The 106,858-nt window shown below is 42.9% G+C and carries 71 protein-coding genes; 21 read left to right on the top strand and 50 right to left on the bottom strand.

Features of this window, described 5'->3' with window-relative positions; all coding sequences use genetic code 11:
• Positions 1-584 precede the first annotated feature (584 nt).
• On the top strand, positions 585-1,841 hold the full coding sequence (locus tag I2I13_RS17040; RefSeq protein ID WP_148363964.1) for a glutamate-5-semialdehyde dehydrogenase: 1,257 nt from the start codon (positions 585-587) through the stop codon (positions 1,839-1,841).
• 78 nt (positions 1,842-1,919) lie between these two features.
• Positions 1,920-2,876, top strand: coding sequence for an acetylornithine carbamoyltransferase (locus I2I13_RS17045; RefSeq protein ID WP_195650065.1), 957 nt, complete (start codon positions 1,920-1,922; stop codon positions 2,874-2,876).
• 33 nt (positions 2,877-2,909) lie between these two features.
• On the opposite strand, the gene I2I13_RS17050 is transcribed toward I2I13_RS17045, so the two are convergent.
• From I2I13_RS17050 to rpmH, 7 genes are all read right to left on the bottom strand, one after another.
• Positions 2,910-3,302 carry a rhodanese-like domain-containing protein gene (locus I2I13_RS17050; protein ID WP_195650066.1) on the bottom strand — a complete coding sequence of 131 codons (393 nt, stop codon included), beginning with the start codon at positions 3,300-3,302 and terminating at the stop codon, positions 2,910-2,912.
• Positions 3,303-3,316: 14 nt separating this feature from the next.
• On the bottom strand, positions 3,317-4,018 hold the full coding sequence (locus I2I13_RS17055; protein ID WP_195650067.1) for a NigD-like C-terminal domain-containing protein: 702 nt from the start codon (positions 4,016-4,018) through the stop codon (positions 3,317-3,319).
• Positions 4,015-5,163 carry a 1-acyl-sn-glycerol-3-phosphate acyltransferase gene (locus tag I2I13_RS17060; protein ID WP_195650068.1) on the bottom strand — a complete coding sequence of 383 codons (1,149 nt, stop codon included), beginning with the start codon at positions 5,161-5,163 and terminating at the stop codon, positions 4,015-4,017. The genes I2I13_RS17055 and I2I13_RS17060 overlap by 4 nt, the downstream gene beginning before the upstream one ends.
• A gap of 100 nt (positions 5,164-5,263) precedes the next feature.
• Positions 5,264-6,238: a D-alanine--D-alanine ligase gene (locus tag I2I13_RS17065; RefSeq protein WP_195650069.1), complete on the bottom strand. Its 975-nt coding sequence runs from the start codon at positions 6,236-6,238 to the stop codon at positions 5,264-5,266.
• Entirely contained in the window at positions 6,235-7,308 is a 1,074-nt protein-coding gene (locus I2I13_RS17070) for an RluA family pseudouridine synthase (RefSeq protein WP_195650070.1), read from the bottom strand. The genes I2I13_RS17065 and I2I13_RS17070 overlap by 4 nt, the downstream gene beginning before the upstream one ends.
• A 26-nt stretch (positions 7,309-7,334) precedes the next feature.
• On the bottom strand, positions 7,335-7,988 hold the full coding sequence (locus tag I2I13_RS17075; RefSeq protein ID WP_008776429.1) for a PASTA domain-containing protein: 654 nt from the start codon (positions 7,986-7,988) through the stop codon (positions 7,335-7,337).
• Positions 7,989-8,358: 370 nt separating this feature from the next.
• Complete coding sequence (gene rpmH / locus I2I13_RS17080; protein ID WP_004299762.1) at positions 8,359-8,517, bottom strand: 50S ribosomal protein L34; 159 nt, start codon at positions 8,515-8,517, stop codon at positions 8,359-8,361.
• A gap of 192 nt (positions 8,518-8,709) precedes the next feature.
• Between rpmH and efp the strand changes: the two genes are divergently transcribed.
• Positions 8,710-9,276, top strand: a complete 567-nt coding sequence (efp, locus tag I2I13_RS17085) for an elongation factor P (protein WP_195650071.1) — start codon at positions 8,710-8,712, stop codon at positions 9,274-9,276.
• Between the two features lie 68 nt (positions 9,277-9,344).
• Here the strand turns inward: efp and I2I13_RS17090 are convergent, their stop codons facing one another.
• Both I2I13_RS17090 and I2I13_RS17095 read right to left on the bottom strand, forming a co-directional pair.
• On the bottom strand, positions 9,345-10,745 hold the full coding sequence (locus I2I13_RS17090) for an alkaline phosphatase (RefSeq protein ID WP_195650072.1): 1,401 nt from the start codon (positions 10,743-10,745) through the stop codon (positions 9,345-9,347).
• Positions 10,746-10,906: 161 nt separating this feature from the next.
• The gene (locus I2I13_RS17095) at positions 10,907-12,502 is read right to left on the bottom strand and encodes a DUF6377 domain-containing protein (protein WP_195650073.1); all 1,596 of its coding nucleotides are present in this window, start codon (positions 12,500-12,502) and stop codon (positions 10,907-10,909) included.
• Positions 12,503-12,747: 245 nt separating this feature from the next.
• On the opposite strand from I2I13_RS17095, the gene I2I13_RS17100 reads away from it, so the two are divergent.
• The 5 genes from I2I13_RS17100 (at position 12,748) to I2I13_RS17120 (ending at position 23,298) form a co-directional block, all read left to right on the top strand.
• Positions 12,748-14,601: a glycoside hydrolase family 13 protein gene (locus tag I2I13_RS17100; RefSeq protein ID WP_195650074.1), complete on the top strand. Its 1,854-nt coding sequence runs from the start codon at positions 12,748-12,750 to the stop codon at positions 14,599-14,601.
• Positions 14,602-14,798: 197 nt separating this feature from the next.
• The gene (locus I2I13_RS17105; RefSeq protein WP_195650075.1) at positions 14,799-17,009 is read left to right on the top strand and encodes a glycoside hydrolase family 97 protein; all 2,211 of its coding nucleotides are present in this window, start codon (positions 14,799-14,801) and stop codon (positions 17,007-17,009) included.
• Between the two features lie 408 nt (positions 17,010-17,417).
• Positions 17,418-20,429, top strand: coding sequence for a TonB-dependent receptor (locus I2I13_RS17110; RefSeq protein ID WP_195650076.1), 3,012 nt, complete (start codon positions 17,418-17,420; stop codon positions 20,427-20,429).
• A gap of 21 nt (positions 20,430-20,450) precedes the next feature.
• Positions 20,451-22,103 (top strand): starch-binding outer membrane lipoprotein SusD, encoded by a 1,653-nt coding sequence (gene susD / locus I2I13_RS17115; RefSeq protein WP_195650077.1) that lies wholly within the window; start codon positions 20,451-20,453, stop codon positions 22,101-22,103.
• 34 nt (positions 22,104-22,137) lie between these two features.
• On the top strand, positions 22,138-23,298 hold the full coding sequence (locus I2I13_RS17120) for a SusF/SusE family outer membrane protein (RefSeq protein WP_195650078.1): 1,161 nt from the start codon (positions 22,138-22,140) through the stop codon (positions 23,296-23,298).
• 145 nt (positions 23,299-23,443) lie between these two features.
• Here the strand turns inward: I2I13_RS17120 and I2I13_RS17125 are convergent, their stop codons facing one another.
• From I2I13_RS17125 to I2I13_RS17170, 10 genes are all read right to left on the bottom strand, one after another.
• Positions 23,444-24,208, bottom strand: coding sequence for a UDP-2,3-diacylglucosamine diphosphatase (locus tag I2I13_RS17125; protein ID WP_195650079.1), 765 nt, complete (start codon positions 24,206-24,208; stop codon positions 23,444-23,446).
• A 52-nt stretch (positions 24,209-24,260) separates the two neighbouring features.
• A complete protein-coding gene (locus tag I2I13_RS17130; protein WP_117512634.1) occupies positions 24,261-24,572 on the bottom strand; it encodes a metal-sulfur cluster assembly factor in 312 nt (103 codons plus the stop codon).
• 180 nt (positions 24,573-24,752) lie between these two features.
• Complete coding sequence (gene radC, locus I2I13_RS17135; protein WP_004314429.1) at positions 24,753-25,448, bottom strand: DNA repair protein RadC; 696 nt, start codon at positions 25,446-25,448, stop codon at positions 24,753-24,755.
• Positions 25,449-25,651: 203 nt separating this feature from the next.
• Entirely contained in the window at positions 25,652-26,641 is a 990-nt protein-coding gene (locus tag I2I13_RS17140; protein ID WP_195650080.1) for a glycosyltransferase family 2 protein, read from the bottom strand.
• Positions 26,642-26,735: 94 nt separating this feature from the next.
• Complete coding sequence (locus tag I2I13_RS17145) at positions 26,736-28,739, bottom strand: glycoside hydrolase family 65 protein (RefSeq protein WP_195650081.1); 2,004 nt, start codon at positions 28,737-28,739, stop codon at positions 26,736-26,738.
• A gap of 7 nt (positions 28,740-28,746) precedes the next feature.
• Positions 28,747-30,429: an alpha-amylase family glycosyl hydrolase gene (locus I2I13_RS17150; protein WP_195650082.1), complete on the bottom strand. Its 1,683-nt coding sequence runs from the start codon at positions 30,427-30,429 to the stop codon at positions 28,747-28,749.
• Positions 30,426-30,908 (bottom strand): SusE domain-containing protein, encoded by a 483-nt coding sequence (locus I2I13_RS17155; RefSeq protein WP_195650083.1) that lies wholly within the window; start codon positions 30,906-30,908, stop codon positions 30,426-30,428. Before I2I13_RS17155 ends, I2I13_RS17150 begins: the two co-directional genes overlap by 4 nt.
• A gap of 21 nt (positions 30,909-30,929) precedes the next feature.
• Entirely contained in the window at positions 30,930-32,825 is a 1,896-nt protein-coding gene (locus I2I13_RS17160; RefSeq protein ID WP_195650084.1) for a RagB/SusD family nutrient uptake outer membrane protein, read from the bottom strand.
• Positions 32,826-32,846: 21 nt separating this feature from the next.
• On the bottom strand, positions 32,847-35,957 hold the full coding sequence (locus I2I13_RS17165; RefSeq protein WP_195650085.1) for a TonB-dependent receptor: 3,111 nt from the start codon (positions 35,955-35,957) through the stop codon (positions 32,847-32,849).
• A gap of 61 nt (positions 35,958-36,018) precedes the next feature.
• Positions 36,019-36,945 (bottom strand): hypothetical protein, encoded by a 927-nt coding sequence (locus tag I2I13_RS17170; protein WP_229128667.1) that lies wholly within the window; start codon positions 36,943-36,945, stop codon positions 36,019-36,021.
• Between the two features lie 528 nt (positions 36,946-37,473).
• Here I2I13_RS17170 and I2I13_RS17175 point away from each other — a divergent pair.
• Positions 37,474-39,162, top strand: coding sequence for an alpha-amylase family glycosyl hydrolase (locus I2I13_RS17175; RefSeq protein ID WP_195650086.1), 1,689 nt, complete (start codon positions 37,474-37,476; stop codon positions 39,160-39,162).
• A 541-nt stretch (positions 39,163-39,703) separates the two neighbouring features.
• Here I2I13_RS17175 and I2I13_RS17180 read toward each other — a convergent pair.
• The 6 genes from I2I13_RS17180 to I2I13_RS17205 form a co-directional block, all read right to left on the bottom strand.
• Positions 39,704-40,771 (bottom strand): endonuclease/exonuclease/phosphatase family protein, encoded by a 1,068-nt coding sequence (locus I2I13_RS17180; RefSeq protein ID WP_195650087.1) that lies wholly within the window; start codon positions 40,769-40,771, stop codon positions 39,704-39,706.
• Between the two features lie 3 nt (positions 40,772-40,774).
• Positions 40,775-41,641 (bottom strand): HAD-IIA family hydrolase, encoded by an 867-nt coding sequence (locus I2I13_RS17185; RefSeq protein WP_369742184.1) that lies wholly within the window; start codon positions 41,639-41,641, stop codon positions 40,775-40,777.
• Positions 41,628-42,905: an MFS transporter gene (locus I2I13_RS17190; protein ID WP_055235296.1), complete on the bottom strand. Its 1,278-nt coding sequence runs from the start codon at positions 42,903-42,905 to the stop codon at positions 41,628-41,630. Before I2I13_RS17190 ends, I2I13_RS17185 begins: the two co-directional genes overlap by 14 nt.
• A gap of 11 nt (positions 42,906-42,916) precedes the next feature.
• The gene (locus tag I2I13_RS17195; protein WP_195650105.1) at positions 42,917-44,257 is read right to left on the bottom strand and encodes a sn-glycerol-1-phosphate dehydrogenase; all 1,341 of its coding nucleotides are present in this window, start codon (positions 44,255-44,257) and stop codon (positions 42,917-42,919) included.
• Between the two features lie 83 nt (positions 44,258-44,340).
• Positions 44,341-45,246 carry a glycerophosphodiester phosphodiesterase family protein gene (locus I2I13_RS17200; RefSeq protein WP_195650088.1) on the bottom strand — a complete coding sequence of 302 codons (906 nt, stop codon included), beginning with the start codon at positions 45,244-45,246 and terminating at the stop codon, positions 44,341-44,343.
• 41 nt (positions 45,247-45,287) lie between these two features.
• Positions 45,288-46,859 carry a glycerol-3-phosphate dehydrogenase/oxidase gene (locus I2I13_RS17205; RefSeq protein ID WP_055235262.1) on the bottom strand — a complete coding sequence of 524 codons (1,572 nt, stop codon included), beginning with the start codon at positions 46,857-46,859 and terminating at the stop codon, positions 45,288-45,290.
• Between the two features lie 216 nt (positions 46,860-47,075).
• Between I2I13_RS17205 and I2I13_RS17210 the strand changes: the two genes are divergently transcribed.
• Positions 47,076-47,840, top strand: a complete 765-nt coding sequence (locus tag I2I13_RS17210; protein WP_065537542.1) for a DeoR/GlpR family DNA-binding transcription regulator — start codon at positions 47,076-47,078, stop codon at positions 47,838-47,840.
• 25 nt (positions 47,841-47,865) lie between these two features.
• A complete protein-coding gene (locus I2I13_RS17215) occupies positions 47,866-49,770 on the top strand; it encodes a CocE/NonD family hydrolase (RefSeq protein WP_195650089.1) in 1,905 nt (634 codons plus the stop codon).
• Positions 49,771-49,843: 73 nt separating this feature from the next.
• Here the strand turns inward: I2I13_RS17215 and I2I13_RS17220 are convergent, their stop codons facing one another.
• Both I2I13_RS17220 and pta read right to left on the bottom strand, forming a co-directional pair.
• Entirely contained in the window at positions 49,844-51,043 is a 1,200-nt protein-coding gene (locus I2I13_RS17220) for an acetate kinase (RefSeq protein ID WP_195650090.1), read from the bottom strand.
• A 40-nt stretch (positions 51,044-51,083) separates the two neighbouring features.
• Positions 51,084-52,103 (bottom strand): phosphate acetyltransferase, encoded by a 1,020-nt coding sequence (gene pta / locus I2I13_RS17225; protein WP_117935486.1) that lies wholly within the window; start codon positions 52,101-52,103, stop codon positions 51,084-51,086.
• A 197-nt stretch (positions 52,104-52,300) separates the two neighbouring features.
• On the opposite strand from pta, the gene I2I13_RS17230 reads away from it, so the two are divergent.
• From I2I13_RS17230 to I2I13_RS17245, 4 genes are read left to right on the top strand one after another with little or no spacing between them, the layout of a single operon-like run.
• Entirely contained in the window at positions 52,301-52,744 is a 444-nt protein-coding gene (locus I2I13_RS17230) for a CidA/LrgA family protein (protein WP_032842934.1), read from the top strand.
• Complete coding sequence (locus I2I13_RS17235) at positions 52,741-53,436, top strand: LrgB family protein (RefSeq protein ID WP_195650091.1); 696 nt, start codon at positions 52,741-52,743, stop codon at positions 53,434-53,436. The genes I2I13_RS17230 and I2I13_RS17235 overlap by 4 nt, the downstream gene beginning before the upstream one ends.
• 56 nt (positions 53,437-53,492) lie before the next feature.
• Entirely contained in the window at positions 53,493-54,410 is a 918-nt protein-coding gene (locus tag I2I13_RS17240) for a DUF2156 domain-containing protein (RefSeq protein ID WP_004305058.1), read from the top strand.
• 13 nt (positions 54,411-54,423) lie between these two features.
• Positions 54,424-55,440, top strand: a complete 1,017-nt coding sequence (locus I2I13_RS17245) for a GNAT family N-acetyltransferase (RefSeq protein ID WP_004305059.1) — start codon at positions 54,424-54,426, stop codon at positions 55,438-55,440.
• Positions 55,441-55,531: 91 nt separating this feature from the next.
• On the opposite strand, the gene I2I13_RS17250 is transcribed toward I2I13_RS17245, so the two are convergent.
• From I2I13_RS17250 to I2I13_RS17310, 13 genes are all read right to left on the bottom strand, one after another.
• A complete protein-coding gene (locus tag I2I13_RS17250; RefSeq protein WP_195650092.1) occupies positions 55,532-56,665 on the bottom strand; it encodes a glycoside hydrolase family 88 protein in 1,134 nt (377 codons plus the stop codon).
• Between the two features lie 4 nt (positions 56,666-56,669).
• On the bottom strand, positions 56,670-57,965 hold the full coding sequence (locus I2I13_RS17255) for a BNR repeat-containing protein (protein ID WP_004305061.1): 1,296 nt from the start codon (positions 57,963-57,965) through the stop codon (positions 56,670-56,672).
• 9 nt (positions 57,966-57,974) lie between these two features.
• Positions 57,975-58,997 carry a glycoside hydrolase family 43 protein gene (locus tag I2I13_RS17260; RefSeq protein ID WP_074556697.1) on the bottom strand — a complete coding sequence of 341 codons (1,023 nt, stop codon included), beginning with the start codon at positions 58,995-58,997 and terminating at the stop codon, positions 57,975-57,977.
• 27 nt (positions 58,998-59,024) lie between these two features.
• Complete coding sequence (locus tag I2I13_RS17265; RefSeq protein WP_074556696.1) at positions 59,025-60,281, bottom strand: DUF2264 domain-containing protein; 1,257 nt, start codon at positions 60,279-60,281, stop codon at positions 59,025-59,027.
• A gap of 124 nt (positions 60,282-60,405) precedes the next feature.
• Entirely contained in the window at positions 60,406-62,310 is a 1,905-nt protein-coding gene (locus I2I13_RS17270) for a family 16 glycosylhydrolase (protein ID WP_074556757.1), read from the bottom strand.
• A 31-nt stretch (positions 62,311-62,341) separates the two neighbouring features.
• Positions 62,342-63,817: a family 16 glycosylhydrolase gene (locus tag I2I13_RS17275; RefSeq protein ID WP_195650093.1), complete on the bottom strand. Its 1,476-nt coding sequence runs from the start codon at positions 63,815-63,817 to the stop codon at positions 62,342-62,344.
• An 18-nt stretch (positions 63,818-63,835) separates the two neighbouring features.
• Positions 63,836-64,729, bottom strand: a complete 894-nt coding sequence (locus I2I13_RS17280) for a discoidin domain-containing protein (RefSeq protein ID WP_074556695.1) — start codon at positions 64,727-64,729, stop codon at positions 63,836-63,838.
• Between the two features lie 28 nt (positions 64,730-64,757).
• Positions 64,758-66,395, bottom strand: coding sequence for a RagB/SusD family nutrient uptake outer membrane protein (locus I2I13_RS17285; RefSeq protein ID WP_074635863.1), 1,638 nt, complete (start codon positions 66,393-66,395; stop codon positions 64,758-64,760).
• Between the two features lie 28 nt (positions 66,396-66,423).
• Positions 66,424-69,438 carry a SusC/RagA family TonB-linked outer membrane protein gene (locus tag I2I13_RS17290; RefSeq protein ID WP_074556693.1) on the bottom strand — a complete coding sequence of 1,005 codons (3,015 nt, stop codon included), beginning with the start codon at positions 69,436-69,438 and terminating at the stop codon, positions 66,424-66,426.
• Between the two features lie 32 nt (positions 69,439-69,470).
• On the bottom strand, positions 69,471-71,411 hold the full coding sequence (locus I2I13_RS17295; protein WP_074556692.1) for a RagB/SusD family nutrient uptake outer membrane protein: 1,941 nt from the start codon (positions 71,409-71,411) through the stop codon (positions 69,471-69,473).
• Positions 71,412-71,417: 6 nt separating this feature from the next.
• A complete protein-coding gene (locus tag I2I13_RS17300; protein WP_074635870.1) occupies positions 71,418-74,546 on the bottom strand; it encodes a TonB-dependent receptor in 3,129 nt (1,042 codons plus the stop codon).
• Between the two features lie 238 nt (positions 74,547-74,784).
• On the bottom strand, positions 74,785-78,936 hold the full coding sequence (locus I2I13_RS17305; RefSeq protein WP_195650094.1) for a hybrid sensor histidine kinase/response regulator transcription factor: 4,152 nt from the start codon (positions 78,934-78,936) through the stop codon (positions 74,785-74,787).
• A 227-nt stretch (positions 78,937-79,163) separates the two neighbouring features.
• Positions 79,164-80,720, bottom strand: coding sequence for an ATP-binding protein (locus I2I13_RS17310; protein WP_195357475.1), 1,557 nt, complete (start codon positions 80,718-80,720; stop codon positions 79,164-79,166).
• Between the two features lie 175 nt (positions 80,721-80,895).
• Between I2I13_RS17310 and I2I13_RS17315 the strand changes: the two genes are divergently transcribed.
• Positions 80,896-83,487, top strand: a complete 2,592-nt coding sequence (locus I2I13_RS17315; RefSeq protein WP_195650095.1) for a helix-turn-helix domain-containing protein — start codon at positions 80,896-80,898, stop codon at positions 83,485-83,487.
• Positions 83,488-83,568: 81 nt separating this feature from the next.
• On the top strand, positions 83,569-86,049 hold the full coding sequence (locus tag I2I13_RS17320) for a glycoside hydrolase family 31 protein (protein WP_370540851.1): 2,481 nt from the start codon (positions 83,569-83,571) through the stop codon (positions 86,047-86,049).
• A 715-nt stretch (positions 86,050-86,764) separates the two neighbouring features.
• Here the strand turns inward: I2I13_RS17320 and I2I13_RS17325 are convergent.
• From I2I13_RS17325 to folP, 6 genes are all read right to left on the bottom strand, one after another.
• On the bottom strand, positions 86,765-88,711 hold the full coding sequence (locus I2I13_RS17325; RefSeq protein ID WP_195650096.1) for a glycoside hydrolase family 97 protein: 1,947 nt from the start codon (positions 88,709-88,711) through the stop codon (positions 86,765-86,767).
• Between the two features lie 35 nt (positions 88,712-88,746).
• The gene (locus I2I13_RS17330) at positions 88,747-91,212 is read right to left on the bottom strand and encodes an alpha-L-arabinofuranosidase C-terminal domain-containing protein (RefSeq protein ID WP_195650097.1); all 2,466 of its coding nucleotides are present in this window, start codon (positions 91,210-91,212) and stop codon (positions 88,747-88,749) included.
• A 36-nt stretch (positions 91,213-91,248) separates the two neighbouring features.
• Positions 91,249-92,226, bottom strand: coding sequence for a glycoside hydrolase family 43 protein (locus tag I2I13_RS17335; RefSeq protein WP_074556686.1), 978 nt, complete (start codon positions 92,224-92,226; stop codon positions 91,249-91,251).
• Between the two features lie 45 nt (positions 92,227-92,271).
• Positions 92,272-94,608 (bottom strand): beta-galactosidase, encoded by a 2,337-nt coding sequence (locus I2I13_RS17340; RefSeq protein WP_195650098.1) that lies wholly within the window; start codon positions 94,606-94,608, stop codon positions 92,272-92,274.
• A 197-nt stretch (positions 94,609-94,805) separates the two neighbouring features.
• Entirely contained in the window at positions 94,806-95,570 is a 765-nt protein-coding gene (gene cdaA / locus I2I13_RS17345; protein ID WP_148363998.1) for a diadenylate cyclase CdaA, read from the bottom strand.
• An 11-nt stretch (positions 95,571-95,581) separates the two neighbouring features.
• Entirely contained in the window at positions 95,582-96,448 is an 867-nt protein-coding gene (gene folP / locus I2I13_RS17350) for a dihydropteroate synthase (protein ID WP_195650099.1), read from the bottom strand.
• A gap of 117 nt (positions 96,449-96,565) precedes the next feature.
• On the opposite strand from folP, the gene I2I13_RS17355 reads away from it, so the two are divergent.
• Positions 96,566-98,581 (top strand): HAMP domain-containing sensor histidine kinase, encoded by a 2,016-nt coding sequence (locus I2I13_RS17355; RefSeq protein WP_148363999.1) that lies wholly within the window; start codon positions 96,566-96,568, stop codon positions 98,579-98,581.
• Between the two features lie 77 nt (positions 98,582-98,658).
• A complete protein-coding gene (gene murF / locus I2I13_RS17360; protein WP_195650100.1) occupies positions 98,659-99,954 on the top strand; it encodes a UDP-N-acetylmuramoyl-tripeptide--D-alanyl-D-alanine ligase in 1,296 nt (431 codons plus the stop codon).
• 118 nt (positions 99,955-100,072) lie between these two features.
• Here murF and I2I13_RS17365 read toward each other — a convergent pair whose 3' ends face one another.
• On the bottom strand, positions 100,073-100,465 hold the full coding sequence (locus I2I13_RS17365) for a VanZ family protein (protein ID WP_148364001.1): 393 nt from the start codon (positions 100,463-100,465) through the stop codon (positions 100,073-100,075).
• A 102-nt stretch (positions 100,466-100,567) separates the two neighbouring features.
• On the opposite strand from I2I13_RS17365, the gene I2I13_RS17370 reads away from it, so the two are divergent.
• Positions 100,568-101,938, top strand: a complete 1,371-nt coding sequence (locus tag I2I13_RS17370; protein ID WP_195650101.1) for a sodium-dependent transporter — start codon at positions 100,568-100,570, stop codon at positions 101,936-101,938.
• Positions 101,938-102,849 (top strand): helix-hairpin-helix domain-containing protein, encoded by a 912-nt coding sequence (locus I2I13_RS17375; protein WP_195650102.1) that lies wholly within the window; start codon positions 101,938-101,940, stop codon positions 102,847-102,849. The genes I2I13_RS17370 and I2I13_RS17375 overlap by 1 nt, the downstream gene beginning before the upstream one ends.
• 182 nt (positions 102,850-103,031) lie before the next feature.
• On the opposite strand, the gene I2I13_RS17380 is transcribed toward I2I13_RS17375, so the two are convergent.
• The 3 genes from I2I13_RS17380 to I2I13_RS17390 are packed head-to-tail and all read right to left on the bottom strand — an operon-like array spanning position 103,032 to position 106,547.
• Positions 103,032-103,688 carry an ABC transporter ATP-binding protein gene (locus I2I13_RS17380; RefSeq protein ID WP_148364243.1) on the bottom strand — a complete coding sequence of 219 codons (657 nt, stop codon included), beginning with the start codon at positions 103,686-103,688 and terminating at the stop codon, positions 103,032-103,034.
• 7 nt (positions 103,689-103,695) lie between these two features.
• Positions 103,696-104,430 carry a ThiF family adenylyltransferase gene (locus I2I13_RS17385; RefSeq protein ID WP_195650103.1) on the bottom strand — a complete coding sequence of 245 codons (735 nt, stop codon included), beginning with the start codon at positions 104,428-104,430 and terminating at the stop codon, positions 103,696-103,698.
• Positions 104,412-106,547, bottom strand: a complete 2,136-nt coding sequence (locus I2I13_RS17390; RefSeq protein ID WP_148364005.1) for a cation:proton antiporter — start codon at positions 106,545-106,547, stop codon at positions 104,412-104,414. The genes I2I13_RS17385 and I2I13_RS17390 overlap by 19 nt, the downstream gene beginning before the upstream one ends.
• Positions 106,548-106,858: the final 311 nt, after the last annotated feature.

Genomic DNA, 106,858 nt, shown 5'->3' on the forward strand with positions numbered 1-106,858 from the left:
CACCTAATGCTACACTAAAACAGATACAGTACAGGAATGATAGATGTCCCTTTTTGCTGATAAAAGTATGATAGATACATTTTTTTAGAGCTATCTATCATACTTATTATTTTGATAATTAGAATATTATTAAAATGAATGATAGTATGATAGATATTTTTCCACTATGTATGACCGAATCCGTACAGTTTCACTCATTTTCGCACTGTTTCATTCATTTCCGTACCGTTATGAACTAAATCATAAATTGAGGATTAGGCACGGATTACACGGATAAACACGGTAGCTTTTCGTAATCATAGCATTAAATCCGTGAAATCCGTGTAATCCGTGCCTAAAATATATTCCTTATTAATCGAGAGTAAACAAATAATCACACGAAATAAACCAATGCTGCCAGAACGAGACTTTATTGAAAAAGATGGAGATAGACATGTACTTTCCAATCTCATTTCCAAACTCTGGTTCAAAAAGGAATATTATAAGTAAAGAGCAACATTTATTTCTATTTTCAACAAGTTTTATTCACATCATTCACTATATTTGCATAGTTTATCTTTCCATTTAATGCAAAAAAGGAGCAAATGACTACAAATTTAAACGAGACCTTTGCCGCTGTACAAGTAGCAAGTCGGGAATTAGCCCTACTGAATGATGATGTCATCAATCAGATTTTAAATGCAGTAGCTGACGCAGCAATTGCAGAAACACCTTTCATTCTTTCAGAGAACGAAAAAGACCTCGCACGGATGGACAAAAATGATCCGAAGTACGATCGGTTGAAACTGACGGAAGAACGTTTGAAAGGTATTGCCGCAGATACACGCAATGTAGCAACACTCCCCTCTCCTTTGGGTAAAGTGCTGAAAGAGAGTGTTCGTCCCAATGGAATGAAGTTGACGAAAGTCAGCGTTCCTTTCGGAGTCATAGGAATCATTTATGAAGCGCGCCCCAATGTTAGCTTTGATGTTTTCTCCCTTTGTCTGAAGAGCGGAAATGCCTGCATATTGAAAGGAGGAAGTGACGCCGATTGTTCCAACCGGGCCATCATCAGTGTGATTCACAAAGTATTGAAAAAGTTCAAAATCAATCCGCACATTGTAGAATTACTTCCGGCTGATAGAGAGGCTACGGCAGCATTACTGAATGCTGTGGGCTACGTAGACTTGATTATCCCCAGAGGCAGCAGCAGTCTTATTCATTTCGTACGCGAGAATGCAAGGATTCCTGTCATTGAAACAGGAGCAGGTATCTGTCACACTTACTTCGATGAATTTGGAGATACAAACAAGGGAGCAGACATTATTCATAATGCAAAGACACGTAGAGTTAGCGTATGTAATGCATTGGACTGCACCATTATACATGAGAAGAGACTGACCGACCTCCCTCTGCTTTGCAAGAAACTAAAAGACAGCCATGTCATTATTTATGCTGATCCGCAAGCTTACCAGGCATTGGAAGGCCACTATCCTGCCGAGCTTCTGGAACACGCAAAAACAGAAAGCTTCGGCACGGAGTTTCTGGATTATAAAATGGCTGTCAAGACTGTAAAGAGCTTCGAAGATGCCTTAGGACATATTCAGGAAAACAGTTCCAAACATAGCGAGTGTATTGTTACCGAGAACGGGGAACGTGCAGCCTTATTCACCAGAATCGTGGACGCAGCTTGCGTATACACCAATGTGTCTACCGCTTTCACTGACGGGGCACAATTCGGATTAGGAGCCGAAATCGGAATTAGCACGCAAAAACTACACGCGCGCGGTCCGATGGGACTGGAAGAAATCACTTCTTACAAATGGGTCATTGAAGGAGATGGACAAACGAGAAGAAATTAAAAATTGAGACTATACCTATATGTTAGAAATCAAACAAGGTTTTGAGCGAAGCTAATTAAGAATTAAAAAATAAATGATATGAAGAAATTTACTTGTGTACAGGACATTGGCGATTTAAAATCAGCCCTTGCAGAAGCATTCGAAATCAAAAAAGACCGCTTCAAATATGTAGAACTGGGACGAAACAAGACTTTAATGATGATCTTCTTCAACTCTAGTTTACGTACCCGCCTTAGCACACAGAAAGCTGCACTCAATCTGGGAATGAATGTCATGGTGCTGGATATCAATCAAGGTGCATGGAAATTGGAAACTGAACGTGGCGTAATTATGGATGGTGATAAACCGGAACATATATTAGAAGCCATTCCGGTTATGGGATGCTATTGTGATATCATTGGAGTACGCTCTTTTGCCCGTTTTGAAGACCGTGACTTTGACTATCAGGAAACTATTATCAATCAATTCATCCAATACTCCGGACGTCCTGTATTCTCAATGGAAGCGGCAACACGCCACCCTTTGCAGAGTTTTGCCGACCTGATTACCATTGAAGAATACAAGAAAACAGCACGTCCCAAAGTGGTTATGACTTGGGCTCCGCATCCACGTCCATTGCCACAGGCTGTTCCTAATTCCTTTGCCGAATGGATGAATGCAACAGATTACGAATTTGTCATCACTCATCCCGAAGGTTATGAGCTTGATCCGCAATTCGTGGGTAACGCAAAAGTAGAATATGACCAGATGAAGGCTTTCGAAGGAGCCGATTTCATATATGCCAAGAACTGGGCTGCCTATTCTGGCGACAACTATGGACAAATATTAAGCAAGGATCGTGATTGGACTGTAAGCGACCGCCAAATGGCAGTTACCAACAATGCTTATTTCATGCATTGTCTTCCGGTGCGTAGAAATATGATTGTGACAGACGATGTCATTGAAAGTCCGCAATCTATTGTGATTCCGGAAGCTGCCAACCGTGAAATTTCGGCAACTGTCGTTCTGAAAAGATTATTGGAAGGACTGAAATAACCCCAAAAAATAAAGTGCTGATAAATCAGCACTTTATTTTTCTATTTCTTTACCTGCTTCCTCCCAGGAATTAAATCCCTTATCAAGCTCAAAGACTTTATATCCCTTCTCGCTCAAAATTGCCGCAGCCTTCTTGCTTCGTTTTCCACTGCGACAATATACAGCCACCGGTTTGTCTTTTTGCAACAAAGAATCAGCCATTGAAGCAAAAGAGTCATCCATCACATTGATGTTCATTGTCTTCGTGATATGCCCCTCCGAATATTCCGCAAGTGTGCGAACATCCAGACGTTGTATATCCTCATTCTGAATAAGAGAATCAAACTCCTCTACATTCATTGATTGAAAATCACCTTTCTGCTGACAAGAGAAAAGGGAAGAGAGAAATAAAAATATTCCCACGATTAATTGATTCAATTTAAACATATACACTCCATTATTCAATTCTGTCCCGGAGTATAGTCAAACCCGGGATCACAGTACTTATCAGATTCTATCGGAGAGCCATCCTTATCGTACGTATAATATTTAAATTTAATCTTTATCGTCCGACCCGGATGCTCCTCATCAATATATTGCGCCAAAGGAACAGAAATGTAAGCACGCCGATTATAGTATTCTCCATCACTGTTCGCATCATGGTATAACAACATATTCACAATACCATTTGTTTTAAGTTCGGACACATCTTCCACTATACCGAAAACATGTCCCTTACCTATACTGACCTTGAGATTCAAAATCATATTCAGATAATCCCTTCCGAGCCAGATACTGACCATCTCTACCGGATCCAGCTTTATTCCGTCCTTGTAAACCGGATCATCTTCCGGTTTAGGCACTGGTGTTATAAGCGATTGCAAAGAATATATAGTAGCGGTGTTCTCACCGGAAAGTACCTCATAGTTACTCATTACACGTCTGGAAGTGTTTGGAGAGATAGTAGAACCCGTACGGTCTTCCGAAACAGTCAAGACTTCTCCCTTATCAGGAATAAGCGTTTGTATGCGACCGTCTTCTCCAGCCTCCACAGTCACAAATTCCAGTTTCACCGAAGGATAATAATAGTCATCATCTCCACAGGCAGTCATCAGGAAAAGCAATCCCCACAGCCAAACAACATGTAATTTTCTTCTTTTCATCGGCAAGCTGCTAAATAATTAACTAACGGATTGGAATACATTAATAACAACTTCTCACGCAAAAAGTCTTCATCCTTATTCGGAATCTTGATTTTTGCCAATTGTTGTTCAATATAGTTCATAAACTGCTGTTTCTCTTCTTCCGTGTAATTGGACACGAATTCCGTTGTGCCATTCAGCCAATCATACGCCACATAATTTCCCGGATATATCCGGTAATTACGATGGATGCGGCGATCAAGACAGGCAGAAATACGGGCAAACAAATCCGGTTTCGGCAACGAACGGTCCAAGTCTTGCAAGTCATCATTCAGGCAAGGAGCAACCTGAAAATGTACCCTGCCTTTATATCCGAAAAGACCAGTCTGCATATTAATCAAATCATCCTGTGTCGTCTTTTTATATCCTTCGATGTCCCTCTTCAACTGGAACTCTTGCGCTTTCAGAAAATCACACGGATCATATTCGTATGAAATAGCAAGAGGAGCAATATTCATTTCCATCAGGCGGTCTATCAAATCGCCTTCACCTCCCATTGCCAACATTTTCAATACACTGTCTTGTGTACGGTCATTCGAATCTTTTGCACGTCCTTCACGCTGCGCAATCCAAATAGACTGATTCTTCTCTGAAATGGTGTAATGCATATAACGGGACATACGCGCTGAAGATTCCAACATCTGCCGCATAGTCAACGCCCGCTGTACAATAAATGATTTATTGACACGCACCAGTTTCTTAATCCAGGGATAAATAAGCAAATTGTCGCCAATCGCAATTTCTACCGTATCCATTCCCTGGTCAATCAGCAAAATAGAGAGAAAGCCCGAATCAAGAATAATGTCTCTATGATTCGATATATACGTATAAGCTTTGCTTTTATCCGGTATGGCGGTATGATCCAGTGTCAGTCCGGCAGTATGATCTGCCGCTATCTTCCACAAAATGCCATAGCAAAATGCCTCCTGAAAATCAAGCTTAGTCTTACAGGCACGCATCTTTTGCGCCAGAAATTCAAATGGAACGTTCGGTATAGCACCGGTAGCAGCTTTCTGAAAAGCCGGATCGGCAATCAGTTCCTCAAAGATTTGAGGAAGTTCCTCATCATTGTAAGGACGAATTTCATTAAACTCTGTCAGATCCATAAGTCTCAAGTATTATGTGCTCAAGTATTAAGTAATAAGTATAAAGTATTAGACTGCGTACAAACCGCATGGTTAATACTTGATACTTGATACTTAATACTTAAAACTTGTTTTCAATAATATCAGTCATCACATCCTTTATATCCAGTCCGGCTGCACGCACTTGCTGGGGAATAAAACTGGTAGTAGTCATTCCCGGAGTAGTGTTTACTTCGAGAAGATTCAGTTTTTCACCGGCAGTTATAATGTAATCTATACGGATAATACCGGAACAACCTAATATATCATAGATAGCTGAAGTCAGCATCTGTACGCGTTTGGTCAATTCATCCGAGATACGCGCAGGAGTGATTTCATCTACCTGTCCATTATATTTAGCATCATAATCAAAGAACTCATTGTGCGTCACTACTTCCGTAGGCGGAAAGATCACCGTCTTCTCTTTTGTCTTATAACAGCCGCAAGTCAGTTCCGTTCCGTCCATAAACGCTTCAACAATCACCTCTTCCGCTTCTCCGAAAGCTTTAACAATGGCCGGTTGTATTTGTTCTTTTGTCTTCACTTTCGTAACCCCGAAACTCGAACCTCCCAAACTAGGCTTGATAAAACAAGGCAGGCCGATCTTTTCCACTACTTCGTCGTCAGAAACCGATTGTCCCCGGCGCAGCAACAGTGATTCGGCAATGCGCACCCCGAAAGCTTTCAGATATTGATTGCAGGTAAACTTGTCATAAGTAATGGCAGCCGCCAACACTCCACAACAGGAATATGGAATACGCATCATATCAAAATAGCCTTGCAGCCTGCCATCCTCACCCGGCGTACCATGGATGGTGATATAAGCAAAGTCGAACACAACCTTTTCCGTTCCGTTCATAAAACTAAAGTCATTTCTATCCACCGGCACTTTGTTTCCGTCCGGTAATTGTACTTCCCAGCGACGGCCTTCCATCTCCACGATATACAAATTATACTTTTCCTTATCAATAAAGGAATAAATACCCTGTGCGCTACGCAGGGAAACTACGATTTCAGAGGTATCTCCTCCTGCTACGATAGCGATGTTGCGTTTCATTCTAATTCTCTATTACTTATATAGCCTCTCCACTTCTCGATAAGCCGGGTCATGTCATCCGGAAGTTCGGAAGTAAAATACATCTCTTCACCTGTGACGGGATGCACAAACCCCAACGTCATAGCATGCAAAGCCTGTCGGGGACAAGTGTCAAAGCAATTATTTACAAACTGTTTGTATTTACTAAAATGGGTTCCTTTCAGTATCTCATGACCGCCATAGCGTTCGTCATTGAACAGCACATGACCGATATGTTTCATGTGGACACGAATCTGATGAGTACGTCCTGTCTCAAGTATACATTCCACAAGGGTTACGTATCCCAGTCTTTCCAGTACGCGGTAGTGTGTAACGGCATGTTTGCCCACTGTCGGATCGGACATCACCGCCATTTGCATCCGGTCTCTCGGATTACGGGCAATATTACCGACAATCGTTCCTTCATCCTGTTCCACAACACCCCACACCAAAGCACGATATTTGCGTTTGGTAGTCTTATTAAAGAATTGAATTCCCAAATTTGTTTTGGCATCCGGTGTCTTGGCAATCACCAGTAAGCCTGAAGTATCTTTATCGATGCGATGAACAAGTCCCACGTGCGGGTCATTGGCATCATAATCCGGTATATCCTTCATGTGCCAAGCCAGCGCATTGACCAGCGTGCCGTGATAGTTTCCGTGTCCCGGATGCACGACCAATCCCGCCGGTTTATTCACAACCATCAGATAAGGATCTTCATAAACGATAGTAAGGGGAATATTTTCAGGAATAATTTCATTTTCATAACGGGGACGGTCCATCATCACTGTAATGACATCCAGCGGTTTCACTTTGTAGCTACTCTTCACCGGTTTGCCATTGGCCATAACGAATCCGTCTTCGGCAGCTTTCTGAATACGGTTGCGCGAAGCATTGACAATACGTTCGAACAGATATTTGTCGACTCTGACCATCGCCTGTCCCTTGTCTACAACCACGCGGAAGTGTTCGTAAAGCTGGGAATCGTCACCGACAGGTTCTATATCATCCAAATCATTCTCCAGTTCATCCGGAAGTTCTTCCTCTATCATGCGAGTCCGTTTCTGTTATTTATCTATTAAAACCAACTATCATCTTGAGCAGGTGATGATTCCGACGTAACCGGTTTCTCCGTATCCACGGAAACATCAACCGAGTCCTCTTCTTCCGACATATCACCGGAGCCGTCTCCCACCATCAATGTCAAAGAAGCTCCCAAAGGAATCTTTTCTCCGGCAGCCAACTGACGTCCCTGATACTTCACGCCGTACACCCAGTCTTTCTCACCATTTACCAATTGAATCTGATTCAGTTTAAAACCGGCATTCAGTAACTTGGCCTGTGCCTGGCGGAGCGAGCTGTTGTCCGCCACATCGGGAATGGCACGTAAAGGGACATCCAGCGTATTGACTGTCAGGTATACTGTACGTCCTTCCTTCACTTTTTCACCGGCTCCCGGTTTCAGTTCAAGAATGATACCCGCTGCTTTATCTTTGACATATTTGGTATCAGAAATCACATATACCAAACCGTGATTCCGAAACATCTTCGTAGCTTCTTCCACTGTCATTCCCTTCACATCGGGAACTACCACGCTTTCACCATGATGTGTATGTATATCAAGCCATTTCAACACACCAAATATCATCACTACCATCACCACAATCATGGCGATAATATTCACCCAGAAATATTTATTGGTTTTAAAAGAAAAGAATTCTTTAATAGTCATACGCATTGCTGTTAATATGCGCCAAAGATACGACAAAATAGTTGAACTTTTAAAAAGTAGGCGATGAAAAATGTCCCTACCTATTATGCAAAGACGCTTATCATCGCCAGAATTGCTGCAACTATAATCCCCACTCCTATAGATTTCAACAACCTTATTATAATGATACGGGTTTTCAAGTCCCGGATATACTCTACCATCGCGTATATTCGTTTATGAGTTTTATTTAATCTCACAAAGAAAAGCAAAAAGTCATAAATAAGAGCAAACAATACCGCTTTTTAACATACTATCCCCTTGAAAAACAGAGAAACAAAAAAGGCGAAGATTAAATTCTCCGCCTTTTTTGTTTCCTGATGACAAGTGATTATCACTTTTGTCCGTTGTACTCATCAGAAACAGTCAGTTTCTTTCTGCCTTTCGCACGACGAGCAGCTAATACTCTACGACCATTAGCCGATGCCATTCTCTCACGGAAACCGTGTTTGTTCTTTCTCTTTCTGTTAGAGGGTTGAAATGTTCTTTTCATTACTGTATCTTGTTTTTATGTTATTATTCTACGTAATCGGGCTGCAAAAATAGGCACTTTTTTTAAATTAACCAAGAGATAACTCATTTTTGCTCAAAAGTTTTTGTGTTTTTTACCGATTTAGATTACTTTTGCAGTCGAATTCCTGCGAAAACAATTAAATAACAATAATATAATAAGAAAAATAGCAGTATGATTAATGCTCAAGACATCAAAAACGGAACTTGTATCCGTATGGACGGAAAGCTCTATTTCTGTGTAGAATTCCTGCATGTAAAACCAGGTAAAGGTAACACTTTTATGCGTACTAAACTGAAAGATGTAGTTAGCGGATACGTTCTCGAACGCCGTTTCAACATCGGTGAAAAGTTGGAAGATGTACGTGTAGAACGTCGTCCATACCAATTTTTGTATAAAGAAGGAGAAGATTATATCTTCATGAACCAGGAAACATTCGACCAACACCCTATCGCTCACGATTTGATTAACGGTGTTGACTTCCTGCTCGAAGGTGCAGTATTGGAAGTTGTTTCTGACGCTTCTACAGAAACTGTTCTTTATGCAGACATGCCAATCAAGGTTCAAATGAAAGTGACTTATACAGAACCGGGCGTGAAAGGTGATACAGCTACCAACACACTGAAACCTGCCACTGTAGAATCAGGAGCAACCGTACGTGTTCCATTGTTCATCAACGAAGGTGAAACAATTGAAATCGACACTCGCGATGGTTCTTATGTAGGACGTGTAAAAGCATAATTGACAAGAACATATATAAAAAACCGGAAGTTTTTGGACTCCCGGTTTTTTTATGTCTTTACCGATATTTATTTGTATCCGGCTGCTTTCGCAATTCTTTTAGGGATCTCCGTGTTATCAATCTTTTCTCCAAACAGTTGAGAACCTGCGCCGATAGCGAATATAGGTACATAACCGGCAGAGTGACCGCCACTTACCCAACCTACCATAGCAATCTCATCCATCACTTCCTTAGCACGTGCAGCCATCGGTTCACTCTTAGAATACATACTTTCAGCAAATACGACTTTATTCTTCACGAATGATTTTTCAAACTCATCACGTAATTTCTTTTCCTGTTCCCAAGAAATAGGGAATTGTTTCCAGAAACCCATTTCTTCGCCTAGGAATGTTTTCATATCTTCCCAAGTCACTTTATTGCCTTTTGATTTTCTCAATTCGCTAATACGTTGTGAAAGTCCGTCAGCAGAATGTTTCTGATGCTGCAATGCTTTCAGGTTCAATTCATATTTTCCTGTACCCAGCACGATACCACCAGTTTCATGGTCGGCAGTAACGACAATAAGGGTTTCTTTCGGATGCTTTTTATAAAACTCATAAGCTACCTTGATAGCATTATCCATATCCTTTACTTCGTTGAACACTGTAGCAGCATCATTCGCATGACACGCCCAGTCTATTTTGCCACCTTCTACCATCAAGAAAAAACCTTTCTTATTATCTTTAGTGAGAAAATCAATTGCACTTTCTGTAATCTGCGCTAAAGTCAAATCGCCTTCTTTACGATCGATAGCATAAGGTAAACAAGATGGATTAGCACCTTCTTCCTGAATCAGGATCATCTTTTCTGCTTTTGCAGCTTTTGCCTTATAGTCATTGTAGCCACGTGCTACTGTATATCCGGCTTCTTCAAAAATAGGGAAAATACTTGGAGCTTCTTTCTTGTCAAAAGATGTATTCGGTTTAAGAAAACCACCGCCTGCATAGAAATCGAAGTTTGCTTTCGGCAAATCCAAAGCTATTTCATAATATCTATTACGATCGGGTTGATGTGCATAGAATGCGGCAGGAGTAGCATGATCTACACTAACAGAAGTAGTTACACCAACTTTCTTACCAGCTTTCTTTGCCTTTTCAGCTACAGTCTGAATAGCATTCTTATCCTCTCCCACAGAAATTGCATGATTATAAGTCTTCTTGCCTGTTGCTAATGCAGTACCTGCAGCAGCAGAGTCGGTTACTGAATTTTTAGCAGAGAAAGTAGTTGCCATAGTAGCAACTGGGAATTGAGTAAATAACAAAGGCTCGACGCCAATGCGACCATTTTGAATTTCCGCCTGATACATCTCCGTACCATTTACCTGATTGACTCCCATTCCATCCCCGATGAAATAGAATACGTACTTCGCCTGCCCGTTGGCAACAACGGAGATAAGGACAAAGAACAACGTGTAGATTAACTTTTTCATTCTCTAGTATATTTATTTTTAGATTAGTGGTCTACAAAGGTAGAAAAAAAGAAAGATATACGGTGGATTATTGGACACTAAAAGTGGATATTTGCTTTATACACAGACATTACTGCCTCGCATATTACGAAGCAATAACACATTGCTATCTTTGAATGACATTATAGGTTCATTACATTCTGCTCGAACTGCTCCTTGTCTCCGGCAGCTTTATTACGCATCCGGCTACGATAATTATAGATAGTGGCCAAAGAATATCCGAGAAAATGAGCGATCTTATTACTGTCTACTACTCCCAGACGGATCAGGGCAAAGATCCGAAGTTCTGTTGTCAGAAGTTCGTCGGATTTCGGATATATGCGTCCCTCTTCTACCAGCAGTTCATTAAAAGCGGTAATAAAATTCGGGAATAGTTTCAGGAAAGATTTATCAAATTCATTATAGAACTCATTCCGCTCGTCACGGATGAACTGTTCGGATTTGATGGCTTTGAACAGGTCCTCGATACGTGACGCCATAGCTAACTTCGCCAGTGAACGACGATACGTTTCCAGCTTATCCAGATAGTTGACACATCTGTCCAGATAGCGGGCGATATATACCTCTTTAATTTTCCCCGTCTGTTCCAGTTCCTTATTTACTGCCTGCATCTGTTTGTTCGCCAAACTTAAATCATGCCGCATGGCAGACAGTTTCTTCATCCAGCGATACAAATAGAAAACGGCAATCAGGAGAAAGAAAGAGAGCATACTGACACTGATAAGCATTGTCCGGAAGACGGCACGCTCTTTTTCTTCTTTCAATTTGTACACCTTATCTATAATAGGGAAAAACTCGGTGACCTCAATAAAGCGCAGCCGAGCATTGCAAGCCACGGCATCTTCCATCGAGCAGTTCAGGTAGTTGTAAGCGCGGTCTATGTCGCCCTGCTCGTATATCCGGTACGCCAACTTTTGCAACGAAGCGTATTCTCTGACCGAAGATTCCAAATCGGCAATTGCCGTTAGTATCAGGTAATAAATCTCTTTCTGCGTGTCGCCCTTTGCCGCATAGGCTTCGGAGAGCGTGTAATGAATATAGACCTTCTGCCGTTCGTCCGTAGCATCTTCCAATGCAGCATCGAGAATCACCAACGCCGTATCCGCTTTGCCTGCCACGATACATTTCTCCGCCATCACAATGGTACGGTTCTTTTCGGGGAGCATGACACTGATAATGGAGTCGCGGTAGGCATCGGTCTTCTCCCGGTACTTTTCTTTCTCTTCCCTGTTGGTGGTATAGTCTGCCAGCCAGCCATAGCAGGCACGGTAGGTTTGATAATAATACATCAATGTGTTTCGGTCCAGTTTCCCCGACCGAATGGCGTCCAGTTCTTTCATGGCTTCGATATACATCCCCATCACCCCGAACACGGTGGCACGGTTGATGATAATCTCGTTGGCCGCCTCCGGACTATCGAGCAGGGGAAGAACGGTCTGTCTCTTATTTATATAATGTAGAGCCGAGTCGGCCTGATAATGAAGGTAAGCATCATACAAGGAACCATACAGCCGGTATTTATCGGCAGGCGCAACCGTCCGGGCAAGTTGCGCTTTCAGCGCGTCAATCTCCTTCTCTTTCCGCTTCTGGTAGGTTTCTTTCTTTTTGATAACTTCGTCCAGCCGTTTAAGCGCTGCCGCATTCTCATCTGCCGGAGCGGCAAACAATAAAAAAGGATAAACCAAGAGAAAAGCTAACATACGGGCTATATTCTTCATAAGTCGGGTATTTAAGATGTCACAAATATAGGGAATATCGGAATGAATACGAAATATACGGCTGAGAGTTTTTTAATTTCCGTTTGTATTTCTCTTCCATACGCTAACGGCTAACCCGTTCATTCTGAATCATATAATTTTAAAAGGCGTTTATATTTCCATTCTACTTTCCTTCATGCGACCCGCTATCTTTCTACATTTGCAACATCGGTCTGACCGAGTGAACATAAAAAATACACATTACCATGAAAAAGATTTTTTTAGTAACCGTTTTATCCGTTTTGCTCTGTGGACACAGTTCGCTGCATGCCGCAAGCGTGATAAAGAAAGTAGCCCCTTCCTTTTGGTGGGCAGGTATGAACAACCCCGAACTGCAAGTGTTGCTGTATGGAGAACAGATAAGCTCTGCCGATGTCAGCATCTCTTCGGACGACATCGTCTTGCAGGAAGTAGTGAAGCAAGACAATCCCAACTACCTCCTTCTCTATCTGAACACTGCGGAAGCAGCCCCGCAAACATTCAATATCTGCCTGAAACAGGGCAAGAAACAGACGGTCATCCCCTACGAACTCAAGCAACGGAGAGCGGATGCCGCACAAATAGAAGGATTCAACTCGAGCGACGTGCTCTACCTCATCATGCCCGACCGCTTCGCCAACGGTGATGCTTCCAACGACGTCATCCCCGGAATGCTGGAAGACAGAGTGGACCGCAACGACTCCTTCGCCCGTCATGGCGGCGACTTCAAAGGAATAGAGCAACACTTGGACTACATCGCCGACTTAGGCGTCACCAGCGTTTGGCTCAACCCCATTCAGGAGAACGACATGCAAGGAGGCTCCTATCACGGGTATGCCATCACCGATTATTATCAGGCAGACCGCCGTTTCGGAAGCAATGAAGAGTTCCGCACGTTGGTAGAACAGGCACACTCCAAAGGGCTGAAGATAGTGATGGATATGATTTTCAACCATTGCGGCTCCGAGAACTATCTGTTCAAGGATATGCCCTCCAAAGACTGGTTCAACTTCAAGGGCAACTACGTGCAGACAACCTTCAAGACCGCTACCCAGTCGGACCCGTACGCTTCCGATTATGAAAAGAAAATAGCAGTGGACGGCTGGTTCACACAAAGTATGCCGGACTTCAACCAACGCAACCGCCACGTGGCTACCTATCTGATTCAAAGCAGTATCTGGTGGATTGAATATGCCGGTATCAACGGCATACGCCAAGACACACACCCGTATGCGGACTTCGACATGATGGCACGCTGGTGCAAGGCAGTGAACGATGAGTATCCCCGCTTCAATATCGTAGGCGAAACGTGGTTGGGCAACAACGTGCTTATCTCTTATTGGCAGAAAAACAGCCCGCTTGCCCACCCGCGCAACAGCTACCTGCCCACCGTCATGGACTTCCCGCTGATGGACCACATGAACAAAGCCTTCGACGAAGAGACCACCGACGGATATGGCGGACTGAGCCGACTCCACGAATACCTGTCGCAAGACATCGTCTTTGCCGACCCGATGCACCTGCTCACCTTCCTCGACAATCACGACACTTCCCGCTTCTACCGTTCGGAAGCAGACACCAAGAACCTCGACCGGTACAAACAGGCATTGGCTTTCCTACTCACCACACGCGGCATTCCGCAAATATACTACGGAACGGAAATCCTGATGGCTGCCGACAAGGCGAACGGTGACGGACTGCTTCGCTGCGACTTCCCCGGCGGCTGGCAAAATGACACTCATAATTACTTTGATGCGGCAAACCGCACCGCACTGCAAAACGAAGCATTCTCTTACTTGAAGAAGTTGCTGCAATGGCGGAAAGGAAACGAAGTGATAGCCAAAGGCAAACTGAAACACTTCTCGCCCCGTCAAGGAGTCTATGCGTACGAAAGGAAACACGGTGACCAGTCGGTCGTTGTCTTCCTCAACGGTACAGACCGCGAACAGACCATCGACCTCAGTGCTTATCAGGAAATACTGCCCCGCACCTCCGCACGCAACGTATTGGAAGGGAAAGAGGTGGAAATTGGAAAGGAATTAACACTTCCTCACCGTGGTGTCTGTGTGTTATCCTTTTAAAGAAGTTCACTTCGACTTATATTTCTTCGTATCAGCAGAATGCTTATTCATCTATCAATCAGAACAGTAGAATTTATATAGACTTGTATTTTTATTCTAACAGGCAGACGCAGCACACAAGGTCGCTACATTTGCAACATCCGAAACAAAAAGGGATAAACACACAAGTTAGCATTTAATTTAATACCATACATCCAATGAAAAAGAAACTTTTACTAATTGTATGTCTCTGCATTTCGTACATCACGAATGCGCAACAGCGACTCACATCGCCGGACGGTAATTTGGTAATGACCTTCCAAGTTGACAAGGAAGGTGCTCCCACCTACGACCTCACCTACAAAGGCAAAACGGTAATCAAACCCAGCACCCTCGGACTGGAACTCAAGAAAGAAGATAACACCCGCACGGACTTCGACTGGGTAGACCGCCGGGACCTGACCAAACTCGATTCAAAAACGAATCTTTATAACGGCTTCGAAGTGAAAGACGTCAAGACTTCCACATTCAACGAAACTTGGCAACCGGTATGGGGAGAAGAGAAGGAAATCCGCAATCATTATAACGAATTGGCAGCCACGCTGTACCAGCCCATGAACGAACGTTCTATCCTGATTCGTTTCCGCTTGTTTAACGACGGCTTGGGATTCCGCTACGAATTTCCGCAGCAGAAAAACCTGAACTACTTCATCGTCAAGGAAGAACATTCGCAATTTGCAATGGCAGGCGACCACATCGCCTACTGGATACCGGGCGACTATGACACGCAGGAATATGACTACACCATCTCCCGCCTGTCGGAAATCAGAGGACTGATGAAACAGGCTGTCACCCCGAACTCTTCGCAGACTCCTTTCTCACAGACCGGCGTACAGACCGCACTGATGATGAAAACGGATGACGGCTTATATATCAACCTGCACGAAGCTGCCTTGATTGATTACTCCTGCATGCACCTAAACTTAGACGACCAAAATATGACCTTCGAATCGTGGCTGACTCCGGACGCCAAAGGAGACAAGGGACACCTGCAAACTCCCTGCAACACTCCGTGGCGTACCGTTATCGTCAGCGATGATGCCCGCAACATCCTTGCATCCCGTATCACCCTGAACCTGAACGAACCTTGCAAAATCGCCGATGCCGCTTCATGGGTGAAACCGGTGAAATACATCGGCGTATGGTGGGACATGATTACCGGAAAAGGCTCCTGGGCATATACCGACGAACTGACCAGCGTCAAATTGGGTGAAACCGATTATTCCAAGACCAAGCCGAACGGCAAACATTCCGCCAACACCGCCAACGTGAAACGTTACATCGACTTCGCCGCCGCCAACGGATTCGATGCCGTGCTGGTGGAAGGCTGGAACGAGGGCTGGGAAGACTGGTTCGGCAACAGCAAGGACTATGTGTTCGACTTCGTCACTCCGTATCCCGACTTTGATGTAAAAGAAATACATCGTTACGCTGCAAGCAAGGGCATCAAGATGATGATGCACCACGAAACCTCTTCATCGGTACGCAACTACGAACGCCATATAGACAAAGCCTACCAATTCATGGTAGACAACGGCTATAACTCCGTGAAGAGCGGCTATGTAGGCAACATCATCCCCCGCGGCGAACACCACTACGGACAATGGATGAACAACCACTACCTGTATGCGGTAAAGAAAGCCGCCGACTACAAAATCATGGTGAACGCGCACGAAGCAACCCGCCCGACAGGTATCTGCCGCACCTATCCTAACCTCATCGGCAACGAATCCGCACGCGGAACCGAATACGAAGCCTTCGGCGGCAACAAGGTATATCACACCACCATCCTGCCGTTCACCCGTCTGGTGGGCGGACCGATGGACTACACGCCGGGCATCTTCGAAACGCACTGCAACAAGATGAATCCGGCAAACAACTCGCAGGTACGTTCCACCATCGCCCGCCAATTGGCATTGTACGTGACTATGTACAGTCCTCTGCAAATGGCAGCCGATATCCCTGAAAACTACGAACGTTTCATGGACGCCTTCCAATTTATCAAAGACGTAGCCATCGACTGGGACGAAACGAACTACCTGGAAGCCGAACCGGGCGAATACATCACCATTGCCCGCAAAGCAAAAGGAACCGATGACTGGTACGTAGGTTGCACCGCCGGCGAAAACGGCCATACCTCCCGATTGGTATTCGACTTCCTCACACCGGGCAAGCAATACATTGCCACTGTGTATGCGGATGCCAAAGACGCCGACTGGAAAGAAAACCCGCAAGCGTATACCATCACCAAAGGTATCCTGACAAGCAAAAGCAAACTGAACCTGCGTGCGGCAAACGGAGGCGGTTATGCCATCAGCATCAAGGAGGTAAAGGATAAGGCAGAAGTAAAAGGGATGAAAAAGTTATAAGCTAACGTCATTGGGATTGGCCCCAAAGTCAGTAGTATCTCCACTCTCCTCCTTCTGGAAGGAGGAGTACCCGTAGGGGGAGGTGGTAGGTTAACGCATAAACTTAATATATAACTGGTTAACAGATTGATAGGAGCACCTACCACCCCGGCTTTCAGCCACCCCTCCTTCCGGAAGGAAGGGAATTGAGTTACTTTGTACACTCCCAGTCTTAATTACTATTGGCTTTTGAAATCACCCTCGGTTTTAGACAGTACCGACTTTTAGTCAATCCAACACATTACGAAGGAAGTTATATCAAACAGACGTTAAGTGATAAATAAAAAAAGGATAAGAAAAACAGTTTTCAATAGGTGTTTTTTAAGAGATAATTTACTTTTTGAATTAAACCAACTTTAAATTAAAAACATGAAAAAGAGCTTAAGACTAAAAGCCCTGCTCATCACCTTGGTAGGACTCTTCCTATCCATAGGAGCATTTGCACAGCAAATCACTGTGAAGGGGCATGTGAAAGACGCAACGGGTGAACCTGTCATCGGCGCCAACGTACTGGTGAAAGGTACAACCAACGGAATGATAACCGATTTTGACGGTAACTTTACGCTGAATGCTCCCAAAGAATCCATTATCTCCATCTCATTCGTGGGATACCAGACTGTGGAAGTGAAAGCAGCTCCTTCCGTCATCGTGACATTACAGGACGACAGTCAACTACTGAATGACGTAGTTGTCATCGGTTACGGACAAGTGAAGAAGAACGACATGACCGGCTCGGTAATGGCTATCAAGCCCGATGAGCTGAGTAAAGGTATCACCACCAATGCTCAGGATATGTTATCGGGTAAAATTGCCGGCGTCAGCGTAATCTCCAACGACGGTACACCGGGTGGCGGCGCGCAAATCCGTATCCGCGGCGGTTCTTCATTGAATGCAAGCAACGACCCGTTGATTGTTATTGATGGTCTTGCCATCGACAACGAAGGTATCAAAGGGATGGCAAACGGACTATCAATGGTCAATCCGGCAGATATCGAAACCCTCACCGTGCTGAAAGATGCCTCTGCAACCGCCATCTACGGTTCACGCGCATCCAACGGCGTTATCCTCATCACCACCAAGAAAGGAAAGAACGGACAAGCTCCCAGCGTAAGCTATAACGGTTCCGTATCCTTCTCCAAGACCCAAAAACGTTATGATGTACTGAACGGAGACGAATATCGCGCTTATGCCAATCAACTGTGGGGCGAAAAATTACCGGCAAATTTAGGAACCGACAGCACAGACTGGCAGGACGAAATATTCCGCACGGCTGTCAGCACCGACCATCATGTCTCTATCAACGGAGGATTCAAGAACCTGCCTTATCGCATATCTTTAGGATATACAGGAACTAACGGTATCGTGAAAACATCCAACTTCCGGCGTTTTACCGCTTCCATAAACTTGGCTCCTTCTTTTTTTAATGAGCATCTGAAGTTCAACATCAACGCCAAATACATGAACGGTAAAAACCGCTATGCAGACGCCGACGCCGCTATTGGCGGGGCATTGGCCATCGACCCTACCCGTCCGGTTTATTCTAACGAAGACCCTTACCAGTTCACAGGCGGATACTGGCAGAACACCAATTCAACAAGCAACTTCAGCGACCCTGACTGGAAATATACGGTCAACCCGAACTCCGCCCAAAATCCGGTAGCTGCCCTGCACCTGAAGAACGACCAAAGCAACAGCAACGATTTTGTAGGAAATGTGGATGTAGACTACAAGTTCCATTTCCTGCCCGACCTTCATGTACATGCAAGCATAGGCGGTGAATATGCGGAAGGCACTCAAACCACCCGTGTATCCCCTTATTCATTCTCCAACAATTATTATGGATGGAACGGGGCTGCCACTCAATATAAATACAACCTCTCTTACAACATATACGCACAGTATTTCAAATCAGTAGGTGCAAACGATTTCGACCTGATGGTCGGTGGCGAAGAGCAGCATTTCCACCGCAACGGATTTGACGAAGGACAAGGTTGGGACCCGTACACTCAGGAAGCACACGATGCAAGCCTGCGCAGCCAGACCGCTTACGCCACCCGAAATACATTGGTTTCTTATTTCGGCCGTCTGAACTATTCGTTGTTGAACCGTTACTTATTCACATTCACCATGCGTTGGGACGGTTCGTCACGTTTTTCCGAAGACAACCGTTGGGGTACATTCCCCTCATTGGCATTGGGATGGAAGATAAAGGAAGAGAAATTCCTGAGAGACGTAAATGCCCTTTCCGACTTGAAGTTGCGTTTAGGCTGGGGTATCACCGGACAACAGAACATTTGGGATGACTTCGCCTACCTGCCCTTGTATATCACCAACAACGAATATGCCCAATATCCGTTTGGCGACACCTACTATTCAACTTCACGCCCGAAAGCCTTCAACGAAGAACTGAAATGGGAAAAGACCACGACATGGAATGCCGGACTGGATGTAGGATTCCTGAACGGTAGAATCACCGGTGCTATCGATGGTTACTTCCGCCAAACGGACGACCTGCTGAATAGTGTTAAGATTCCCGTCGGAACCAACTTCAACGCCCAAATGACACAGAACATCGGTTCGTTGAAAAACTACGGTGTGGAATTCTCCGTCAACGCCAAACCGATCGTTACCAAGGACTTCACTTGGGACCTGAGTTACAACGTGACATGGAACCACAATGAAATCACCAAACTGACAGGTGGTGACGATAGCGACTATTACGTAGAAACAGGAGATAAAATTTCCAGAGGTAACAACAACAAAGTGCAAGTACATAAAGTAGGATATGCCGCCAGTTCTTTCTATGTTTACCAGCAGGTATACGACGAAAACGGCAAGCCTATCGAGAATATGTTTGTCGACCGCAACGGTGACGGTATCATCAACAGCTCGGATAAGTATATCTGTAAGAAACCGGCTGCCGACGTATTGATGGGATTGACCTCCAAAATGATGTACAAGAACTTCGATTTCAGTTTTGCTTTGCGTGCCAGCCTCAACAACTATGTGTATTATGACTTCCTGAGCAACAAAGCCAATATCAGCGCTTCGGGCTTGTATTCAAACAACGCTTACAGCAATACTACCGCCCAAGCCATTGCACTCGGGTTCACCGGACAAGGGGAATATTACATGAGCGACTACTTTATACGCAACGCTTCATTCATCCGTTGTGACAACATCACATTGGGTTATTCTTTCCAGAATATATGCAAGAGCCAAGCCTATAAAGGAATCAACGGACGTATATACGCCACAGTACAGAATCCGTTTATCATCAGCAAATACAAAGGTCTTGACCCCGAAGTGAGAAGCGGCATCGATGCCAATCCATACCCGAGAGCCATGACTTTCTTATTAGGGTTAAGCCTTCAATTCTAAATTACATTAAATCAAACTATTATGAAAATAAAAACTATAAAGCAACTGTTTTCTGCTGCATTGATTGCCTCTCTCTCCTTGGGAGTAACCTCATGCATCAACGACCTGAATATTAGTCCTATCGATCCTCAGGCAGACGGTAGTTTCGACCAACAAGGAGTATTCGTAAAAGGATATGCCATGTTAGGACTGACCGGACAAAAGGGTATCGCCGGTTCCGCCGACCTTGACGGACAGGACGAGGGCGAATCCGGCTTTTACCGTACCACCTTCAACTGCAACGAACTGCCCTCGGACGAATGTCTTTGGGCATGGCAGGACAACCAAGACATTCCTCAGTTTACAAACATCAACTGGAACTCTTCCAGCCAACGTACCGAGTGGGTGTATGTCCGTTTAGGATACAACATCACACAATATAACTTCTTCCTGGACCAAACAGAAGGGAAAACGGACGAAGAGACTTTACGCCAACGCGCTGAAATACGTTTCCTGCGTGCCTTGCACTACTGGTACTTCCTCGATTTGTTTGGAAAAGCACCATTCAAAGAGCACTTCAACAACGAATTGCCCGTCGAGAAGAAAGGCACCGAACTCTACGCCTACATTCAAAACGAACTGAATGAGATTGAAAACAATATGTATGAACCCCGCCAGGCACCTTTCGGCCGTGCAGACAAGGCAGCCAACTGGTTACTCCGCGCACGTCTGTATCTGAACGCAGGTGTATATACCGGACAAAACGATTATGCAAAGGCAGAAGAATATGCCGGCAAAGTAATCAACTCGGGATATAAACTGTGCGACAATTATGCCGAACTATTCATGGCAGACAATGACGAAAACCCCAATGCCATGCAGGAAATCATCCTGCCCATCCGTCAGGACGGCGTGAAAACACGCAACTACGGCGGCTCCGTTTATTTGGTCTGCGCCACCCGCATTGCCGGTATGCCCCGCATGGGAACCACCAACGGATGGTCTTGCATCTTCGCCCGCGCAGCGATGGTGCAGAAATTCTTCCCCGACCTTACCAAAGTGCCCGTACTGCCCGACGATGTGGAAATTCCCAACGAAGGATTGGATACGGATGCACAGATTGACGCTTTCGATGCCCAATACGGTCTCCGAACGGAAGACATCATCAAAGCTGCCGGCGATGACCGCGCCATGCTGTACTCCGGTGTAGGAGGTGGCAAACGTAAACTTCAGACAGACGCCATCACGGGATTCACCAATGGCTTGTCCATCGTCAAATGGCAGAATTACCGTTCGGACGGCAAACCTGTGAGCCATACTGAATTTCCGGATACCGACATCCCTCTGTTCCGTCTGGCAGAAGCCTATCTGACACGTGCCGAAGCCCTCTTCCGCCAAGATAAGGACGCGACAGCGGATATCAATGAACTTCGTTCGCGCGCCAACTGCACAAGAAAGGTAGAGACTGTGACCGAACAGGAACTTATTGATGAATGGTCACGTGAGTTTTACATGGAAGGCCGCCGTCGCTCCGACCTGATTCGTTTCGGCATGTTCACCACGGACAAGTACGTTTGGGACTGGAAAGGGGGAACAATGAACGGGACACCTGTAGCTTCACACTACAACGTTTTCCCGATTCCGGTATCGGACTTGAACAACAACCCGAATATGTCACAAAACCCCAATTATTAATCAGTAGTCCATCATTATATAAAAGAATATCATTATGAAGAAAATATTCAATATATTATTGGCTGCCACGTTTGCATTGCCTTTGTTCACGGCATGCGAAACAGACAATGACAGCAATCCGGTCTTGAACGAACCCGATACATTTACGCTCGACACCCCCGCTAACGCAGCCGACAACGTATACGACCTGAAAAATGCCGAAAGCGTACAGCTCACCTGTTCGCAACCGGACTACGGATTCACGGCAGCCACCACTTACAAGGTGCACGTTTCCTTTGAACAGGATTTCACGGAGGAGACGGATGAAACGCAAGCCAACTATACGGAATTGGGAAGTACCTACCCCACCACAACGATAGACATAAGCGCCTCCGAACTGAACAGTGAGCTTTTCGATTTGTGGACTGCCGCCAACGGAGGGCAAGCGGAACTCCCCACCGAACCGGTGGCTGTGTACATCCGCCTGAAAGCCAATATCACAGGCAGTAGCAGAGGAGCATGTTTATCCAATGTGATTGAACTTCCGAAAGTCCTGATTTCCAAGGTTGCCAGTTCATTGACACCTCCCAAGACCATGTTCCTTGTAGGCTCCATGCTGGACGCCTGGAAAGTATGGAAACCGTTGGCACCGGTTTACGGCATGGACGGTCAGTTCTATTCAATGGTCTACTTCGATGCCAACTCCGAATTCAAGTTCGGTACAAAGAAAGACGAGTATATCGGCATTAACGACCCCCGCGTGACGATTGCCAACGAAGCCGGAGTCCAAATCAGCGGCAGCGACAACTTTGTCGTAGAAAACGCCGGATGGTATATCTTCCACGTCAAAGCAACTGTCAAAGGCAACGATTATCAGTTCACCATCACTTTCTATCCGGCAGAAGTATATCTGTTCGGTAACGTGACCGGCGGCTCGTGGTCGTTCAACGATGCATGGAAGTTTACGGTCCCGGATACCAAAGACGGCAACTTCGTATCTCCTGCCATGACCGCAAGCGGAGAAGTGCGCATGTGCTTCAAAACAGACCTCGACTGGTGGAGAACAGAATTTACACTCCACAACGGTGAAATCTTCTATCGTGATTTCAATCTTATCGACAGTTGGGCAGAGAGGGGAGACGGCTATTCCATACAAGGTTCGGCCGGCGATGTGATACATCTGAACTTCACGGCAGGTACGGGAGAAAAGAAGTAATCTTGATTGCTCCCCCGTAACCTTCTTTCAGAAGAACGGTTTATCATAAACAACCCGATACATCAAGACCACGTTTTCAAACGTTCATCACTTATGAACAGGATGAATCTGAAAACGTGGTCTTGCTTTTTTTTGATAAGGAGAATCAGATTTGTGTCTCCCCCTCGATATAGTTTTCCAGAAAAAGATTCTCGCCGTCGAATACGGCATAAGAGAAGAAATTAATCCAGTCTCCCAAAATCAGTACGCGGGAAGTAGCGCTCAACATCAAGTCCAATTCAATGTGCCGATGCCCGTAGATGAAGAAGTTGATATTGGGATGGCTTTTCAAATAATCTTTCGTATACAACACTAGATGTTCCCGGTCCTCTCCCATATAGTCCGGCTCCTTTCCGTCCACACGTTTCAGTCGGCTGCGCTTCGCCCACGACAAGCCGAGTTCTACGCTCCAACGGGGATGAATGGCAGAGAACAACGTCTGTAGGGTGGAACTGTGAAACATGGTGCGTAGCAACTTGAATTTCTTGTCCGGGTCGCCCAACCCGTCGCCGTGGGCAAGATAAAACTCTTTCCCGTAGATTTCGGTAGTCAACGGCTTGCGGTGTATGATGACGCCACACTCTTTGGCGAGATAGTCACCGCACCATATATCATGATTACCGGTAAAGAAATGCACCTCTACGCCCAAGTCCGTCAGTTCGGAAAGCTTGCCCAGAAAACGGGTATATCCTTTGGGCACGACCAACCGGAACTCATACCAGAAGTCGAACATATCTCCCAACAGATACACGGCTGAAGCCTTATGCTTTATACTATCGAGAAAATTCACCAAACGTCGTTCTTGCGTACGGCCATGCTCAATGGCACGTGAACCAAGATGCGCATCGGAAAGGAAATAAACGTTCTTCATGAGTTTTGAGTTGTTAGTTATAAAAGATTGATTATGAGGTTATCACTCGTAACTAGAGAAAACCGAGCTCGAGTTTCGCTTCCTCACTCATCATATCTTTATCCCATTCCGGTTCAAACACCAGATTAATGGTAGCCGCAGTCACACCCTCCACCGATTCCACTTTCTGACGAATATCTTCCATGATAAAATCAGCAGCCGGACAATTAGGAGCTGTCAGTGTCATGTCCAGCACTGTTTCTCCATTATCGGCAACATCTATCTTATAAATCAGTCCAAGATCGTATACGTTCACCGGAATCTCCGGGTCGTACACCGTTTTTAGCATGGCTACAATCTTTTCTTCTATTTCAATCTTTTCCATACATCTTCTCATTTTGTTATGTATCGCAAAGATAGAGATAAAAAATGAAACATAAAAAATTAGGTACTGAATGAGCATCGTGTACCTAAAGAATATTACATCTATTCTCTATCTTCACTAATATGAAAAACGTACCCAGATGGTAAATTGTTGCAAAAGGGAATAAAGATGTAGAGGAAATTAAAGCAATCCTTCATCCGCAAAGCTAAAGAACCCGTCTTCGCAAACGACGACATGATCTATCAGGTGGATATTCATTGTATCTGCCGCTTTACGAATATGTTCTGTCAGTGTTTTGTCAGGCTGACTAGGACGGATATTCCCTGAAGGATGATTATGGACCACAGCTATTTGGGTGGCCCTTTGCAGCAATGCTTCCCGAAGGATGGTGCGTACATCGGTGTATGTTCCATCTATTCCACCGGTACTGATACGCACCTTATCAATCAGTTTCGTTGCCTGATTCAATAAAAGAACCCAGAATTCTTCTTGTTCGAGGTCGCACATCAAAGGTTGAAAAATATCATAAATATCTTTTGAACAGGTGATTTGAGGCCTTTCTTTTGTATTTTGCAGTTTCCGACGCTTTCCAAGTTCCAATGCTGCCATCACTGTAATACTCTTCGCCGGTCCCATACCCTTAAAACGGGAATAGTCGCAGACTTCCCATTTTGCCAGAGAATTGAGATTGTTATCACAAGACAGGAGCAGGCGTCGCATCAGTTCAACAGCACTTTCTTCCGTATTTCCGGAGCCGATTAATATAGCGAGTAGTTCGGCATCGCTCAATGCCGCTGCTCCCTTTTCCATCATTTTTTCCCGTGGGCGGTCCTCCAGTGCCCATTGGTTGATGGATAGTTTGTGTTTACTTTCCATTTGCTATGTTTTGAAGGTGTAAAGGTAGGCTTATTTAATTTAATGATAGAGGCAATGGAAAAAAACTTGATTATAGTCTTCTTCTTTTTTTTATGCTAAGGTAAGTTGTACGACACCCGGGTGTCAGACATAACAACACCCGGGTGTCATGCAACATTCCTTTTAAGTAAAAATAGGAATGGTAGTAAACAAATAAAAGTAGGTTACTTATAAAAATTCTTTTGGAAAGCCTCAAACTCATCTTTTCCTCTGACACAACGCTGCCACCATGCACGCCAAAAGCCTGTACCATAGCCGATAAGTTGTATAAATGCAGCGGCTATGGAATAAATGCCAATAGCCAGACTCTTATTCTGAATAGTAGAATCCATGCATACCAGCAATGCATAAAGAATGATCGGCGTAAAACTGAAAAGACAGAATGGGGTTCCTAATAATAAGAGTGCCACTCCCAGCGTAAATACAGCAGGAAGCAAATGCACCAGTTTCAGAGAGTCCGGGTATTTCTTATAAAGATTAATACGGGCAATGCCGGAGTTATGCACTTGCTTGAAGAACTTCTTCAAATCAGTACGACGTTTGTGATACACCCAGGCATCTGGAAAAAGCCGGCAAGTATAGCCGTTCTTAAAGATACGGATACTAAAGTCAATATCCTCTCCAAAACGCATCTTTGAGAATCCGCCCAAAGCCTCATACACTGCCCGGCGAACTCCCATATTAAAACTACGGGGATAGAATTTGTCCATCTTCTTTTTCCCGCCACGGATTCCTCCGGTCGTAAAGAAAGAAGTCATGGAATAGTTTATCGCCTTTTGGATATCCGTGAAAGAATCGTGCGCACGGTCGGGACCGCCGAAAGCATCGGCAGGAGAAGCGAGAAGTTCCTTCTCTACCGCATCGAAGTATCCTTCGGGAAGAATGACATCAGAATCTAATATAATAAGGTATTCCCCTTCGCTACGTTCTGCCCCATAATTACGGGTTTGTCCCGGACCGGAGTTAGATTTAGAGAAGTATTTTATATTCAACCGGTCTGCATACCGGTCTACTACTTCTTTACAGGGAATGGAGGAACCATCTTCTACAACAACGACTTCGAAATCTTTAAAGTGTTGCATGGTAAGACTTTGCAATAATTCATCCACTTCATCGGGACGATTATAAACAGGGATTATGACAGAGTAACGCATATCAAAAATGGGATATAACTATTTGATATGCAAAGTAAGACAAAAAAAAGGAAACTACTTCTCTTATTGACTAAAAAATAAAATCTACTCTGTACTACCGAATATAGGTTCTTTTTTCAGGTCCCACACCTTTCACAATCACTTTTTTCCAATGTTTAGGTAACACAGAAGGTATTTGTACAACTCCTTTATCTGTAATTCTCAACCCGGCAAAACCATTAATGACAGCCTGTAACAGTCCTCCGGCTCCTGTCGCAAAATATGGATTCCGACTGGTAGGAGTTTCCGCCAACACTCCAAACGGGGGACGTAAATTTGGCAAATAAGACAATTTGAACATTTTATACGCCTCTTCCGCATCTCCTAAACATGCATATTGTACACAAAATATAGCATAAGACATAGCAGGACCATGCTTCGGATCTATTTTATCAGCATAATACGCTAAATTTTTCTTTAGTTTTACCGGATTCGTTATAATTTCAAGTGGATACCCAAGTAGATTTACATCAGCTTGTTTAATTATCTTTCCTTGATAAGATTCATGTTCTTTCGTTACTCCATCTTCAAACGAATGAAAACGCAATCCATCAGCTATTTTACGCCAGCAAGCAGGAACCTTTTCATCACACACTCTAGCTGCCGCAACCGCATATCTCAATGCACAAATAGCGGCTCCATTAGTAAATGCGTTATCTGTTACACCGCTTGCATATTCATTAGCTCCCACTACATTCACAATCGCATATTTGCCATCAGCTTTCTTTTCAACACGACTCACCCAGAATTCCGCGATTTTCTTAAGTAAGGGATAACCTTCCGCAACCAGCCACTCATAGTCTTTAGTCACACAATAATAATGCCAGGCAGCAATAGCTACATCAGCAGTAATATGGTGCTCGAAAGGTCCGGTAAGTGCCCATGTGGGGGTAGATTCCATGCCTGTATCGTCTGATTCCCACGGGAACATAACTCCGTCATAACCATGGGCGTATGCACGTTGTCTCGCCGCATCTATACGGTCTATGCGATAATCCACCATAGCACGTGCTATTTTCTGATTCAGCAGCAACAGCGGCGGATACATCCATAATTCCGAATCCCAGAAAATATGCCCATTATATCCTTGTGCAGATAACCCCATAGGCGAAATGCTCAAACGACTTCCTCCTCGCGCAAACGAATAAAGATTATAAAGCGCAAAACGTACATTCCGTTGCGCTTCATCATCACCTTCAATAATGACATCTCCCTCCCATAATTCATCCCAAGCTAACTGGTGCGCTTTTGTTATACGATCGAGGCCTTCATAATTCGCATATACAATCTGGCGTACAGACTCACCAAAGGGATCTGCAAAATCGCGTGTAGAACACACGGTTCCCAATAAAGTAAAAGATACCGTTTCTCCTTTCTTCAATGAACGCAAAAGCGATAAATTGTTCGACTGTCTAAGCACTTGAAACTCAAAAGCATCTTTTTCATATAAAAAACCGGCCGATCCTGTAACCCGGTGAGTTCCATAATGTGAAGCAGCACTAACACTCATAATATACTGGCCAGGCTTTCCGCCTCTCATTTTCGTGTAGCTAACCTCCGATTGTCCATACTCTTCCGGCACTTCCGTTTGTTGAAGGATCTGTAAAGAACAATCGTGATTCGCTTTTACCTCCACTCGAATCATTCCTGCATAAGGCATATTTCTCAACGCGTAAATACTATATTTCACATCGACTTTTTTTGATGCTTCAAATGAAGTAGTGTGAGTGGCTGCCTTCATATCAACTTCCTGCCTCCACCCGGTAATATTTTTATCACCAATGCTTTCTCCATCTACAGATAAAGTCAGCTTGAAAGGATTGATGCCTTTTAACACCCGACTAACTCCATGTCCGCCACCATTTTCAAAAACATGATTAAGAATGACGTGCTTAATCGAGAACGGCTCTTTCCAAGGCAAAATACCGATTCCGCCATTAGCTACCGGAGCCCCAACATAATCATCACCGGGAACAGTAGCAATCAACTTCCAACCTTTATCTTTAGCATTTAACAAAATGCTGACAAACATTATTATAATCAGAAAAACTTTTCTCATTAAATTGTCACTTTTTGAATTTAAAAATAACAGCAGACACAGGATCTATTTCCACACGGTCTTCTATTAAACCACTTTTATACTTTACCTGTTTTTTATCACCTATTACTATTTCTTTTTTTTCAGATCCCAGAGTCGCAAACTTTGTAGCCACTTTTTTTGCACTTGGATTCACAACCACACAGTAACGTTCGCCATCAGCTTCACGTAAGTACACCATAGGATAAGGTTGTTTAACATCACTGACAAACGTCCATTCTCCTATATTTCCTAATGCCTTGGAAGAGGCGCGTAACTTCAGTACGCAACGCACATAATTCAATAACGAACTCTCGTCCGCTTGTTCTTTCTCAACATAAGGAGCGTTTTTATCAGAGTCAACCGGAATATATAATTTCTCTGCCAAAGCTGTGGAAAATCCCCAATTGGCTGATGCATCCCACTGCATTGGAGTACGGCTGCCCGCACGATTTCGTGAAGCTAACACACTCCCCTCTACATCAGGCAACCCTTCAATATATCTCATCCCTATTTCATCCCCATAATAAATACAAGGAACCCCCGGCATTGTCAGCAAGAAAGTCATAGCCACTTTTAATTGGTCCACTTCCGTCCGTTTTCCACAAGCCAACCGCCATATATCATGATTGGAAGTCGGCAAAGAAATATATCCTTTCCCTTTAGTAGCTTCATACTCCTTCTTATACATTTCTACAAATTGCTTCAGCGAACCAGCTCCCTCCAAGCCAAAATAACAATTAATGTCTTCTGTTTTTTTCTTATTAAAGAAAAGTGAAGTATACCCTTTTCGCCCTATATGAAATAAGAAATCAATATGAAAACCTCCACCTATAGAATTCGTTGGTTCACCCCATTCAGCTATAAATGCTCCCTCCGGATACTTCTCCGTAAACCAAGCACTTATTTCTTTCCACAACCGACTGGTCTCTACGTGCTCCGAATCATTCTTTATCAAACTATATGCCATATCAACCCGAAAACCATCCATACCTTTATCCATCCAGAAAGATATAATATTCTTTAATTCTCGACGAACAGCCTGTGGACCGGGAGCATCCACCGGCTGTTCCCATGGGTGGTTAGGGTTAGGATTGGCAAATCCATAATTCAACGCCGGCTGACAATCAAAAAAGTTTTTCATATAATACCCGTCACGTTCGGCATCAGAGTCTACGTATTTTTTCGGTTTCTGATCTTTGCCATTGGTCCAAATATAATAGTCACTATATTGCAGATTTGTATCAGCCTGCTTTGACTGTATAAACCACGGATGCTTATCTGAAGTGTGTCCCGCAACAAGATCCATAAAAATTCTCATACCTTTTTCATGTACCTTATTCACTAAACGAACTAATTCAGTATTAGTTCCATAACGTTTATCTACTGAATAAAAGTCCGTTACATCATATCCACCATCAAAGAATTCAGAAGAAAATACCGGACTAATCCAAATGGTGTTCACTCCAATGGATTTGATATAATCCAGTTGTGATTCAATTCCTTTCAAGTCTCCGATACCATCACCGTCACTATCTTTAAAAGAAGCAGGATAAATCTGGTATACTACCGCCCTCTCCAGCCATTGAGGAAGATGCCGCGCTTTCATTGTTCCATTCACTAATAATAAGCAAGCAAGTATAACCCACCCGGTAATTTTCATTCTATTCATCTTTCTATTTCAATATTACTATTATCGGTCGATACAAGAATTAATGTTTTAGACACTTCCGGCTTCATATAATACGTAGATTGAATATCCGCTATTATTTCTGCTTCCACCTCAACCGTCTCACCCAATACGACTTCACACTCATCCAAATAATTCAACAGTTGTTTATTTGTTAATGAATACTCCATCGTTTCCGGCATTACATCTATTTTCTCAACCGATTTCGAACCGGCAGAAGTCAGCCAATATTTGAAATAATAAAGAATTTCGACCCCTTCTTCTCGCTGTGCCGCCGGATTCCATCGAAACGACACAGCTATTTCATCCGGACGACTTCCATCTAATACAACATTCGCTGAAGATGCTGTAAGATGCATTGTATCGGCAGGTGTGGGATAGTTCATTTCATATTTATCGTCATTATTGCATGACATCAACAAGCATGCCAGCAAACTCATTATTATATAAATCTTATTCATATCTCTATAGTATTAAAATTATTATTCCCAGAAAGGTGCTTGCCTTAAATTCAAATTCTTATCGATCTCTTTTTGGTAAATAGGGAACCAATAGAATGACTTCCGAAAGACACGCGTTGATTGATAAGTGACACGTTTATAAAATGCATTTTTATTATTAGGATCATCCGTACGCACTGTCCCTTTGAAATTCATTCCGATGAAATCACCATTTAATACTGTTTCAGCCTCTTTCCAACGACGCAAATCATCGTAACGAATTCCTTCACAGCACAACTCCACACGGCGTTCCATACGAATGGCTTTACGAACCGCTTCCTTTGTATCTTCCAATTGAATATATTCTTCATCATTTTTATCCGTAGCTTCCAACGTATATTTCCGTATTCCAGCACGTTCACGAATCAGATTTACATAATCCAATGCTTCCCTACGACTTGCGTTGTCATCTTTCCATTCATTCAAGGCTTCCGCATAGTTCAAATAAGCTTCCGCCAATCGGAACAGAATACCCGGACGCCATTTATAACCACCTTTCTGATCTGAATCAGGGTGTGTTTTCTTCCTTATCAAATAACCCGCTTGCGGAGCATCGTGTGTCCCTTTATTGTCATCTTTCTTATCTAAAAAATTCAAATAACGGTTTCCTTTAGCAAACCATGAATTGTCATAATAGACATTCACATAAAAGCGTGGTTCACGATTGCAATACATATTATAAGTACCTTTTTGTGTAATGACACCATTCTTACGAGACGGCCATTTTGTATCCCAACGACTATCTGCACTCGAAAATCCGTCTTCCACATATACCGTATTCACATCATCAATCGGCAATCCAGTCTTGTCGAAGAAAGCATCTACCAACGACTGTGTAGCACTCACGCCTCCGGTTGATGAAGACCCGCTACCCGAAGGCATACAGTATCGGTCCCAGTTATTACCTTCATTCTTCGGACGCATCATAAGAATTTCTTTGTTACCATTGCTCCCGCTTACAAGATGAACATTCTGACACGATAAAAAGGGATCAATCGTACCATCTGCTTTGTATTCGCGATACAAATCAGCACCTGCTTTTCTTGCTTCATCAATCAGCAACTTAGCCGCTTTGGCAGCACGTTCCCATTTTTCTATGGAATAAGTAGAATTAAACAATTCTACCCCTTTATCATTTTTATGCCCCGCATATTCAGTATTACCATTTACCAAATCACTGGCAGCGAATAACAACATACGACTACGAATAGCCAAAGCTGCCAAAGAAGTCATACGTCCCTCTTTTCTTGAATCATTATATACAGCCGGCAACTCCCGCGAAACGGCTAACATATCCTTCTCAAGCCAATCAATAACCTCATCATAAGGAGTCTGCCCCACCATCAAATCAGCCAAATCACCATCAACGGGAGCAATATAATTGGGTTTAAAAGGAATAGGTCCGTATGTATTCAACAACAAATAAAAATAATAATCAGCCAAAAGACGACATTCCGCCTTCATTGAAGCCATCTCCGATGCTGATATTTCTTGCTCGGGTAAAGGGTAAGCATTCTCTATAAATTGGTAAGCACCGCGAATCCACTGTGGATATCTTTGCCAATAACTAGGTTCCCAAGTCGTACTGGGACTCCAATTACCCATGCTACAAGGAATCATTTCCCAACCCCATTGCTGATATTTCTCTGACGGTGACATATCATCAGCCATTGTTTCCCAACCTACTGTTTTCAAATATGGATAGGTGGGGTCGGGTATACCGGCATACACATTAGCAAACCATTTCTCTACCGTACCGCGTTTCTCAAAGACCATATCTAAAGTGAGTTCCGTATCCGGTTCTTTGTCCAAATAATCACAAGATACCAACGAACAAACACAAATCAAAGATAAAACTATATATTTTGTTGCTTTCATTATCTCATTATTCATTTAAAATTAAAAATTCAAATCCACACCTACCATAATGGAGCTCATAGCCGGGTATTTGCATCCGGTATTTGTAGCCAGTTCAGGATCCCACAATTTAAATTTAGAGAAATAGAACAAATCATTACCACTTATATAGAATCGAATACTATTTGCATGCATTTTATCAGTAATTGATCTCGGCAGTGAATACCCCACTTCCAGCATTTTCAGACGCAAAAAGCTCATATCCTTTTTCCACCATGTCGATGCGACGGAGTTATTAGTGTTAGGTCCGTAACTTAATCTCGGCCAAAACACATTTTGTGAAGGATTCTCTTCTGTCCAACGATCATTATAATTGGAAAAAATATTACTGCGAATTTCTTGGCCACCACCAGGAATAAAACCCAGGTCTTCATCGCCATCCTCTCCTCCAATCATACGATAATAGTCTCCCGAACCTTGAAAGAAAACCCCTAAATCAAAGTTTTTATATTGAAAGTTTCCGCCAAATCCGTAAATGAGACGGGGAACAGTAGTACCGCCGATATACCCCTTATCTGCCTCCGTAATAAATCCATCACCATTTTTATCAAGATACTTAATATCACCCGGGCGGACCTCATTACTCAGAGTAGGAACCGGTAATTCTTCCTTTAAACTTCCATCCACATTAAAATCCTCATCAGCATACAAACCATCTGCAAAATAGCCATATAAGGTTTTTACAGATTCTCCTGTCCGTGAACGATGAGTACCTTTTACACTTTCCGGTTCGTCACATTCTGTAATCTTATTTTTAGCATACGTAAAGTTTCCACGCAAACTCATAGAGAAGTCTTTAGTGAATTTTTTATTGTAGGTCAGAGACATCTCCATACCGGTGTTTTCCACTTTGCCATAGTTGGCGTATGGCGTTTTAATAAAACCGGCCTGTGTTGGAATAATGGAACGTTGGATGAAAATATTCTTTCGATAATCCTTAAAGAAATCAATCTGCAACTCCAAAGAATTCCATAAACCTATTTCAAGTCCAATATTTTCCTTCAGAACCGTTTCCCAAGTCAAATCGGAAACTCCAACTTCTCCTTCACGAATACCTTTGTAATGATATTCCGCATTCGTTCCAAAATAGTAATCCCAACCATCCATATCAATCGTAGAAAGATAGGCAAAACGACGTTTTGAACCAATATTATCATTACCAACCAAACCTATTGAGGCGCGTAATTTCAATTTGCTTACTATCGGCCTGATTCTTTCCCAGAACTTTTCTTCCGAAACTAACCAACCAATTGCGGCAGAAGGGAAAAATCCCATACGCTTTCCTTTTGCGAAATTTTCAGAACCGTTATATCCAAAATTAAACTCACCAACATACCTTCTATCAAATGTATATGATAAACGACCGGCAAGACCTTGATGACGATAGGGCTGGATATCACCGTCATCATAATTACTTTGATTATAAAGTAACATAGCGTCTACTGAATGTTTACCTCCAAATATTTTATTATACATCAAAGAAGCTTCCAAGTAGGTGCTGTTATTTCCATATTCACCGCTCTTATTATGTCCCAAGAAATCTTCTCCAACCCGTATTACCTCATGAAGCAAATTACCTTCGTCATCACGTCCGGAAGCCACACTAGACCATTCAATTTTTTTATTACGCTCTACTTTATTAGAATTATAAGTATCAAAAGAAAAAACAACCTTAGCTTTTAACCCCGGCAACAACATTTTCAAATCCTGCTCAATGGAAAATAAAGATTCAAGTCTTGAATTCACATATTTCCCATATCCACCTTGTGTACTTTCAGCCCAAGGATTCCAGTCTGAGGAATGACGAATAGGAATCGCTCCGTCTGAATACTGGATAGGAAAAACATTAGGAGGTGTATTCCACGCATGTTGAAATACAGAATTGGTACTTGCAGCCGATTTACGAAGTTGTCTCATATATCCACCGACATTCATACGAAGCAATGTGGTTTTCGTCACATTCAGATCTACATTTGCACGTAAGTTATACCGTGTCAAACTTGTGCCGGTGTCATAATCCAGTTTCTTATCTGTTTCCATTATTCCTTCTTGTGAAAAGACGGCCCCTACCAAAGAATAACGAAGCATGGGTGTACCACCAGAAACAGTCAAATTGGCACGGGTACTATAGGAGTAATCTTTCATTACCGCATCAATCCAATTTACATCCGGATAAAGTTCTTTATCATAGCCGCTTGCCGTCCGGTCAATCTGTTCACGAGTAAAGGGCGCATTATCTTCCCCTGCCAGATTATTCATAAATTCCATATACTCCGGCGCCCCTAAAAAATCCGGTAGTTTTGTTGGTTTTTGAAAAGCATGTTCAACACGCAAATGAACAGAAGGAGGTGCTATCTTACCTCGCTTTGTAGTAATTACTATAACACCATTCGCACCTCGAACACCATACATCGCACTGGCAGAAGCATCTTTTAGAACAGAAAATGATTCTATTTCCTCCGGATCAATAGTATTCAAATCACGTTCAACACCATCAATCAATACCAATGGGGTGGTTGTCCCCTGATAGGAGGATATACCACGAATCCAAAAATCAGCATTATCATAGCCAGGCTCACCAGAGGTACGGATAGCAATAACCCCCGGTACCTGTCCCGCCAAATTATTAGCCATAGACATCGTAGAACCGGTCTGCAGCTTTTGTGGTTCCAAATTAGCAATAGAGCCAATAACCGATAATTTTTTCTGGCTACCGTATCCGACCACCACTACTTCATCCAAATTCTTAGAATCTTCCTCCAAAACAACATTCAAATTTATCTGTTTGCCTATCACTACTTCTTTTGTCTTATAGCCAATATAGGAAAACACCAATACATCCTTTGTAGAATGTAATTCCAAATAAAAATGTCCATCAACATCAGTAATTGTTCCTAAACCTTTTTCATCTTTTACTAAAATACTAACACCCGGAAGCGGTTCATTAGCCTCATCCATCACCGTACCATTTACTCTTATTACATCCTTTTTCTGAGATACGGCTTCTCCATCCAATAATCCTTTTGAATAAAGTGAGGAATTGGGAGAAGCACACATCATAGCTGTCAGAAAAAGCCAAGTGTATTTTTTCATAATAACTAAATTAAAAATTAATATTCAGTTCTCTAAATTCATTTATTGAAAGCATATCCGACTAATCATTTGTATATCTAAAAATATTAGCTCTCCGTTCATCGGTATTACCATTTATCCATCTAGAAGCAAAACCTAGATAGAAAACTCCATCCTTAACCTTAATTCCTTCCGCTTCCATATATCCTCTATCGGCAATTCCCATTTCTTTCAACTTCTTCATATCCGAAATTGAATTTACTCTTTTACGTCCTGACAAACGTCCATATTTATCCAACACACTAACATACGCCTTAGAAAGTTTTGTTTCTTTATTATCGTTCGCATCACCTTCAAAATAATATACGAACTGCTCATCGAAATCATATCCCTGAAAAGCGTGCTTTCCGACAGAGCCTATACCGCCATCAGAAACCGAGAACCGGTATAAAGGGGTCAATTGAGACAATTCCTTTACTTGAACCGTCAATCCAACCGTGGCTTCATCATCTTCCGCATTTCCACCACCATACTTTAAATCGTCTAGCTCTATATCTACTAACGGCAACTTCATTGCTTCACTCAATTTATAAACCGCAAAATAACGCGAGCTGCCACTTGCCGCATTTTTAGGATATTGCACACATAGCAAATCTTTCTCCGGTTTTACGGCCGGATGAATATTACGGGCCCCATTCAAGTGAAAGATATCACCTCCCGCAAACTTCACTTTCTTCCCCGACTCAAACTTTATGCGGCTAACGGTTTGTGAACCGCCATAATTTCCATCCGAGCCTTTGTTTCCATGACTACCTACCCAAATATAAGTACCATCAGCAGCTTCTTCAACAGCCATATTAGTGCCATGACCAAAATACTCCAAAGTCATACAATCTTCCGGTTTGTTTTCATTAGGCTCCCCACACAACACATGCAACTGATGCACATCACTTCCTGCTATTTGGATGTAATAAATTGCTCCTTCATCTGTTACATCCATACTTTGCATAATCGAATTTCGTTTTAGATATACCGCTTTGCTATATACTATATCTTCGGAAATCGAAAGCGGCAATTTATCAAAACTTTTTTCGCTAAAAGGAATAGCGGTTTGAGAAGAGGCATCGGTATCATTTTCACACGCCATTAACACTGAAGAAAAACAGCCACATAAAAGCACAGTTCTAAACACAATACAAGATAGTAATTTCATAGTCATATAATTATAACGATTAATAAGATGTCAATAAAGAGTAAAACAAAGATGTTATTTTTCGTATTATCACATATTTATGCGGCAAATATATATATAAAAAAAGTAAATAGCAAACATAAAAAGAAAAAAATGCAATTAAAAAGAAAATATACAGCAACTAATATCGCACAAAACGAAACTTAAAAATAGTTTCTATTTGAACTTTATTTAAAAGAAAGAGTTAACGAAGCAAAAAATAGTAGAAGTTTCACACCTATTATTAATATCAACAAAATATAATCATTGTATATTTACGGCATAAACAATCTAATAAGAAACAATATGAAACTAAAAAATTTCCTTTTACTACTATTTCTTAGTTTAATCACATTCGATTTATCAGCTCAAAAAGGGCCACAATGGCTAAAAGATGCTGTTATTTATCACATCTACCCCAGTACATTTCAAGATAGCGACGGAGACGGCATCGGAGACCTGAATGGCATTATTTCCCGACTAAACTACATTCAGTCCATCGGAATCAACACTATCTGGATAAGTCCCGTCTTTTCTTCGGAGTTTAAAGACGGTGGATATGATATCACTGATTTCTATTCGATAGACAAACGCTTCGGAAATAACGAAACACTATCAGAATTAGTAAAAGAGGCGCATGCACGTAATATCAAGGTTTGCCTGGATCTAGTCGCCGGACACACTTCCGATAAGCATCCTTGGTTCCTAGAATCAAAAAGTTCGAAAAAAGAACTTCGATACAGCGACTATTATATTTGGACAAACGACAAAAAACAAAAACCGAAAAAATACGTAGACTCCGATGCCAAACGCAATGGATATTATATGAAAAACTTTTTCGATTGCCAACCGGCGTTGAATTACGGATTTGCAAATCCCAATCCCAACCACCCATGGGAACAACCCCTCAATGCGCCAGGTCCTAAAGCCGTCAGAAGAGAATTGAAGAACATCATAGCTTTTTGGATGGACAAAGGCATAGATGGATTCCGGGTAGATATGGCTAAAAGTTTAATTAAGCAAGACGATAAAAACCATACAGCAACAATGGATTTTTGGCAGGATATTATCGGATGGTTTAACGCTGAATATCCCGAAGGGATAATGATGTCTGAATGGAGCGTACCTCATGAAGCAATCAAAGCCGGTTTCAACATAGACCTGATAATACACAACGGAGTAAAAATATACCGAAATCTAATTTGCAATACTAACGATAAAAATGAACCCAACAAATGCTATTTCGACAAATCCGGCGAAGGGCAAATCAAAGAGTTCGTAACCAATTATGGCCATGAATACGCTGCAACGCGAGATCTCGGCTATGCGACCATGCCTACTTGCAGCCATGATATCTGGAGACTCAACCGCCTCCAACGTAATACACCCGCAGAACTAAAAGTCGCTCTAACTTTATTCCTGACTATGCCTTGGCCACCTATTATATATTATGGAGAAGAAATAGGTATGAGAAATATAGAAGATGCACCTTACAAAGAAGGGAGCAAAAGTTCACGCAACCGGAGTAGCTGCCGTACTCCTATGCAATGGGACAAAGGTATAAACGCAGGATTCTCATCAGCACTTCCCGAACAAATCTACCTTCCCATAGATCCTTCCCCCAACTACCCAACTGTTGCTTCGCAAGAAAACGACCCACAGTCCATTCTGAATTATGTACGTCAGCTTCTAGCCCTAAGAAAAGCAATTCCAGCCTTAGGTACTAGAGGGCAATGGAAAGCAATAAGCGATTTAGAACACCCATACCCATTTGCATATATGAGATGGATAGAAAATGAACAATATATAATCGCCCTAAATCCTAGCAATAAAACGTCTGAAACACCCATCATCATACCACAAAACTCAACAACCAAATGGTTAGCAGGAACCACTTCCAAATATCAGATCAAAAATAAAAAAGGAAAACTTTATTTGAGGCTACCAGCTACATCTGTTATATTATGTAAAATAGAAAATCTTTCAATCAAGTGAACGAAACCAAAATAAGCCACCCGGTCGATCCACGGTTTGAGACTACAAATCCCGGGGATATATGCTCCGCAGCAAAACTATGCAGATACACATTCAACTAACAACAACCTGAAAATCAGCCATTCTTTCTACGGATATGTCGTTGATTTATTGCATGTTTTGTTTCTATTTACTAATAGCCAACTGATGTTGTCTTGTTAGCTGACTGCAGTCAGCCAACAAAACAACATCAGTCGACCAGATAGACTACATCAGTTGGCTTCTTATATGTCCCCTATTTAATTCGATAATATTGTTATAGATCGAGGTGAAGACTACGAACTATGAAGGTGTAAACTGTGAAGACCGTGAACAAGAGATTTTTCCGTTGTTTCTTCACAGGAAAGGTCTATTAAATAGACAATTACCCTTCTGTGAAGAAGGCGAATGAGAGAAGTCTAACTTTATTGTGTCTTTGGTTATTATCAGCACAAAATATTCAAATACTTTTTCTCTCTTTCGATTGGTAAACATTTATTTCTATTTCAGTTTTAGGCAATTCTTAATTCACGCCGGAATTCACCGAGAAAGAAATCATCACTGCTTTATGATCTGTCGGCCACCGCTTTCCGGAGCGCAAAAAGCGATCTTTACTTTTCTCCCTCTTTATCACACCTCTTACAACTGATTCCGCAGGACCAACCACCCATGCTTTCTTAGGTGCAAGAAAAGAAGCGGGATAATAATATATAAAATCAATCCGATCACGTTCGTCGGCTTCCGGAGCCCACGTCAGCTTGTCTACGGCAACGGCTCTGTTACCTGCCGGGAATGTAAAACCGGGATGAGTGACCGGATTCGGACAAACAGTTCTGTACGCATCCCGAAAACCTTCCTCATAAAGCATAAAGGAACAGGGCCAATTCACTATCGCCCCATTATGCTCCCACAAATTCTTCGTTCGCGCCGTCCAATCCAAGTGAGACGGCTCATTGAAATCCCCCGCTAACAAAACCGCAAATCCTTGTGCAATATCCGATTGCGACCGCTGCAAGAATGTCGAAATGGCTTCTTCCCGATAAGATTTACGGTTCATAGCCAATATTTCCGTCTCGTCAACGACGGGGGCAGCCATCTTTTCCCAACTGCTTCCATCATAACCGCGAGGCAGGTAACAAGCATAATGACGGTAGTCCAGATGAGCCGCATAAGCTGCCACTTTATGCCCGCCAACCGCCATCACTACTCGGAGAATAGCCCCTTTCTCATTTTCGACACACGGAAAAACGACTTCCTGGCTTTCTATCGGAAATCGCGATAACACCCCTACCGCCAAGGATGATTTTTCACCATAATAAACATATCCCCGACGCCGCAACTCTTTAACCATATAAAGAATAAAGTTCTCGCCTTGATAATTTCTCAATTCATTCAGAAAAATAAGATCCGCATCCGAATGAATAATTTCATCGGCAATCATACCAACCGCACCTTCTACCATTGAACCACCTTTCCAGATATTCATCTGCATAGCTTTCAAAGAAAATGTTACGGACGGCTCCGCCGTCCGTAACATTCCTACACTACCTAATAAAAATACTAAAATACAAGTCAATCCTTTTACTTTCATACACTAATCTATTTCATGAGCTAATAAAAGCATTTGCTGAAGCTCTGCCAAGTCACGCAGAATCAAGTCCGGATTAGGATGGACAGCAATAGCTGTTTCATACGTTGTTTCGCCGGAAAGTACCAGCACTCCCAAAGCATTTGCTTTCTGTGCCATCAATATATCGGTATAAATACGATCACCCACCATAGCTACCTGATCCGCACGCAAGTTATGACGTTCCATTATTCCGTTCAACATTCGCGGATCGGGCTTTCCAATCACAACATCCGGCTCCCGCCCCGTAGCATACTCCAAACTGGAGCAAATAGAGCCACAATCTACCAATACTAAAGGCTTATCCGTAGGACACACACGATCCGGATTAGTGGCAATATAGAGTTTCTTCTGATTAATCCACCACGCAGCACGACATAAACGCGAGTAAACAAGTGACATGTCAAAACTGACAACCACTGCGTCCGGTTCATCATCAGCATTGTCGTCAGTAGACTCGAATCCGGCTTCCTCAAACTCTTTTATCATGCTGGGAGTGCCCAACAAGAAAAGCCGTTTACACTCCGGATGATGTACACGTATGTAATCTATGGTCGCCTGGGCCGATGTATAAAATTCATCTTTCACTGCTTTAATTCCCATGCCGGATAGGTGTCGAAGATAATCATTCGTGCTTTTGGAAGGATTATTCGTCAGAAACGAGTAACCAATTCCCAATTCTTTCATTTTATCCAGAAAAGCAATCGTAAAAGGAAATAACGTGTTTCCGTTATAAATCGTTCCATCCATATCCAAAGCAATATGCTTGATCCGACGAATACGATCCATAAGTTCCGCGTTCAGTTTATGTTCTACCTCATTAATCATTATCATACCCATTCGCTTTTGCCGACCATGCGGCCATAAATATCAAAGTTCCCATTATAGCAATCAGGATTAATGCACCCACTGCAATATTCCAACCATAATGTTGAGCTAACAATCCTAATCCCCAACCGGAGACCAACGTACTGGCATATCCGAACAATCCTGTGAATCCGACTGCCGTAGCGGCTGCTTTCTTTGTGGCTATATTAGCCGCAGCAATACCTACCAAAGCTTGCGGACCATAAATACAGAATCCTGCGGCTCCCAATAAAAGCGTAGCAAGCCACATGGGAGGTTGGGATATTCCCCAGAATAAAGCAACGAACACTGTAGCCAGTGCCATGCAAATCACACAAACGCGTGGACCACGTCCACCAAAGAAACGATCGGTTGCCCAACCGGCTACCAGCATACCTACAATTCCGGATATTTCAAAGGCTGCCACCATCCAACCTGCATGATGAATAGAAACTCCCTTCCATTCTCCCAAAAGAGTCGGTCCCCAGTCAAGTACAGCATAGCGCACGATATACACAAAAAAGTTGGCAATAGCCAGTACCCAAATCGCCGGATTTCCAAAGACATTCTTACGCACAAACTGCTTAAATTCGGCAGAAGTATCTTCTTTTTCTTCTGCGCCCGTTTTTGAGTTGAGCTCCGGAAGACCTACCGAGCGAGGCGTATCGCGCAAAGCAAACCACAAACCGACTGCACCCACCAAGGCTATAATAGAAGGAAACCAGAAGCACCAGCGCCATCCGAGACTGACAATATATCCACAAACAATCACCACTAAACCTGCGCCAACAGAATGTGAGGTATTCCACACCGACATCTTTGTAGCCAACTGTGTAGGAGGTATCCAATGCGTCAATAAACGGGCACAAGGGGGAAATCCCATTCCCTGAAACCATCCGTTCAACATCCACACAATGCCAAACATCACCACAGCAGAACTAAACCCAAACCAAATATTACATGCTGCAGAGAGCACCAAACCTGTCACCATAAAATAGCGGGCATTCACCCGGTCGCCAACAAAACCGTTGGCAAACTTGGAAACTCCGTACAGTAATCCGTGTAAGGTCAGAAATAATCCCAAGTCTCCCTTGGTTATTCCCAAATCATCCTGCATGGCAGGCATTGCAATACTCAAGTTTTTACGAACAAAATAGAATAGAGCATAGCCTATCATACTTGCTATGATCGTCCGTGTCTGCCAGTATTTAAATTTCTTTGCCACTTCGGGCGCCATTCCTTGTAGTTCCATTCCTATCGTGATTAATCTGTTATTTCCCATATTTTACCTTTACCAAACAATCCATCCAGCCACTGTTCCATATATCCTGTCCGTACAGCTAAATCGAGGACAGTAAAACGACGGCGAATAAATTGTGCACGAACAAACGTTTCACGCAGACGTTTCCGTGTAATACCGATTTGTTCCGGTTCTACAGGAGCACCTACCTGCCGCAGGGATTGTTTCACTTCTTTGTAAGGAATCAACTGTTTGGACAAACGTTCACGGATTTCAGGCCAGTATTCTTTCAACTGCCGCAACTGAATAGCCAATTGCTCCCGTGTCACATATTTCGCTTTCGTCTCCTGCAGACCGATAGTAGGAAAATCAGTACCGACAAACATATAAAGAGCTACCTTATCGGCTATTTCCGGTTCGGGCCATGCCGCACAGCACGCTTCCACATCCAGTTTCTCTAATGGGGTGTTCAACACTTGTTCATAAAATGCCGTTACAGCCAACATACCTATACTCACCTGAAAGCCATGGGAAACATGCTCACCTTGATTTAAATGATGTTCCATATTCCAAAGATGGCTGAACTGATGTTCCGCTCCCGAAGCCGGACGACTCGATTTAGACCATTGCATGGCAAAACCGCCCAGCATCAATCCTTCAATAAGTTGTGACACCGCTTTTTCGTCTCCGGCCACCGCACCTTCAGGATTCGAAAGCGCATCATGCAATCCGTCCTGCACAATCGACCATGCCTTTTCATCAATATCTTCCACGCCCATCCAATCGGCCAGAATCCAATCGGCACCAGCCGTCACTTTTGCAAACAAGTCGGCATATCCTGATGCCGTCATCGGCTTGGGAGCTTTCTTTATGATTTCAATATCAGCCAATACAGCTTGCGGTGCCGGACAGCTAAAAGTCTGTTTAGCGCCATTTGCAGTAATGGAAGCGCCGAATGCAGTATATCCATCCATGGAAGCGGCAGTGGCCACACACATATATCTTCTTCCGACTAGATGAGAAGCTAACTTCGTTAAATCATTAATCGTACCGGAGCCGACAGCTACCGGAATAGCATCATGCACTTTCAACGATTCGACCAGACGGTCAACATACGAATATTCCGCATACAGGTCGGAATCAGTGAAAATAAAAGATGGTAATAATTCTATATTCGCATTACGCAACTCCTTCTCTACTCTTTCGCCGGCAACACGATAGGTAGTTACATCAGCTACCACTACAGCCTTTCTTCCTGCAAACTGTTCCTTAAACAGTCCGGCTACTTCATTTAATATTCCGCTTCCTATACGAAGAGCACGTGTCTCATTCGCAGCTTTCAATGCTTGTTCTACTTTTGACATTTTCACAGTATTAATTGTTAGTTCACTAACCGGATTTTCCTTTACGATAGTAAACAGACGTTGCACCATATCAGGGCAACAATCTATCGAGATTGCAAAACTGTCCATACTTCTGTCGGTATATCAGATTCTATAATATCCGGTCTCTTATCTATCTCTTCTTTATATTTCAAAGCCCGTTCTTCTTTCAAAGGCAATTTGTCGTGCGTAGGTGCCACACTAATCATACAACGTACGCCACGAGCATGCAGCATTTCAACGATTTTCTTATTTTCGGGTGTTATACTATGCCCTACATAAGCGATCATATTTTCCCATGGCACACCTGATATCGACAAGTCCTCAAACTCTTTCATATTACGGGCGAAAGCGGACATCATAATCGTCGGGAAACGGTCATAATAATATCTGGCTTGGGCACCGGTATGCACAGTCAGCATCACATGTTCCTCCGCCTTATGCTTTTTGATTAAAGCCGCAATCATAGCCATCGGCACATCTTTCTTATCCAGGTTGATAATCGTTTTACCTCTGCTCCATTTGATTACTTCCTCCAAAGTAGGAATCTTGCAGTTGGTCACTTTTCCCGAATGGTCTTTCAGACGAAGCTTCTGCAACTCTTTCCAGATATGATCGCAAACTTTTCCCGTTCCTGTTGTTGTACGATCCAAAGTAGCATCATGCATCAATACAATCACGCTATCTTTTGTCAGACGAGGATCGATTTCGAAGAAAGCCGGCATCTGCTTCAGCACATTTTCCAAACCTTCGATGCAATTTTCCGAATATCCTTCTTCGTACCCACCGCGATGTCCGCTTACAATGATTGAGCCATTTCCCGTATATTTAAAGAAGTCTCTCAATTGTGTGACATCGTCAAACTTTAACAGATGTAGTTTTCCCTGCGCCGACACAGACTGTATCCCTGACAACAGAAGAAACATCAATGAGGCTACGAGTCCTCTCCGCAAAACCATACAACTTTTCATAAGCATTAATTTACAAACAACAATTAAAGTAATTTTTTCTTCTAATTCAAGATATATCCTCTTGCCAACCGATTAAAGTCGGCTATCTGCGCCTGCTCCCAGGTTTTGTCCTTTCCTAGTTCCGCCGCTAATACCGATGCCACTTTCGGAGCTATTTTAAGAGCAGCACGGGCATCCAGAAATAGCATCCTCACCCGGCGGGCCAACACATCTTCTATATTCTGCGCAAACTCCTCACGAGCCGCCCACACAACATGCGCCGCTGTAAAAGTATAACCTTCATACAACTTTTCAGCAAAAGAAGGCTCTTTTTCTATCATCTTTTGTATTTTGCTCGCGTCGCTGCCATACACATAATTCCAATCATTCTCATCAAATTGCTCTTTTGTATATCCATGAACCCGCAAATTCTTTGTCACACATTCCGCAGGAGACAATCCTCCTATCACGATGGCCTGATTGATGACATCTTCAGCCATTGCACGATAAGTAGTCCACTTCCCTCCGGTAATTGTCAAAAGCCCCGATTTCGAACGATAGATTTTATGATTCCGTGAAATCTCTTTCGTTTTCTTCGAATCAGCATGCGTTGGTGCAGCCAAAGGGCGCAAACCGGCAAAAATCGAAAGCACATCGGCACGGGTCGGTTTCCGGTCGAGATATTGTCCGGCCTGATCTAAAATGAAATCAACCTCTTCTTCCAATGCTCTCGGTTCCAAAGAAGCCTCATTCAGAGGAGTATCCGTGGTGCCAAGCACCACCTTGCCGTGCCAGGGCACTCCAAAAAGGACACGTCCATCTTTCGTTTTAGGTATCATTAGTGCCGAACGGCCACCTAAGAATTTACTATCAACCACCAAATGTACCCCCTGACTGGGACGTACCTTCCTTCGCGTATCACATTCATCCATCTTCATCACATCGTCCACAAAGACTCCGGTAGCATTCACTACTACTTTCGATTTGATCTGATATTCTTTCCCGTCAAGTGTGTCAACAGCATGCACCCCATTTATTTTCCCGGCGGCATCTTTCAGCAAACAATTCACCTTCATATAATTCAAGCACACTCCACCTTTATCAATAGCGGTCAGTGCCAGCGTTATGGCCATGCGCGAATCATCAAACTGTCCGTCATGATATACCACTCCACCTCTCAATCCTTCATGCTTTAAAGAAGGTATTTCTTTTAATACAGAACGTTTTAACATCGGTAACGAACGTCCCAATGCTTTGCGTCCGGCCAGTAAATCATAACAAGTCAGCCCCACCGCATAAAAAGGCTTTTCCCACCAGCGGTAATTACCGATTATAAAACGCATATCTTTCACCAAATGAGGAGCATTGAGTCTCATACGCCCACGTTCATGTAATGCTTCAACTACCATAGAGACATCCCCCTGCGCCAGATACCGAACTCCTCCATGTACCAGCTTCGTACTACGGCAAGAAGTACCCTTAGCAAAATCATGCTGTTCCAATAGAATAACTCTGTACCCTCTGGAGGCTGCATCCACTGCAGCCCCTAATCCGGTAGCCCCACCACCGATCACCAGAATATCACATTCACATTTCCAATTGAGCATCCTCTCAAGCAAATCACTTCGTTTCATCCCTTATAGATATTTCGTTTTCTTTCTTTATTCATAAATCAACACTGCAAAAATACACAAAAAGAAATATCATCCAACACAAAAAGCAAATTATTTTTCATCAGCAGACCATTTTATATATAAAACGGAAGCTTTATATCATAGAATGAAACTTTTCATCTTTTTATTTGCCACATATTAATATTTAGTTTATCTTTGTGATAAAAATTGGGAATTATGACAAGTATTGCTGAAAGACATAAGTATATTCTTGAAAGTTTAGCGAAAAACGGTTTCATCAAAGTAAACGAAATCGCTAAAGAACTGGAAGTTACTCCTGTAACGATCCGAAAAGATTTAAAACATCTGGAAGAAAAAAAACTTCTCTACCGTACTCATGGAAGTGCAAGTCCGGTCAACCCATTAACATCAGATATTGATGTGCACGAAAAAGAAAAGCTTCGAAAAGAAGAAAAGAAAAGAATCGCTACTGCCGCAGCTAAATTAATAGAAGAAAACGATTCTATTATCATCGCTTCCGGTTCTACCGTACATACGTTTGCCGAGCATATCACTCCCATCAACCACTTAACTGTAGTTACAGCTTCTCTGAAAACCTCCTTATTATTAAATACGATTAATAATATCGAAGTAATCCAGCTCGGGGGAATCGTACGGAAGAATTCTTTTTCCGTCATTGGCGACTACACTTCTTTGTTTTTTGAACAAATCACTTGTTCAAAACTCTTTTTAGGAGTAGACGGTATCGACTTGGAGTACGGAATCACAAACTCTAATATTGAAGAAGCTGTCCTCAACAAGAAAATGATAGAGGCGTCATTACGTACTATCATCTTGGCAGATTCTTCCAAATTCGGGCGACGTGGATTCGGTAAAATCTGTAGTTTAGACTGTATCGATGTGATAATCACAGACTCCGGCATTTCCCAGTCAATGGCGCAAGCGATTGAAGAAATGGGTATTGAGCTTATCATTGTCTAAAACGACACCAATCCCCCCAAAAAGTATGTTGAATAATCATTTAAAGAAATGGAGCAGAACTGTAAGTTGTGCTCTTTTTTGTTGCTGGCTCACCGGAAACGAACTATTCGCACAGAACATCAATGAAGCCTGGGTGAAAGCTAATTACACCAAACGGGAGGAAATGATCCCCATGCGCGATGGAGCGCATTTATATACCGCTATCTACGAACCTATCCACTCGCAAAAGCCATCTCCTATCCTGATCACACGAACACCATACAAGGCTGCTCCTTATGGTGAGACAATGAGTAATCGTCTGTGGAGAAGCTGGCAAAAGTATGCGCGGGAAAAGTATATTTTCGTCATTCAGGATGTACGCGGACGCTGGAAAAGCGAAGGAGAATTTATCAATGTACGCCCATTTGTTTCTGAAAAAGAGAAAAATGGAAAGATAGACGAAGCAAGCGATGTCTACGACACCGCCGAATGGTTAATCTATCATACACGCAACAACAATGGAAACATAGGTATTATAGGCTCTTCTTATTCCGGATTCTATTCATTGATGGGTGCATTAAGCGCACACCCTGCGATAAAAGCCGCTGTTCCGCAAGCCCCCGTTACTGATTGGTTTATGGGGGACGATTATCATCACAACGGTGCATTCATGCTTTGCGACGGCTTTCGTTTTGCATCTTCAATGAACCGTCCCCGCCCTATTCCCACAGAACAGTCAACACCGGCTACTCCTTATTATAAGACAGACGAATATTCCTTCTTTCTGAAAATGGGAACATTAAAGAATCTGACCCGTCTACTTGGAGACAGTATCCTTTATTGGAACGAATTGATGACGCATCCAAACTACGACAGCTGGTGGCAGGAAAGAGATACCCGCCGAAACTGTTATAAGATAAAACCGGCCATATTGATTGTTGGTGGCTTATTTGATGCTGAAGATTGTTTCGGAACATGGGAATTATACAAGGCTATCCAACGGCAAAGTCCGAACACTCAGCTGGAATTAATAATGGGACCTTGGTATCACGGAGCTTGGGGAGGAACAGACAGAAGCTACTTAGGAAATATTCAGTTCGGAGCAAATACGGTCCTTTATTACCGAGATCAGATCGAGTTTCCTTTTTTACAATATTACTTGAATAGAGAAGGAGAAAAGACTCCGGACAGCCGAAAGGTTCACATCTTTTTCTCCGGAGAAAATCAATGGAAAACCTTTTCTTCATGGCCTAGTAAGGAAGCAAAAGAAATTTCATTTTATCTACGGGAAAATCATGTCCTTTCTACCACAGCCCCATTAGAAACAAGCTCTTTCTCCGAGTATATATCCGACCCGGCAAAGCCTGTCCCTTATACCAACCAAACAGTATATGCAAGGCCGAAAGAATACATGACGGAAGACCAGCGTTTCGCCGAACGACGACCGGATGTAAGCTGTTTCAAAACAGCACCGTTCAAAGAAAAGCTGACCGTAGGAGGAGAAATTGAAGTCGAACTGGAAGTTGAACTAACAACGACAGATGCGGACTTTATCGTCAAAGTCATTGATGAGTTCCCAGAAGACTTCACCTATGACAAAGCCAAAGAGAAGCAAAGAAATACCCAACCTTATTTAATGAACGGCTATCAGATGTTAGTTCGCGGCGAAGTGATGCGTGGACGCTATAGAAACAGTTTCGAACATCCCGAAGCATTCACTCCAGGAAAAACCACTACGGTACGCTTTTCCATGCCGGATATAGCGCACACATTTCAGGCAGGGCATCGGCTGGTCTTACAAATACAAAGTACATGGTTTCCATTAATAGACCGCAACCCACAACAATTTATAGACATTTACACTTGCGAAGAAACAGATTTTATGAAGTCGGTCATCAAACTATACCATCAGAAAAACAATCCGTCCAAAGTTACATTCAGAAGACTATAATGAATGAGATAACTTCATAAAAAAAGATGAACTCGAAATCGAGTCCATCTTTTTTTATGAATCAGTCAATCTGTTACTTCTTCAGAATATCCATTGTATCGGATGCAATCAACAATTCTTCGTCTGTCGGAATCACTACTACTTTCACTTTAGAAGCAGGAGTAGAAATAATTGCTTCCTCACCACGAACTTTAGCATTCACATCGTTGTCAAGCTCGATACCCATGAATTCCATATCCTTACAAACTTCACGGCGACATTCCATCTGATTTTCACCTACACCACCAGTAAACAGGATGATATCTACACCGCCCAATGCAGCAGCATAAGCTCCGATATATTTTTTGATACGGTAATAGTACATCTTCTCTGCAAGGATAGCTTTCTCATTGCCAGCCGCACAAGCAGCCAAGAGTTCACGCATATCGCTTGATACACCTGAAACACCGAGCACACCGCTCTTCTTGTTCAGCAGATTGGAAACACCCGTAGTATTCAAGCCTTCTTTTTCCATGATAAATGTTACTGCACCGGCATCAATGTCACCGCTGCGAGTACCCATCATCAAGCCTTCCAACGGAGTCAAGCCCATAGTAGTATCCATACATTTACCATCTTTGATAGCAGCGATAGAACCGCCGTTACCAATGTGGCAAGTGATAATTTTCTGTCCTACCGGATTCACACCCAAGAATTCGCATACACGTTTGGACACGTAACGATGAGAAGTTCCGTGGAAGCCATAACGACGCACACCATACTTTTCATACAGTTCGTGAGGGATAGCATACATGTAAGCATAATCCGGCATGGTCTGATGGAAAGCCGTATCGAATACACCTACCTGCGGAATGTTAGGAAGAATTGCAGAAACTGCATTCACACCTTTCAGGTTAGCAGGGTTGTGAAGCGGAGCCAGATCATTGCAAGCAGCAAAAGCTTCCAATACTTCCTTGTTCAGCAATACAGATTCGCTGAAACGTTCGCCTCCGTGCACCATACGGTGACCTACCGCATTAATCTCATCCAAAGATTTGATAGCACCATATTCAGGGTGAATCAATGTATTCAGGATAAACTCTACTCCTACTGTATGTTCAGGAATATCTTTTTCCAATACTTTCTTTTCGCAGTTCGGCAAAGTCAGTTTCAAGAAAGATCCTTTCAGACCAATTTTTTCGATACCACCTTGTGCAATCACTTCTTTGCTGGTCATATCGAACAATTTATATTTAATAGATGAACTTCCGCAGTTCAATACCAGAATTTTCATGTCGTTGTCGATTTAATACTTACTACTTTATACCTAATACTTATTTATTCGCTTTTGCTGCAATGGCCTGATTAGCTGTGATAGCAATCATGCGATATACATCTTCGATAGAACAACCACGAGACAAGTCGTTTACCGGACAGGCAATACCCTGAAGAATCGGACCAACAGCGTCAGCATGTCCCAGACGTTGAACTAATTTATAAGAAATATTACCAACTTCCAAACTTGGAACGATCAGCACATTTGCTTCTCCGGCTACTGGAGAACCCGGCGCTTTGCTAGCACCCACTTCCGGTACAAGAGCAGCGTCAGCCTGCATTTCACCATCCAAATCAAGAGTAGGAGCCATCTCTTTTGCAATCTTAGTAGCTTCTACCACTTTATCCACTACTTCGTGTTTAGCGGAACCCTTGGTTGAAAAGCTCAACAGAGCTACTTTCGGATTTTCAATACCGGCAACGGCTTTCGCAGTCTGCGCAGTACAAATAGCAATCTGTGCCAGCTGATTAGCGTCCGGAACCGGAGTTACAGCAACGTCACCCATGACCAAAATGCCATTCTTTCCGTATTCAGGAGCATGAGTCAAAAGCAACATAGCACCAGACACGCAAGTGATTCCCGGCGCAGTCTTGATAATCTGCAAAGCAGGACGCAATACATTACCAGTAGTGTTACGGGCACCAGCCAACTGACCGTCAGCATCACCGCTCTTAATCATTAAACAACCATAGAACAAAGGATCGCTCGTCAATTTGCGGGCTTCTTCGATAGTCATCCCCTTCTTTTTACGAAGTTCACACAACAACTGTGCATATTCTTCGTGTTTCGGAGAAGTTTCAGGATCAATGATAGTAGCTTTACCGATGTTTCCCAATCCCCATTTTGTAGCAAGTTCATTAATTTCATCCGGTTTACCCAGTAAAATTAGATCGGCTACTTCATCTGTCAAAATCATATTGGCAGCTTTCAATGTGCGTTCTTCAGTTCCTTCCGGAAGAACAATACGTTGGCGATTTGCTTTCGCACGCGCCACGATTTGGTTGATTAAATTGAGCATAGATATATTGAATGTTATTATAAAACCTCATTACAATTTGTAATTTGCGGTGCAAAAGTACTCAATTTTGCAATATCCACATTACAATTTCGCCTATTTTTCTCTCCCAAGTCTAAAATATTATAATATTTAACACTGTACTCCTATTTTTCATACCTTTGCAGTGTTTTCAAACAAAATCAATAGGTTATTAGTATATGATACGTCAGTGCGCCATTTTATTTGGCTGTTTGGCTTTGGGTGAATTAATAGTTTATCTTACGGGTATCAAGCTCCCCTCCAGCATCATCGGTATGCTGCTGCTCACCCTCTTTTTAAAATTAGGTTGGATTAAATTACACTGGGTACAGGGATTGTCCGACTTTCTGGTTGCCAACTTAGGATTCTTTTTCGTTCCGCCCGGTGTGGCTCTTATGCTGTACTTTGACGTCATTGCGGCAGAGTTCTGGCCGATAGTGACAGCGACCATTGTCAGCACCGCACTTGTACTTGTCGTTACGGGATGGGTGCACCAAATCGTCCGCAAGTTCAGGCTGGCACGTCAGATCAAACTGGCACGCAAACTTCATCTGTCAGATTTCCATCTGCCGGAGAAACTACACCTTAAAGATAAAATCAACTTAACGAATAAAGACAAATGAGCTTCTTAGAAAATAATTTCTTCCTGCTGGCCATTACCTTCGGGATTTTCTTCTTTGCCAAACTACTTCAGAAGAAAACAGGACTGGTATTATTAAATCCTATATTGCTGACCATCGCACTATTAATCATCTTCCTTAAAATGACAAATATCTCATACGAAACCTATAATAAAGGAGGACATCTGATCGAGTTCTGGCTCCGCCCGGCTGTTGTCGCTTTAGGCGTACCTTTATATCTTCAATTGGAGATGATAAAAAAGCAGTTATTGCCAATCCTTCTGTCTCAACTGGCAGGCTGCATTGTCGGAGTTATTTCAGTAGTGCTGATTGCGAAATTCATGGGAGCTTCCCAAGAAGTAATCCTGTCTTTGGCTCCCAAATCGATTACGACTCCGATTGCGATGGAAGTAACCAAAGCCATTGGCGGTATTCCGTCACTGACGGCGGCAGTTGTTGTGGCAGTTGGTTTATTAGGAGCAATCTGTGGTTTTAAGACCATGAAAATCATGCATGTAGGCAGTCCGATCGCTCAAGGGCTTTCGATGGGGACAGCTGCTCATGCTGTCGGAACTTCCACCGCAATGGATATCAGCAGCAAATATGGAGCATACGCCAGTCTGGGACTGACACTGAATGGAATCTTCACTGCACTGCTCACACCTACAATCCTTCGATTATTAGGTGTCTTGTAAAAACAAAATCTCTTGATTTTCCGTTATATAAAGAGTTAAACGCAAAAAGCAATTTTATGATTCCATTTAAAGATATCACATTAGCAGACAAAGACACAATCACCTCATTCACGATGAAAAGTGATCGCCGCAATTGCGATCTTTCATTCTCCAATCTTTGCAGTTGGAGGTTCTTATATGACACTCAATTCGCAGTGGTCGACAACTTTTTGGTATTCAAGTTCTGGGCGGGAGAACAACTTGCTTATATGATGCCCGTAGGCACAGGAGATTTGAAAGCAGTATTGTGGGAACTGATAGAAGATGCCCGCAAAGAGAACCAGCATTTCTGTATGCTGGGAGTGTGCAGCAATATGCGCGCTGATCTCGAAGCTATCCTTCCGGAACAGTTCACTTTCACAGAAGACCGCGACTATGCGGATTATATTTATTTGAGAAGTGATCTATCTACGCTGAAAGGGAAGAAATTCCAAGCGAAAAGAAATCATATCAACCGGTTCCGCAACACTTATCCGGATTACGAATACACACCGATTACCCCGGACCGTATTCAGGAATGTCTGGATCTGGAAGCAGAGTGGTGTAAAGTGAATAACTGTGACCAACAGGAGGGGACAGGCAACGAACGTCGCGCCCTGATTTATGCTCTCCACAACTTCGAGGCACTCGGACTGACGGGAGGTATCTTGCATGTGAACGGTAAAATTGTCGCATTCACATTTGGTATGCCTATCAATCATGAAACATTCGGCGTACATGTAGAAAAAGCGGATACCAGTATTGAAGGTGCGTATGCCATGATTAATTATGAATTTGCCAACCGGATTCCCGAACAATATATCTATATCAACCGGGAAGAGGATTTAGGTATTGAGGGTTTACGCAAAGCCAAACTGTCTTACCAGCCGGCAACGATTCTGGAAAAATATATGGCTTGCCTCAAAGAGCATCCCATGAATATGGTAAAATGGTAAATCCATTATAAATATGATGATAAAGGAGCAAGTAAAAGCATTGTGGAAAATCTGTTTTGACGATAGTGAAGAATTCGTTGAAATGTACTTCAGACTGCGCTATAAAACAGAGGTGAATGTCGCCATCCAAAGTGGCGATGAGGTAATCTCTGCGCTTCAAATGCTTCCTTATCCGATGACTTTTGGTGGAGAGACTGTACAAACCTCCTATATTTCAGGAGCCTGTACGCATCCCGATTTTCGAAGCAAAGGAGTCATGCGCGAGCTTTTATCACAGTCTTTCGCCCGGATGTTACGGAATGGAGTACACTTCAGCACATTAATACCGGCAGAACCCTGGTTGTTTGATTATTATGCCCGTATGGGATATGCTTCGGTATTCAAGTATTCAACTAAAGAGATCGTTTTGCCCGAGTTTATCCCTTCTAAAGAGATAGCGGTCAGTGTTGTTTCAGAATTTCAGGAGGAGGTCTATTCCTATTTGAATAAGAAGCTTTCCGAACGGGCTTGCTGTATTCAGCACACATCGGAAGACTTTCAGGTTATTATGACCGATCTTGCCATTAGTGGAGGTTATTTATTTGTAGCCAGACAGGAAAACGAAATCAAAGGAATAACCATTATATATAAAGGAGACAAACATATCATTATCAATGAGCTTTGCGCTGAAAATAAAGATGTGGAATATAGCCTGTTGTATGCTATCCGGCAACACACCGGATATAAGTGCATGGTTCAAATCTTGCCTCCCGAAGAGAAACAGCCTCAACATCCGCTAGGCATGGCACGTATCATCAATGCCAAAGAAGTGCTGCAAATCTATGCCGCAGCTTTTCCCGAAGATGAAATGCAGTTGGAATTATCGGATAAACAATTATCTGTCAATAACGGTTATTATTACCTGTGTAAAGGGAAGTGCATGTATAGTACCGAGCGACTGCCCGGTACGCATATACAGATGAATATTAGCGAATTAACCAATAGAATACTTCAGCCGTTAAAGCCATATATGAGCTTGATGCTGAATTAAATTTTAGGCACGGCTTACACGGATTACGCTGTTGACTTATATTAAGGCATGCCTCTAAGAGCTGCGAAACCCGTGTAATCCGTGCCTGTATTTATTTATTCAAATAACGAACCCGTTCGCAGGCTGCCAATAGAAACGCACCTACTCCAAAATTCGAAGTGGAGTTTGCGTCTACCACCTGACCGGGTATCGCTTTCTCACCAATCGGTTGCACATAACCAATCTTGCCATCAGGCTGCAAAGCAACTGTTGAGAGATATTTCCATGCTTTTTCAACCACCGGCTGATATTCTGCAGCATCCAGGAAACCGTTATTGATTCCCCATTGTAAACCATAGGTAAAGAAAGCCGTTCCACTGGTTTCCGGTCCCGGTGCATGCAATGGATCGAGCATACTGCGTGTCCAGTAACCTTCCGGCTGTTGACAAGCAGCAACCGACTTAGCCAGGGTACGGAAACGATCTATATATTCCGGACGATACTTATCTGTTTCAGGAAGTTCTTTCAAGACTTTTGCCAATCCGGCCAATACCCAGCCGTCTCCACGTGCCCAAAAATCCTTTTTGCCGTTCACACTTTTGTGTTTAGGATACACGTATTTTCCATCCCGGTAATAAAGTCCGGCCTCTTCATCATACATAATACTATCAGCATAGGCGAGGTATTCATGCAGTTTCTCCAAATAGAGCGGATTCTTAGTAATGTTATACATCTTTGTCATGACCGGCATGACCATATATAAGCCATCTGCCCACCACCAATAATCATGATTGGGGGTACTCATCTGATATTCCATCACTTCGCGGGCACGGGCTATTTTCTGTGTATCCGGTTCCATATTATAGAGATCGGCATACGTCTGAAAACAAATCTGATAGTCACCGAAAAGCACATAATCATCACTTTCACCGTAACTGTACTTCCAGTTTTCCTTATGATCTGATTTTGCCCCTTTCCATTCATTGTATTCCGCCCAGGCTTTCGAGTATTCCAAGTACTCCGGCTGCTTAGTCAAAAAATAAGCTTCCATATTTCCGGTGTGATAGGCGGCATTATCCCAAAAAGAACGTCCGTGTTCCGGATGATTCGTCTGCCAATAATGATTCACTTTATGAATAGTGTTTATCACTTCTTCAGCAGAAGCATCCTTCTTATCCGTACAACTTGCACAGATTGCACCGCCTAGAAAGAGTGCAGAAAAAAGAGTTACATATAGTTTCTTCATATCTTTATTTATTTGTATCCATATTCGTTTCCAATACATATATCATTTGAGGCTCAATTTCCGCTGTGCGTTCACCGTCTCCCTGACGGGTGTGTTGTACAAAGAGATGCAGTTTCCGCTGCTTTTTCCAAAGTTCCGTATCATGAGAGGGTTCCCAGGCATCCACCGAAAAATCCGTCAGATCCGTTATCGTCCACTTACTCGTACCCACATCAGTCGCATGTGCCATCGACACACGGCTTCCCCGTTCTTCGTCACGGAAAATATAAAAGACTTCTCCACCTTCTACCACAATACGCGGACGGGCAATAGGGATCATTTTCGTACCTCCACCCTTCAAGGTAAAAGGTGTCTGGCGATCGGTTATCTGCCGTTGATGCCACATCTTCCCGTCATTCCAGACGATGCGGTATTGAGGAACATCACTGTCGGATTCCCGCCAATAAGTAGCTATATACGGATTTCCTCCTGCATCAGCACTCATGCTCGTCTGATTAATCAACTCACAGTTTTGAGGTAAACGACAGGCATACTCCGCATTGGACAATTTGATCGGGAGTTCATATCGTTCTCCACTCGTCTTATACCAAGTTCCCCCATTATCAAAAGAACGGGCATAACAAATATCATGGTTTGTTTCCACATGCCAGGTCTCGCGCCATACCCATGAAAGATGAATCGTCCCTTTCTCATCAACATATAACTGCCAATAGGCATTCCGTTTATTTTCTCCGTCGATCAGTATATCCTGCACACGAGTCCATTTGTGTTCTTTCAGCGAATAACGGTTCATTACCAGATTTCCACGACCCGAAGAACCGGAGCGGTAAACAAACAATAAATCTCCTCCGGATAAAGGATAGAACTCCGGATAGGTGACATTTCCTTCGTCAACTCCGGTCATGGGCATTTTATCCCCCAGTTCCAAAGAACCGGGAGCAATGCTCCGGCAGTAATTCAATGGATGTCCGTGATGGTCAAAAGATACGTGCATGTATCCTTCTCCATCTATCATCATACTAATTATATTATGAGCATCCTTCACATTTCCCTGATATTGGGTGCGATGTAATGTCCATTGTTCCGAATCCAGTTTCCGCTTTCCAAGTACCAGATAGCCATCGTTATCGTAATAACTGATATATTGTTCATCACCGTGTGTAACCAGCGAATTATTCCGAAAGACCGTCGTATTGACCGAAGTACAGCTATACCCCTTTCCCACTTCAACCAAATGCTGGGAACAGGCAATAACGGGAACGAGCATTATTCCGCAAAGTAGTAGCAGTATCCGTTTCATATTTATTTTTTATTTGTCAAAGATAGAAAGGTTCCATTTTTCATGCCAAGGGATAGTTATTTTCCCATCTTTTACCAACACAGGCAGCCATACATAACGGGAATCTTCCAAATCCTTCTTCTTCCAACGGTCGAACATGGCAATATATGCATTCTTCTTTCCGACAACAGGCTGGACATAAGTACTCTGGGCATAAAACGTTTTATCCGCATCCGGTCCCGTACAAGGATTTCCGATTGTCTTCCATGTTCCCATAATAGAATCGGCTACTGCGATCTCGGCTATATTAGGATCCCAGCCAGTACAACCGGAACTTAACATATAATATTTACCATTATATTTAAATACTGCCGGAGCCTCCCTCGATTCTTTTACGAAATTGCGTGTAAAACGTCCGCTCGGTTTCAGATAATCATCAGTCAGAAGGCTGATATACATCGTTTCATTATTTTCTGAAGAATAAAACTGATAAGCACGTCCATCATCATCCACAAAAACAGTCTGATCGCGGCTCATCGCATTGTTCGGACGAAAACTTCCCTGATAAACGAACGGACCGACAGGAGAATCGGAAACTGCCACTCCGGCACAAGCCTTACTGTAATCAGCACTTTCCACATGGGCCCACATTACAAATTTGCCCGTTTTCTTATTATAAACCACTTTCGGACGTTCCAATACTTTGGAGGGGTGCAGGTCATGATCCGGATCGTCTTTAACAGCCGGAAGCACAATACCTTCAAATTTCCAGTTCAGCAAATCTTTAGAAGAGTAACAACCTACTCCGGTCACATCCGTACGATAGCACTCCCACGTAGCCCAATCAGGCAAAATGGTTTTCCCTTTCTTGTATTCGCCATACCAATAGTAAGTACCGTTATGATATAGAAGTCCACCACCATGGGCATTGATCGGATTCCCGTCCGTATCTTTCCAAACTTCACCAGGGATAAATGCAGCGTTTTTCTGGGCTTGTACCGGCATCGGCAACAAGCCAAGACAAACTACAATAAATAATAATAGTCTAGTCATATATAAATCTTTATTAGTTAGTCCATCTTAATGAACAGCATGATCTTTCGGGAAATCTTTCCCCTCCCAGGCTTTCTTACTTGTCCAATCCTCGGCAGGTGAAGTCCAGAATGGATGTTCTGCCGGAAGTCCCAATGGGAGGAATGCGAGTGAAGCCATATATAAGCTACCATTATTCGTATACCAGTCTGATATATTCGGCTGCTTACCATTGAATCCTAAAGTCAGGAATCCTTTTTCATTGAAATTATGATTATCACTAAACATTCGTTTGATAACTGCCGTCATAGCTGCACGTACTTGTCCATTTGGTAATTCTTTAGGGAGCCACTCTCTCCATGCCAGCAATGCCAAAGGTTGTAAAGTTCCTGTACGGTACGTGATAGAACGCCCGAATACTGGGAGCGTACCTTCCGGAGAAATAAACCGTTCCAGAATTATTCCAAAGCGTTGCATCCGTTTGACTGCACGATTATAATCGCAATCCGGCATATTCCAGACTTTGTTCTTACCGGCATTTGTCATGATTTCCAACGGTTCTATATACATAGGGTGCAAAACGAAACTATTATAATAGTCAAAAGCAAAATCCGGACCGTCCGAATACCAGCCATCTCCCACATACCATTCTTCCACTTTACGTAGAGCCGAAGCAATGCGATAAGTATCACTCGGTGCACCAGCCTTACGCAGGAAAGATTCCACTGTGGCAGAGAATAACAACCAGTTAGTATAAGGAGGGTCTACCCGGCGAAGTTGTGTAAATTCGGTAATATAACGTTGTTTTGTCACACTGTCCAGCGGAACCCACAAGGCATCATATCCTCTTATGAAACTTTCTGCAATATAGGCTGCATCCACCAACGTCTGTCCCTCTTTTCTCCACAACAAATAATCGGGACTTTCCGGATCTACAGCCTGCGCATAACTCTTTAACGCCCATTCGCGCAACTGTTTACGCTGAACACCTTCTGCCGTATCATCATCCGGCAATGAAATCCAGGGAGCCAGTCCTGCCATCAAACGCCCGAAGCACTCCATATAAGTGACATTCTTATTTCGTCCATCCCATGTCGGACTCAACTCTACCAACATGTTCTGTTGCAACTTGCCCTCACTCATATTACTAAGCACGGGTTCAGCCATTCGATATAATACTCCCGCCCATAACTCACGGTCGGCAGGTTCTTTTACTTGTTTTTTCTTTCTTGCCGACAAGTCTTGTGAAGGAATCAGCAAAATTGCCATAAGCAATAGTAGTACACAATATCTATTCAAGTTCATGATATTATTATAGTTTTTTCGTTTACAGAGATACTTTATACTCACAAGAATAACGTCCAAATTTATGTCAAAAAAGGGATACAAAAAGACCTAATTTCATACAGAGACAGTTATATATACGAAATTAATAAGGTTTCCACCTATCAATCCATTCAATAAAAGGTATTCCTTTTTCATTAAATTGAATAGGCAGCCAGATATAACGTGAATCCAGCAAACTCTCCGGACGCCAGCTATCTGCCATAAAAACAAATCGGTCTTCCTTCCCTTGCAAAGGAAAGATATATGTGCCCTGTCCCCCGAACGTCTTATCCGCTTTCTCTCCGATGCATGGATTAGGAAGTTGTTTCCATTCTCCAAGAATCGAACCGGCTGTCAGCAGTCGGGCTTTATTAGGCTCCCATCCCGTACAACCGGAAGTTATCATCCAGTACGTTCCGTCTTTCTTGAAAATAGCGGGAGCTTCATTATGTCCGCCGGGAAAAATACGTATATACCTGCCTGTATGATCGAGATAATCATCAGACAATTCAGCAATCTGCAATGTCAGGTTATCTTCCGAAGAATAAATATGATAAGCCTTCCCGTCATCATCCACAAACAGAGTCATATCGCGGGACATTTGTCCTCCTTCCAAATCCCTTCTTACAAACAATCCCTTTTCAATCGCATTATACCATCCCGGAGTCCACCATTCTTTATATTCTGAAAAGTCCCATTTAATCCTTTTGTCCTTTTCCGTCATATTTAATGGATAAATGCCCGGATTGACACGACCGGAACGGATAAACCGATATGGTCCAGTTGGTGAGTCACTGACAGCAACGGCTGCATACGCAGAACTGTATCCTTTCCCTTTCTTTTCCAAATGAAACCACATCACAAACTTTCCGGTTTTCTCATTATATATCACTTTCGGACGTTCCATGATACATCCTTGTTCAATATCATCCCCTTTCTTGCCGGATACAGCCAAGACAATACCTTCAGGCTTCCATTTGCATAAATCAACGGATGAATAACAGCTTACTCCTTTTTCAGTCACAAAACCGGATTCGGGACGATGTTCGCCAAACCAATAATATATACCCTGATGAAAAAGTATGCCTCCCCCATGCGCATTAATCACATTCCCTTCCATATCCCTCCACACTTTACCGGAAACAATCTTTTTCTCCTTCTGATAAACTCTCACATAATCTATCTCATACTTCATCGGAAAAACAGTTTCATCAACCGGACCACCATTAATACCGCCAATAGCAAGATTCAACAAAAGATATTGTGGTTTCGTAAAAGGATTCGCCCCTTTGCCGATACTTCCGTTTACCGTATTATTCAAAGGAATCTCATTTAAAAGTTCATCATCCAAATAAATCTTAATCGCTTCTTCGTCCCAATCCATTCTCCAAATATGGAATTTGGAAGCCCAATCAGAATCCTTATTTGTAAAATGAGAATATGGAATAGCCCGACTATCCCATTTTGCAATCCATTTCTTATCTGTTCCCCACGCAGCATTTGCCAAAACATGAGGAATCCCCCTGATATGGTAATATTCCATAAGATCTATCTCTCCACAGGAGGGCCACTCCATATTACTTCCTAACATCCAGATAGCCGGCCATGCGCCTTTCGCCACCGGTATGCGGGCACGCACTTCAAAGCGCCCGTAGAGAAACTCCTTCTTTCCAGCGGTCGTCACCGATGAAGAAGTATATTCTACAAACTCCTGTTTTTTGCGCCAATCGTTACTACCACGCACATAAATAGGATTCCGGCGACCTTGTTCCTTCCGGGCTTCGATGACAAGAAAGCCCCCTTTACAAACTGCATTGTCCGGCTGATACCATTGAGCCTCCTCATTACGAACATACCCTTGTTCATAATTCCATACGGAAGGGGACAATCTCCCTTCCGTATTAAACTCATCGCTCCAGATCAACCGCCAATCATTGCTCTGCGCGGTAACAATCAGAGGTAAGGTTGACAGTAATAACAATAATATACATGTATTATTCTTTTTCATCATCAATAGATGTCTCAGGATATCAATATATTTATTTTTTAGACTGGTAGATACGTATATAATCTATATGATATTTCAAAGGGAACGCAGAGTTATCCACAGGTCTTCCATTAATACCACCAATAGCAAGGTTCAGCATCATACGCTGTCCAAACCCCTCGTAATCGTTTGAATAAGGATTTTGATGCCCGCCTTCTCCGGCTCCATTGTCACCTTTGTTCACAGTCGTAGCCAAATTCGTTTCATTCAGCAACTCGCCATCCAGATAAATACGAATGAAATCCTTATCCCAATCCATCACCCACAGATGATACTTGTCAGCCCATTGTTTATCTTTGAAAGTGAAGTTCGTGATAGGATAGTTTTTTGAATTCCAAGTACCCGACCAACGGGAGTCTCCACCCCAACATACATTAGCATGTATTTTTTCCTTATAGAATTCCAACATATCAATTTCTCCACCCAACGGCCATTCCCACCAGTTGCCGGTTGACCAGATAGCCGGCCATGCACCTTGAGCCACGGGTATCTTTGCACGTACCTCCATGCGGCCATACTTAAATACATACGCATCCTTTACGACAATACAAGACGAAGTATATTCCGAATATTCGCGATTTTTCTTCCAATCACTGCTGCCTGCCTGATAATTCGGATTTTTCACAGCTTCCTGCCGTCCTTCTATACACAAAGCACCTTCCTTCATCTGTGCGTTATCTTTCTGATACCATTGGTCTTCTTCATTCCGCTGGAATCCGGTTTCGAAGCGCCATATATTACCATCCGGTTCTCCTGTACCGTTGAACTCATCGTGCCACAACAGTTGCATTCCATTTTCCAATGTATGGTCATCAGCTACCCCCACCTTGTCGGCCACGTATGCTTCCTGATCTTCCGGTTCCACCGGTTTCACATAGTTCACATTGAATAGTAGCATCAATGTATTTGTTTTAGGATTAATTCCATAAGAAGATGAGGACTCAATCGTTAATGGAAGCAGATACAACAGATTTCGCTCCGCCTCCTGACAAGCAGCAATCAGTTCGCTAGAATAGACAGTCACTGATACGGCATCCGATTTTGTTTCACCTGCTTGTAGCGTTAATGTCGGGGAAGATAAATGATAAAAGGACTCCGGAAGTAGTTCCGCACCATCATATTTTGCGTAAATACCTCCTTCAGATACCTTAGCCAGTACTTTATTCAATGTATCCTTATTCACAACCAGGCTAACCTTAGCTTCTTGTCTGGCTATACGTTCTTGATAAAGAGACAAACTCAATTTGTAAGTAAAGTTCTTGACAGGTGTTTCATCCTCACTTTGCTGTAAAGCCGTAATTACATTACACTCCGCACCATCCCACACATCACGGGCCTGCGTCAGATTCAACAAATTCAGATCTAACTGACCTTCATAACTAAAATTTTTATCATCGTCACAGCCATACACTCCACCGATGAAGGTGGCCGCCATGCAGGCGACCATCCATATTTTATTCATTTTCATTATACATTTCATTTTAAATTAATCCAAGGGAACTGTTTCCGGGTCATACGTTTCAATATCCGCATCAAAGAAGGCAATCTCTCCAACATGGAAATATTTTTTATCCTGCGAACTTGTCAATACATTGAAACGGAAAAATTTAAACTTCTTTCCCGGCATTACAAAATCTGAAGCATACTTTGTCTGACGTGTCGTTGGCAGTCCAGTCAAAAAAGAGACTGTTTCCCACTGTACGCCGTCCGTACTAATCTGCAACTCTGCAGAAGTTGGAAATCCATCCGAATTACCTGTATCTCGTGTATAATACTCAAATGCAAAATTTTCATGTTCTTCTTTCAAATCAATCTGTATATAGTGTGGCAGAGCCACTTGCGGGGAATGCCAGTTGGTGTGAAAGAAAGAGGGATCCGCCGTTTTTCCATCTATCAGACGGTCAAAATACCCTTCGGACGCATCCGGATAATTACAAGACAACTGGTCTACTGTCAGAGTAACCTGCGTACGGGATTTTTCCGTATACGATGCAGGCATTGCTCCTGATCGCGCTTTCAATTCCTGAACTGCTCCTGCTTCATGAGCCGCACTAAAAGTCTGCAAATAGAAAGTATAGTCTCCGAAACGAGCACGAGTATTCTCTATCAACATTTCGGTTGTTCCTTTAGAAGCAATCTTACAAACATTCTTCTTTAGCAAAGGATCATAATAGCGGATCTGCATATAAGCATAATCACCTTCCGGCGCTTTCCATGTCAGTTTTATCTGCCCCGGTAAAGCCTCCGGAGTGACAGTCGAAAGTTCAATCGTTACAGGAGAGCCTCCCCCTGACGTCTCAAATTCTTCAAAATTCTTATCACAACCAATCATTCCCAGAAAAGTAAAGGCTGCAATCATATATTTTATACTCAACTTCATAGCTTTTATCTTTTATCATTAATAAAACTTACCATCCCGGATTCTGGCTCAGATTCGGATTCTTGCGCATTTCCGAAGCCGGAATCGGAAAGAAATACATTTTATCATCCCAGACCAATGACTTATTTACCCGATTATACCGGAAACTTCCATCTGTATTTCTAATAATCTCCATACGCCCGATATTAGTGAATCCACCTTCTTTCCAACGGCGGACATCCCAGAAGCGATGCTGTTCAAAAGCCAGTTCAACCATTCTTTCTTTTTTATACCGTTCCCAAAAATCCGTATTAGAAATATCATCCGGAAAATCCGGCATTCGTACATCCGAACGCTGACGCACCTTATTGATTGCGGCACAAGCCGACATTCCAAATTCATCGTCCGTAGTACCGGCTGTTCCCAAATAGCGGAAGACTGCCTCTGCATAGTTCAGATAAAATTCTCCCAGACGAAACACAACCCAGTTATGCCGTTTGCCACCACTGCCACTCTCCGCACTGATATCAGTAGATGCGTCCAGATACTTCTTCAAGTAATAACCGGTAGGTGTAGCATAAGGCAGCGGCAATCCGTTCTTACCGCCGACAAATGTTTCCAACGGGGTCGGATTCGTATTCGGCCATTTATCACCATTACAAGCGATAGTCATACCGAAACGCGGATCTTTATCTCCATTATCCTTCGATTCATAAGCATCTACCAATGTTTGTGTCGGACAATTACCGGAATTGGCATTCTCCATACCAACCGGGAAATTAGTATATTCCGGACTACTTGTATCTCCAATACGACGGACGAAAATCATTTCAGAAGCTTGATAATTATCAGTACCCCAGATATCCGTGTATTTTCCAAGCCGGATGCCGTTAGCCATACAATAATCAATAACAGCCTTATTGGCTACAGCAGCTTCACGCCATAAGTTCCGGTCTTCACCACCACTGAACAACTTGCTTGCTTTATACAATGCAGCGCGGGCCTTTAAAGCCAAAGCCGTTCCCTGCGTGACACGACCGGCCTCCGGGTTGGAACCACCTGCGGCATCATTATCCAAAGCGGAATAAGAAACAGGCAATTCCGGTGCCACTTCCTCACATTCACTAATAATAAAATCAAAAACCTCTGATGCCGGAGTACGTGAAAGAGAATTGGCTTCTTTCTCTGTCAATACATCCTCTGTGAAGGGCACATCCCCATACGCACGCACCAACAAGAAATAATAATACGCACGTAGCAGACGAACCTCATACTGGTAACGGTTGAACCGGTTCATTTGAGCTTCATAATCCTGCGCATAGCGCAAGTCATAAAAATCAAGTTCCTTACTCTCTTCCAGATAGTAATTGGCTGCACGGATACCCGAATAATACCCCCATAGGGATTTAGGATTCAATGCACTCCAGGCACCATTTGTATAGTCGAGAACAGACGAATAAGTAACAGCCATTTCCGCTTCATCACAAGCGGAAGCCATTGACTGATAACTTGGCAAATCAGAGTCCAGATAACTATAGATATTATTCACAAATCCTGCCGTACGGGAAAAGTCCGAAAAGACATAATCCTTGTCATACGATGTGTATTCATGATAATCCATCTTGTCGCTGCAAGCAGACACCACCGCTATACAAGCTATTCCCAAGCATATATTTTTCAAATTCATAGTTTCTTTCTTTTTATAGCATTAAACGTTAAAATCCTACTGACAAACCAACATGAACAGAACGGGTAGCAGGATAAGAGTTATTCATCGCTTCCGGATCCAGTTGGTCAATACTATCAAAACTAAGTAAATCAACCCCTCGTACATATACTTTCGCATTTTTCATCCAGAACCTGTTCAACCAAGATGAAGGAAGTTTGTAATACACCTCACAATTGCGCAACTTCAAGAAAGAACGATCTGCCAACCATAAAGAACTTGTCTGCAGATTGTTGTCAACGGTTTCCGTCGTCAACCTTGGGAAACGGGCATTCGGAGTTTCCGGTGTCCAGCAGTTCTGATAAGCATAATTGGAAATCGTCGTATTATCTACCAAAGGATGGTAGTAAGTTCCTGACAAGATTGCCGTATAATTTCCCACTCCCTGGAATTGTGCACTAAAACCCAGTCCCTTCCATTCCAAACCAAGACTGAACGAATAATAAGTTTCAGGACACGTACTATTGTATCCCATAGCTACTCTGTCATCCGAATTAATCACTTTATCACCGTTCATATCTTTATATTTGATATCTCCGGCCTTTACCGGTCCAAACTGTTGTGGCAAGCTATTATCTATATCTGCCTGATCCACAAAATATCCGATAGCCTGCAATCCAAAGATCTGCCCTACCGGATTTCCCGTAGAACGCGTATAGTCATAGGCAGCAGGTTCTTCCAGCATCTCTACAATTTTACTCCGGTTGTAAGTGAATGTTCCGCCCAGATTTAATTCCACGTTACCAATCTTCTTATAGTAATTGGCACCGATTTCCGTACCCCAACTATCTACGATACCCGCATTGACATAAGAGCCGGATGCACCCAGCACTGCCGAGTTTTGTCCGTCTGAACTGACCCAAATATCAGAACGTCTTTCATAAAAACCGTCCACTGTCAAAGTCAACCCCTTGAATAAAGTAGCGTCCACACCCGCATTATATTTATAAGCTTTTTCTGTGGTTCCGTTAACAGAAGCCAAACGGCCTTCATGCCAGCCACCATCGCCACCGAAATTGTTATTTATCGGATAGCCATTACCGCCACCTACCGTCTCATTCCAATAGCCGTTACCGGGAATATTATCCGTATTCAAAATACCGAACGAAGCCCGCAGCTTCAGGAAATCCACCACATTCTGACGTTGCATAAACTTCTCATTAGAAATGAGCCATGCCAGCCCAACTGTAGGAGACACATTCCAACGATGATCGGGCGCCAATAAGTTGGAAGCAGAAGCCATCAATGTAAAATCCGCAAAGTAACGGTTCTTAAAGCCATAATGAGTATACCAGCCCGCATTCTGACGGTAGAACGTATTATTGATGCCTTTAGCATTATCATATTTATAGGTATAAAGCAGCATGGAATGCAGACTGTGCGCACCAAACTGACGTTGCCAGTCAACATTCATCTGAAAATTAAAGGCGCGGTATTGCCAGTCAAGTTTACTGTCGCCTGACATTTCCGTGTCTTTTCCTCCCGTCACTTCCTCACCTGCTACCGGCAGCCCATTTTCCCAGGACACCACAGATGCCATGCCATACTTATATCCTTTCGTATGATTCTCCCAATAAGAAGCGAGATTATCATATCCTATACGGACAGAGGCTCCCAAACCCTTAGTTAAAGAAGACAAATCCTGCCGCAAAGACATATCAGCATATAATCCACGGGTATGTCCTTTTGAATATGCACGCCCTTCGGTCAACGCTACCGGATTCCAGTTCTCCCCCCAAGTGGTGCTTCCTCCCCACAAACCACTTTCCGTACGGATAGGGAAAGCTGCTGAAGGCAATTGGTACAACTTGCTTATCAAATTATCGCTGCCCATGCCCGGACGACTGAATTCATTCAAAATCCCCATGATATTGGCCTTCATCTTTGTTTTCGGTGACAAATCAATATCCAGATTGGTACGGAAGTTAGCTTTTGAATACTTTTCCTGAGTGGAATAGTCGGCATTCGTATCGAAGTTTTTGATAAACCCACGGTTATTCTGCAAATTCATCATTGTATAATAACGCATCTTGGTAGATCCGCCGCGGAAACTCAATGTCGCGATATCTGACGCTCCACGATCACGAAAGACCTCTTCCCACCAGTTTACATTCGGATAAAGATAAGGCGAGGTACCATTCTTAAACGCATTCAGTTCATTCTGCGAATAGCGCATCTGCTTGCCATCATTTGCCAATGCCTCATTCAGAGCGGAAGCATACGTATAAGCATCTGCCATTTCCGGCTTGCGCGTCATATAATTGAAAGCATGATCATAAGAGAAATTAATCTCACGACTATTGTATTTACCACGTTTTGTCACAATATTGACTACGCCATTCACTCCCCTATAGCCATAAAGAGCCAACGCAGCCGCATCACGGAGAACACTAACAGATTCCACTTCTTCCGGAGTGATATATTTCAAAGCCTGCCAGTTATTATCCCGCTCAAGTCCGTCTACTACCAACAAGATTCCATTATTATCATTCAGTGTTTTCAATCCACGGATATACATTGACGGCATCTGTTCCCATACTACACCAGTACTTTGCATGGTAGTCAGTCCCAACACATTACCATATAATGAATTCCCGATTGAAAAAGCTGAACTTTTATCTATATTCTCTGCATATACAGTAGATACGGCACCGGTAGACTCTGCATTCGTCTGCTGCAAGCCAAATCCGTAGTTTACTTTCTCTGAGGAATAATCCATGACAACGGTCAATTCCTTTCCGTTGTCTACTTTCACCACCTTCGTTGCATCATCGCCAGTCTGTACTTTCAACCGGCTTCCTTTCACCGCAATGATTTCAAAACGTCCGTTTCTATCTGTAGCCACCCGTACCAGCGGATTCTCTTCAACCGAAACTAAAGCTCCCGCTACCGGTTTCCCTTTTTTATCGAGAACCCTTCCGGTCACATTATCTTCACTTTGCGCCCATCCGTTCAAGGTGACACTAGCGAATATCGCTAAAGCTAATATCTTATATTTTTTCATTTTATTCTATGATTAATCGTAGTTATTCCACATTAATTCCATCCGGGATTTTGAGTCAACCCGTATTTCTTGTTCACCTCTGATGGTGGAAATGCCGACAAATACCACTTCGGACTGAAATTACTCCACCATGCACGGGAAGGATTTACCAGCGGAAACGCCTCATAAGTGAATTGTGTCGGTTTAGGATAAGCACTGCTGTTTCCTGTAGTTCCGGACCAAGGAGTGTTTCCTCCCCCATCATTTCTATAAATCTTTAATCCGTGAAGTTGTTTTCTGAAAAGATCTTCTCTCTTATATCGTGTCATATCAAACAAACGTACATCTTCCAGCCCCAATTCACAAGCACGCTCTCTAAGAATTTCTTCCAACAAAGCATCAGCATCGGTCGTCAGATTCTTGTCCGGATTACAAGCTGCCAAGTCACCTAAACCGACACGGACACGTACTTTATTAACTTGCTCAATAGCCCCTGTCAAATCATTTTTAGATTTAAGCAATGCTTCCGCATAAATCAGATACATTTCTGCCAGACGCAGATATGGCCATTGCAGATATTTATCTTTCAGAGAATTGACGCCTTCCTTATAGAACTTGTAACACCCGAATCCGGTAGCATACTTGCCTGTCTCCTTCTCCGTATCATTGATATTGTCACGTCCTCCAATCCATAATTCGGCAGCATGATCACCAAACTGTGTTCCATTCACCAGCATCGTTTCATACAGACGCGGGTCACGAGTCGGTCGGTTATAGTCATTATCCGTATAAAACGGGTTTGTAGCAGCATTCAACCGGAAAGGTTCACCATTACTTATCGGGAACATCTCCATAAATTCCAATGTAGGAGTCAGTCCACCTGTATAAACCGTGCCATTGTCTCCTTTGACAAAAATATACTGCCATTCATCCCATGAATTAAATTTACCAAAACGGGAAATATGTGTAGAAATCAATAGCTCCTTATTATTCTCACGGGTAAAATAAGCCTTATTGTACGCATTTCTATAACCTTGTGCCGTAGCTTCTGTTGCCTGCGTCAGTTCATAATATCCTTTTGACTGAAGTTCCGTAAAGAAATCAACACAAGCCTGCCAGCACTGATCCCACAATTCCGGTTTGTAGGCACCATACCACACCTGATGATTAACCACAGCATCTTGCGGTGGCTCCATACAATAAGGAACATTATCATTAAACAACGGACTGGCCGCAAATAAAAGAATCTTGCACTTCAGCCCCATAGCGGATGCCTTGGTAAAGCGTCCCTGCCAGTTCGTGTCATCCGTTCCCAAATCCCACGGAAGTTGGGGAGTGGCAGCAGCCTCGTCCAAAAGATCAACCATATACTTCACTGTTTCTTCCACCGTAGCACGAGGCAGTTCATAAGAAGGCTGCACATCATAGGTTTCCTTAATTAACGGAAGCCCTCCAAAATGGCGGAACAAATCAAAATAACGAGATGCGACAATCACTTTAGCTTCTGCCGCCAAACGTTTTTTCTCCGCATCATCCATATCCGGAACCCGATCTACATTCTCCACAAAAAGTAATGCGGCACGAATCGCCTCCCAACAGTTCTCTTTAGTATACCCGAAACGTGTATCATCGCTGCTATCCTCATCACCAGCCTTATAAGAACCCGAATAGTATTTCCGGTTAATTCCGTTCCAGTCTGTGTGGCTATGCCAACAATCGGACATCATTTCAAAGATCCCGGTATTCATTTTTCCCTCCACAGTATTCCAATATACAGGGAGCCCATAATAAAGTTTGCTATAAGTATCCCACAAGAAAGCACGAGCATAAGTCGCTTTTCCGAAGATTGTATCTTGCGTTACTGCTACCCCCGGAGCTTTTTCTAAAAAGCTATCTCCAAATTTCACCTGATCGACACAAGAAGAGGCAAACAAAGCCACTCCTGCAAATGCCGCAATAAACCATTTACTTAAATGTTTCATCATATTATTCATAAAGCATTAGAATCCAAGTTTCAATCCAATATTAAACACACGTGTCAAAGGATAATTAGGGCGGGAACTCTGACGAGATTCGGGGTCTCCCCATTTGAATCCGGTAATAGTAACCAAATTATATCCATTGACATATAACCGGCAATTATCCATCTTCATTTTTTTCATGAAAGGGAAATTGAAATTATAACCTATCTCAATACTCTTCAGACGTAAATAGCTGGCATTAACCAAATACAAGTCAGACCCTGCATAATTATTGGAAGCATGCAGACTGGAAGTACGCGGAAACTTAGCTGTGAATGTATCAGCCGATGAACGCCACGTTGTATCATACTGATAAAGCAACAATCCCTTTTCATTCGTATCACCCAACGGACGTCTGAATTCGTCCAACATACGGTCCGCATTCCAAGCTCCCGTCCATTGCATGGAGAAATCAAAATTCTTCCAGCTGAATCCGGTATTCAATCCGGCCGTGTATTCCGGCATATCCGTATATCCTATATCCCGCGTAGCATCATTAGAGTTTATTTCACCATCGGCATTCAAGTCCACATAAACGCAATCACCCGGCACCAACGTAATACCATGATCAGCTATCGGACGTCCAAACTCTTCCTGATAACGTATATCTGCCGTTTCATCATAGAAGCCCCAAAACTTATACATCGAACGGGAACCTATTCTACGTCCTGTCTCATACATCCAAGGCTCATTTTGATCTACCTCATTCTTGTAAACAATTTTATTCCTTGAGAAAGAAATATTAAAGTTTGCCCAATATCTGAAATCATTTTTCAGAGTTTCGTTCCATTTCAACTGTACTTCAAATCCTCTATTCAATGTCTCCCCAACGTTAACAGAAGGAAGTGACATGCCTAGAATTGCCGGCAAATAATCGGGTTTAGATAAAATATCACTACGGTCTTCTCTAAAGTAATCTAAAGAAACCGTCAAACGCTCCGCCAAAAAAGTGGCATCCACTCCATAATTCTGCTTTATAGCAGTTTCCCACTTGGCGTCCGGATTAGAACGGCTGACTTCACTGGCACCGGGCATTTTATTTCCAACATTCTGTCCGAAATAATATCCTCCATCACCATATTGGTAAGAATCAGGCAGATATAAGAATCGTTGTGATACATCATTACCCACCATTCCTACAGAAGCACGTAGTTTCAAATAATTCACCACACTTTTAACTGGTTGGAAGAAAGACTCCTCACTCACGACCCATCCCAATGAACCTGCCGGAAAGAAACCATACCTATTTCCCGGACGGAAGTTTTCCGAGCCGTTATAACCCGCATTAAACTCTGCCATGTAACGGGTTTTCCAATCATAAGTCACACGCCCTACCAAACCTACATATCCGGTAGGAATGTCAGAGTACTCTGACGGATAATATTTCTTTGACTGATTATAGAGTAACAATGCTGTCACATTATGATCTCCAAACTTACGGGCATAATTCAAAGCCAGTTCCATATACCAGTTACGCGCTTTAGAAAAGCCATTGTCAGGTTCATCGTAACTTAATTGAGAATCAGTCCCATATTTACGAAGAGAAATAGAACCATCAGCATTTGCAACAGGTGTATAATAAGCCTTGGACGAACTTGCCTTTTTTATATTAGCATATTCTGAGTTATAAGCACCTTTCAGTTTCACGGACAATCCTTTTGTGATGAAATCCAGTTTCTGGTTTAATGCAAGGTCTACATTCAGAACATTTGTCGTCTTTGTCTGAAAGCCCTTTCCATAATAAGAGCTCAATCCGTCCATTCCCGTAAAAGGGAGAATTTCGGAATTAGATACGACACGTTCACCGTTTACAATACCTGCACCCGCAAAAGGAACCGCCCAATAGAGCTTACGGAACAATTGATTCTGGTCTTCACCTGATTCAGGAGTACGTTTGGTCTCTATACGACCACCAATATTAACTGACAGCAAAGTTGTTTTCGTTACATCAAAATCCAAATTAGCACGATAATTATAACGCTTGTAATCAAAGTTAAAGTCATCCGTTGCATTGAACTGCTTGAACATACCACCTTGCGTGAACAAACCGGCAGAGACAAAATATTTCATATTGCTAGTTCCACCAGATATATTCACATTATGTTGAGACTGAAAAGCAGCCTTATTCATACAATAATCAATCCAGTTAATATCCGGATATATCAACGGATTAGAATGATTACGGAACGTTTCCAGCTGTTCATCGCTAAAAGTAGCTACCCCGCCATCATTGACCTTCATCATATTATAATAGGAAGCATACTGGTAGGAATTGGCAAACTCCAGATCCTTCGTCCGCACATTGACACCGGCTGACGTGGAGAAAGAAACCTTTGCCTTTCCTTCAGCCCCACGTTTGGTCGTAATCAAGATAACACCATTGGCACCCCGCACACCGAATACAGCCGTAGCTGAAGCATCTTTGAGCACAGTCACACTCTCGATTTCATTCGGGTCAATCTGCGAGAAATCTCGTTCTACACCATCTACCTGAATCAACGGTTTCGCATTGTTCCATGTAGCGACACCACGTACATAAATATCCGCCGCATCCGCTCCCGGCTCACCGGAATACTGTACGGAAGAAATACCTGTGATTTGCCCGGACAATACATTAGATAAAGATCCCGCCGGAGTCTTCAACAAGTCATCTCCCTTCATAGAAGAAATAGCCCCCGTGATAGACACTTTTTTCTGAACACCATAAGCTACCACCTGAACTTCCCCCAATGACTGTGCATCTTCTTCCAAAACTATATTGAGACTAATACCTTTCTTAATGGTTACCACTTTTTCTTTGTAACCGATAAAACTAATTTTAATTTTTGCACTGGAATTCGCATTGAGAGAAAAACGCCCGTCTATATCGGTAATGGTTCCCAGCGTAGTTCCCACTACCGTAACATTAGCACCAATCACAGGCTCACCATTAGCATCCACCACCGTGCCTGTCACTTTGGAGTTTTGCTGCACCACCTCCACTATGGGATTCTCGTCTCCATATCCTTTCAGAGGAATCAAAAGAAACAAAAACAACGAGAGTGCTACCGGAAGTAGCCGACATTTCTTTCCCGCTTGTCTTTCATGGAATTGCTTTTGTTTTTCCATTTAGTATAAATATTAAGATTAAACATTAAGTTAGCTAAATGATTCATTATGTTTTCTGAATCATTGATGCAAACATAACCAATAGCACTCCAACATGACTCCAAGGATAGTTATTCAAGGTAGAATTTTAGATATTCATCTTATTTGAACTATAATTCGACATACGAGCTCTTGAAAGAAATCAAACATTTCCTTTTTAAAATCTTGAGAAAAAGAATAGGATAGCTGCCTGTGCTCTTTATCCTTCTTTTAGTAAGAAACGGTCAATGTATTCTGACGGTAACATTCCAAATTCTTTCTTAAAACAAGAGCTGAAATATTTAGGGTCATTAAAACCTACGGCATACGCCAATTCTGATACACGGACGTTCGCTCCCTTTTCTTCCATAATTCTGCACGCAGCCTTCAGACGAATGTTCCTGATAAAAGCGGAAGTATTCAGCCCCGTCAAAGATTTCAATTTCTTATACAAAGTAGACTTACTGGTATTCATCTCCTCTACAAACTGTGTCTGGTCGAAACTACAATCATCAAGATGATGATTTACGCAGTCAATGGCACGCTGCATAAAGTCTTCATCAATGCTGGTATAGTTCATATCTTTCACCTCAAATACCAACTGTTTCTTAAAATCCCATGCCATACGTTCCTTGTACTTCAACAAGTTACGTATGCGGGCATGCAAGACTGCCAAATTAAACGGTTTACTGATAAACGCATCTGCACCTACCTCATAGGCTTCTGCACGGTCCTCCTCTTTATTCTTGGCAGTCAGCAATATAACGGGAATATGGCTTATTTCCAGGTTGTTTTTCACATATTTACAGAACTGGATGCCATCCATTTCAGGCATCATTACATCAGAAACAATTAAATCAATGTCTTCATTCTCCAAAACAACAACAGCTTCCTTGCCATTTTCAGCCGTAAACACATTATAATCGCGCCGTAGCAACCTTACCATCAACTGTAACAGTTCCTCATTGTCTTCTATGACAAGAATCGTATTCGTTTTCGTTTCCAAAGGAACTGCTTCATTTATTTCTCCTGTATTGTCTTCATAATCAATTGTCCTTGGAGCCGGAAGGGCTACATCGTCGTCTATCTGTTCCTCTTTGAAATAAGAACGGTCAATAGGTAAAGCAACAATAAATTCTGTCCCTTTGTCAACCTCACTCTCTACCGCTATGCTTCCTCCATGCAATTCAACCAAATCTTTCGTCAGTGAGAGTCCTATACCCGTGCCTATCGTATTGAATTTTCTATAATCGCCCTCATAAAAACGCTGGAAAAGAGTTTTCTGTTTTTCTTTAGAGATACCTTTCCCATTATCCTTGATTCGTAAAAGAATAAAGTCTTTGTTCTCTGAATACGAAACGGTAACTTGAATATATCCTCCTTCCTGACTATACTTTGCTGCATTGGAAAGGAGATTATAAAGAATCTTATCCAGTTTGTCCGTGTCAAAATATCCTACAATCGAATCCGGGTCACAAAGCACGGAAAAGTGTATCTTGCGTTTTTTGATTAACGGGCGGAAACTTTCTGCCTCATTCTTCACAAAAGCAGCAATATCTCCAGGAGAGACCCGGAGTTTCAGATTGCCGGTTTCCGCTTTGCGGAATTCAAGAATCTGTTGCAACAACCGAATGAGACGGCGGATATTACTCCCTATCACAGCATAAAGGTCGTCATGATTTGGAGCCTGCATTTTCAATTCATCCACCGTGGCGGAAATGATAGTCAGAGGGGTCAATAACTCATGAGTTATATTGGTAAAGAACTGTAGCTTGGCATGATTCAGTTCCTCAGCCTTTGCCTTATCCATTTCTTTCAACCGCAATTCATTTTGAAGAAGTATACGATTTTTCGCAGTCCGGTATAGATAAAAACAGACAAGGATTATCATTATGCCATAAATGAGATACGCCCACCAGGTGACCCAAAACGGCGGATGAACAATGACCGTAAGTTCACGGATATATCCACTCCATATTCCATTTTCATTAGTAGCCTTTAACTGAAACTTATAAGTGCCGCTTTCCAAATTATTATAATACGCAAAACGACGGTCAGCGCCGGTATATTGCCACTCCTTATCAAAGCCCTCAAGCCGGTAAGCATATTGATTTAATTCAGGATTCTTATAGGTAAGCGCAGCAAACTCTATACTAAAATTATTATATTCGTAAGGTAATTCTATTTTCTCGGTAAAAGACGGCATACAAGAAGATATACGCGTTCTTACTTCCGGTGGCAATGTACTAAAAGACCTGTTGAATATTTTAATATCTGTAAACAGGAAAGGCACCTCATGCTGGTACTCCTCCATATTATCAGGAAAAAAACTGTTATAGCCCTTATACCCTCCAAAGAAGAGTTCACCATTCCAGCTACAAGAAGAATTTGCAATAAAAAAATTATCCTGCAAACCATCTGCCGATGTATATACTCGTACAATAGGGGATTTCTCATTGGTTTTCACACTCAATTTCACAAGCCCCGCATTCGTTCCCAACCAGAGGTTCCCCCGTTCATCTTCTTCTATACAGCCAACCATATCACCGGGGATATTATATTCATGGTTCTTTTCCTCAAACCGTTTTTCCTTGCGACTATAAAGGTATAAACCGCCGCCTTCTGTCCCAGCCCACATATTACCTGATTGGTCAATATGAAGGCATAACACAGAATTTGTTTGTAATTTTTGGCTGCGATAGCTGTAATTCCTGAATTTTAATGACGACGGTTCGTTTATATCACCCGTTATATGGATAAGCCCCATATTTCCTGTTGCCAACCATATACTATGGTCTATATCCTCAATGATGTCTCTCACATATATCCAACTCGTCGATAAGCCATCGCCAAAATCCATCAGTCCAAACTTATAACTAGTCCCGTCAGCCCTGCTGACTCCTAACCCGCCGCGTGTACCCACCCAACAGTTTTCCTTTGTATCTTCAAAAAGTGCCGATACACAAGAAGAGGTAAGGAAATCACAATTATAATCGTACAGATTCTTCACCTTTTCTCCTTTTTGGTATATGAAAAGCCCACCGTCATAAGTTCCGAACCAAATCTCATTATTCTTCTTCCGCTGAATGATAGAATAAACAGTCGGCACAGAAGTTATTTCCGAAAATTCCGGTATATGGGAATTTGTTATTAATTGCCCTGTTGCATATTTCTGACAAGCTAATCCATAAGTACCTATCCCCATCCAAAGATTATGTTCAGAATCAACAAACAAAGCCCTTACGGATGTAGTCGGTATATCTTTGTCCATCAAATTCAGGTTATATTGAGAAAATAAAGGTCGACGGGTATCCGCCATCATGACTCCTCCACCTATAGAGCCAATCCACATATTCCCAAAACTATCCCTTACGATAGAATTTATTTCATCGCAAGGGATGTGGTTAGCCGCATTTTTAGACATATAATTGATAAAAGTGCCCGGTTCGTCATATTTCATTATGCTCAATCCGCTTCGAGTCCCAATCCATAAAGAATGTGTATTGAAATCTTCACAAATATCATATACTACGTCATCAGACAAACTATTCTCATCTCCTGCCATATGATGATAGCTTATATAAGAAACATGCTCCATATCTTTGGGATTCCGAATCTTAAAGAGCCCCCGTGCCCAACTGCCTATCCAGATAGCCTTGTTTGTATCTTCGTAAATCACATGGGCGGAGTTCCTGTCGTTTATCTCGGGGTAGGCGTAAAATTTATTAGCTGCCGGAGAATAACGGTAAAGCCCTGTATCCCACGTTCCAATCCATAAATCGCCCTCCGAGTCCTCGTATAATGCCTTAATAATACCATTATTCAAAACTCCCCCTGTCAGTTCGCCTGTATAAACAACAAAAGAATCGCGTTCCCGGTCATATCTGCATAATCCATTGTCTGTTCCCACCCACACATTATTATCTTTAGTTACTAACATACAAGATATGACATTATGCGGAATGTCCGGTAAGAGATATTTACGAAATTTTCCCGTTTTCTTGTCCAGTACATTTACACCTTCTTGCGTCCCAATCCACAGTTTATGGTCATTATCATCTGCCAAACAATAAACATTATTATTTGTCAGCAAGCCCGGAGAATATAAATTGGATTTATAGAGTGTAGTTTGATAACCATCATATTTTCCAAGCCCATTACGCGTGGCAAACCACATGAAGCCATCCTTGTCTTGATAGATTTTCTGAATTTCGTCAGTAGGGAGAGTATTAAATATAGAAAGTTGCTTGAACTTTATTGGTGGAATAGCCGTATGATTGAGCGCAGCATAAGAAACTGTGACAAATAATTGCAAAATGAATAGCACACATATTTGCTCTACCCGTAAACTGCTTATTTTTATCCTTTTCATATTATCAGACATCAGTAATATGAGCAAAGATAGGAAGTTTCAATATATCATAAGAGGAATTATCATTCTTTTTAGTCTACATAGTATGCTTTCCGAGAAGCCCCCTTATGTATTCTTTCGAAAAGTATTGTATTCTACGGAATAAATCAAATAACTCATCGACGTTTTTTCCATTTGCTTCCATCACAAAATAATCCCTAAGACCGCTACATAACTTTCACAATGCACTATGCATCAGCATCAGGGATTATTTTCCACTCCTTAATGCCGCGTGTCTCGGAAGAGAAGTCAACACCTATTTTATATAATTTGCGGGAATCTTTGGCAAAAGGCAAAGCATAGTCCTTCTCCTCTATCTGACGCAAAGCATCGTCGGCAGTACCATCAAGTTTCAGTTCCATCACGTAAATATAGTCTTTGGTTTTCAACACAATGTCTATACGCCCATTACTAGTGGTACGTTCTACGTCGGTATAAAAGCCCAACATTTTGAACACCAGATACATTGCATTTTGAAAATAAAGTTCCATCTTCCCCGTTATCTTGTAGTCAGTATCGGCAAACATGGATTGCATCCGCTGCATAAAGCTTTCAGGAGCACCACGACGTATATCCATGATAAAGTTAGTGATGAAAAATCCCGTCTTTTCTTCTTCTACCGGTGTGTAAAAAGGTATCAGATATTTAATGAAACCACTCTCCACCTCTTTGTTGGGAAAACCCAACCGGTAGATATCAAATTCTTCATTATACCCCTTTATCGTGAGATAACCACTCTGATAAATGACAGGGATAGGATTGCGTGACATAGAATCAATACTATTCAAAAAATCACCGGGAACCTGCTCTTCGGTTAGCTTTTCCAATTGGTAATTCGAATTCTTCATCAGAAAAACAAGAAATGAAGGAGTACCCGTTTCGAACCAATAATTGGCAAACTTCATTTTAGCTAAAGTATTGAGGATGCTGAAAGGATTATAGAGTCCTTCGGTTTTGTAGTCAAAATGGTAACCATCGTACTGTTCCTTCAGTTTAGTGTAACATTCCTCCTTTGTCAACCCGTTTCTTTCACCTAACAGCGCCACATCATTATCAAAGTATTCGTGGAGTTCTCCGTCTGTGATACCACAAATATTGATATAGCGGTCATCCATAGAGATATCATTCAGGTTATTCAAGTCACTGAACACACTCACTTTGCCGAATTTCGTCACACCTGTAAGGAAAGCAAGTTTGATATAACGATCCTGTGTTTTAAGTACAGAGTAGAAAGCTTTCAGCGTACTACGATATTCCGCCTGTAATGTCTCGTTACCGATAGCCTGCAACATAGGCTTATCGTATTCATCCACAAGAATAGCTACACGATGACCAGTCTTTTCGTAAGCACGTTCTACGATTCCCTTTAAGCGCAAAGCAAAAGTCACCTCTGTAGGAAAGGTGCCATATATCTCTTCCCATTTTTTGAGACTGTCATCAAGAACATGATTCAAGCTATCCATCGCGTCATATTTGGCAGTGTTCAAGTCAAGATGAAGAATAGGATGTTCTTCCCATTTATGTTCCAGCTTCTCGATGGCAAGCCCTCTGAAAAGTTCCTTTTTCCCACTCAGATAAGCTTCCAGCGTAGAAAGAAGCAAGCTCTTCCCAAAACGTCGGGGACGGCTAAGAAAATAATAACGTCCGGTAGTAGCCATTTGATAGACTAACGCCGTCTTGTCCACATACACATAACCGTCATTTATCAGACTCTCAAAGTTCTGTATTCCTATGGGATAAATCATAATGGGATGATATTTAAGTATTCACTACGCAAAGATAAACGATTTCCTCGCGTAGACAAAGTGAAGGGTGTTAAAAGATTAGGAATGATATCGCAAGAATGATTATATCATAATTATTCCCCCTATCCTCTTTATTTCCGAAAGAAACAATTACCTTTGTAATATTGAAATAACCATGATTACCAATAGTTTGAGAAATATACGGATTCTACTCTGCTTATTTTTCTGTTTCAGGATGACACCGTTCATATATGCCGGTGAATTCCTGTTCACCACCATCAATGCGTCGCAAGGATTGAGTGATAACCAAATACGTTATATCCTCCAGTTGCCCGACGGAAGAATGGTATTCACCACCAGCGGTAATGTAAATTTATACGACGGTGTACATTTTAGCTATCTTCACCGCACCACGGAATACGTATATCCATTAAACCAATATAACGGGCATTACCGCATTTACCAGAGTGAGGATTCTCTTTTATGGATTAAAGATACTCACAAACTGATGTGCATTGACCTGTACAGAGAGGAATACATTCCTGATTTAGACGCTTACTTTAAGAACAGAAAGATACAAGCCCCCGTAGAAGACCTTTTTGTAGACGATTCTGGACACATCTGGCTACTCATAGCTAACGAATTACTAGAATTAAACAACAAGACCCGTATAACCTTGCCCGGCAAGTATTCCGGAAAATTGCAGGACCTAAATGCCGACAGTACCTCCCTATATTTATTCTATGACACAGGCGAAGTGTCCTGTTACCACATAGCCGACCAAAAAACAGTATACAATATAGCCGCTTATCCTACATCCGAACAGGCTGAATATCAAAATACTTCTCTCGTCGTCAAAAGCGCAGACGGCTTCTATCAACTACGCAACGGGCGTAAAGGCGGTTTATTCTATTTCAATAGCCACAAGCGCACATGGAAAAAACTCTTCGAACAGAACTATACTCTCAATACCCTTATCATTACCCCTAATGGTGAGAAAGCCTATATTAGTTGCGTTCACGGGTTTTGGATTATTGACCTCCACACAGGAACACAAAAATACATCCCCCTATTGGAAACCGGAAACAGACAGATTGTTTCTACCGAAATCAGCACTGTCTTTCAAGACCGGCAAGGAGGGTTATGGCTCGGAACTTTCAATCGGGGATTATTATATCATCACCCGTCCATGCATAAACTGACTAATATAGGTCGCAATGCATTTCCCGTCTCCCCGGAAGAAGAAATCAATATTGAATCTTTCGCCGAAGATAAAGATGGAAATATCTATCTAAAAGCTCATTCCCGAGTTTATCGACTGACAGTCAATGAGCAGAAATCCCATGTATTGAAATCGGCAGCTATCCCTACAATTTCTCCTGAAATCCTGAACCGGTTGAACACCCCAAGGAACTGTTATTTCAGAAACAAAGTATATCATACATTATATACCGACACACGCGGCTGGACATGGGCAGGAACTCCTGACGGACTGGAACTTTTCACCAGCGAAAACGACTCTATCCCACGTACCTTCTATCGCGAAAACGGATTAAGCAATAACTTTATCCAGAGTATCATTGAGGATAAATATCGAGACATCTGGGTAACGACTAGTAATGGTGTCACACGCATCCACATAAATCCGGAGAATAAGAACATCAGTTTCACCCGGTTCAATCAGTTGGACGGTGCTTTGGACGGCGAATACATAAAAGATGCCGTATTCAGTTCTTCCGACGGCACTCTCTATTTGGGTGGTATTGATGGCTTTAACATATTCCATCCCGACAAGGACTCCATTCATCCGATGCTTCCTGATCCGCCGGTTTTCACAGCCTTACGCTTGTATGGAGAAAAAGTGAATACTGGAAAAGAATATGGCAACCGCATCATCCTGTCCAAGGCTGCTCCTTATACAACCGAAATCGAACTGGACTATAACCAAAACTTCCTGACTTTCGAATTTTCGGCATTGAATTATATCAATCATGAACGCACATACTACCGTTATCAACTGGAAGGTATCGACCCGCAATGGATGAGTACATTTGCAGGAAGACAGGGAAATGCGACTGTGGGGAAAGGTCTTCTTCAAGCTGTTTACACCAATTTACCACCGGGAGATTATACATTCAAAGTCATGGCTTCGGACAATCCTCTTCAGTGGAACGGCAAAGTGACAGCAATAAAATTAACCATCCATGCACCGTGGTGGAAAACAACCACGGCTTATATCCTGTATGCAGTCATTTTATTACTGATTGCTTTCACCGGTATCCGATTGTATATCTATTGGAGCAGAAAGGAAATGGAACGCAAGCATAAAGAAGAGATTCTATTACTCCGTATACGCAACCTGATCGAACAAAATAATTCTCTAACCTGTAGCATAGAAGAAACGTCTCCCGACCATCAGCAACAGGACACGGAAGAATCTGCATTTCTGGCACAAGCCATCAAACTGGTGGAACAGAATCTGCACGTCAATGGCTATTCGGTGGAGCAACTAAGCCGCGACCTCTATATGGAGCGAACGGGATTATACCGCAAACTGGTGACTATGCTCGATCAGTCTCCCAGCCTCTTTATCCGCAACATTCGTCTGCAACGGGCAGCACAACTGATAACAGAGGGCAAGCTAAGTATTACAGAAATTGCGGAACACACAGGTTTTAGCAGTTCCAGTTATTTAAGCAAATGCTTTCAGGAAATGTACGGATGCCGCCCGTCAGAATATGCCGAAAAAGTGAAGAAATCAACGTGATTACTGTTTGTTTCAACCTGATTATTGTCCGTTTTACTTGCCTCTGCCCTACTTTTGCTGCATCATAAAGCACTAAAAACCATGAAAATGAATCTTATTAGAAAAGCCGGTTTCTTGCTGGTATGTGCAACAATGGTTGCAGCAGGCAATGGTACAGCACAAAATGTACAACGTACCTCACAAGGCATCAAGTGTGCCACACAGGGGATGGATGTCAACATAGAGTTTTATTCACCCTCCATTGTCAGGGTTTATAAGACGCCCAGTCAGAAATCTTGCAATAAAGAAAGTCTGGTCATTGTCAAAACGCCTGAGACAACTCCTGTTTCTTTCGGTGAAAAGGGGAAAAATGTGACATTAAACAGTCGTCTTATCCAAGTGGAAGTGAACCCGAAGACTGGGGGTATCCATTTTTTCGATTCGTCCGGCCAATGTCTGTTGACGGACAAAGATTACGGAACGCAATTCACTCCTTTCAATGATGCAGGTGTTCCGTCTTTCAATGTCCGCCAGGCTTTTTTGCTGGATAAAGACGAAGTAATCTACGGATTGGGACAGCAGCAGACGGGTAAAGTGAACCAACGTAACCAGAAACTACTCCTCCGCAATCAAAATATGAGTATCTGTATTCCGTTTATTCATTCCGTCAAAGGATATGCCCTTTATTGGGATAATTACTCTCCCACTACTTTCCTCGACAATCCGCAAGAGATGTCGTTCGACTCGGAAGTAGGCGACTGCGCTGATTATTATTTCATTTACGGTGGCAATGCGGACGGTGTAATAGCCGGAGTGCGCGAGCTGACCGGTCAGGCCCCGCTCTATCCGCTCTGGACACTGGGATTCTGGCAATGCCGCGAACGCTATAAAAGTCCGGACGAACTCTGCGAAGTAGTAGACAAGTACCGTGAACTGAAAGTACCACTGGACGGTATCATCCAAGACTGGCAATATTGGGGATGCAACGAAAACTGGAACTCGATGAAATTCCAAAACCCACGCTATATCAACAAAATGGGTGATCCGGAATACATGAAATTCCTCCCGAACGGAGAAGACAGAAATGCTAATTATGGAACGCCACGCATCAAAAGTCCGAAAGAAATGATCGACTATGTACATAAACAGAATGCACATATCATGATTTCAGTATGGGCCTCGTTCGGTCCGTGGACAGAGATGTACCAGAAAATGGATAGCCTGAAAGCATTGCTTCACTTCGAGACATGGCCTCCCAAAGCCGGAGTAAAACCTTACGACCCGTTCAATCCGACAGCACGCGATATGTATTGGGCAGAAATGAAAAAGAACATCTTCAATCTCGGAATGGATGGCTGGTGGCTCGACTCTACCGAGCCGGATCATCTGGAAATCAAGGATAAAGATTTCGACACCCCCACTTATCTGGGTTCATTCCGCAGAGTGCACAACGCTTTTCCTTTGATGTCCAACAAGGGTGTATACGAACATCAACGTGCCACCACTTCCGACAAGCGGGTATTCCTGCTCACACGTTCGTCTTTCCTAGGACAGCAACGTTATGCGTCACATTCATGGAGCGGCGATGTAGTCTCTACCTGGGAAGTGATGAAGAAACAACTGGCGGCAGGACTAAATTACTCACTATGCGGCATACCATACTGGAATACCGACCTAGGCGGCTTCTTCGCATGGAAATATAACAATAATGTACACAATATCGCTTATCATGAATTGCACGTGCGCTGGTATCAGTGGGGAGCATTCCAGCCGATCATGCGTTCACACAATTCCAGTCCGGTAGCTGTGGAAATATACCAGTTCGGCAAGAAAGGAGACTGGGCTTATGACGCGCTCGAAAAATATACTCACCTGCGCTATCGCCTTTTGCCCTATCTCTACAGCACTTCATGGGAAGTTACCAACAAAGCGGGCAGCATCATCCGACCACTCATGATGGATTTTCCTAAAGATAAGAAAGTACTTGAGATGGATACAGAGTATATGTTTGGCCGTAATTTCCTTGTCCGCCCCGTAACTGATTCGCTTTATACATGGCAGGACGACAAACAGAACGGCTATCAGAAGAATATGAATAAGATAGGAAAGACAGATGTTTATCTACCCGCAGGTGCCCAATGGGTTGATTTCTGGACCGGAAAAAGCCTGAAAGGCGGACAAACCATCCAGCGTGAAGTGCCTATCGACATCATGCCTGTCTATGTCCGTGCAGGTTCTATCCTACCTTGGGGACCGGCTGTACAATATTCCACCGAAAAGAAATGGGATAATCTGACACTTCGCATTTATCCGGGCGCCGACGCTGAATTTACTCTTTACGAAGATGAGTTCGACAACTACAATTACGAAAAGGGAGCATACACTACCATTGCCATGAAATGGAATGATAAAGACCGCACCCTGACGATTAACGACCGCCAAGGTAATTACAAAGGAATGCTGAAAAATCGTAAATTCAATATTATCATTGTAGAACCGGGAAAAGGTTGTGGTGACGGTGATGCTACGACGTTCGATCAATCAGTTTCTTATAAGGGAAAGAGAGTTGGCTTAAAATTATAAAGTTTCAACTTTATTCCCACCATCTCACACTGGGGAAATAAACAGTAACCAATCGGTAGATTTCCCCCTAACACCTATTTTTTAATTTCACAAATACAGCCTTCACCTTTCACAATGCCCTATTCATCGGCATTTGCGGGTGAAGGTTACTCTTTCATCCGCCTTTCACCCTCCGTTTTCTTAACCCTGCATAATTCTTCTCCACCTGTTACTTCTAAAGACATATCTAACCTGTTTCCTACTCATTACTAACTAACTTCTTTTTCATTAACAACAAACTTTCTTTTGATTACTGGTAAACTTCTTATTACCAGTATGTAAACTTGCTTTTCATTAAATGCAATCTATAATTGCAAGTTGCGTTTATAAAAACAAAAGCTTTGATTATACAAATGAAAGTTTCATTTATATAATCAAAGCTTGCATTTATAGTTTTCTTATAAGGCAAAGAAAGTTTGGTTCCTATACAAAGGAAGTTTATCCTTTATAGAAAAGAAGTTTTCCTATAATAGTCCGGAAGCTATCTGCTAACACTTCTTCTGCCAACTATAGATGAAGGATTTAGCAAACTGGACAATCTGTGAAAGTCAGGGTAGAAAGGTGAAAGCCTGCCCTTCACCCGCTAATGCCGATGAATAGGGCATTGTGAAAGGTGAAGGGTATTTTAGGTACGTATTATTATGTTTATAATTGGTTCTGTCAGTAAAAATATCATCTAGTTGTTCACCAATACGACACCTCCCTGTGGAAGGATTTCCAACTGCACTTTGCCGTTTTCTTTCACTTTCAACGGCAGAAGCTGCGGTTCTCCTTTTTTATCATCCTTATACAGAGAAACAGTTTTTCCGGCAAACATATCTAAATCCAGTTTCAACTTTACGATTTCTTTCCCAGCATTCACTGCTGCCAGATACCAGGTGTCACCGTGGCGACGTGCCAAGACTACATATTTTCCCGGATATCCGTCAATAAAACGTGTCTCATCCCATGTGGTAGGAACCGTTTTCATATAGTCCATACAAACAGGGGAAACATCTTTCAGGTTGTTGGGAGCAAGCGCAAAATTCTGTACCGGATTCTGGAATAATACGGTAGTGGCTAATTGAAATATATCAGTAGTACGGCGGGTAGTTCCTCCGTCATTGTTGCGATTCAGCCGTTTGTTCAGAAAACAACCACCGAATTCCATGCAACCCACCGCGTTGCGGATAAACGGATGCAGACAGGCATTGAAAGCCTCTTCATCACAGAAGTGCTGGCCGAAAACCATATTTTCGGAGGCCAGTACAGCCTCGCTGCCTACATAATTCGGGTACATACGTTCCCATCCTCGAGGGATGGTGCAACCGTGGAAGATTACCATCAGACCGTGGTCGTCAGCATCACTCAAAATATCTTCATACAGGCGCATCGTTTCCTGCTTGTCGCCACCAAAGAAATCAACTTTGATTCCTTTCACTCCAAGGCTTTGCAACCATTTCATTTCACGTTTGCGGATAATGGCATTGTCCATGTGATTCACCGGCCCCTGCTCAATATCATTCCAATAGCCGGAAGAGCTATACCATAAGAAGAGTTCCACTCCTTTGCTTCGTGCGTATTCTATCAAAGATTTCATACGGTCACGGCCGATGTTCGTATCCCACCAGTTATCGATCAAGGCATACTCATACCCCATTGCAGCTGCAAAATCAATATAGCGCACCTGATCGTCACAGTTGATACTACCATCCTGCCAGAGAATCCAGCTCCATGTGCCGCGTCCGAAACGGTAGTCATGCTTCGTTTCATAAAGAGGACGTACGACATCCCAGATAACGGTTGTTTCCACAATCGGTTTCAAGGTTTCGCCAACAGTTATGGTACGCCAGGGAGTAGCACCGGGAAGGGCAAATGCCGGAGCAGAAGTTCCGTTACCGTTATTTTCTTCAGCCATCGGGAAAGCAACCGTATACAGATTGCCTTCGCTTACATCGCTCAAACGAGAACCGCAATAACGACTGTCCACACCTGTTTCGCTGACTAATACCCAACCATCGTCACCGATACGGAACAGACAAGGGAATGTGTAGCCATGCCCGTACTGTGAACGGTCACTCATGGGAGCATCTGCCTTGTACTCTTCCTCATAACTGGGCTTGGTACGCTTCCAACCTATCATGGCATCGCTTTGCGGACATAAGAAAGTAGTTGTTTGTTGCGGAAAGCAAAAGCCGGTTTCTTCGGCAGTTACCGTTACACTTCCTTTTCCATCCTGACGCGGAAGAGTATAGCGGAAAGCTACATCGTGATTGCTGACACGAAAGACTACATCTATTTTCTGCCCTTTCGGATTCTCAAAATTACAAATCAGTTCGTTTGCCTGATAATGCACTGTGGAGGTTTTAATACGATCCTGATGATAAACAGTATCAATCGGAGTAACAGCGTGTCCTGTCAGTTTCATCCCTTTTGCAAAATCACCGATATTCGTATTCATACCCAAAGGAGATTTCTCCAACATTGTCTTTCCATTGTAGGTAATCGAATAACTTGGCTTTTCGGCTGGAGAAACAGATACAACCAATTGCAGTTTTTCATCCGGCCCTTTCACTACCACTTCCTGTGCTATCAGAGAAGTCAGACAGCAACTAGCCAGCAGGGTACTTATTATCTTCTTCATATTATCTATGTCGTTATTATCTTCACTTTTTTCTGTTATTTCTCATTTGCCTTCTTTATGCGGATCACCGTAAAAGAATAGGCAGGTAATTGGTAGTCAAACTTTTCTGCTACTTCCATCGTGTCTTCAACAGGTAGCGGGGTATCGGCCGGTTTGCCGGTCAGTACGGTTCTTTTTGCAGAAGACTGTATAGCACCGATTCCGGAAAGGTCGACATTCGTATTCACTTCTACGGGAAGTAAATTGACCAGCTTCACAATCACATCACCACTTGCCGAGTCACGGACAATAGAAGAAGCAATGCGTTTCCGCACTTGATCGTCTCTATTATCAAGAGTGATCTGCGACGGAAAATATTCGTTCCCGGCATTCTGCCCGTAGAGTTTCTGAACATAGTAGCCGGTGGTAGGTTTCACTTCCCGGTTATTGAAGTAAATCAAATCCGGATTCCACTGGGTATGTCCTTCTTTAGCGAGAAGAGGGGCATAGGAAGTCATGTGTACAACATCGCCATTACGTTCCAAGGCAGCAAGATAAAGAGCTTCTGTCAGTGCTGTTTCGATATTCGCCTTTCGTCCCGGTATGTGAGTTGCATATTCGCCCAAGTATACTTTTGTCTTTTTCGAACGATCGTATTTGTCGTAGAAATCCTGGTTGTTCAGGAACCATCCCGGAGTCTGGTAATAATGTTCGTCGACCATCGGAATACCCAGTTTGTCCGCCAGCTTCCATCCTTCCACGTAGTCTGTACCCTCATTGAACGGTCCCACTGTACCGACAACAATCATTTCAGGATATTTTTCTTTGATGGCATTGAAGATCATCGTGAAGCGTTCTTCGAAGATATCAGTGATAAGATCTTCATTTCCGATACCGATGTATTTCAAATTGAATGGTTTCGGATGCCCGGCTTCGGCACGTACCTTTCCCCACTTTGTCTTCTTTGCGTCACCGTTTGCCCATTCTATCAGATCAAGAATATCCTGAATATAAGCTCCCATTTCGTTCATCGGAATACCACCTTGTTGTCCTCCTCTCAAGTCGCCGTGACAGGCAGAGTTCTGGCAAGGAACACCGGCCGCCAGCACTGGAAGCGGTTCCGCACCAATATCTTCGCAAAACTGGAAATATTCAAAATAACCCAATCCCATGCTTTGATGGTATCCCCAAAGGTTACGCTGCGCTTTTCTTGCTTCCAACGGGCCTACTGTATTTTTCCATTGATAAATGTTCTTCAAACCATCACCATGAGCCACACAGCCACCGGGGAAACGGATGAAACGGGGATGAATATCAGCCAACACTTGAGCCAGATCTTTGCGAAGCCCGTTCTTACGTCCTTTAAATGTATTCTGCGGGAATAGGGAAATCATGTCCAGATTCAATTCACCAACAGATTGAGGGATGATTTCGAGATGAGTGTCCGCAGTAGCTTTAGCAGTTATCACCGCTTTATATGTTTTCCATTGACGGGAAGACACTGTTAGAGAAGTTTCTCCACACACATTTCCTTTTCCATCTACCAGACGAACCTGCAATTTATTTGATTTACCCTGCGGAACCCGGGCGAAGATGGAAAAATCATATTTCTCTCCGGTGTTCAGTGCGATTCCATCAAAACCTGTATTTTCTAATGCAGCTCCCGGTTGTTCTACATTCAGCACGGCATAATGTGGGTTATTGATATGAATAGGGTCGGTAGTATCAATAGTGAAAGTCGTTTTCTCTCCTCTCAATGACCAGGAATGAAAGCCATCCCAGTTCTTATCTCCTTCCCTGTCCGAAGGGTCGTACTCGAAGTCGCGGTTTTGGATAAGTTCTGCGTAGAGTCCTCCGTCTGCCGAATAATTGATGTCTTCAAAAAAAGCGCCCAGCAATACATCACTAATGGCCTTTGCACCTTCCGGTTGTACAGTGACCGTTGCTTTTACAGGCTTCAAACCGGCAAAACGTTCTCCATCCTGTACCGGACGTTCTCCATGTAATGAGTTCCGATATTGATTCCAGCCATAATTTTTATCCAATCCATCCACCAAGGTCCAAGCTACCCGGTTGATATTCCCTTTCTGCTCTTCTCCGGCAACAATAGCTTTCACTCTCACTCCGTCAAAATCCGGCGTAGTACGGGGATATTTCTGACTAGTCCAGTTGATTAAATCCTTGGAAGTAGCCTGGCCGTATCCATCACGGTCATTCAGTTTCCAGGTACAAATCCATTCGCCATCGGGCGATTGTTTCAAATAAGGATCAAGCATTTTCTTCTGTGATCCCCAGCGGCTATAATCGCACCGGAGATATCCGTAGTTCCGGCCAATTTCAAACCAGTTTTCTTTATCTGTACTCCAGGCGAAACTGAGTCCGCTGCGTCCGTCGTCTCCGGAAGTTGCAAAAGAAAACAGATAAACCGAATCGGGTGTACTCGTCATTTCCTTGATTGCAGCTAAAGTGACCTGCTGAAACGACAAAAACAAGACAACTAGAAAGAGGAATAATTTTCTCATGGTATATATTGCATTAAGATTATCAATCGCAAAGTTTTAGAAACTTTCCGGTTTACCATATGCCTTGAAAAGGCGTCGCAATTCTTTTTGAGTAATCGGAATAACAGTACCGTGACGTGGATGAAAATCCATGCTGACGGCATGGTCAATCACTTTAAAGTATTCCAGATCGGAACTTTCGGTAAACTGGTATTTGCCTTTCATATACACATCGTACATCAAGATATATTTATCCGAACCAATCAATGGAAAAATGCCTGCACCTTCTACCGCATCCTTCGTCTGCTGCTTATAATCATCCGATTCCGCCCACTGTCCGGAGGTCAGAGAGGAAGTAGTCGCTTTTTTAATTCCATTTCCATTCCCTTCCGTTTTGTAGAACAAATGATAGAGTCCATCTTTATAAATAATGTCGCCATCAATACATGATTTTCTGTTTTTCGGAAGAAACAGTGGCTTCGGTTCTCCTTCTATATCTGTAAAATCTTTGTTGGCATAAGCATAATAAATGATATCGGGACCATTGCCATGTTGCATAGACCAGTAAACCATGTACTTCCCAGCTTCCTTATCATAAATAGTTTGTGGTGCCCACACACGTTTCAGATCCTCCTGATCTGGATATTTCTTTTGGATATTCACGACATTGGAAGTCCAGTGTACAAGGTCTTTTGATTTCAAAAGTACCATGGCACGGTTAGAACTCCATCCATTTCCGGATACCATATCCGTAACCACCATATAAAACGTCTTCCCATCTTCACAACGCAGAATATGGGGATCACGCACTCCACCTGTCGAACTAATCACACGGGAATCAAGTACCGGCTGATTTCCATTCAAGGCTTTATAATTATATCCATCAAGACTAACAGCCATCCGGACGGCTTCCTCACTCATGCGATTGCCGGTAAAGTAAACAAACAGGTAAGCAGATTGCTGGCAATACCCAGTCAGCACTCCTATAAATAGGAATGCGAAAAGAATTATATTTTTCTTCATATTCATCATCATTTCAATGCTTTTTCATCCATTGTTTTATTCTTGTTCATTCACTGTTTAGTAGTTGAAATCAGCAGGTTTCACATATACGCGATATTCCTTAATCATACCCGGATACCCTTTTTCGGCGCGGGGCAGATAGCGGAAACCGGTCACATTTTCCACTTTGCTCAAGTCAATTACCAATTGATGAGGATAAGGAACATTGTCCACTGTCATCCAGAAAGTGGATTCCTGCAAGTCGAATATCTTGTCGGCTGTACGGTTGCCACTACGTGTTTCTTCACTATCGGCATAACGAATCTTCCAATGTTCGCGGGATACCGGTTTACCATCAGCTCCCAAGACATCAAACTCCGCTATCGCTGCGATGTTATCATTTGCTTGCGGAGAAAGTGCTTCCAGACAGAAATAACGTCCTTTCACCGGAGTGATAAATCGTACCTCCTGCCAGCCGTTGCCCGGAGTGAAAGCTCCTTCGTGAACCACTTTCTCACCCGTCAGTTTCAGTTTCTCTCCATCCTTGCGGTGTGTTTCGGGAGCTTTTTCACGAAGCACATCGAGAATTGGTTTCTTCAAACCTTTGATGGAAGCCCGGGTAGGACCTTTCAAATCCAGAACAAGAATTTCATTCTCTCCTTCTTTCAACCAGCACCCTGGCATAAAGAGAGTCTGCTGCGGACCGATCTCCCAAAAACGCCCCATTGCATGACCGTTCACCCAGACCATGCCTTTCCCCCATGTGCTCATATCCAGAAAAGTATCTCCTACTTTATCCAGTGTGAAGGTAGTCTTGTAATAGGCAGGCATAGTCGGTAACATCTTTTTATCGCTATATTTCTTATCTTTTATAAAGGAATAATCTACCGGGAAGTTATACACCGTCCAGTTTTTCAATTCCTTAGCCCGGTTACCCGAAATAAGTTCCACCTTTTCGGTGATTCCTTTGCGGTCGTGGATAGATTTGTCAAAGTTAACACGTCCCATTGCTTCCACAAGAATATCCAGTTGTGTGCCTTTTTTCAGTGCGGGCAGGGTCGTTGTAAATTCTCCTTTACGACGGTCTAAACGTGCCAGCAGTTTACCGTCGGCATATATCTGCGCCCAGTCGTGCACTTCCGTAATTTTCAAAGTGGTGCCTGCAAGAATAGTTTCGGACAATGTGGTGCGATACAGAATCGTTCCCCATCCCTGGTTGAATGATTCCATCGGTTGAATATCCACCGTTTGTTTTGCCTCCGGCAGATTCGAGAAAAGCGAAGCCACTTTATGGAAGTGAAACTCGGGGATTTCAATAACAGGCAAAGCTGCGGGTACTGCGGGCAGTGTTTCACCTGCCGGAAGATAGTTTTTCAACAAGTCACGAAGCAAGAAAAACTTGTCGGTCGTCCATCCGGGTTCGCTAATCGGAGCATCATAATCGTATGAGCTGCACATGGCGGAATAAGCCGGGTTGTTCGCACCTCCCCAATGTCCGAAAGTCGTTCCTCCGTGAGTCATATACAGACTGAAAGAGATGTTCCGGTCGAGCATATCCTTGATGCCCTGTACCATATCTTTTGCAGGACGTGTCTCATGTTTGCGTCCCCAGTGGTCGAACCATCCGCTCCAGAACTCGCTACACATCAACGGAGTTTCGGGGCGAAGTTCTTTGAGTTTTTTAAATTGCTGGTCGATATTGGCACCCGTTCCGAAATTCACTGTCCAAATCAGGTCATCGAGCGCATTATTGGTGAAGTTACTGCTCCAGTCACATTGAAACAGAGGTACATCGGTAAAACCGGATTCACGAACCAGGTCGCGCACGGCAGAAACATAAGGTTTGTCGATTCCATAAGAACCGTATTCGTTCTCTACCTGCACCATGATGATATTTCCCCCCTTATTCACTTGCAGCGGAGCCAGTTGCTTGCCTACTTCTTTCATAAAGACGCCTACCCGTTCCATATAATAGGGATCGAGCGTACGCAAGGCTATATCTTTTTTCTTCAACAGCCACCAGGGAAGTCCCCCCATCTCCCACTCCGCACATACATACGGACCGGGACGGACAATGACATACATACCGTGTTTTTGTGCCGCACGGCAGAAAGCTGCAATATCATTCTGACCGGAAAAATCGAACTTACCTTCTTCCTGCTCATGGATATTCCAGAAAATATAAATACAAATAGTATTCATGCCTAATGCCTTGCACATCTCAATGCGATGTTCCCAATAAGCTTGCGGGATGCGGGTGTAGTGCAACTCGGCAGCCTTCACCACAAACGGTTTTCCATCCAGCAAGAATGTGTTCTTGCCTGCCTCAAACTTCCGTGCGGTAGTTTGCGCCTGTGCAGTACTAAAGAAAATAACTGTAAAAAGTACCAGTAAAGCAATCAATCTGTTTTTCATGGTTTATTCAAAAATAGAATTTTAATAGTATACGGCAAAGGTAGGCGATTCACCTAAAAAGGAGGGCATAATTATCATTCAAAAAGGGTTGGAAATAAAGCAAAATAGCGCCAAATAGCAGATAAAACAACAATGGTCAAACAATGATGGTCATAAAATGACCATCATTGTTTGACCATTGCCTTACCAATATAAAATCAGTTTTCTTTTGTCAATAGACTTTCCAGTTCTTCCGCATTCAGGCGGAGGTAGAATTGTCCGCGATAGGCTACGGAGATACCACCTGTTTCTTCTGAAACAATAATGGCATGCGCATCCGATTGCTGTGAAATTCCCATCGCTGCGCGATGCCGCAAGCCAAGCTCCTTCGGTATATTCAAATCATGGGACACAGGAAGAATACATCCCGCTGCCTTAATACGTTTTTTGCTGATGACCATCGCTCCGTCGTGCAACGGACTATTCTTAAAAAAGATATTCTCGATTAAACGCTGATTGATTGCCGCATCAATCAATTCGCCCGTACGAACGACTTCATCTAAAGGAGTGTTATGCTCAATGACAATCAATGCGCCGACTTTTTGTTTGCCCATGCTTAAACAGGCCATTACCACGGGCATGATATCATCGTGCTTCAACGACTCTTTTTTCGATCCGCTAAAGAGACGTGCCAATGCACTGACATGACGGTGAGATCCCAAAGTCAAAAGGAAACGGCGTATCTCATCTTGAAAAAGAACAATCAACGCTATCACACCCACATTCATCAATGTGTCGAAAATAGAGCCCAACAGCTTCATCTCCAACACTTGAGTCACCACCAGCCAGATCAGGATAAAAACCAGGATACCGGTGAATACCTTTATAGAACCGGAAGCTTTCATCAGTTTGTAGGTATAGTACAAAACAAAAGCCACCAGCAGAATATCGATAAAATCTTTTATGCCAAACTCAAAAAACATGCACCCTCCTCTTATTTGTCATATCCACTCTCTATTTTTAATTTCTCTGTGATCCGGACAGCTTCCACCGCCTCACGCACATCATGTACACGCAGGATGTGTGCTCCTTTCATTAACGCAACAGTGTCCAATACGGTTGTCCCGTTCAATGAATCTTGCGGGGTTCCCCCCAATAATCTATAAATCATTGATTTCCGCGAAACTCCCACTAAAACGGGAAGCTCGAATATATGGAACTCTTCCAGATGTGCCATCAGTTCATAATTATGCTCCAACGTTTTTCCGAATCCGAATCCCGGATCGAGAATGATATCTTTCACTCCCAAGTCGCGAAGTTGCTGCACTTTACGAGCGAAATACAGGAAAATGTCTTTAATCAGGTTATCATAAGACGGCTCTTTCTGCATACTTTGGGGAGTTCCCTGCATATGCATCATAATATAGGGCACTCCCAAGTCGGCGACTGTCTGAAACATCCGATGGTCCATTTCACCGGCAGCTATGTCATTAATAATAGCAACTCCATAATCTTTCACACATTCTTCCGCTACATCAGCCCGGAAAGTATCAACAGAAATGATGGCTTCCGGATGATTACGGTTCAGAATTTCCAGACCGGTACGCAGTCTGCCCATCTCTTCTTCAGCAGAAATATGTTCGGCATTCGGCCGTGAAGAATAAGCTCCTATATCAATAATCGAAGCACCTTCATCAAGTATCTGCCGCGCCCGGGCAGCAATGTCTTCTTCAGTCTGCATCCGGCTGCCGGAATAAAAAGAATCGGGAGTAACATTCAAAATTCCCATCACCTGCGGAGTAGCAAGATCGAGCAACCGCCCTTTTACATTTATATAAGTAGGAGATATAGGTTTCATCATTGACAACATTCCTTTTAGATCGCCTACAAATGTAGATAAAAAAAGCAAGTATTCGTACTAAAAAGAAGAAATAAACGTATATTTGCAAACTATAGAAGAAACCGAAAAATTCATACCATGAGCCGATTAACCCTATTTCACGTAGGATTTCTTTTCCTCATTTTGCCCTTTGCCACTACTGCTAAAGCTCAAAAAGAGGCTGAAACTTTCAATGTTGACTCTACTCTCTATGAATATTATCAACGTTGTCAAGAATACTTGTTAGATCCTATTGTGCTTAACATGTCCGACACATTGTTCAGAATGGCCGGTGAACGGCATGATGAACGAATGCAGGCAGTAGCCATAGCCACCCAACTGGATTACTATTATTTCCAGGGGACCCATGAAGATAGCGTAATCTACTATACCAACAAAGTAAAAGAATTCGCCAAAGCCACCCATCAGCCTAAATATTATTATTTTGCATGGGCGAACAGATTAATCACTTACTATCTAAAAACAAGCAGAACAAACATAGCACTTTATGAAGTGCAAAAGATGTTAAAAGAAGCACAGGAAGAGGATGACAAAACCGGTCTGTCCCGTTGCTACAATATCATGTCACAAATCTACACCATCAAAAGATTCGATTCGATGGCGGGTGAATGGCGGTTGAAAGAAATCGAACTGACTGAAAAATACAATATCGAAAACTATAACATTTCCCAGACCTATGCCCAGATAGCCAACTATTACATCAGCCGGGAAAAACAAAAAGAAGCATTGGAAGCTATGGAAAAGGCCGTTGCAACAGCCAATTCTTCTACACAGCAAATATCTGCCAAGTTGGAGTACGTAAACTACTACAGTAAGTTTGGTGACTTTCAGGCAGCCGAAAAAATATTGAAGGAATGCCAGGCCGCATTCGAACAGGATAAAAGACTGGAATCGATCAAAAAAAGGCTATATAATATAGAATGTTTATACTACCAGCAGACCAGGCAATATCAAAAAGCACTGGAAGCTGCAGAAAGGCAAGAAAAGGAAGAGCGCCGTTTAAGTGAAAGCATACTTAGCAGCAACCACTATCGCACACAGGGAGAAATCTACCAAAAGATGGGGAATATGAACATGGCAGTCAAATTTCTGCAAATGTATATCAACGCAGATGACTCTTTAAAAATAGCCAATGAGCAAGTAGCCAGCAGCGAATTCGCCACCTTGCTAAACGTTGAGAAGCTCAATGCCGAAAAGAAAGAACTAACGCTCCAGACACAGGAAAAAGAGTTGCATAATAAAACAACATTGATTATCTCATTGATTATTTTATTAGGCGTTCTTTTCTTATTCCTTTATAGAGAAAACTTCCTGAAACGCAAACTGAAAGTTTCGGAAGCGGAACTTAAAACAAGAAATGAAGAACTTACTGTATCGAGGGAAGAATTACGTAAAGCGAAGGATATAGCGGAAGCAAACAGCCGGATGAAAACCACATTCATCCAAAGCATGACTCATGAAATCCGTACACCGCTCAACTCCATTGTAGGCTTCTCGCAGGTGTTAAGCGATCACTATAGCAACAATCCGGAAACACAGGAATTTGTCAATATTATCAAGAGCAACAGTAACGACTTGCTCCGACTGGTCACTGATGTGCTCGCTCTGTCCGAACTGGATCAATACGAACAACTGCCCACAGATGATGAAACAGACATGAATACGATCTGTCAACTTGCCTCTGAAGTGGCCAAAGACAACAGGCAGAAAGAAGTGGAAGTCCTGTTCGAGCCTGCAAGAGAAAACCTGCTCATACGCAGTAATTCGGAACGTATATCACAAGCGTTGAACAACTTGGCGCATAACGCCGCTAAATTCACGACTCACGGCAGTATTCGCATAGCTTATTCCATACTGGAAGCTGAAAAGAAAATTGAAATCAGTGTCACCGATACAGGAACAGGCATCCCGACAAATCAACAGGAGGCAGTATTTCAACGTTTCTACAAAATGGATTCTTTCACACAGGGAACCGGTCTCGGACTTCCGATATGCCGGAGTATCGCCGAGAAGTTAGGAGGCAGCCTCCGGATCGATTCTTCCTATACGGACGGATGTCGGATGATACTGACTCTTCCTTTGGTATATGCCTAAGTAAAAATCTGTCCGAACTCCCGTCAAATCCGAAAGAATAGCCTATCTTTGCAACGTTTTAAATAAAAGATCAGGTTATGAAACTTTCTGCTCTTTACCAGATTTTTCTGGATTGCCAATCAGTTACTACTGATAGCCGGAACTGCCCGGACGGTTCTTTATTTATCGCCTTGAAAGGTGAGTCGTTCAACGGTAATGCATTTGCTAAGTTAGCGCTGGACTCCGGATGCGCATTTGCCGTTATCGATGAGGCCGAATATGCCATAGAAGGCGATCAACGATATATACTTGTAGACAACTGTCTGCAAACAATGCAGCAGCTTGCCAACTATCATCGCCGCCAACTCGGGACGCGAGTGATCGGCATTACCGGAACTAACGGAAAGACGACCACCAAAGAGTTAATCTCCAGCGTTCTCTGCCAAGCTCATAATGTGCTTTATACCTTAGGTAATCTCAACAATCACATCGGTGTACCGACCACTCTGCTACGATTGAAGCCGGAACATGACCTTGCTGTCATCGAGATGGGTGCCAATCATCCGGGAGAAATCAAGTTTCTTTGCGAAATAGCCGAACCGGATTATGGCATTATCACCAACGTAGGCAAGGCTCATCTGGAAGGATTCGGTTCTTTCGAAGGAGTGATTAAGACTAAAGGAGAATTGTACGATTTCCTCCGTAAGAAAGACGCCATTACCTTTATCCATCACGATAACACCTATTTGATGAATATCTCACAGGGATTGAACCTGATTCCTTATGGAACAGAAGAGGATCTCTATGTTAACGGGCGAATCACCGGCAATTCACCTTATCTCGCTTTCGAATGGAAAGCCGGTAAGGACGGTGAACGCCATCAGGTTCGCACACAGTTGATCGGAGAATATAATTTCCCGAATGCCCTGGCTGCCATCACCATCGGACGTTTCTTCGGAGTGGAAGCAAAGAAGATCAACGAAGCTTTGGAAGGGTATACACCACAAAACAATCGCTCTCAACTTAAAAAGACAAAAGATAACACGCTGATCATCGACGCATATAATGCAAACCCGACCAGTATGATGGCTGCCTTGCAAAACTTCCGGAACATGACAGTCCCTCACAAGATGCTCATATTAGGAGATATGCGCGAACTGGGTGCTGAAAGCCCGGCCGAACATCAGAAAATCGTTGATTACATCAAAGAAAGTGGTTTTGAGAAAGTATGGCTCGTAGGAGAACTGTTTGCCGCAAGCGAACATTCTTTTAAAACTTACGCCAATGCGCAGGAAGTTATAAAGAATCTGCAAGCAGACAAACCTAAAGGATATACCATTCTAATTAAAGGTTCCAATGGAATCAAACTTAGTTCAACGGTAGAATACTTATAATTATACTATTTTTTCAGGCACGGATTACGCGGATTACACGGTCGCTTTATAAATGCTAATTCTAAAATCCGTGTAATCCGCGTAATCCGTGCCTGAAAATCCTTCTAGCCAGCAAATTTCAATCAGCCTTCATCATCCTCGGTCGTACGACATAATAGGCCACTAAACTAGCCAGAATCGCTCCCGTAGTATTAGCTGCAAAATCCAACCAGTCTCCTCCCCGGTAAGTAGTGCAATACTCCTGCAGTAATTCCACACAACCACTAAAAAGTACAGGACAGAAGAATGCACCTACCCACGCATGCCACATCGGAGCATTGTCCCTGCGATGCGCACGCAGAAATTCCAGCCACAACATGCCCGACATACCCAAATACATACAGACATGAACCAGTTTGTCGAGGTTGGGAATTTCATTTAAATCCGTCTTAGGCGGTTTAAAGAACGACAGATAAATCACTGTCAGAATAATAAAAAGCGAGATCGGATATTTCTTAATATAAGATAGCATATCTAAATAATATTACAATTATCGTGCAAATATAAGTATCATTTTCTATATTTGCATTTTATACGTGCATTTTATAACGATTTGTAAGATAAAACAAGATTTATGGCAAAAAATGATAGAGCGAACTTCGGCAGTAAATTAGGGGTCATACTCGCTTCTGCCGGCTCTGCAGTCGGACTGGGTAATATATGGAGGTTTCCCTATGAAACGGGAAATCATGGAGGTGCGGCATTTATATTGATCTATTTAGGCTGCATCTTTCTTCTGGGACTACCTATTATGATTGCCGAGTTTCTGATAGGACGCCGTTCGAGAGCCAACACAGCAAGAGCGTATCAGAAATTAGCCCCTGGAACACATTGGCGTTGGGTAGGACGCATGGGAGTATTGGCCGGTTTCCTGATACTTAGTTATTATGCTGTAGTAGCAGGCTGGACGCTTGAATATATTCTTGAAGCTGCGACCAACGGCTTTGCCGGAAAAAACTCCGGAGAATTCATCTCTTCTTTCCAGCAATTCTCCAGTAGTCCGTGGAGACCGGTTGTATGGTTGGTAGCCTTCTTGTTAATCACGCATTTCATCATCGTGAAAGGAGTGGAAAAAGGAATCGAAAAGTCCTCCAAAATCATGATGCCTACCTTATTTATCATTATCCTCATACTGGTAGTTTGCTCGGTTACTCTGCCGGGAGCCGGTGCAGGCATTGAATTCCTGCTCAAGCCAGACTTTAGCAAAGTGGACGGGAATGTGTTTTTGAGTGCCATGGGACAGGCTTTCTTCTCTTTGAGCTTGGGAATGGGATGTCTTTGTACATACGCCTCCTATTTCAGTAAAGAAACCAACCTGACTAAAACAGCTTTCAGCGTAGGAATCATTGACACCTTTGTGGCGATACTAGCCGGTTTTATCATCTTCCCGGCTGCTTTTTCAGTAGGCATACAACCTGATTCAGGTCCGAGCCTGATCTTTATCACACTGCCTAATGTATTCCAACAGGCATTCAGCGGAGTCCCCATACTGGCATATATATTCTCTGTCATGTTCTACGCGTTATTGGCAATGGCTGCTTTAACCTCCACCATTTCCTTGCACGAAGTAGTAACCGCTTATTTACATGAGGAGTTCAAGCTTTCCCGTGGAAAAGCAGCAAGGTTAGTCACCGGCGGTTGTATCTTCCTCGGAATATTCTGTTCATTATCACTGGGAGTCATGAAAGGATTTACTATTTTCGGACTGGGTCTGTTCGATCTCTTCGACTTCTTAACAGCTAAAATCATGTTACCACTTGGCGGATTGTGTATTTCGCTCTTCACCGGATGGTATCTGGACAAGAAGATTGTATGGTCAGAGATTACCAATGACGGTTCATTAAAGATACCGGTATACAAACTCATTATCTTTATATTAAAATATATCGCGCCAATCGCCATCTCACTGATATTTATCAATGAACTGGGATTGATCAAGCTATAATGTGGAAAGACTTCCTTTATTATACTAAAACTGAACGACAAGGCATTATCGTCCTTGTCGTTCTTATTTTAGGAGTATATGCCGCTCCTAAACTCTTCTCCTTTTTCACGCACGCTGAAGATACCGACTGCAAAGAGAATGAGAAGTTCGATAAAGAATACAACGACTTTATTTCTGTCCTCCGGGAAACCAAACCTCACCAAAAGTCCGGTCCTTCTTTTCAATCATCCCCTCAAAGGGAAATCAAGCTTGCGATATTCGACCCGAACACCGCAGACTCCACCACTCTCCTGTCACTCGGACTACCTTCCCGGATGGTAAAGAATATCCTGCATTATCGTAATAAACAAGGCAAATTCCGCCATCCGGAGGATTTCCGGAAGATTTATGGTCTAACCGAAGAACAATACCGGACTCTTTATCCCTATATCCAAATTACAAAAGATTTCAGTTCAAAGGATACGGTACGATTATTAACCGCACAAAGTGTACAACGGGACACACTCATGAAATATCTCCCCGGAACCATCATCAGCCTCAACTCCGCAGATACCACCGAACTGAAAAAGATTCCGGGAATCGGAAGCAGCATTGCCCGGATGATGGTGAATTACCGCGAACGGCTGGGAGGCTTTTTCCGAATAGAGCAGTTACAGGAGATTCATCTAAAGGCAGAGAAACTCCGTCCGTGGTTTTCCATTGACATCCAGCAGACACGCCGTATCAATTTAAATAAAGCCGGTATGGAACGAATGCTGCATCATCCCTACATAAACTACTACCAAGCAAAGGTTATCATAGAATATCGGAAAAAGAAAGGATCCTTAAAAAGTCTGAAGCAATTATCTCTTTACGAGGAGTTCACTCCTATTGATCTTGAACGGTTAGAGCCCTACATTTGTTATAATTAATAAAAAAAAGATGCATTCCTATCACACCAGACAAGAATGCATCACACACAAACAAAACAAACACTCTACTATCATCTTCACAGACTTCCGTAGAGAAGCGACTATAAATATATAACTAAAAGATAGAACACTTGCAAGGCTCTACCTTTTTGGTATACATTTTTAGAAATTAGGTTCTCTAATTAATCTTTTTTAATCATACCATCCACCATATGAACGGTCCGGTCCGTAATTTTGGCAAGCCCCTCGTCATGCGTCACAATGACAAAAGTCTGCCCCAGACGGTCCCTCAAATCGAAGAACAGTTGATGTAAATCTTCTTTATTATGTGTATCCAGACTACCGGATGGTTCGTCTGCCAGAATAACTGCCGGATCGTTGATTAAAGCCCTCGCTACCGCTACCCGCTGCTTCTCCCCTCCCGACAATTCGTTCGGTTTATGAGAAGCCCGGTCAACCAGTCCCATAAAATCCAGAATCTTCACAGCGCGTTCGTGCGCCTCTTTGGAAGACACCCCGGCAATTAGGGCGGGAATCATCACATTTTCCAATGCCGTGAACTCCGGCAGTAGTTGGTGAAACTGGAAAACAAAACCAATATTCTTATTACGAAAAGCGGATAGTTCTTTCTCTTTCATCCGGCTCACCACTGTTCCGTCAATCTGTACCACACCTGCATCCGGTTCATCTAAAGTGCCCATTATCTGCAATAACGTAGTTTTACCCGCACCGCTCGGGCCTACAATACTAACAATTTCTCCTTTGTTGATTTCCAGATCAATGCCTTTCAGCACCTGTAATGAGCCGAAACTCTTCGTAATCCCTTCTAGTTTTATCATCATAGCCTTATAATCGTTTAATGACATATTCAGCCAGATAGCACCCGAACACGGCCGGCATATAACTGACTGTTCCACATGTCGATTTCTTATTCTGCTCATCCTCCGTCAGCAGTACGGCCTTCGGATCGGCTTGTTCCGTACTGAACACCACCGGAAGTTTCCGTTTCATTCCCATCTTCTGCAAACGCTTCCGTACCGCCTTGCTCAAACCGCAATGATACGTCTCCCAAAGATCGGCAAAACGAACCTGGGTGATGTCACTCTTCGCCCCTGCCCCCATACTGGAGACAATCTTTATACGACGTTTCATCGCTTCATAAATCAGAAAGCATTTCGGACTGATCGTATCAATAGCATCTACTATAAAATCATATTTATCGGCATCCAGCAGTTCCGGTATATTTTCATCCTTCAGGTAAACAGGCAGGACAGTCAGCTCAATCGCCGGATTTATATCTTTATAACGGGCTGCCAACACCTCCGCTTTCGTCCTCCCCAACGTGGAATGCATGGCCGGCAACTGACGGTTCAGATTGGTAGGCTGCACCGTATCGGCATCTACAATCGTCATCCGCCCGACACCTGCACGGCAGATCATCTCGGCGGCATAAGCACCTACTCCACCCAGTCCCACGACCAAGACGTGCGCGCTCTGGATGCGCTCCATCTTTTCCTCCCCTAACAGGAGTTCCGTTCTCTGTTGCCAGTCGTATCTTTCCATTAGTTTTTCTTTAGCCATTTATAGAACCATTTGCCGACCTTCTCATAATGTTGAGACTCATTATGTCCACGAGGATCGGAGAATGACACAATTTCCTGCGGTTCGCCAAACTGATCGGGATACAGGATTATCAAACTATTATTAGAGAAATATTTTCCTAATTGTGCCGGCAGGCGCTCAAAAGAGGGATCATAAGAGATAGATCCGCGACGGGCAGAGATAACTACCAATAAATGGTCGTAATTCACCTGCCCTGTCAACAGCAAGAGATCCTCCCACTCCTCCAATATGGAGAATTCTGTCGGGGTACCTGCATGTCTCTTTTTCACAAGTTGCTGAATACGCATCAACGTACGCTCATTGGCAAAGAAATGCACCCGACAGCCCAAGATACTTCCCATACGGCAGAAGTGTTCCACCCATTTAGAGAACCCCGATTCATATTCAGCCTTCGGCGGAACGGCAATATTGATTCGACGCAGGGTATTAACAGGCATCAGGAATTTGGCAATCATCACTTCACGATGCGTACCTTTCAGCAGACTTTCAGCCAGATGTCCGAAGAAAGAGTCGACAATATTTGCCTTCCGGTGCAAACCGATCACAATATCCGTAGCCTCATACTCTTTGATCGTATGGATAATCCCCGAAGCAATATTCAAATCATAACGACTCACCATCGTAACAGGCACATCAGCGGCAGCGGCAATCATGGCAGCCTTCTCCAGATTACGTTTGCCCTGCTGCTCTTTTTTCTCCGAGCTATTATTATCGTTGATAACATTCAACGCAACCAATGCATTCTTCTGCTTGGCATCCTTTATCACTAAAGCCAGATTGACCAGATCTTCAATCGTCTCCGGATTAGCGACCGGAATCAAGATTTGTTCCTTATTTATCTGTTTAGCTTCTTCTTCCGCTTGCACATTTTCATCCAAAGCAAAACGACGGGCCGAACGTTCGGTCACCAAAGAACTGATGACACAAGTGAAAAGTATCATCACTACCGTACCGTTCAAGACATCATCATTCAGCAACCGCTCTCCATTCTCCATTATGATTTCATGACCGATCAACACTGCCGCCAACGTAGCTGCGGCCTGCGCATTGCTTAAACCGAATATCATGCTCCGTTCATTCGACTGCATCCGATAGATCTTTTGTGTGATCCAGGCAGCCAGCCATTTACTAAAGGTTGCCACCACTGTCATCACAACAGCTACCTTCAATGCTTCACCTCCGGTAAACAGGCTTCTTACATCAATAATCATTCCGACACCAATCAGGAAATAGGGAATAAACAACGCATTTCCCACAAATTCCAACCGGTTCATCAAAGGAGATACATGAGGAATCAGGCGATTCAATACCAAACCGGCCAGAAAAGCTCCTAAAATTCCCTCCATCCCTACAAATTCCATCAATCCTCCTCCGAGGAAAACCATCGCCAGCACAAACACAAACTGCATCACGCTGTCATCGTACTTCCGGAAGAACCAGCGTCCGATACGGGGGAAAAAGAATACAATCAGGAATCCGAGGAAAGCCACTTTTGCCACAAGAAATACCCAGAACCAGCCATCGACAGTCCCCTTAAACATGCCTCCTATGACGGCAAGAATAATCAAAGCAAGGGTGACGGTGACAGCAGTACCACCAATGGTTATATTGACACTGCGCAAACGCGACAGTCCATAACGACTAATAATGGGATAGGCAATTAAGGTGTGGGAAGCATACATACTTGCCAACAGCACTGCCGTGAGAAAACCGTACCCCAGCATACTCATACTACTCCATATTCCCAACGCCATAGGAATCAGAAAAGTGAGCCAGCCGAACACGAAACTTTTTGTCCGGTTCTTCTTGAAATCCTCCATATCCATCTCAAGACCGGCAAGGAACATGATATAATAGAGTCCTACTTTGCCGAACAGTTCGAAACTACTGTCACGGTCGAGCACATGAAAGCCATGTTCGCCAATCAGCACACCTGCCAGAATCATGCCTATAATATGAGGTATATGGAGACGCCCCAAAATCATCGGAGCAAAAAGAATGATTATCAGTACCAAAAAGAATACCCAGGTCGGATCAGAAATAGGCAGCGTTAAATTGAGATCAAACAGGTTCATAGACTGTGGTTTTAGGAATTCTCTGCAAAGGAACAAAAAAGTTTGCAGAATCACAATGAATGTTCTGACGGATTATTCAGTAGGCAAGTAGGTAACTACTTACTACTTGACTACTTACTACTTCTTTCCCACCGCTTACCTAACAGGATATATTTCATTAGTCACTTTTATTTCGTTCCACCATAGTGTCTCTTGCGGACAACTATAGTGGAACGAAGTAATATTAGGCAATAACAGGGCAGACGCATTATATTTTTTACTATCCCACTCCTGTTTTTATTCTATTTATATGATTGATTATTAACTTATTA

The organism is Bacteroides sp. D55t1_190419_B8, from assembly GCF_015558905.1.
Taxonomy (GTDB): domain Bacteria; phylum Bacteroidota; class Bacteroidia; order Bacteroidales; family Bacteroidaceae; genus Bacteroides; species Bacteroides vicugnae.

Bases quoted from the DNA above. Each gene is read 5' to 3' on its own strand.
- I2I13_RS17040 (WP_148363964.1), top strand. From the start codon at position 585: ATGACTACAAATTTAAACGAGACCTTTGCCGCTGTACAAGTAGCAAGT.
- I2I13_RS17045 (WP_195650065.1), top strand. From the start codon at position 1,920: ATGAAGAAATTTACTTGTGTACAGGACATTGGCGATTTAAAATCAGCC.
- I2I13_RS17050 (WP_195650066.1), bottom strand. From the start codon at position 3,302: ATGTTTAAATTGAATCAATTAATCGTGGGAATATTTTTATTTCTCTCT.
- I2I13_RS17055 (WP_195650067.1), bottom strand. From the start codon at position 4,018: ATGAAAAGAAGAAAATTACATGTTGTTTGGCTGTGGGGATTGCTTTTC.
- I2I13_RS17060 (WP_195650068.1), bottom strand. From the start codon at position 5,163: ATGGATCTGACAGAGTTTAATGAAATTCGTCCTTACAATGATGAGGAA.
- I2I13_RS17065 (WP_195650069.1), bottom strand. From the start codon at position 6,238: ATGAAACGCAACATCGCTATCGTAGCAGGAGGAGATACCTCTGAAATC.
- I2I13_RS17070 (WP_195650070.1), bottom strand. From the start codon at position 7,308: ATGATAGAGGAAGAACTTCCGGATGAACTGGAGAATGATTTGGATGAT.
- I2I13_RS17075 (WP_008776429.1), bottom strand. From the start codon at position 7,988: ATGACTATTAAAGAATTCTTTTCTTTTAAAACCAATAAATATTTCTGG.
- rpmH (WP_004299762.1), bottom strand. From the start codon at position 8,517: ATGAAAAGAACATTTCAACCCTCTAACAGAAAGAGAAAGAACAAACAC.
- efp (WP_195650071.1), top strand. From the start codon at position 8,710: ATGATTAATGCTCAAGACATCAAAAACGGAACTTGTATCCGTATGGAC.
- I2I13_RS17090 (WP_195650072.1), bottom strand. From the start codon at position 10,745: ATGAAAAAGTTAATCTACACGTTGTTCTTTGTCCTTATCTCCGTTGTT.
- I2I13_RS17095 (WP_195650073.1), bottom strand. From the start codon at position 12,502: ATGAAGAATATAGCCCGTATGTTAGCTTTTCTCTTGGTTTATCCTTTT.
- I2I13_RS17100 (WP_195650074.1), top strand. From the start codon at position 12,748: ATGAAAAAGATTTTTTTAGTAACCGTTTTATCCGTTTTGCTCTGTGGA.
- I2I13_RS17105 (WP_195650075.1), top strand. From the start codon at position 14,799: ATGAAAAAGAAACTTTTACTAATTGTATGTCTCTGCATTTCGTACATC.
- I2I13_RS17110 (WP_195650076.1), top strand. From the start codon at position 17,418: ATGAAAAAGAGCTTAAGACTAAAAGCCCTGCTCATCACCTTGGTAGGA.
- susD (WP_195650077.1), top strand. From the start codon at position 20,451: ATGAAAATAAAAACTATAAAGCAACTGTTTTCTGCTGCATTGATTGCC.
- I2I13_RS17120 (WP_195650078.1), top strand. From the start codon at position 22,138: ATGAAGAAAATATTCAATATATTATTGGCTGCCACGTTTGCATTGCCT.
- I2I13_RS17125 (WP_195650079.1), bottom strand. From the start codon at position 24,208: ATGAAGAACGTTTATTTCCTTTCCGATGCGCATCTTGGTTCACGTGCC.
- I2I13_RS17130 (WP_117512634.1), bottom strand. From the start codon at position 24,572: ATGGAAAAGATTGAAATAGAAGAAAAGATTGTAGCCATGCTAAAAACG.
- radC (WP_004314429.1), bottom strand. From the start codon at position 25,448: ATGGAAAGTAAACACAAACTATCCATCAACCAATGGGCACTGGAGGAC.
- I2I13_RS17140 (WP_195650080.1), bottom strand. From the start codon at position 26,641: ATGCGTTACTCTGTCATAATCCCTGTTTATAATCGTCCCGATGAAGTG.
- I2I13_RS17145 (WP_195650081.1), bottom strand. From the start codon at position 28,739: ATGAGAAAAGTTTTTCTGATTATAATAATGTTTGTCAGCATTTTGTTA.
- I2I13_RS17150 (WP_195650082.1), bottom strand. From the start codon at position 30,429: ATGAATAGAATGAAAATTACCGGGTGGGTTATACTTGCTTGCTTATTA.
- I2I13_RS17155 (WP_195650083.1), bottom strand. From the start codon at position 30,908: ATGAATAAGATTTATATAATAATGAGTTTGCTGGCATGCTTGTTGATG.
- I2I13_RS17160 (WP_195650084.1), bottom strand. From the start codon at position 32,825: ATGAAAGCAACAAAATATATAGTTTTATCTTTGATTTGTGTTTGTTCG.
- I2I13_RS17165 (WP_195650085.1), bottom strand. From the start codon at position 35,957: ATGAAAAAATACACTTGGCTTTTTCTGACAGCTATGATGTGTGCTTCT.
- I2I13_RS17170 (WP_229128667.1), bottom strand. From the start codon at position 36,945: ATGCAAAGTATGGATGTAACAGATGAAGGAGCAATTTATTACATCCAA.
- I2I13_RS17175 (WP_195650086.1), top strand. From the start codon at position 37,474: ATGAAACTAAAAAATTTCCTTTTACTACTATTTCTTAGTTTAATCACA.
- I2I13_RS17180 (WP_195650087.1), bottom strand. From the start codon at position 40,771: ATGAAAGTAAAAGGATTGACTTGTATTTTAGTATTTTTATTAGGTAGT.
- I2I13_RS17185 (WP_369742184.1), bottom strand. From the start codon at position 41,641: ATGATAATGATTAATGAGGTAGAACATAAACTGAACGCGGAACTTATG.
- I2I13_RS17190 (WP_055235296.1), bottom strand. From the start codon at position 42,905: ATGGAACTACAAGGAATGGCGCCCGAAGTGGCAAAGAAATTTAAATAC.
- I2I13_RS17195 (WP_195650105.1), bottom strand. From the start codon at position 44,257: ATGTCAAAAGTAGAACAAGCATTGAAAGCTGCGAATGAGACACGTGCT.
- I2I13_RS17200 (WP_195650088.1), bottom strand. From the start codon at position 45,246: ATGAAAAGTTGTATGGTTTTGCGGAGAGGACTCGTAGCCTCATTGATG.
- I2I13_RS17205 (WP_055235262.1), bottom strand. From the start codon at position 46,859: ATGAAACGAAGTGATTTGCTTGAGAGGATGCTCAATTGGAAATGTGAA.
- I2I13_RS17210 (WP_065537542.1), top strand. From the start codon at position 47,076: ATGACAAGTATTGCTGAAAGACATAAGTATATTCTTGAAAGTTTAGCG.
- I2I13_RS17215 (WP_195650089.1), top strand. From the start codon at position 47,866: ATGTTGAATAATCATTTAAAGAAATGGAGCAGAACTGTAAGTTGTGCT.
- I2I13_RS17220 (WP_195650090.1), bottom strand. From the start codon at position 51,043: ATGAAAATTCTGGTATTGAACTGCGGAAGTTCATCTATTAAATATAAA.
- pta (WP_117935486.1), bottom strand. From the start codon at position 52,103: ATGCTCAATTTAATCAACCAAATCGTGGCGCGTGCGAAAGCAAATCGC.
- I2I13_RS17230 (WP_032842934.1), top strand. From the start codon at position 52,301: ATGATACGTCAGTGCGCCATTTTATTTGGCTGTTTGGCTTTGGGTGAA.
- I2I13_RS17235 (WP_195650091.1), top strand. From the start codon at position 52,741: ATGAGCTTCTTAGAAAATAATTTCTTCCTGCTGGCCATTACCTTCGGG.
- I2I13_RS17240 (WP_004305058.1), top strand. From the start codon at position 53,493: ATGATTCCATTTAAAGATATCACATTAGCAGACAAAGACACAATCACC.
- I2I13_RS17245 (WP_004305059.1), top strand. From the start codon at position 54,424: ATGATGATAAAGGAGCAAGTAAAAGCATTGTGGAAAATCTGTTTTGAC.
- I2I13_RS17250 (WP_195650092.1), bottom strand. From the start codon at position 56,665: ATGAAGAAACTATATGTAACTCTTTTTTCTGCACTCTTTCTAGGCGGT.
- I2I13_RS17255 (WP_004305061.1), bottom strand. From the start codon at position 57,965: ATGAAACGGATACTGCTACTACTTTGCGGAATAATGCTCGTTCCCGTT.
- I2I13_RS17260 (WP_074556697.1), bottom strand. From the start codon at position 58,997: ATGACTAGACTATTATTATTTATTGTAGTTTGTCTTGGCTTGTTGCCG.
- I2I13_RS17265 (WP_074556696.1), bottom strand. From the start codon at position 60,281: ATGAACTTGAATAGATATTGTGTACTACTATTGCTTATGGCAATTTTG.
- I2I13_RS17270 (WP_074556757.1), bottom strand. From the start codon at position 62,310: ATGAAAAAGAATAATACATGTATATTATTGTTATTACTGTCAACCTTA.
- I2I13_RS17275 (WP_195650093.1), bottom strand. From the start codon at position 63,817: ATGAAAATGAATAAAATATGGATGGTCGCCTGCATGGCGGCCACCTTC.
- I2I13_RS17280 (WP_074556695.1), bottom strand. From the start codon at position 64,729: ATGAAGTTGAGTATAAAATATATGATTGCAGCCTTTACTTTTCTGGGA.
- I2I13_RS17285 (WP_074635863.1), bottom strand. From the start codon at position 66,395: ATGAATTTGAAAAATATATGCTTGGGAATAGCTTGTATAGCGGTGGTG.
- I2I13_RS17290 (WP_074556693.1), bottom strand. From the start codon at position 69,438: ATGAAAAAATATAAGATATTAGCTTTAGCGATATTCGCTAGTGTCACC.
- I2I13_RS17295 (WP_074556692.1), bottom strand. From the start codon at position 71,411: ATGAATAATATGATGAAACATTTAAGTAAATGGTTTATTGCGGCATTT.
- I2I13_RS17300 (WP_074635870.1), bottom strand. From the start codon at position 74,546: ATGGAAAAACAAAAGCAATTCCATGAAAGACAAGCGGGAAAGAAATGT.
- I2I13_RS17305 (WP_195650094.1), bottom strand. From the start codon at position 78,936: ATGAAAAGGATAAAAATAAGCAGTTTACGGGTAGAGCAAATATGTGTG.
- I2I13_RS17310 (WP_195357475.1), bottom strand. From the start codon at position 80,720: ATGATTTATCCCATAGGAATACAGAACTTTGAGAGTCTGATAAATGAC.
- I2I13_RS17315 (WP_195650095.1), top strand. From the start codon at position 80,896: ATGATTACCAATAGTTTGAGAAATATACGGATTCTACTCTGCTTATTT.
- I2I13_RS17320 (WP_370540851.1), top strand. From the start codon at position 83,569: ATGAAAATGAATCTTATTAGAAAAGCCGGTTTCTTGCTGGTATGTGCA.
- I2I13_RS17325 (WP_195650096.1), bottom strand. From the start codon at position 88,711: ATGAAGAAGATAATAAGTACCCTGCTGGCTAGTTGCTGTCTGACTTCT.
- I2I13_RS17330 (WP_195650097.1), bottom strand. From the start codon at position 91,212: ATGAGAAAATTATTCCTCTTTCTAGTTGTCTTGTTTTTGTCGTTTCAG.
- I2I13_RS17335 (WP_074556686.1), bottom strand. From the start codon at position 92,226: ATGATGATGAATATGAAGAAAAATATAATTCTTTTCGCATTCCTATTT.
- I2I13_RS17340 (WP_195650098.1), bottom strand. From the start codon at position 94,608: ATGAAAAACAGATTGATTGCTTTACTGGTACTTTTTACAGTTATTTTC.
- cdaA (WP_148363998.1), bottom strand. From the start codon at position 95,570: ATGTTTTTTGAGTTTGGCATAAAAGATTTTATCGATATTCTGCTGGTG.
- folP (WP_195650099.1), bottom strand. From the start codon at position 96,448: ATGATGAAACCTATATCTCCTACTTATATAAATGTAAAAGGGCGGTTG.
- I2I13_RS17355 (WP_148363999.1), top strand. From the start codon at position 96,566: ATGAGCCGATTAACCCTATTTCACGTAGGATTTCTTTTCCTCATTTTG.
- murF (WP_195650100.1), top strand. From the start codon at position 98,659: ATGAAACTTTCTGCTCTTTACCAGATTTTTCTGGATTGCCAATCAGTT.
- I2I13_RS17365 (WP_148364001.1), bottom strand. From the start codon at position 100,465: ATGCTATCTTATATTAAGAAATATCCGATCTCGCTTTTTATTATTCTG.
- I2I13_RS17370 (WP_195650101.1), top strand. From the start codon at position 100,568: ATGGCAAAAAATGATAGAGCGAACTTCGGCAGTAAATTAGGGGTCATA.
- I2I13_RS17375 (WP_195650102.1), top strand. From the start codon at position 101,938: ATGTGGAAAGACTTCCTTTATTATACTAAAACTGAACGACAAGGCATT.
- I2I13_RS17380 (WP_148364243.1), bottom strand. From the start codon at position 103,688: ATGATAAAACTAGAAGGGATTACGAAGAGTTTCGGCTCATTACAGGTG.
- I2I13_RS17385 (WP_195650103.1), bottom strand. From the start codon at position 104,430: ATGGCTAAAGAAAAACTAATGGAAAGATACGACTGGCAACAGAGAACG.
- I2I13_RS17390 (WP_148364005.1), bottom strand. From the start codon at position 106,547: ATGAACCTGTTTGATCTCAATTTAACGCTGCCTATTTCTGATCCGACC.